At 72.0% G+C, this 115,343-nt stretch carries 90 protein-coding genes, 3 rRNA genes and 1 other RNA gene (2 of these 94 cut by a window edge); 62 read left to right on the top strand and 32 right to left on the bottom strand.

Annotated elements, in window-relative coordinates:
• On the top strand, positions 1-2,088 hold the 3' portion of the coding sequence (locus tag NRK68_RS13415) for a glycosyltransferase (RefSeq protein ID WP_257855862.1). Its footprint begins 1,584 nt before the window's first position; 2,088 of the gene's 3,672 nt are visible here — the last part of the coding sequence; the start codon falls outside the window, past its left edge; it ends in the stop codon at positions 2,086-2,088.
• Complete coding sequence (locus NRK68_RS13410; RefSeq protein WP_183069194.1) at positions 2,085-3,563, top strand: DUF5719 family protein; 1,479 nt, start codon at positions 2,085-2,087, stop codon at positions 3,561-3,563. Before NRK68_RS13415 ends, NRK68_RS13410 begins: the two co-directional genes overlap by 4 nt.
• A 27-nt stretch (positions 3,564-3,590) precedes the next feature.
• On the opposite strand, the gene NRK68_RS13405 is transcribed toward NRK68_RS13410, so the two are convergent.
• On the bottom strand, positions 3,591-4,070 hold the full coding sequence (locus NRK68_RS13405; protein WP_373023522.1) for a metallopeptidase family protein: 480 nt from the start codon (positions 4,068-4,070) through the stop codon (positions 3,591-3,593).
• Between the two features lie 90 nt (positions 4,071-4,160).
• Between NRK68_RS13405 and NRK68_RS13400 the strand changes: the two genes are divergently transcribed.
• The 6 genes from NRK68_RS13400 (at position 4,161) to NRK68_RS13375 (ending at position 10,060) form a co-directional block, all read left to right on the top strand.
• Complete coding sequence (locus NRK68_RS13400) at positions 4,161-4,535, top strand: DUF3499 domain-containing protein (RefSeq protein WP_046778970.1); 375 nt, start codon at positions 4,161-4,163, stop codon at positions 4,533-4,535.
• A gap of 76 nt (positions 4,536-4,611) precedes the next feature.
• A complete protein-coding gene (locus NRK68_RS13395; protein ID WP_257855861.1) occupies positions 4,612-5,982 on the top strand; it encodes a phosphomannomutase/phosphoglucomutase in 1,371 nt (456 codons plus the stop codon).
• A 449-nt stretch (positions 5,983-6,431) separates the two neighbouring features.
• Positions 6,432-6,614 carry a Trm112 family protein gene (locus NRK68_RS13390; protein ID WP_030966304.1) on the top strand — a complete coding sequence of 61 codons (183 nt, stop codon included), beginning with the start codon at positions 6,432-6,434 and terminating at the stop codon, positions 6,612-6,614.
• A gap of 116 nt (positions 6,615-6,730) precedes the next feature.
• The gene (locus NRK68_RS13385; RefSeq protein WP_183069816.1) at positions 6,731-7,864 is read left to right on the top strand and encodes an SIS domain-containing protein; all 1,134 of its coding nucleotides are present in this window, start codon (positions 6,731-6,733) and stop codon (positions 7,862-7,864) included.
• 39 nt (positions 7,865-7,903) lie between these two features.
• The gene (gene manA, locus NRK68_RS13380) at positions 7,904-9,064 is read left to right on the top strand and encodes a mannose-6-phosphate isomerase, class I (protein ID WP_183069815.1); all 1,161 of its coding nucleotides are present in this window, start codon (positions 7,904-7,906) and stop codon (positions 9,062-9,064) included.
• A gap of 72 nt (positions 9,065-9,136) precedes the next feature.
• Complete coding sequence (locus NRK68_RS13375) at positions 9,137-10,060, top strand: cation diffusion facilitator family transporter (protein ID WP_183069814.1); 924 nt, start codon at positions 9,137-9,139, stop codon at positions 10,058-10,060.
• Positions 10,061-10,145: 85 nt separating this feature from the next.
• Here NRK68_RS13375 and lepB read toward each other — a convergent pair whose 3' ends face one another.
• A complete protein-coding gene (gene lepB, locus NRK68_RS13370; protein ID WP_183069813.1) occupies positions 10,146-10,832 on the bottom strand; it encodes a signal peptidase I in 687 nt (228 codons plus the stop codon).
• A gap of 317 nt (positions 10,833-11,149) precedes the next feature.
• On the opposite strand from lepB, the gene ahcY reads away from it, so the two are divergent.
• Positions 11,150-12,586 (top strand): adenosylhomocysteinase, encoded by a 1,437-nt coding sequence (gene ahcY, locus NRK68_RS13365; RefSeq protein WP_183069812.1) that lies wholly within the window; start codon positions 11,150-11,152, stop codon positions 12,584-12,586.
• 98 nt (positions 12,587-12,684) lie between these two features.
• Positions 12,685-13,305: a hypothetical protein gene (locus NRK68_RS13360; protein ID WP_183069811.1), complete on the top strand. Its 621-nt coding sequence runs from the start codon at positions 12,685-12,687 to the stop codon at positions 13,303-13,305.
• A gap of 27 nt (positions 13,306-13,332) precedes the next feature.
• Here NRK68_RS13360 and NRK68_RS13355 read toward each other — a convergent pair whose 3' ends face one another.
• Positions 13,333-14,307, bottom strand: a complete 975-nt coding sequence (locus tag NRK68_RS13355) for an RDD family protein (RefSeq protein WP_257855860.1) — start codon at positions 14,305-14,307, stop codon at positions 13,333-13,335.
• A 111-nt stretch (positions 14,308-14,418) separates the two neighbouring features.
• Between NRK68_RS13355 and NRK68_RS13350 the strand changes: the two genes are divergently transcribed.
• The 4 genes from NRK68_RS13350 to rrf all read left to right on the top strand — a co-directional run bounded on the left by NRK68_RS13350 (position 14,419) and on the right by rrf (position 21,139).
• Positions 14,419-15,426 (top strand): stage II sporulation protein M, encoded by a 1,008-nt coding sequence (locus tag NRK68_RS13350; RefSeq protein ID WP_257855859.1) that lies wholly within the window; start codon positions 14,419-14,421, stop codon positions 15,424-15,426.
• A gap of 593 nt (positions 15,427-16,019) precedes the next feature.
• Positions 16,020-17,543, top strand: a 16S ribosomal RNA gene (locus NRK68_RS13345).
• A gap of 282 nt (positions 17,544-17,825) precedes the next feature.
• Positions 17,826-20,945, top strand: a 23S ribosomal RNA gene (locus tag NRK68_RS13340).
• A 77-nt stretch (positions 20,946-21,022) separates the two neighbouring features.
• Positions 21,023-21,139: ribosomal RNA gene (gene rrf / locus NRK68_RS13335) — 5S ribosomal RNA — on the top strand.
• Together the 16S, 23S and 5S rRNA genes form the textbook arrangement of a ribosomal RNA operon.
• A gap of 96 nt (positions 21,140-21,235) precedes the next feature.
• On the opposite strand, the gene NRK68_RS13330 is transcribed toward rrf, so the two are convergent.
• From NRK68_RS13330 to NRK68_RS13300, 7 genes are all read right to left on the bottom strand, one after another.
• Positions 21,236-21,400: a hypothetical protein gene (locus NRK68_RS13330; protein WP_257855858.1), complete on the bottom strand. Its 165-nt coding sequence runs from the start codon at positions 21,398-21,400 to the stop codon at positions 21,236-21,238.
• Positions 21,401-21,623: 223 nt separating this feature from the next.
• Complete coding sequence (locus tag NRK68_RS13325) at positions 21,624-22,058, bottom strand: Uma2 family endonuclease (RefSeq protein WP_257857839.1); 435 nt, start codon at positions 22,056-22,058, stop codon at positions 21,624-21,626.
• Positions 22,059-22,162: 104 nt separating this feature from the next.
• The gene (locus NRK68_RS13320; protein WP_257855857.1) at positions 22,163-23,473 is read right to left on the bottom strand and encodes a DUF58 domain-containing protein; all 1,311 of its coding nucleotides are present in this window, start codon (positions 23,471-23,473) and stop codon (positions 22,163-22,165) included.
• A complete protein-coding gene (locus NRK68_RS13315; protein WP_183065696.1) occupies positions 23,473-24,471 on the bottom strand; it encodes an AAA family ATPase in 999 nt (332 codons plus the stop codon). Before NRK68_RS13315 ends, NRK68_RS13320 begins: the two co-directional genes overlap by 1 nt.
• Positions 24,468-25,919, bottom strand: coding sequence for a DUF4350 domain-containing protein (locus NRK68_RS13310; protein WP_257855856.1), 1,452 nt, complete (start codon positions 25,917-25,919; stop codon positions 24,468-24,470). The genes NRK68_RS13315 and NRK68_RS13310 overlap by 4 nt, the downstream gene beginning before the upstream one ends.
• 155 nt (positions 25,920-26,074) lie before the next feature.
• The gene (locus NRK68_RS13305; protein ID WP_183065694.1) at positions 26,075-26,737 is read right to left on the bottom strand and encodes a DUF4129 domain-containing protein; all 663 of its coding nucleotides are present in this window, start codon (positions 26,735-26,737) and stop codon (positions 26,075-26,077) included.
• 7 nt (positions 26,738-26,744) lie between these two features.
• On the bottom strand, positions 26,745-27,983 hold the full coding sequence (locus tag NRK68_RS13300) for a DUF7847 domain-containing protein (RefSeq protein ID WP_183065693.1): 1,239 nt from the start codon (positions 27,981-27,983) through the stop codon (positions 26,745-26,747).
• Between the two features lie 234 nt (positions 27,984-28,217).
• Between NRK68_RS13300 and mtrA the strand changes: the two genes are divergently transcribed.
• The 6 genes from mtrA to NRK68_RS13270 all read left to right on the top strand — a co-directional run bounded on the left by mtrA (position 28,218) and on the right by NRK68_RS13270 (position 35,513).
• Positions 28,218-28,907, top strand: coding sequence for a two-component system response regulator MtrA (gene mtrA, locus NRK68_RS13295; RefSeq protein WP_200904315.1), 690 nt, complete (start codon positions 28,218-28,220; stop codon positions 28,905-28,907).
• A gap of 88 nt (positions 28,908-28,995) precedes the next feature.
• Entirely contained in the window at positions 28,996-30,858 is a 1,863-nt protein-coding gene (mtrB, locus tag NRK68_RS13290; RefSeq protein ID WP_257857838.1) for an MtrAB system histidine kinase MtrB, read from the top strand.
• The gene (locus NRK68_RS13285) at positions 30,848-32,728 is read left to right on the top strand and encodes an LpqB family beta-propeller domain-containing protein (protein WP_257855855.1); all 1,881 of its coding nucleotides are present in this window, start codon (positions 30,848-30,850) and stop codon (positions 32,726-32,728) included. Before mtrB ends, NRK68_RS13285 begins: the two co-directional genes overlap by 11 nt.
• A gap of 87 nt (positions 32,729-32,815) precedes the next feature.
• Positions 32,816-33,544 carry a ComF family protein gene (locus NRK68_RS13280; protein WP_183065692.1) on the top strand — a complete coding sequence of 243 codons (729 nt, stop codon included), beginning with the start codon at positions 32,816-32,818 and terminating at the stop codon, positions 33,542-33,544.
• Between the two features lie 330 nt (positions 33,545-33,874).
• A complete protein-coding gene (hpf, locus tag NRK68_RS13275; protein WP_257857837.1) occupies positions 33,875-34,570 on the top strand; it encodes a ribosome hibernation-promoting factor, HPF/YfiA family in 696 nt (231 codons plus the stop codon).
• Positions 34,571-34,760: 190 nt separating this feature from the next.
• Positions 34,761-35,513, top strand: coding sequence for a response regulator (locus tag NRK68_RS13270; RefSeq protein ID WP_030965549.1), 753 nt, complete (start codon positions 34,761-34,763; stop codon positions 35,511-35,513).
• Between the two features lie 53 nt (positions 35,514-35,566).
• On the opposite strand, the gene NRK68_RS13265 is transcribed toward NRK68_RS13270, so the two are convergent.
• Positions 35,567-36,748 (bottom strand): winged helix-turn-helix domain-containing protein, encoded by a 1,182-nt coding sequence (locus NRK68_RS13265; RefSeq protein WP_257855854.1) that lies wholly within the window; start codon positions 36,746-36,748, stop codon positions 35,567-35,569.
• Positions 36,749-36,862: 114 nt separating this feature from the next.
• Positions 36,863-37,438, bottom strand: coding sequence for a GNAT family N-acetyltransferase (locus tag NRK68_RS13260; RefSeq protein WP_183065689.1), 576 nt, complete (start codon positions 37,436-37,438; stop codon positions 36,863-36,865).
• A gap of 240 nt (positions 37,439-37,678) precedes the next feature.
• Between NRK68_RS13260 and secA the strand changes: the two genes are divergently transcribed.
• The gene (gene secA / locus NRK68_RS13255) at positions 37,679-40,474 is read left to right on the top strand and encodes a preprotein translocase subunit SecA (protein WP_183065688.1); all 2,796 of its coding nucleotides are present in this window, start codon (positions 37,679-37,681) and stop codon (positions 40,472-40,474) included.
• A 364-nt stretch (positions 40,475-40,838) separates the two neighbouring features.
• Here secA and NRK68_RS13250 read toward each other — a convergent pair whose 3' ends face one another.
• Complete coding sequence (locus NRK68_RS13250) at positions 40,839-41,294, bottom strand: Rv3235 family protein (protein ID WP_220818742.1); 456 nt, start codon at positions 41,292-41,294, stop codon at positions 40,839-40,841.
• A gap of 313 nt (positions 41,295-41,607) precedes the next feature.
• Here NRK68_RS13250 and NRK68_RS13245 point away from each other — a divergent pair, with 313 nt between their 5' ends.
• The 3 genes from NRK68_RS13245 to NRK68_RS13235 all read left to right on the top strand — a co-directional run bounded on the left by NRK68_RS13245 (position 41,608) and on the right by NRK68_RS13235 (position 48,087).
• Positions 41,608-42,108 (top strand): DUF6912 family protein, encoded by a 501-nt coding sequence (locus NRK68_RS13245; RefSeq protein ID WP_257855853.1) that lies wholly within the window; start codon positions 41,608-41,610, stop codon positions 42,106-42,108.
• Complete coding sequence (locus NRK68_RS13240) at positions 42,105-42,770, top strand: HAD family hydrolase (protein WP_183065686.1); 666 nt, start codon at positions 42,105-42,107, stop codon at positions 42,768-42,770. Before NRK68_RS13245 ends, NRK68_RS13240 begins: the two co-directional genes overlap by 4 nt.
• A 367-nt stretch (positions 42,771-43,137) precedes the next feature.
• On the top strand, positions 43,138-48,087 hold the full coding sequence (locus NRK68_RS13235) for an NAD-glutamate dehydrogenase (protein WP_183065685.1): 4,950 nt from the start codon (positions 43,138-43,140) through the stop codon (positions 48,085-48,087).
• Between the two features lie 208 nt (positions 48,088-48,295).
• Here the strand turns inward: NRK68_RS13235 and NRK68_RS13230 are convergent, their stop codons facing one another.
• Positions 48,296-49,090: an ABC transporter ATP-binding protein gene (locus NRK68_RS13230; protein WP_257855852.1), complete on the bottom strand. Its 795-nt coding sequence runs from the start codon at positions 49,088-49,090 to the stop codon at positions 48,296-48,298.
• Complete coding sequence (locus NRK68_RS13225) at positions 49,083-49,991, bottom strand: ABC transporter permease (RefSeq protein ID WP_257855851.1); 909 nt, start codon at positions 49,989-49,991, stop codon at positions 49,083-49,085. Before NRK68_RS13225 ends, NRK68_RS13230 begins: the two co-directional genes overlap by 8 nt.
• Positions 49,992-50,113: 122 nt before the next feature.
• Here NRK68_RS13225 and NRK68_RS13220 point away from each other — a divergent pair, with 122 nt between their 5' ends.
• Positions 50,114-50,743 (top strand): TetR/AcrR family transcriptional regulator, encoded by a 630-nt coding sequence (locus tag NRK68_RS13220; protein WP_183065682.1) that lies wholly within the window; start codon positions 50,114-50,116, stop codon positions 50,741-50,743.
• Positions 50,740-51,561 (top strand): hypothetical protein, encoded by an 822-nt coding sequence (locus NRK68_RS13215; protein ID WP_257855850.1) that lies wholly within the window; start codon positions 50,740-50,742, stop codon positions 51,559-51,561. The genes NRK68_RS13220 and NRK68_RS13215 overlap by 4 nt, the downstream gene beginning before the upstream one ends.
• Here the strand turns inward: NRK68_RS13215 and NRK68_RS13210 are convergent, their stop codons facing one another.
• The 5 genes from NRK68_RS13210 to NRK68_RS13190 form a co-directional block, all read right to left on the bottom strand.
• Entirely contained in the window at positions 51,562-53,850 is a 2,289-nt protein-coding gene (locus NRK68_RS13210) for a bifunctional glycosyltransferase/CDP-glycerol:glycerophosphate glycerophosphotransferase (protein WP_257855849.1), read from the bottom strand.
• Between the two features lie 97 nt (positions 53,851-53,947).
• Positions 53,948-54,940 (bottom strand): carbohydrate ABC transporter permease, encoded by a 993-nt coding sequence (locus NRK68_RS13205; protein ID WP_257855848.1) that lies wholly within the window; start codon positions 54,938-54,940, stop codon positions 53,948-53,950.
• A complete protein-coding gene (locus NRK68_RS13200) occupies positions 54,937-56,253 on the bottom strand; it encodes a carbohydrate ABC transporter permease (RefSeq protein ID WP_257855847.1) in 1,317 nt (438 codons plus the stop codon). The genes NRK68_RS13205 and NRK68_RS13200 overlap by 4 nt, the downstream gene beginning before the upstream one ends.
• Positions 56,254-56,258: 5 nt before the next feature.
• Positions 56,259-57,617 (bottom strand): ABC transporter substrate-binding protein, encoded by a 1,359-nt coding sequence (locus tag NRK68_RS13195; protein ID WP_183065678.1) that lies wholly within the window; start codon positions 57,615-57,617, stop codon positions 56,259-56,261.
• 118 nt (positions 57,618-57,735) lie between these two features.
• Entirely contained in the window at positions 57,736-60,819 is a 3,084-nt protein-coding gene (locus NRK68_RS13190) for an FHA domain-containing protein (protein ID WP_257855846.1), read from the bottom strand.
• 436 nt (positions 60,820-61,255) lie between these two features.
• Here NRK68_RS13190 and NRK68_RS13185 point away from each other — a divergent pair, with 436 nt between their 5' ends.
• The gene (locus NRK68_RS13185; protein WP_257855845.1) at positions 61,256-63,016 is read left to right on the top strand and encodes a serine/threonine-protein kinase; all 1,761 of its coding nucleotides are present in this window, start codon (positions 61,256-61,258) and stop codon (positions 63,014-63,016) included.
• A 159-nt stretch (positions 63,017-63,175) separates the two neighbouring features.
• Positions 63,176-64,426, top strand: coding sequence for a serine/threonine-protein kinase (locus tag NRK68_RS13180; protein ID WP_183065675.1), 1,251 nt, complete (start codon positions 63,176-63,178; stop codon positions 64,424-64,426).
• Positions 64,427-64,515: 89 nt separating this feature from the next.
• Here NRK68_RS13180 and NRK68_RS13175 read toward each other — a convergent pair whose 3' ends face one another.
• Positions 64,516-65,517 (bottom strand): isopenicillin N synthase family dioxygenase, encoded by a 1,002-nt coding sequence (locus NRK68_RS13175; RefSeq protein ID WP_257855844.1) that lies wholly within the window; start codon positions 65,515-65,517, stop codon positions 64,516-64,518.
• Positions 65,518-65,830: 313 nt separating this feature from the next.
• Here NRK68_RS13175 and prfB point away from each other — a divergent pair, with 313 nt between their 5' ends.
• Entirely contained in the window at positions 65,831-66,940 is a 1,110-nt protein-coding gene (prfB, locus tag NRK68_RS13170; RefSeq protein WP_030962748.1) for a peptide chain release factor 2, read from the top strand.
• Between the two features lie 140 nt (positions 66,941-67,080).
• Here prfB and NRK68_RS13165 read toward each other — a convergent pair whose 3' ends face one another.
• The gene (locus NRK68_RS13165) at positions 67,081-67,272 is read right to left on the bottom strand and encodes a hypothetical protein (protein ID WP_030662818.1); all 192 of its coding nucleotides are present in this window, start codon (positions 67,270-67,272) and stop codon (positions 67,081-67,083) included.
• Between the two features lie 236 nt (positions 67,273-67,508).
• Between NRK68_RS13165 and ftsE the strand changes: the two genes are divergently transcribed.
• The 5 genes from ftsE to ssrA all read left to right on the top strand — a co-directional run bounded on the left by ftsE (position 67,509) and on the right by ssrA (position 71,415).
• On the top strand, positions 67,509-68,198 hold the full coding sequence (ftsE, locus tag NRK68_RS13160; RefSeq protein ID WP_030771648.1) for a cell division ATP-binding protein FtsE: 690 nt from the start codon (positions 67,509-67,511) through the stop codon (positions 68,196-68,198).
• Positions 68,199-68,213: 15 nt separating this feature from the next.
• Positions 68,214-69,167, top strand: coding sequence for a permease-like cell division protein FtsX (gene ftsX / locus NRK68_RS13155; RefSeq protein WP_257855843.1), 954 nt, complete (start codon positions 68,214-68,216; stop codon positions 69,165-69,167).
• Between the two features lie 67 nt (positions 69,168-69,234).
• Positions 69,235-70,440: a S41 family peptidase gene (locus tag NRK68_RS13150; RefSeq protein ID WP_183065672.1), complete on the top strand. Its 1,206-nt coding sequence runs from the start codon at positions 69,235-69,237 to the stop codon at positions 70,438-70,440.
• An 18-nt stretch (positions 70,441-70,458) separates the two neighbouring features.
• Positions 70,459-70,944, top strand: coding sequence for an SsrA-binding protein SmpB (gene smpB / locus NRK68_RS13145; protein WP_030028291.1), 486 nt, complete (start codon positions 70,459-70,461; stop codon positions 70,942-70,944).
• A gap of 82 nt (positions 70,945-71,026) precedes the next feature.
• Positions 71,027-71,415, top strand: a transfer-messenger RNA (tmRNA) gene (ssrA, locus tag NRK68_RS13140).
• Positions 71,416-71,462: 47 nt separating this feature from the next.
• On the opposite strand, the gene NRK68_RS13135 is transcribed toward ssrA, so the two are convergent.
• The 5 genes from NRK68_RS13135 to NRK68_RS13110 all read right to left on the bottom strand — a co-directional run bounded on the left by NRK68_RS13135 (position 71,463) and on the right by NRK68_RS13110 (position 75,161).
• Complete coding sequence (locus NRK68_RS13135) at positions 71,463-71,876, bottom strand: type II toxin-antitoxin system VapC family toxin (RefSeq protein ID WP_257857836.1); 414 nt, start codon at positions 71,874-71,876, stop codon at positions 71,463-71,465.
• Positions 71,877-71,881: 5 nt separating this feature from the next.
• A complete protein-coding gene (locus tag NRK68_RS13130; protein ID WP_257855842.1) occupies positions 71,882-72,112 on the bottom strand; it encodes a FitA-like ribbon-helix-helix domain-containing protein in 231 nt (76 codons plus the stop codon).
• Positions 72,113-72,285: 173 nt separating this feature from the next.
• Positions 72,286-72,480, bottom strand: a complete 195-nt coding sequence (locus NRK68_RS13125) for a Txe/YoeB family addiction module toxin (protein WP_257855841.1) — start codon at positions 72,478-72,480, stop codon at positions 72,286-72,288.
• 55 nt (positions 72,481-72,535) lie between these two features.
• Positions 72,536-73,750 (bottom strand): SH3 domain-containing protein, encoded by a 1,215-nt coding sequence (locus tag NRK68_RS36755; RefSeq protein WP_183065668.1) that lies wholly within the window; start codon positions 73,748-73,750, stop codon positions 72,536-72,538.
• 49 nt (positions 73,751-73,799) lie between these two features.
• Positions 73,800-75,161 carry an MFS transporter gene (locus tag NRK68_RS13110; RefSeq protein WP_257855840.1) on the bottom strand — a complete coding sequence of 454 codons (1,362 nt, stop codon included), beginning with the start codon at positions 75,159-75,161 and terminating at the stop codon, positions 73,800-73,802.
• Between the two features lie 85 nt (positions 75,162-75,246).
• On the opposite strand from NRK68_RS13110, the gene NRK68_RS13105 reads away from it, so the two are divergent.
• The 8 genes from NRK68_RS13105 (at position 75,247) to NRK68_RS13070 (ending at position 85,147) form a co-directional block, all read left to right on the top strand.
• Positions 75,247-76,233 carry a LysR family transcriptional regulator gene (locus NRK68_RS13105; protein ID WP_183065667.1) on the top strand — a complete coding sequence of 329 codons (987 nt, stop codon included), beginning with the start codon at positions 75,247-75,249 and terminating at the stop codon, positions 76,231-76,233.
• A gap of 97 nt (positions 76,234-76,330) precedes the next feature.
• The gene (locus NRK68_RS13100) at positions 76,331-77,698 is read left to right on the top strand and encodes an MFS transporter (protein ID WP_183065666.1); all 1,368 of its coding nucleotides are present in this window, start codon (positions 76,331-76,333) and stop codon (positions 77,696-77,698) included.
• Between the two features lie 93 nt (positions 77,699-77,791).
• A complete protein-coding gene (locus NRK68_RS13095) occupies positions 77,792-78,973 on the top strand; it encodes a uroporphyrinogen-III synthase (protein WP_183065665.1) in 1,182 nt (393 codons plus the stop codon).
• A 9-nt stretch (positions 78,974-78,982) separates the two neighbouring features.
• Positions 78,983-79,531, top strand: a complete 549-nt coding sequence (locus NRK68_RS13090) for a GNAT family N-acetyltransferase (RefSeq protein ID WP_183065664.1) — start codon at positions 78,983-78,985, stop codon at positions 79,529-79,531.
• Between the two features lie 144 nt (positions 79,532-79,675).
• Entirely contained in the window at positions 79,676-80,236 is a 561-nt protein-coding gene (locus NRK68_RS13085; protein ID WP_046774721.1) for a CGNR zinc finger domain-containing protein, read from the top strand.
• 103 nt (positions 80,237-80,339) lie between these two features.
• Positions 80,340-82,658: a HelD family protein gene (locus NRK68_RS13080; protein WP_257855839.1), complete on the top strand. Its 2,319-nt coding sequence runs from the start codon at positions 80,340-80,342 to the stop codon at positions 82,656-82,658.
• A gap of 470 nt (positions 82,659-83,128) precedes the next feature.
• Positions 83,129-84,565, top strand: a complete 1,437-nt coding sequence (locus NRK68_RS13075) for an NAD-dependent malic enzyme (protein ID WP_030847449.1) — start codon at positions 83,129-83,131, stop codon at positions 84,563-84,565.
• 300 nt (positions 84,566-84,865) lie between these two features.
• A complete protein-coding gene (locus tag NRK68_RS13070; RefSeq protein ID WP_007264399.1) occupies positions 84,866-85,147 on the top strand; it encodes an HU family DNA-binding protein in 282 nt (93 codons plus the stop codon).
• A gap of 361 nt (positions 85,148-85,508) precedes the next feature.
• On the opposite strand, the gene murA is transcribed toward NRK68_RS13070, so the two are convergent.
• Positions 85,509-86,852 carry a UDP-N-acetylglucosamine 1-carboxyvinyltransferase gene (gene murA / locus NRK68_RS13065; protein ID WP_183065662.1) on the bottom strand — a complete coding sequence of 448 codons (1,344 nt, stop codon included), beginning with the start codon at positions 86,850-86,852 and terminating at the stop codon, positions 85,509-85,511.
• A gap of 262 nt (positions 86,853-87,114) precedes the next feature.
• Between murA and NRK68_RS13060 the strand changes: the two genes are divergently transcribed.
• From NRK68_RS13060 to NRK68_RS12975, 18 genes are all read left to right on the top strand, one after another.
• Positions 87,115-87,675, top strand: coding sequence for a YqgE/AlgH family protein (locus NRK68_RS13060; protein WP_183065661.1), 561 nt, complete (start codon positions 87,115-87,117; stop codon positions 87,673-87,675).
• Positions 87,676-87,704: 29 nt separating this feature from the next.
• Positions 87,705-87,989 carry a DUF3039 domain-containing protein gene (locus NRK68_RS13055; protein ID WP_030010729.1) on the top strand — a complete coding sequence of 95 codons (285 nt, stop codon included), beginning with the start codon at positions 87,705-87,707 and terminating at the stop codon, positions 87,987-87,989.
• 169 nt (positions 87,990-88,158) lie between these two features.
• Positions 88,159-89,853: a beta-N-acetylhexosaminidase gene (locus tag NRK68_RS13050; RefSeq protein WP_257855838.1), complete on the top strand. Its 1,695-nt coding sequence runs from the start codon at positions 88,159-88,161 to the stop codon at positions 89,851-89,853.
• A 305-nt stretch (positions 89,854-90,158) separates the two neighbouring features.
• Positions 90,159-91,076 (top strand): FAD binding domain-containing protein, encoded by a 918-nt coding sequence (locus tag NRK68_RS13045; protein WP_373023521.1) that lies wholly within the window; start codon positions 90,159-90,161, stop codon positions 91,074-91,076.
• Positions 91,073-93,214: a 2Fe-2S iron-sulfur cluster-binding protein gene (locus NRK68_RS13040; protein WP_257855836.1), complete on the top strand. Its 2,142-nt coding sequence runs from the start codon at positions 91,073-91,075 to the stop codon at positions 93,212-93,214. Before NRK68_RS13045 ends, NRK68_RS13040 begins: the two co-directional genes overlap by 4 nt.
• 50 nt (positions 93,215-93,264) lie before the next feature.
• The gene (locus NRK68_RS13035) at positions 93,265-95,556 is read left to right on the top strand and encodes a xanthine dehydrogenase family protein molybdopterin-binding subunit (RefSeq protein WP_183065699.1); all 2,292 of its coding nucleotides are present in this window, start codon (positions 93,265-93,267) and stop codon (positions 95,554-95,556) included.
• A 168-nt stretch (positions 95,557-95,724) separates the two neighbouring features.
• The gene (locus tag NRK68_RS13030; RefSeq protein ID WP_257855835.1) at positions 95,725-96,231 is read left to right on the top strand and encodes a DUF2563 family protein; all 507 of its coding nucleotides are present in this window, start codon (positions 95,725-95,727) and stop codon (positions 96,229-96,231) included.
• Positions 96,231-97,694: a WXG100 family type VII secretion target gene (locus NRK68_RS13025; protein WP_257855834.1), complete on the top strand. Its 1,464-nt coding sequence runs from the start codon at positions 96,231-96,233 to the stop codon at positions 97,692-97,694. The genes NRK68_RS13030 and NRK68_RS13025 overlap by 1 nt, the downstream gene beginning before the upstream one ends.
• A 21-nt stretch (positions 97,695-97,715) precedes the next feature.
• Positions 97,716-98,891, top strand: coding sequence for a type VII secretion-associated serine protease mycosin (mycP, locus tag NRK68_RS13020; RefSeq protein WP_257855833.1), 1,176 nt, complete (start codon positions 97,716-97,718; stop codon positions 98,889-98,891).
• A 41-nt stretch (positions 98,892-98,932) separates the two neighbouring features.
• On the top strand, positions 98,933-99,355 hold the full coding sequence (locus tag NRK68_RS13015; protein WP_183065655.1) for a hypothetical protein: 423 nt from the start codon (positions 98,933-98,935) through the stop codon (positions 99,353-99,355).
• 34 nt (positions 99,356-99,389) lie between these two features.
• Positions 99,390-101,654: a hypothetical protein gene (locus tag NRK68_RS13010; protein WP_257855832.1), complete on the top strand. Its 2,265-nt coding sequence runs from the start codon at positions 99,390-99,392 to the stop codon at positions 101,652-101,654.
• Complete coding sequence (locus NRK68_RS13005) at positions 101,654-102,211, top strand: hypothetical protein (RefSeq protein WP_183065653.1); 558 nt, start codon at positions 101,654-101,656, stop codon at positions 102,209-102,211. Before NRK68_RS13010 ends, NRK68_RS13005 begins: the two co-directional genes overlap by 1 nt.
• 85 nt (positions 102,212-102,296) lie before the next feature.
• The gene (locus NRK68_RS13000; protein WP_257855831.1) at positions 102,297-103,748 is read left to right on the top strand and encodes an MFS transporter; all 1,452 of its coding nucleotides are present in this window, start codon (positions 102,297-102,299) and stop codon (positions 103,746-103,748) included.
• A gap of 52 nt (positions 103,749-103,800) precedes the next feature.
• Complete coding sequence (locus NRK68_RS12995) at positions 103,801-104,001, top strand: YlcI/YnfO family protein (RefSeq protein ID WP_183065651.1); 201 nt, start codon at positions 103,801-103,803, stop codon at positions 103,999-104,001.
• The gene (locus tag NRK68_RS12990) at positions 103,998-104,393 is read left to right on the top strand and encodes a type II toxin-antitoxin system death-on-curing family toxin (RefSeq protein WP_257855830.1); all 396 of its coding nucleotides are present in this window, start codon (positions 103,998-104,000) and stop codon (positions 104,391-104,393) included. Before NRK68_RS12995 ends, NRK68_RS12990 begins: the two co-directional genes overlap by 4 nt.
• 189 nt (positions 104,394-104,582) lie before the next feature.
• Positions 104,583-106,367: a DEAD/DEAH box helicase gene (locus NRK68_RS12985; RefSeq protein ID WP_257855829.1), complete on the top strand. Its 1,785-nt coding sequence runs from the start codon at positions 104,583-104,585 to the stop codon at positions 106,365-106,367.
• 420 nt (positions 106,368-106,787) lie between these two features.
• A complete protein-coding gene (locus tag NRK68_RS12980) occupies positions 106,788-107,429 on the top strand; it encodes an IclR family transcriptional regulator (RefSeq protein ID WP_030662724.1) in 642 nt (213 codons plus the stop codon).
• Positions 107,430-107,677: 248 nt separating this feature from the next.
• Entirely contained in the window at positions 107,678-108,475 is a 798-nt protein-coding gene (locus NRK68_RS12975) for a S16 family serine protease (RefSeq protein WP_183065648.1), read from the top strand.
• Here the strand turns inward: NRK68_RS12975 and NRK68_RS12970 are convergent.
• The 3 genes from NRK68_RS12970 to NRK68_RS12960 all read right to left on the bottom strand — a co-directional run bounded on the left by NRK68_RS12970 (position 108,405) and on the right by NRK68_RS12960 (position 111,075).
• On the bottom strand, positions 108,405-109,748 hold the full coding sequence (locus NRK68_RS12970; RefSeq protein ID WP_257855828.1) for an MFS transporter: 1,344 nt from the start codon (positions 109,746-109,748) through the stop codon (positions 108,405-108,407). The two genes, NRK68_RS12975 and NRK68_RS12970, sit on opposite strands and share 71 nt — an antisense overlap.
• 77 nt (positions 109,749-109,825) lie before the next feature.
• The gene (locus NRK68_RS12965; RefSeq protein WP_373023520.1) at positions 109,826-110,515 is read right to left on the bottom strand and encodes a helix-turn-helix domain-containing protein; all 690 of its coding nucleotides are present in this window, start codon (positions 110,513-110,515) and stop codon (positions 109,826-109,828) included.
• Positions 110,516-110,592: 77 nt separating this feature from the next.
• On the bottom strand, positions 110,593-111,075 hold the full coding sequence (locus NRK68_RS12960; RefSeq protein ID WP_183065646.1) for an Lrp/AsnC family transcriptional regulator: 483 nt from the start codon (positions 111,073-111,075) through the stop codon (positions 110,593-110,595).
• A 141-nt stretch (positions 111,076-111,216) separates the two neighbouring features.
• Between NRK68_RS12960 and hppD the strand changes: the two genes are divergently transcribed.
• The gene (gene hppD / locus NRK68_RS12955) at positions 111,217-112,371 is read left to right on the top strand and encodes a 4-hydroxyphenylpyruvate dioxygenase (protein WP_030962788.1); all 1,155 of its coding nucleotides are present in this window, start codon (positions 111,217-111,219) and stop codon (positions 112,369-112,371) included.
• Positions 112,372-112,553: 182 nt separating this feature from the next.
• Here hppD and NRK68_RS12950 read toward each other — a convergent pair whose 3' ends face one another.
• Positions 112,554-114,155 carry a tetratricopeptide repeat protein gene (locus NRK68_RS12950; RefSeq protein WP_257855827.1) on the bottom strand — a complete coding sequence of 534 codons (1,602 nt, stop codon included), beginning with the start codon at positions 114,153-114,155 and terminating at the stop codon, positions 112,554-112,556.
• 9 nt (positions 114,156-114,164) lie between these two features.
• Here NRK68_RS12950 and NRK68_RS12945 point away from each other — a divergent pair, with 9 nt between their 5' ends.
• Positions 114,165-115,343, top strand: the 5' portion of a protein-coding gene (locus NRK68_RS12945; protein WP_257855826.1) for an FAD-binding oxidoreductase. 213 nt of this gene lie beyond the right edge of the window; only the first 1,179 of its 1,392 coding nucleotides appear in the window; it begins with the start codon at positions 114,165-114,167; its stop codon lies off the right edge, out of view.

Raw genomic sequence — 115,343 nt, 5'->3', positions numbered from 1 at the left:
GGATCCGTCCCGCTGGCCGGCCTCACCGCCTACTTCGCCTCCCGCCCGCTCGTCGAATCCCGGCTGCTGCGGGCCTGGGCCGCCACCGCCTACGCCTTCCTCCCCGCCGTCACCGGCGCCCTCGCCGGCGGCCGCCTCGGCACCGCCGTCCTCGCCGTCGTGCTCCCCCTCATCGCCCGCTCCGCCGTCGCCGCCTTCGGCCTCGGCGAGCACGGGAACACCACCGAACAGCGCGGCGGCCGGCGCGCGGTGTGGACGTGCACGCTCCTGCTGACCCTGGCCACCGCCTTCACCCCGCTCGTCTGGCCGCTCGCCGCCCTCCTCGGCGCCGCCGCGCTCGTCCTGCGCCGCGCCCGGTGGAAGACGTACGGGCTGCGGCTGCTCGCCGTCCTCGCCATCCCCCTGCTCGTCCTCGCCCCCTGGTCGCTGGGCCTGCTCACCCACCCCGGCCGCTTCCTCCAGGAGGCCGGACTGCCCTTCGGAGCCGGCTCCGCGGGCGCGGCGGACCTGCTCGGCATCAGCCCCGGCGGTCCCGGTACCGGCGCCCGCCTGGTCCTCGTCGGCATCGTCCTCGCCGCCCTGGCCGCCCTGCTCCGCGCCGACCGGCAGTTCGCCGTCCGCACCGCCTGGGCCACCGCCCTGGCCGCCCTCCTCCTCGCGGTCCTCGCCAACCGGACCGCCTGGGCCGGCCCCGCCACCCTCGTTTACGGACTCGGCCTCCTCGCGGCCGCCATGGTCGGCGCGGACGGCGCCAAGCACCGGGTCGCCGCCCGCAACTTCGGCTGGCGCCAGCCGGTCGCCGCGCTCATCGCCCTCGCCGCGGCCGCGGGCCCGCTGATCGCCGCGGCCACCTGGATGCTCGCCGGCGCCGACGGACCGCTCCAGCGCCGCGACCCGGTCCAGGTACCGGCCTTCGTCGCCGACGCCGGCGGCGACGACAACCAGACCCGCACCCTGCTCCTCGACGTCGACGGGCCCGCCACGGTCTCCTACAGCCTCGTCCGCGGCCCCGGCGGCCGCATCGGCGACGCCGAGATCGCCGCCCGGACCGGCGACGACCCCCGCCTCGACAAGGTCGTCTCCAACCTCGTCGCGGGCTCCGGCGCCGACCAGTCCAGCCAGCTCAGCGGCTATGCCATCCGCTTCGTGATGTTCCGCCCCGGCGGCCCTGAGGAGATCCGCCGCGTCCTCGACGCCACCCCCGGCCTCAGCCGGCGCCACCAGCAGGACGGCACCGCGCTGTGGGGCGTCGAACCCTGGCTGCCGCGCGCCGTCATCGTCTCCGCCAAGCAGGGCGAGGCCCCGATCCCGGTCGCCGCCGGCCCGGTGGAGGTCCACGCCAAGATCCCCACCGGCGAGGCGGGCCGCGTCCTGCGCATCGCCGACCGGGCCGACGCGGGCTGGCAGGCCACCGTCGACGGCACGCCGCTCAAGCCCAAGACCCTCGACGGCTGGGCGCAGGGCTTCGAACTCCCCGCCGGCGGAGGCCGCCTCGACCTCGTCCATGAGGGCTCCCTGCTGGGGACGGCCTGGAACTGGACCCAGGGCCTGCTCGCCCTGGTCCTGCTGGTCATGGCCCTGCCCGGCCGGCGCGCCGAACTCGACGACGACCTGCCCGAGGAGGAGGCCGCGCCCGCCTCCCGGCCCGGTCCCGGCGAGGCCGGCGAGGGCCGCCGCGCCCGCAGGCTCCGCGCCGAGGCCGAGGCGGACACCGCACCCGGCCCCGTCGAGACCGCGACCGCCGCCGACCCGTACGCGCAGATCCCCGCCCAGCCGGCCTACGGCGAGGAGCCGTACGCCTACCAGGCCTACGGCGACCAGGACGGCTACGCGTACGAAACCCAGCAGCCCCAGCAGCCGCAGCAGCCGCACCAGGAGCAGTACACGTACGAGCAGTACCCCGGCTACGACCAGCAGCACGGCGGCGCCCCCTACGGGACCCCGGCCCCCTACCCGCAGCAGCACCAGCAGGTCCACGGCCAGGACCCGCAGCAGTACCCCTACCCCTACGAGCCCTACGAGCAGTACCCACCCCACGACGTCCACGCACCGCACGACCCGCGTCCCGACGGGAGCCCCCAGCAGTGAAGCAGCGCGCACCCCTGACGCTGGCGGCCGTGGCCGCGGCACTGGCCGCCCTCACCGGCGCGGCCGCCCTCACCGCGCCCGCGGGCGGGCCCTCCGACGGCAAGGCGGCCACGTCCGCCCGGATGCCGGTGGAGCGGTCCCTGCTGGTGTGCCCGGGCCCCAGCTCCTCGGACATCGCCGAGACCACGTACACGTCGTTCACGCCCGGCGCCCCCGCCGGCGAGGGCAAGGGATCGGCCCGGCTGCTCGGCGCGACCAAGGACGCCAAACCCGTCCTGGAACCCAAGGAGCCCGGCAAGCCCGTCGGCGCCACCGCCAACGGGGCCGACGCCCCCGCCCTCACCGGAAGCGCCGACGGGGTCCTGGCCCCCGGCTGGACGGCCCAGCTGACCACCAAGGTCGCGGCCGGCCGGGCCCGGGGCGTACTCGGCGTCGGCTGCACCGCGCCCGGCACCGACTTCTGGTTCCCCGGGGTCAGCACCGCCAAGGGCCGCGAGGACTACGTCCACCTCACCAACCCCGACGACGCGGCCGCCGTCGTCGACATCACGCTCTTCGGCCCCGACGGCATGGCCAAGCCCGAAGCGGGCACCGGCGAGAACATCCGCGTCGACGCGAAGTCCACCAAGACCGTCCTGCTCTCCTCCCTCCTCCCGGCCACCCAGCTGGCCGACGCCACCGCCCACGTGACGACCCGCGCGGGCCGCGTGGGCGCCTCCGTCCAGGTCGGCGAGGAGAACGTGGGCGCCGACTGGCTGCCCGCCTCCACCGACCCGGCCGGCTCACTGGTGCTGCCCGGCATCCCGGCCGACGCCACCTCCGTACGGCTGGTCGCCTTCGTACCCGGCGAGGAGGACGCCGACCTCAAGCTGCGCCTGGCCGGACCGGGCGGCGCCATCAGCCCGGCCGGCAGCGAGCAGCTGCACGCCAAGGCGGGGATGACGGCGGTCATGGACCTCAAGGACCTGACCCGCGGCGAGCCCGGTTCGCTGGTGCTGACCCCGAAGGACCCCAAGAAGGCCGCCCCGCTGGTCGCGGCGGTCCGTGTGGTCCGCGGCAGCGGGGCCAAGCAGGAGCTCGGCTTCATCCCGGCCACCCGGCCGGTCGGGACCCGGGCGACCGTCGCCGACAACCGGCCCGAGCAGAACACCACCCTGCTGTCGCTGACCGCCCCGACCGCCGACGCCAAGGTCAAGGTGACGGCGTCGCCGGGCACCGGCGGCGGCGAGCCGGCCTCCCAGGAGGTCACCGTCAAGGCCGGCACCACGCAGACCCTCGCGCCGGCCCCCGCCGGCGGGAAGGGCTCCTACGCCCTCACCGTCGAGACCGTCTCGGGCGGCCCGGTCCACGCGGCCCGCACCCTGTCCCTCACGGAGGACGGGATCACGATGTTCACCGTCCAGGGCCTGTCCGACGACCACTCGACGGTGTCGGTGCCCAGGGCGGCGCAGGACCTCTCCGTCCTGACCAGGTGACGGGACGGGACCCCCGCCGCGCCCGGATCAGTCCTGGCCGTAGCGGGGGTCCACCGTCTCCGGAGTGAGGCCGAGCAGCTCCGCCACCTGCTCCACCACGATCTCGTGGACCAGCATCGCCTTCTCGTCGCGCGTCTTCGTACGGATCTCCACCGGCCGCCGGAAGACCACGATCCGGGCAGGCCGTCCCTGGCGGGACTCCGACACCGCACCGAGCGGCACCGCCTCGTCGTTCCAGCCGCCGTCCGCACCGCCCGGCGGCCCCGGCACGTCACCGACCAGGAACTCCACCTCCGACAGCTGCGGCCAGCGCCGCTCCAGCCGTTCCACGGAGTCCCGTACGAGATCCCCGAACAGCTCCGCCCGGCTCGCCGCCAGCGGCACCTGCGGAGGGGCCAGCGGACCGCGCATCCCGCGCCCGTGCCGGTCCCGCCGACGCGTTCTGGGTTCGACGGGGACCCCCGCGGGGGGCTCGGCGGGGCAAGGGGGCAGAGGGCTGTCCGTCACCCCCGCAGGGTAGCTCCGAGCACGACACGGGGGAGCGAGCAGCGGTGGAGTCGTCGCGGCCCGGTCAAGAGTGCGGTACCGTCCAACGTCGTGAGCCTTGTACGTCGCTGTTCGCGCACCGCGTGCGGCCGCCCTGCCGTCGCGACACTGACGTACGTCTACGCCGATTCGACCGCAGTTCTCGGCCCGCTCGCCACATACGCCGAACCCCACTGCTACGACCTGTGCGCCGAGCACTCGGAACGCCTCACCGCCCCGCGGGGCTGGGAGGTCGTCCGGCTGTCGGACGGGTCCGGTCCGTCGCGCCCCAGCGGCGACGACCTCGAAGCCCTGGCCAACGCCGTTCGCGAAGCGGCCCGCCCGCCGGGCCGCGCGCCCGGGTCCGGCGGAGCCGGCAAGGGCGGCCAGTCCACCGGCGAGACGCGCCGCGGACACCTGCGCGTCCTCCGATCGCCCGATTCCTGACCTCGGGTCATCTGCGGTGCCGCTGCGGGTTCAGGGTAGGTTTGCCGAACCGCACAGAACCTCAGGAGGGCAGGCAGTGGCCGCAGATCTTTCGAACATCGTCAAGGCGTATGACGTGCGTGGCGTTGTGCCGGACGAGTGGGACGAGTCGCTGGCGGAGCTGTTCGGTGCTGCCTTCGTCGAGGTGGTGGGTGGCTCGGCGATCGTGGTGGGTCATGACATGCGTCCGTCGTCTCCGGGTCTGTCGCAGGCGTTCGCGCGGGGTGCGGCGGCGCGTGGTGTGGATGTGACGTTGATCGGTCTGTGTTCGACGGATCAGCTGTATTACGCGTCGGGGTCGTCGGGTCTGCCGGGTGCGATGTTCACGGCGTCGCACAATCCGGCGCGGTACAACGGGATCAAGATGTGCCGTGCGGGTGCGGCGCCGGTGGGCCAGGACACGGGTCTGTCGCAGATCCGTTCCCTGGTGGAGGGCTGGCTGGACGCGGGCGCCCCGCAGGTCCCGGCGGGCACGGTACCGGGAACGGTCACGGAGCAGGATTCCCTCAAGGGCTACGCGGAGCACCTGCGTTCTCTGGTGGACCTGTCGTCGATCCGTCCGCTGAAGGTGGTCGTGGACGCGGGCAACGGTATGGGCGGTCACACCGTCCCGACCGTGTTCGCGGGCCTTCCCCTCGATGTGACGGAGATGTACTTCGAGCTGGACGGTACGTTCCCCAACCATGAGGCGAACCCGCTGGATCCGAAGAACATCGTGGATCTGCAGGCGCGGGTGGTGGCGGAGGGGGCGGATCTGGGGATCGCCTTCGACGGGGACGCGGACCGTTGTTTCATCGTGGACGAGCGTGGTGTGGGGGTGTCGCCGTCGGCGATCACGGCGCTGGTGGCCTCGCGTGAGCTGGCGCGCAACGGCGGGTCGGGCACGGTGATCCACAATCTGATCACGTCCTGGTCCGTTCCGGAGGTCGTGCGGGAGAACGGCGGTACCCCTGTGCGCACCCGGGTGGGTCATTCCTTCATCAAGGAGGAGATGGCGAGGACGGGTGCGATTTTCGGTGGTGAGCACTCGGCGCACTACTACTTCAGGGATTTCTGGAACGCGGACACGGGGATGCTGGCGGCGCTGCATGTGCTGGCGGCGCTGGGCGGCCAGGAGGGTCCGCTGTCGGCTCTGGTGGCTTCCTATGACCGGTATGCCGGGTCGGGGGAGATCAACTCGACGGTGGCGGACCAGGCGGGGCGTCTGGCGGCGGTGAAGGAGTCCTTCGGCGGCCGTGAGGGTGTGGAGCTGGACGAGCTGGACGGTCTGACGGTGACGGGTGCGGACTGGTGGTTCAACGTCCGCGCCTCGAACACCGAGCCGCTGCTCCGGCTGAACGTCGAGGCCCGTGACCCGGACACCCTGGCCCGCATCCGCGACGAAGCCCTGTCCCTCATCCGCGCCTGAGATCCGGAGAGTGAGGGGGCTGGTCCCCAGCCCCCTCACTCTCCGGCACTCTCCGGCACGGGCCGGCAATTTCAGCCTCGCCGGCGTTTGAGGCGCGGGTCCGGGCAGCGCCCGGCACCCGGCGGAGCCGGGGTTCCCCGGGGCCGGGCCCGAGCGGTCCCAGCGCCCCGGCCCCGCGCTTTCCGGGGCGGGCCGGCAATTTCAGCCTCGCCGGCGTTTGAGGCGCGGGTCCGGGCAGCGCCCGGCACCCGGCGGAGCCGGGGTTCCCCGGGGCCGGCCCCAGCGGTCCCAGCGCTCCGGCGGAGCCGGGGTTCCCCTCAGCCGGGCCCAGCGGTCCCAGCGCCCCGGCGGGGCCGGGATACACCCCCCGCCCGCCCCAGGCCGCACCGGCGGACCCCCAGGGGTACGCTGACCACGCCCCACCCGCATCCCCGAAGGGAACCCACCCCATGCCGCTCGAAGCCGGCCTCCTGCAGATCCTCGCCTGCCCCGCCTGCCACGCGCCCCTCGAGGACAAGTCGGCCGACGAGACCCCCGAGCTGCTCTGCACCGGTGAGGACTGCGGTCTCGCCTACCCGGTCCGCGACGGCATCCCGGTCCTCCTCGTGGACGAGGCCCGCCGCCCCGCCTGACCCACCCCGGCCGACCCGCACCACGCCACCCCACCCCGCACCGCACCCGTACCACCCCACCCCGCACCACGCGCAGACGCAGACAGGTTCCCGTCACCCAACAGCCGGAGGCCGCCATGCTCGACGAGTCGCTCCTCGACGCACCGGACGATCTCGCCCGCGTCGACCGACGGGGCCTGCTCCGCGGTGCGGCCGAGGCCGGGGCCAGAGTCCGTACCGCGGCCCGGCACGCGAGCGAGGCGGGCATCGCCAACCTGCGCCCCGACGGCCGGCCGCGCGCCGTCCTGATCGCCGGGCCCGGCACCGCCGCCACCGGCGTCGCCGACCTGCTCGGCGCCCTCGCGGGCGCCTCCGCGCCCGTGATCCGGCTCGACCCCACCGGGGTCGCCCACGCCGCCGGGGCCCTGCGCTGGTCCCTGCCCGGCTGGGCCGGCTCGGTCGACCTGCTGCTCGTGGCCACCACCGACGGCACCGAGCCCGGGCTCGCCGTGCTCGCCGAGCAGGCCTACCGGCGCGGCTGCACGGTCGTCGCCGTGGCGCCCGAGCGGTCACCGCTGAGCGAGGCGGTGGACGGCGCGCACGGGCTCCTCGTACCGATGGCGAAGGCCCCGTACCAGGATTTCGACGAATCCGCCGCCGCGGGCCCGGGCGCCCTGTGGGCCCTGCTGACGCCGCTGCTGCTGCTCCTCGACAAGGTCGGCCTGATCACCGCGGCCCCCGACACCCTCCAGCTCGTCGCCGACCGGCTCGACCGGACGGCCGAACGCTGCGGGCCCGCCATCGCCACCTACTCCAACCCGGCCAAGACCCTCGCCGCCGAGCTGGCGGACTCGCTGCCGCTCATCTGGAGCGAGGGCACCGGCGCCGGCCCCGCCGGCCGCCGCTTCGCCGCCACCCTCGCCGAGCTCGCCGGCCGCCCCGCACTGGCCGCCGCGCTCCCCGAGGCACTGCCCGCCCACGGCGTCCTGCTCGCCGGTGACTTCGCCGCCGGCGCCGACCCCGACGACTTCTTCCGCGACCGGGTCGAAGAGCCCCAGGCCCTTCGCGCCCGCGTCGTCCTGCTCCGCGACCGGCCTGCCGGCGGTCTCACCGCCGCCCCCGCCGCACGCGAACTCGCCCTCAGCCACGACACGGCGATCAGCGAGCTGGAACCGGAGGAAGGCGCCGAGCTGGAGCAGCTCGCCGAACTGCTCGCCGTCACGGATTTCGCCACCGCCTACCTGGCGTTGGCGTCCGGGGGACAGGGCTGAAGCTCGCGCACGCACCCGGATCTATCCAGGAAGACGACGATGGACCGCCTCACCAACACGATCCGCCCCTACGCCTGGGGATCCACCACGGCCCTGCCCGCGCTCCTCGGTGTCGAACCCACCGGTGAACCCCAGGCCGAGCTGTGGATGGGAGCCCACCCCGGCGCCCCGTCCCGCGTCGACCGCGGCGCCGGCGAGAGGTCGCTCGCGGAGGTCATCGCCGCCGACCCCGAGGGGGAGCTCGGCGCCGCCACCGTGGCCAAGTTCGGTCCCGGGCTGCCCTTCCTCTTCAAGATCCTCGCCGCCGGCGCCCCGCTCTCCCTCCAGGTCCACCCCGACCTGGCCCAGGCGAAGGCCGGGTTCGAGGAGGAGGAGCGGCGCGGGATCCCGATCGACGCGGGCCACCGCAACTACAAGGACCCCAACCACAAGCCCGAGATGATCTGCGCGATCACGACGTTCGACGGGCTGTGCGGCTTCCGCTCCCCGCAGGCGTCCGCGGACCTCTTCGAAGGGCTGGGCGTGGGCTCCCTGAAGCCGTACGCCGACCTGCTGCGCGCCCACCCCGAGGAGGCCGCGCTCCGCGAGGTGCTGACTGCCGTACTGACCGCGGACCGCGAGCAGATGGCCCGTACGGTCACCGAGACCGCTGCCGCCGCCGCACACCTGGGCGGCGAGTACGCCACGTACGCGGCCCTGGCCCACGAGTACCCGGGGGACCCCGGCGTGCTCGCGGCCATGCTGCTCAACCACGTCCGACTCCAGCCCGGCGAGGCGCTGTTCCTCGGCGCGGGCGTCCCGCACGCCTACTTCGACGGCCTCGGTGTCGAGCTGCTGGCCAACTCGGACAACGTGCTGCGCGCCGGCCTCACCCCCAAGCACGTGGACGTCCCCGAGCTGCTGAAGATCGTGCGGTTCGAGCCGAGCGACCCGGCCGTCATGCGGCCCGAGGGGGACGGCGGCGAGGAGGTCTACGAGGCCCCCATCGACGAGTTCCGGCTCTCGCGTTTCCTCCTCGCGCCCGGCGGCGCCCCCCATGTCCTCCCCGACGGCGCCCCGCAGATCCTGCTCTGCACGGGAGGCTCCGCGCAGGCCGGCGAACTGGCGCTCACGCCCGGCGGATCGGCCTTCGTACCGGCGGACGAAAAGGTCGAACTCTCCGGAAACGGTACGGTCTTCCGGGCCACCGTGGTGGTCTGACGCGGCCTCCGGCCCAGGGGCTGCAACAATGTGCGGCCGTAGTCACTGGCCCAGGAAGGACACCCTGTACCCATGAGCGCGTCGGGCGGTACCAAGGCGATCGTGGCGGCACTCGCCGCCAACCTCGCCATCGCTGTAGCCAAATTCGTGGCGTTCCTCTTCAGCGGCTCGTCGTCGATGCTCGCGGAGAGCGTCCACTCGCTCGCGGACTCCGGTAACCAGGGCCTGCTCCTGCTCGGCGGGAAGAAGGCCCAGCGCGAGGCGACCCCGCAGCACCCCTTCGGATACGGTCGCGAGCGCTACATCTACGCCTTCCTCGTCTCCATCGTGCTCTTCACCGTCGGTGGCATGTTCGCCATCTACGAGGGCTACGAGAAGATCCACGAACCGCACCCGATCGAGGCCTGGTACTGGCCCGTCGGCGTCCTGGTCTTCGCGATCATCGCCGAGTCCTTCTCCTTCCGCACCGCGATCAAGGAGTCGAACGTGATCCGCGGCACGCTGTCGTGGACCCAGTTCGTGAAGCGGGCCAAGGCCCCCGAACTGCCCGTGGTGCTGCTGGAGGACCTCGGCGCGCTCGTCGGCCTGATCCTGGCGCTCGGCGGTGTCGGCCTCGCCCTGCTGACCGGCAACGGCGTCTGGGACGGCATCGGCACCCTGTGCATCGGCGTCCTGCTCATCGCCATCGCGATCGTCCTGGCCGCGGAGACCAAGTCCCTGCTGCTCGGTGAGTCCGCCGGCGTCGAAGAGGTCGAGAAGATCAAGGCCGCGGCCGTCGACGGGACCGTCGTCACCCGCGTCATCCACATGCGCACCCTGCACCTCGGCCCCGAGGAGCTGCTGGTCGCCGCGAAGATCGCCGTCGAGGGCAACGACACCGCGACCCAGGTGGCCGACGCGATCAACGCCGCCGAGGCCCGCATCCGCGAGGCCGTTCCGATCGCCCGCGTGATCTACCTGGAGCCGGACATCTACCGCCCCGAGGCCGCCAAGTAGTCCCGCACACCCCGTACGTACACGCCGAAGGCCCCCGCGAGCAGCAGCCCGCGGGGGCCTTCGGCGTACGTGCGGGGACCGGGGACTACGGAGCGTCCACCCGCGTGGCGCCCCAGACGGGCCCGTGCACCTCGACCGGCCTGCGCCGCCGCGCCACGAGCGAGGCGATCCCCAGCCCGACCGACGCGGGCAGGAGACAGACCCCGGCCAGCATGAGCAGGCCGAGGACCACCATCAGCGGGGACTCCTCGTGCATCCCGGAATCGACCCCGGTCACCGCGGACACCGGCAGCGTCCCCTGGTGGTGCGAGCCATGGAACCGGGAGTCCGCCGAATTGCCGCGGTTGTCGCCCAGTACGAACATCCGGCCATGCGGCACCGAGACGGCGAAACTCACCCCGCCGGCCCCGGGGTCGCCGTCGCGCACGTACGGCTCGTCGAGCGGCTTCCCGTTGAGGGTCAGCGCCCGGTCGCCCGCCGCGTAGGCGATGTGGTCCCCACCCAGCGCCACGACACGTCCGACGAACGGGCCGTCGAACCCCCACTCGGCCGGGTCGTAGGTGACCACGTCGCCGTGCCGGACCTCACCGTGGTCCTTCTCCATCGCGAGCGCGCTCCCGACGGGGATCGTGGGCAGCATGTTCTCGCTGAACTGCTTCACCGGGGCGAACCGGGCGAACATGTACGCCAGCGGACCGGCTGCCAGCGTGACACCGAGCACCAGCAGGGCGATCGCCCAGAGCCCCCGACGTCGTCCAGGCCTGCGTGCCATGAATTCCCAACCCCTCCCACCAGTACGAACGGCTGGAAGATTACGGTCTGGCCGAAAAGGCGCCGCGACTGGGGGCGCGCGGCCGGACGGGCCCCGGCATCCGGGCCCGTCCAGTTCTCCGTTCGACTGGGGTCGCCGCCGCCGATCGGTGTAGATTCGTGGGCAGTGTCAGGCGTCGCTGCTGATGGCGGGTCGGGCGGTCCCTGCGACCGGCCGAGGGGAGAGAGGACCCCCGACGGACTGTGCTCGGTGTCCCGTCCCCAGGACGGCGCACGGACCAGCCGTACCCACCTCTCGAACCATGAGGAGCAGCACCCATGGACTTCAAGGTCGCAGACCTCTCCCTGGCCGCCTTCGGCCGCAAGGAGATCACCCTCGCCGAGCACGAGATGCCGGGCCTGATGTCGATCCGCCGCGAATACGCGGAGGCCCAGCCCCTCGCCGGCGCCCGCATCACCGGCTCCCTGCACATGACCGTGCAGACGGCCGTGCTCATCGAGACCCTCGTCGCCCTCGGCGCCGACGTCCGCTGGGCCTCCTGCAACATCTTCTCCACCCAGGACCACGCTGCCGCCGCCATCGCGGTGGGCCCGAACGGCACCCCGGAGAACCCGCAGGGCGTCCCCGTCTTCGCCTGGAAGGGCGAGACGCTGGAGGAGTACTGGTGGTGCACCGAGCAGGCGCTGACCTGGCCGAACACCCCCACCGGCGGCCCGAACATGATCCTCGACGACGGTGGTGACGCCACCCTCCTCGTCCACAAGGGCGTCGAGTTCGAGAAGGCCGGCGAGGCCCCGGACCCGTCCACGGCGGACTCCGAGGAGTACGGGCACATCCTCACCCTGCTCAACCGCACCCTCGGCGAGTCCCCCCAGAAGTGGACCCAGCTCGCGTCCGAGATCCGCGGCGTGACGGAGGAGACCACCACCGGTGTCCACCGTCTCTACGAGATGATGTCCGAGGGCACCCTGCTGTTCCCGGCGATCAACGTGAACGACGCCGTCACCAAGTCGAAGTTCGACAACAAGTACGGCTGCCGCCACTCCCTCATCGACGGCATCAACCGCGCCACCGACGTCCTCATCGGCGGCAAGGTCGCGGTCGTCTTCGGCTACGGCGACGTCGGCAAGGGCTGCGCCGAGTCGCTCCGCGGCCAGGGCGCGCGCGTCATCGTCACCGAGATCGACCCGATCTGCGCCCTGCAGGCGGCGATGGACGGCTACCAGGTCGCCACGCTGGACGACGTCGTCGAGATCGCCGACATCTTCATCACCACGACCGGCAACAAGGACATCATCATGGCCGCCGACATGGCCAAGATGAAGCACCAGGCCATCGTGGGCAACATCGGCCACTTCGACAACGAGATCGACATGGCCGGCCTGGCCAAGGTCGAGGGCATCGTCAAGGACGAGGTCAAGCCGCAGGTCCACACCTGGACGTTCCCCGACGGCAAGGTCCTGATCGTGCTCTCCGAGGGCCGCCTGCTCAACCTCGGCAACGCGACCGGCCACCCCTCCTTCGTCATGTCGAACTCCTTCGCGGACCAGACCCTGGCCCAGATCGAGCTCTTCACCAAGCCGGAGGAGTACCCGACCGACGTCTACGTGCTGCCCAAGCACCTCGACGAGAAGGTCGCCCGCCTCCACCTGGACGCCCTCGGCGTCAAGCTCACCACCCTCCGCCCGGAGCAGGCCGCCTACATCGGCGTCAAGGTCGAGGGCCCGTACAAGCCGGACCACTACCGCTACTGATCACCGGCTGATCAACCGCGGACGGACCTGAAGCAGGCCCCCGGCACACGTGCCGGGGGCCTGCCCCGTATCCCCCGATCCGAAGAAGTGTGCGCACCATGCCCCGCGGCCGATACTCGCTCCACGACCCGCACGACCACACCCCCCTCGCCGAGGAGCACTTCCACTGCGCCCCCGGCCCCTCCGGCTGGCGCTACGTCTCCCAGCTGACCACCCCGGACGGCGATCACCGCGGCTCCGTCGACCTGGCGATCGACGAACTCGGCCGCCCCATCCGCCTGGAGGTCAACGCCGCGAGCTGGCAGGTCCGCGGAGCCGCCCTCGACGGCGTCACCTGGGTCCGCACCGACCCCACCGGCACGGAGGCCACCGAGGGCAACATCGCCGCCCCCGGCTTCACCGGTACCTCCCCGGCCTTCCTGATCGCCACGACCCGCCTGCTGCGCCTCACCCCCGGCGCGCCCGCGACCCGCGTCCGCCTGCTCGCCCTGACCGACCCGGTCCTGGCCCCGCGTACGGTCGACCAGGCCTGGGCCCTGGTGGCCCGCCAGGAACACGCCACGGACAGCGGCCCGCTCCTCGTGGACGAGTACCGGATCACCGCCCTGGACACGGGCGAGGTCCACACGGTCCACATCGCCGGCGACGTGGTCCTCTCGGCCCCCGGCATCGAACTGGAACACCTGGAGACCCCGCCCTCGGCCTTCGAGGAGCACTGACCCCCGCCCCGCCCGGCCCCGCCCCGCTCAGGCGGGCGGAGCGAACCCACCGGCGCGCGGAGCCTCCACGGGAGCCGCCGGAGCCGCCGGAGCCGCCGGGGCCGCCGGGGCCGCGGGCGCGGGAGCGACGTGGGGGGCGTACGGGGCGGGCTGCGCGTGTTGCGCGGGCGCCGCGGTAGGCACCGGCCCGAAACCGGACGGGACCGCAGGGGCCGAAGCGACCGGAGGGACGGGCGAGGCGGCGGAAGCGGCCGCCGTGTGGAAGGCCCGGGCGGCATCGCGCGACTGACGCTCGTGGACCACGGCCATCAGGAATGCCGCGGCCGGCACCCCCGCCGGCGGCGGCGCCCCCGTACGCGCCACGAGATCGTCCGCGAGCCGCGCCGCCATCGCCGCACCCACCTGCGGATCCAGCTGGTTCATGCGCGTCAGGTACTGGCGGATCGCCAGCCACAGCCCGTCCGGTACGGCGGACAGGTCCAGCTGGGTGAACCGTCCCGCCAGCCACGGCGGCGGCGCCGGCACCGGCATCACCCGCGCACCCGGCACCCGTTCCCGGACCACCAGGGTCCCCGCGAAGACGTCCCCGAGCCGCCGCCCGCGCGCCGACACCAGCGAGGCGATGGCCGCCACCGTGCCGAAGGTCAGCAGCAGCTCCACCACGCCGAGGGCCCCGCGCACCAGCGCGTGCCGGAACCGGATCGGCCCGCCGTCGTCGCGCACCACCCGCAGCCCGCAGGCGAGCTTGCCCAGCGAACGCCCGTGGGACAGGGTCTCGACCGCGATCGGGATGCCGACCAGCAGCAACAGGAAGCTCGCCACGGCGATGGCGGCCTGCGCCGCAGGATCCATCGAGGCGGTCGCGAAGGTCAGCCCGACCCCGATGAGCCCGTACGCGGTGACGTAGACCACCAGGTCCAGCAGGATCGCCAGCGCCCGGCTCGGCAGCCTCGCCGGCCGCAGCCCCAGGACGACCGCGTCCCCCGTCACCAGATCGCTCACCGCGGCACCTCTCATGTGGACCTGCCCCCGCCCCTACTGCATCAAGTCTGCCAAGCTGACCACACTAGGAATAGGCAGCGGCCAGGGGACCTGGGCAGGGGAGCGCACCGGATGGATCTCGACGTCTTCGTCACGGCACACCGCGCGGAATGGGACCGCCTGGAGCAGCTCCTGGGCCGCGGCCGCAAGCTGACGGGCGAGGAGGCCGACGAACTCGTCGCCCTCTACCAGCGCACCTCGACCCATCTCTCCCTCATCCAGTCCAGCGCACCGGACCCCATGCTCACCGGACGGCTGACCCAGCTGGTCGCGCGCGCCCGCGCCACGGTCACGGGCACCCGCCGCGCCGGCTGGCGCGACGCCGCCCTCTTCTTCACCGTGGGCTTCCCGGCCGCGGTCTACCGCAGCCGCCGCTGGTGGATACCGACGGCCCTGCTCTCCACGGCGCTCGGCGTGCTCATCGGCTGGTGGATAGCCACGCACCCGGAGGTCCAGGGCGCCATCGCCGCCCCGGAGCAGCTGAAGGAGCTGACGAAACCGGGCGGCGAGTACGAGACGTACTACTCCAGCAACCCCGCGGGCTCCTTCGCCGCCCAGGTCTGGACGAACAACGCCCAGGCGGCCGCGATCTGCCTGGTCCTGGGTGTCTTCCTGGGGATCCCGGTGCTGTGGATCCTCTTCCTGAACATGGCCAACCTCGGGGTCGGCCTCGGCCTGATGGCATCCGCCGGCCGGCTCGACGTCTTCCTGGGCCTGATCCTCCCGCACGGCCTGCTCGAACTGACGGCCGTCTTCGTGGCCGCGGGCACCGGGCTGCGCCTGGGCTGGACGGTCATCGACCCCGGCCCCCGCACCCGTCGCACGGCCCTCGCCGAACAGGGCCGGGCCGCCCTCGGCATGGCCATCGGCCTCGCGGTGGTCCTCTTCGTCTCCGGCCTGATCGAAGGCTTCGTCACCCCCTCGGGGCTCCCCACCTGGGCGCGCATCACGATCGGCGTGGTCGCCGAGGCGGTCTTCCTGCTCTACGTCTTCATCCTGGGCGGCAGGGCCGCCCGCGCCGGCGAACTCGGCGACGTGGAGGCCGCCGACCGGACCGCAACGCTCCCGACCGCGGCCTGATGTGCGTACAAGCCTGCTGAGCTGCTAGTCTCCTCGTCGTCCCGCAAACGCCGTTGACACGGAACGAGCGGGGAGGTAGATTCGAACGGTTGCCTCGAACTGGACAAGTTCGGCAGCGATGGTTTAAAGTCTCTCTCACCCCACATGGACATCAAGATCCGATCGGGGTACATCCGAATCCTCATCTCAGGAATTCGAAGCCGGGAAATCCGGTGGAAAACTTCTGATAGAGTCGGAACCGCCGGAAAGGGAAACGCGAAAGCGAAAACCTGGAAAGCACCGAGGAAATCGGACACGAAAGAGTCTGATAGAGTCGGAAACGCAAGACAGCAGAACGAAAGCCCGGAGGAAAACCCGCGAGGGTGAGTACGAAGGAAGCGTCCGTTCCTTGAGAACTCAACAGCGTGCCAAAAATCAACGCCAGAAGTTGATACCCCGTCCACTTCGGTGGATGAGGTTCCTTTGAAAAAGACCTGTCGGGCCTTCGGGTGCTTGCAGGCGACAAACACAGCGAGGACGTTGTGGCGCGTCGGTCATATTCCGACATGATGCGCCCGCTCTTTCGTGCGTGTGCACCCGATCACGGGTAAACATTCATGGAGAGTTTGATCCTGGCTCAGGACGAACGCTGGCGGCGTGCTTAACACATGCAAGTCGAACGATGAAGCCCTTCGGGGTGGATTAGTGGCGAACGGGTGAGTAACACGTGGGCAATCTGCCCTTCACTCTGGGACAAGCCCTGGAAACGGGGTCTAATACCGGATACGACTGCGGAAGGCATCTTCTGCGGTGGAAAGCTCCGGCGGTGAAGGATGAGCCCGCGGCCTATCAGCTTGTTGGTGGGGTAATGGCCTACCAAGGCGACGACGGGTAGCCGGCCTGAGAGGGCGACCGGCCACACTGGGACTGAGACACGGCCCAGACTCCTACGGGAGGCAGCAGTGGGGAATATTGCACAATGGGCGAAAGCCTGATGCAGCGACGCCGCGTGAGGGATGACGGCCTTCGGGTTGTAAACCTCTTTCAGCAGGGAAGAAGCGAAAGTGACGGTACCTGCAGAAGAAGCGCCGGCTAACTACGTGCCAGCAGCCGCGGTAATACGTAGGGCGCAAGCGTTGTCCGGAATTATTGGGCGTAAAGAGCTCGTAGGCGGCTTGTCACGTCGGATGTGAAAGCCCGAGGCTTAACCTCGGGTCTGCATTCGATACGGGCTAGCTAGAGTGTGGTAGGGGAGATCGGAATTCCTGGTGTAGCGGTGAAATGCGCAGATATCAGGAGGAACACCGGTGGCGAAGGCGGATCTCTGGGCCATTACTGACGCTGAGGAGCGAAAGCGTGGGGAGCGAACAGGATTAGATACCCTGGTAGTCCACGCCGTAAACGTTGGGAACTAGGTGTTGGCGACATTCCACGTCGTCGGTGCCGCAGCTAACGCATTAAGTTCCCCGCCTGGGGAGTACGGCCGCAAGGCTAAAACTCAAAGGAATTGACGGGGGCCCGCACAAGCGGCGGAGCATGTGGCTTAATTCGACGCAACGCGAAGAACCTTACCAAGGCTTGACATATACCGGAAAGCATTAGAGATAGTGCCCCCCTTGTGGTCGGTATACAGGTGGTGCATGGCTGTCGTCAGCTCGTGTCGTGAGATGTTGGGTTAAGTCCCGCAACGAGCGCAACCCTTGTCCTGTGTTGCCAGCATGCCCTTCGGGGTGATGGGGACTCACAGGAGACCGCCGGGGTCAACTCGGAGGAAGGTGGGGACGACGTCAAGTCATCATGCCCCTTATGTCTTGGGCTGCACACGTGCTACAATGGCCGGTACAATGAGCTGCGATACCGTGAGGTGGAGCGAATCTCAAAAAGCCGGTCTCAGTTCGGATTGGGGTCTGCAACTCGACCCCATGAAGTCGGAGTCGCTAGTAATCGCAGATCAGCATTGCTGCGGTGAATACGTTCCCGGGCCTTGTACACACCGCCCGTCACGTCACGAAAGTCGGTAACACCCGAAGCCGGTGGCCCAACCCTTGTGGAGGGAGCTGTCGAAGGTGGGACTGGCGATTGGGACGAAGTCGTAACAAGGTAGCCGTACCGGAAGGTGCGGCTGGATCACCTCCTTTCTAAGGAGCACAGTACCGATTGCAGACAAACGTTCTGCACGGTCAGCTCATGGGTGGAACGTTGATTAGTTGGCACGGTTTCTGACACTTCCTGTAAGTACTGCTTCGGCGTGGAACACAGCGAAAGTCGACGGGATCGTGCTTGGCACGTTGTTGGGTCCTGAAGGTACGGCCGTTGGTCATGTCTTCAGTGCCGGCCCCAGTGAACTTGATTCCTTGTGGATCAGGGTGATGGGTGGCTGGTCGTTGTTTGAGAACTACACAGTGGACGCGAGCATCTGTGGCCAAGTTTTTAAGGGCGCACGGTGGATGCCTTGGCACCAGGAACCGATGAAGGACGTGAGAGGCCGCGATAGGCCCCGGGGAGCTGCCAACTGAGCTTTGATCCGGGGGTGTCCGAATGGGGAAACCCGGCAGTCGTCATGGGCTGTCACCCGCTGCTGAACACATAGGCAGTGTGGAGGGAACGAGGGGAAGTGAAACATCTCAGTACCCTCAGGAAGAGAAAACAACCGTGATTCCGGGAGTAGTGGCGAGCGAAACCGGATGAGGCCAAACCGTATGCGTGTGATACCCGGCAGGGGTTGCGCATGCGGGGTTGTGGGAGTGAGCTTTCACGGTCTGCCGGCTGTGAGGCGAGTCAGAAACCGTATGGATAGGCGAAGGACATGCGAAAGGTCCGGCGTAGAGGGTAAGACCCCCGTAGCTGAAATCTGTACGGCTTGCTTGCTCATTTCCCAAGTAGCACGGGGCCCGAGAAATCCCGTGTGAATCTGGCGGGACCACCCGCTAAGCCTAAATATTCCCTGGTGACCGATAGCGGATAGTACCGTGAGGGAATGGTGAAAAGTACCGCGGGAGCGGAGTGAAATAGTACCTGAAACCGTGTGCCTACAAGCCGTGGGAGCGTCGGATGCAGCTTGCTGCATCTCGTGACTGCGTGCCTTTTGAAGAATGAGCCTGCGAGTTAGCGGTGTGTAGCGAGGTTAACCCGTGTGGGGAAGCCGTAGCGAAAGCGAGTCCGAACAGGGCGATTGAGTTGCACGCTCTAGACCCGAAGCGGAGTGATCTAGCCATGGGCAGGTTGAAGCGGAGGTAAGACTTCGTGGAGGACCGAACCCACCAGGGTTGAAAACCTGGGGGATGACCTGTGGTTAGGGGTGAAAGGCCAATCAAACTCCGTGATAGCTGGTTCTCCCCGAAATGCATTTAGGTGCAGCGTCGTGTGTTTCTTGCCGGAGGTAGAGCACTGGATAGGCGATGGGCCCTACCGGGTTACTGACCTTAGCCAAACTCCGAATGCCGGTAAGTGAGAGCACGGCAGTGAGACTGTGGGGGATAAGCTCCATGGTCGAGAGGGAAACAGCCCAGAGCATCGACTAAGGCCCCTAAGCGTACGCTAAGTGGGAAAGGATGTGGAGTCGCAGAGACAACCAGGAGGTTGGCTTAGAAGCAGCCACCCTTGAAAGAGTGCGTAATAGCTCACTGGTCAAGTGATTCCGCGCCGACAATGTAGCGGGGCTCAAGCGTACCGCCGAAGTCGTGTCATTGCAGCTATAGGGCCAACGCCCGCTGTGATGGGTAGGGGAGCGTCGTGTGCCGGGTGAAGCAGCAGCGGAAGCTAGTTGTGGACGGTTCACGAGTGAGAATGCAGGCATGAGTAGCGATACACACGTGAGAAACGTGTGCGCCGATTGACTAAGGGTTCCTGGGTCAAGCTGATCTGCCCAGGGTAAGTCGGGACCTAAGGCGAGGCCGACAGGCGTAGTCGATGGACAACCGGTTGATATTCCGGTACCCGCTTTGAAACGCCCAATATCGAATCAGGCGATGCTAAGTCCGTGAAGCCGTTCCGGACCCTTCGGGGAAAGGAAAGTGGTGGAGCCGACGAACCAGACTTGTAGTAGGTAAGCGATGGGGTGACGCAGGAAGGTAGTCCAGCCCGGGCGGTGGTTGTCCCGGGGTAAGGGTGTAGGCCGAGGGGTAGGCAAATCCGTCCCTCATACAAGGCTGAGACCTGATGCCGAGCCGATTGTGGTGAAGTGGATGATCCTATGCTGTCGAGAAAAGCCTCTAGCGAGTTTCATGGCGGCCCGTACCCTAAACCGACTCAGGTGGTCAGGTAGAGAATACCGAGGCGTTCGGGTGAACTATGGTTAAGGAACTCGGCAAAATGCCCCCGTAACTTCGGGAGAAGGGGGGCCATCACTGGTGATCCAACTTGCTTGGTGAGCTGGGGGTGGCCGCAGAGACCAGCGAGAAGCGACTGTTTACTAAAAACACAGGTCCGTGCGAAGCCGTAAGGCGATGTATACGGACTGACGCCTGCCCGGTGCTGGAACGTTAAGGGGACCGGTTAGTGACCTTTCGGGGTTGCGAAGCTGAGAACTTAAGCGCCAGTAAACGGCGGTGGTAACTATAACCATCCTAAGGTAGCGAAATTCCTTGTCGGGTAAGTTCCGACCTGCACGAATGGCGTAACGACTTCTCGACTGTCTCAACCATAGGCCCGGTGAAATTGCACTACGAGTAAAGATGCTCGTTTCGCGCAGCAGGACGGAAAGACCCCGGGACCTTTACTACAGTTTGATATTGGTGTTCGGTTCGGCTTGTGTAGGATAGGTGGGAGACTTTGAAGCATCAACGCCAGTTGGTGTGGAGTCGCCGTTGAAATACCACTCTGGTCGTGCTGGATGTCTAACCTCGGTCCGTGATCCGGATCAGGGACAGTGTCTGATGGGTAGTTTAACTGGGGCGGTTGCCTCCCAAAGGGTAACGGAGGCGCCCAAAGGTTCCCTCAGCCTGGTTGGCAATCAGGTGTTGAGTGTAAGTGCACAAGGGAGCTTGACTGTGAGACCGACGGGTCGAGCAGGGACGAAAGTCGGGACTAGTGATCCGGCGGTGGCTTGTGGAAGCGCCGTCGCTCAACGGATAAAAGGTACCCCGGGGATAACAGGCTGATCTTCCCCAAGAGTCCATATCGACGGGATGGTTTGGCACCTCGATGTCGGCTCGTCGCATCCTGGGGCTGGAGTCGGTCCCAAGGGTTGGGCTGTTCGCCCATTAAAGCGGTACGCGAGCTGGGTTTAGAACGTCGTGAGACAGTTCGGTCCCTATCCGCTGTGCGCGTAGGAATATTGAGAAGGGCTGTCCCTAGTACGAGAGGACCGGGACGGACGAACCTCTGGTGTGCCAGTTGTCCTGCCAAGGGCATGGCTGGTTGGCTACGTTCGGGAGGGATAACCGCTGAAAGCATCTAAGCGGGAAGCCTGCTTCAAGATGAGTATTCCCACCTCCTTGAGAGGGTAAGGCTCCCAGTAGACGACTGGGTTGATAGGCCAGATGTGGAAGCCCGGTAACGGGTGAAGCTGACTGGTACTAATAGGCCGAGGGCTTGTCCTCAGTTGCTCGCGTCCACTGTGTTAGTTCTGAAATAACGAACAGCTGTGATGTCAGCCAGCGTTCGAATTTCATAGTGTTTCGGTGGTCATAGCGTTAGGGAAACGCCCGGTTACATTCCGAACCCGGAAGCTAAGCCTTTCAGCGCCGATGGTACTGCAGGGGGGACCCTGTGGGAGAGTAGGACGCCGCCGAACAATCATTGTGGGAAAGCCCCGCACCAGTCATGGTGCGGGGCTTTTCTGCGTTCAGGCTCCGGTTCGAGGGAAACCCGGCGGAAGCGGAACGGATGTTCATATGATGACGCCCACGCCTTCGGCGTCCCCCTCGCCGACCTCGGCTCCTCCGAGCACGGCAGCTCCCGCGCCGCTGCGTACGGCCGACCCGAAGCCGCCGGCACCGGCCACGACGAAGGCGTCGGCCCCGTCGGCGAAGGCCGAGTGCGAGATCGTCTCCAACGCGGGCAACTGCTATAACGCGGGCCAGTTCTGCCGGAAGGCCGACCCGGGGCGGTCCACACCCACGCCGGTAACGGGCGCTTGATCCATTGCCGACTGGACGGCACGCAGCCGCGCTGGCAGTACTGATTGCCGTGAACGCGGGAGTGCCCCGCACCGTACGGTGCGGGGCTTTTCTGCGTTCTGGGGCCTGTCGGCTGATTCGGAGCCGGAGGGGCCCGTATCACCAGTCGGCGGGATAGCTTTTCAGGCTGCTCGTGTCGAGCGTCCAGCGGCCGGCAGTGACGCTGTCGCCGAAGGCGTAGGGGACCGACTTGCGGAAGCGGATGCCGTCCGGCCCCGTTGAGGGGTCGCTGTGCACGGTGACGGTCTTCTTGTCCTTGCGGGGATCCACGACGACGTACAGCGGGACTCCCATTCTGGGGTAGTCGTACAGCTTGTCGCGGATGTCGGTGAGTGAGTTCGTCCGTGAGACGACCTCCACCACCAGCAGGACGTCACGCGAGTTGACGGCCTTCGCCGTGTCATCGGTGTTTTCCTCCGCCATGACCAACAGATCAGGGATTTTGGTCAGGCCGGTCACCGGATCGCCCATGTTCGTGCCGCTGAGAGTTGCGACGTTATGCATCTGGGCCTCGATCTGGCGACGCAGACGCATCACGTTGAGCCCGTGGGGGGCGTCGGCGCATCTGCTCGGGCGTGAAGTCAGCCATGTGTCCTCCTGGTGGGGCGCCCTGCCGGGGTATCCATTCGGACAGCCCTTCAGAGGCGGCCCGCGGCCTTGAGGGAGAGGTAGGCGTCGGCCAGGGTGGGCGCCAGGGTGTCGGGGGTGGCGTCGACGACGTGGACGCCGTGCCGGCTGAGCTGGTCGGCCGTGCGGCGGCGCTGGGCCTGGGTCTGGGTGGCGGCCGCGGCCTCGTAGACCGCGTCCACATCGCCCCGGGAGTCGGCCATCGCCGCGACGTGCGGGTCGGCGACCGAGGCCAGCAGAACCGTGTGGCGCTTCGTGAGGCGCGGGAGGAGCGGGAGCAGGCCCTCTTCGACGGGGGCGGCGTCCAGGCTCGTCAGGAGGACCACCAGGGACCGGCGCGGGGCATTGCGGAGGATGGTGGACACCAGGGTGCGGGAGTCCGTCTCGACCAGTTCCGGTTCGAGGGTGGCCATCGCGTTCACGAACGACGGGAGGACGTCGGCCGCCGCGCGGCCCTGGACCTGCGCGCGGGGGCGACGGTCGTGGGCCAGGAGGTCCACGCGGTCGCCGGCGCGGGTGGCCAGGGCGGCGAGGAGCAGAGCCGCGTCCATCGCCGAGTCCAGGCGGGGAGCGTCACCGACACGGCCCGCCGAGGTACGGCCGGTGTCGAGGCAGATCAGGATGTGCCGGTCGCGTTCGGGGCGCCAGGTGCGGACGGCCACCTTGGGCCGGCGGGCCGTGGCACGCCAGTCGATGGAACGGGTGTCGTCGCCCGGGATGTAGTCGCGCAGGCTGTCGAACTCCGTGCCCTCCCCGCGGGTCAGCAGGCTGGTGCGGCCGTCCAGTTCGCGCAGGCGGGCCAGCCGGGACGGGAGGTGCCTGCGGCTCGTGAACGGGGGCAGGACCCGGACCGTCCAGGGGACCACTTGGGAGCCCTGGCGGGCCCACAGGCCCAGCGGGCCGTACGACCGGATCGTGACACGGTCGGCGTGGCGGTCGCCGCGGCGGGTGGGAAGCAGGCGGGTCGTCAGACGGCGGCGTTCACCGGCGGGGACGACCAGCTCGTGGCGGGAGGCAGCCGACTCCGTGCCCGGGGTCCAGCTGCTCGGGGGCCAGGCGTCGCGGACTCGGGCCCGGAGCGTGCGGCCGCCCGGATTGGTGAGGGTGAGGTGGACCTCCGCGGGCTCGCCGAGGCGGACGGAGGTGTCTCCGGAGCGGCCCAGCACGAGGCTGCGTACGGGCGCGGCCAGGGCGTAGTCGATCGCGCAGGCCAGCGCGATCGGGCCGTTGACCGCGAGCATGCCCGCCCAGCTCGGCTCCAGGACGCCGACCGGGATGCTGCCGAGGGCCGCCAGCAGGGCGGCGCGTCCGGTGAGGGCCATCAGCGCGGGACGGGGACGTGGGAGAGGATCGCCGTGATGACGGCGTCGGCCGTGACGCCCTCCATCTCCGCCTCCGGACGCAGCTGGACCCGGTGGCGCAGGGTCGGCAGCGAGAGGGCCTTGACGTCGTCGGGGGTGACGTAGTCGCGGCCGGTGAGCCAGGCCCAGGCGCGGGCGGTGGCCAGCAGGGCGGTCGCGCCGCGCGGGGAGACGCCGAGGACCAGGGACGGCGATTCGCGGGTGGCACGGCAGATGTCGACGACGTAGCCGGCGATCTCGGGGGAGACGGAGACCCGGGAGACGGCCTCGCGGGCTGCTTCGAGCTGGGCCGGGCCGGCGACCGGGCGGATGCCGGCGGCCTTCAGGTCGCGCGGGTCGAAACCGGCGGCGTGGCGGCTCAGGACACCGATCTCGTCCTCGCGGGAGGGGAGGGGCACGGTGAGCTTGAGCAGGAAGCGGTCCAGCTGGGCTTCGGGGAGGGGGTACGTGCCCTCGTACTCGACCGGGTTCATGGTCGCGGCGACGAGGAACGGCTCGGGGAGCTTGCGGGGGGTGCCGTCGACGGTGACCTGGCGCTCCTCCATCGCTTCGAGGAGGGAGGACTGGGTCTTGGGGGGCGTCCGGTTGATCTCGTCCGCGAGGAGGAGGTTGGTGAAGACCGGGCCGTCCTGGAAGGAGAACTCCGCGGTGCGGGCGTCGTAGACGAGGGAGCCGGTGACGTCGCTGGGCATCAGGTCGGGCGTGAACTGGACGCGCTTGGTGTCGAGTGCCAGGGACGCGGCCAGGGCCCGTACCAGGAGGGTCTTGGCGACGCCGGGAACGCCTTCGAGGAGGACGTGGCCGCGGCACAGCAGGGCGACGACGAGACCGGTGACGGCGGAGTCCTGGCCGACCACGGCCTTGCCGATCTCCGTGCGGAGCGCTTCGAGGGAAGCGCGGGCGCTGTCCGCGGTCGCGGCCGTGGACGCGGCCGTGGACTCGGTGGCCGGGTACGTCATGACGTGCGGACCTCTCTTTCGAGGGCGTCGAGGTGGTCGGCGAGCGCGACGAGCGCCGCGTCGTCGGAGGGGGCGGTGCCGAAGAGGAGGGCGGTCACGTCCCGGGGCTCGCCGGTCAGGCGGCCGGAGACGGCCGGGACGAGGGCGGCCGGATCGTGGGCCTGGGCGGGCGGTACGCCGACCAGCGCGGCCAGGCGTTCGCGGGTGGCGGCGCGCAGCACGGTCGAGGCGCGGTCGCGGGCCCCGGCCTTGCGGTAGAGGCGGGCGCGGCCCTCGGTGGTCTCCGAGGCGCGGACGGCGACGGGCAGCTTCTCGGTGACGAGGGGGCCCAGTCGGCGGGCGCGCCACAGGGCGGCGAGGACGGCGGCGACGAAGAGCTGGAGCAGGGCCCAGGACCAGCCGGGCGGGACCAGTTCGAAGAGGCTCTTGTCCTCGTCGCCGGAGCCGGCGGACGGGTCGGAGTCCGCGAGGGACGGCATGTACCAGACGAGGTCCGGGCGGGAGCCGAGGAGCTGGAGGGCGAGCGAGGCGTTGCCCTCCTCGGCGAGGCTCTCGTTGAGGAGGATCGTCTCGGAGCCGAGGAGGACGGTGTCGCCGCCGGTGGTGCCGGTGGGGAGGACGAGGAGGGTGGGGCGGCCGCCGCTGGGGTAGCAGGCGGTGGCTCCGGGGCCGATTCCGGGGCCGATTCCGGGGCCGGTTTCGGATTCGGCTTCGGTTCCGGGGAGGGCGGTGGTGTAGCGGAGGTTGCCGCCGGTGGCGGCGCGGACGGCCGAGGTGGCGGCGGGCAGGTCGCAGCGGGGGGCGAGGACGTCGTCGGGGGCGTCGCCGGCGGTGCGGACTCCGGGGGACAGCTCGGAGAGGCTGTGGTCGCCGGGGGCGAGCAGGACGGTGCGGCCGCCCGAGAGGTCGATGGCCGAGCGGATGACGCTGCGCTGGGTGGCGCCGAGGCGGTCCGGGTCGGTGACCAGGAGGGTGGTGCGGGGGCCGGTCGCGGCGGCGGCCTCGCGGGCGGTGGTGACGACGCGGGTCGCGACGCCGCGGTCCTTGAGGAGCTCGGCGACGGCGCGGCTGCCGGAGGGGTCGGCGGAGCGGGGGTCGAGGTGGCCGTGGCGCGTGCCGGAGTTCAGGGCGGCGAGGATGACGGCGCCGGTGGCCAGGACGGCGATGACGGCGGCCGTACGGCGGACCCTGCGGGTGGCTCGGCGGATGGGGGTGGCCCGGCCCGTGGCGGCTTGCTCGGCGGGGGCTTGGCCGGGTTCCGTGCCGGATCCCGTGCCGGGGGCTTGGCCCGGTGCGGGGGCTTCGGCGGGGGCCTGGGCGGATGCGGTGGGGGCGGTTCCGGCGGGGCCGGGCGCGCGCCGGGGCGTCTCCTCGGGCGCCGAACGGTTCTCGGGGCCGGAAAGTGGGGCAGTGGTGCGTTCGGCGCCCTGCGGGGATCGCCCCGACACACTCCCGACCCCACCGGAACCTTCGGTGGGGGGCTCCGACACACTCCCGGCCCCGCCGGAAGCTGCGGTGGTGGGCTCCGGCGGGTTTTCGGCATTGGCGGAAGGTGCGTTGGAATCCGGGGATCGTCCCGGAACGTTTTCGGGGGTGGGGCCGGTCATGCGGTGGGTCCCGTCAGGAGCGGCTTGGTGCGGGCCAGGGTGAGGTCGAGGGTGCGCAGGCGGGCGTAGGTGTCGGCGTCGGCGGTGCGGCCGCCGTAGGTGACGTCGTCGAAGGTGCGGGCGGCGGCGCGGAGGGCGGCGGCGTGGTCGGGGAGGGAGACGGCGGCTTCCGCGGCGGCCTCGTCGGCGGTGCGGCCCGGGCGGGGGTCCAGCAGGGTGCGCTCCTCCAGGGAGCGGACGACGGCGCGCATGCGTTCCTGGACGGCTTCCGTCCAGCGGCCGGCGGTGGCGTGGGCCTCGGCGGCGGTGCGGTGGTCGGCCGCGCTGCGGACGCCGTCGTCGAAGAGGGTGCCGGCGGAGGTGGCGGTGCGGCGGGGGGAGCCCAGGCGCCACCACAGGGCGGCGATGGCGAGGACGACCAGGAGCAGGACGGCGACCAGGCCCACGGCGCCCCCGGGGGTCGCCCCGGAGGCGGCGCCGAACAGGTCGTCGAGCCAGTCGAGGAACGCGCGCAGGGCGCGGTCCAGCAGGTTCGGGTCGTTCTCGTGGTACATCGGCTTGGACAGTTCGCGTTCCGCCGCCTCCTGCGCGGGCGTACGCGGTGTCGTCACCGGTGGTGTCTCCGCGGTGCGGGTGATGAGGCCCCCCGTGCTCATCATCGGTGGGTCAGCCTCCGGTCGTGCCGTAGTTCTCGATGCCGGCCGCCCGGGCGAGTTCCAGGTCGAGGCCCTCGCGGCGGATGCGCTGGTCGACATAGAGCAGGACGGTGACGCCGGACTGGATGGGCATGATGATCGTCTGGGCGATGATCAGGCCGATGCCGGAGAAGATCAGCGGTCCCCAGGCGGTCTGGGCGCTGCCGTCCTCCAGGGAGTCGAGGCCGCCGCCGAAGGCGAAGATGCCGATCATCTGGAACGGCGCCACGACCATGAAGGCGACCATGAAGGCGATCAGGGCCGTGAGGACCGTGATGCCGAAGATGCGCCACCACGCGCCGCGGACGAGCTTCGAGGAGCGGGTGAAGGCCTTGATGACGGTGCTCTTCTCCAGCATCAGGGCGGGGGAGGCCAGGCTGAACTTGATCCCGAGCCAGATGATGAGCGGCACCCAGGCGACGAAGCCGACGACGACCAGGCCCATGTTGCCCGCGAGGGCTCCCGGCAGGACCAGTACGGCGCCGAGCAGGACGATGCCGAGGGCGAGCAGCAGGGTCAGGCCGATCAGGCGGAGCAGCTGGGGGCGGGCCTCGCGCCAGGCGGTGGAGACCGAGGAGTGCTGGCCGAGGATGGCCCTGCTGAAGATCATCGTGAGCATCGCGGTGACCACGATCGTCCCGAGGACCTGGATGACCTGGTTCACGACCGAGACGGCGAGGGTGCTGCCGAGGCTGTCGATCGCTTCCTCGGCGGTCATGTCCTCGGTGGAGCTGAGGGGCAGGTCGTTCAGCATGAACTTCTGCACGAGCACGCTGATCACCTGGATGACCGTGGCCACGACCAGGGTGATGGGCACGACGGAGCGCCAGTGCGTGCGCATGGTGGCGACCGAGCCGTCGAGGATCTCGCCGAGGCCCAGCGGGCGCAGCGGGATGATGCCGGGCTTGGCGGCGGGCGGCTGGTGGCCCCACTGGCCCGGGCCGCCGGGGTAGGAGTACTGGCCGCCGGGCTGCTGTCCCCAGCCGGTGGCGGGCTGCGCCGGGGGCCGGGGGGTGTCGGCGGGGGGTGTCGCGCCGGGGCTCGACCACTGGCCGGGCGGTGGCTGCTCGGCGGACCACTTGGGGTCGCCGGCGGGCCGTGCGGGCTGGTGCGCGCCGCCGTCGGTGCCGGGCCGGTCGGCGGGGTTTCCCTGCCGATCGCCGTCGGACGGAGAGGATCCGGGCGTAGCCCAGCCCGGAGAGTCGTTCATCGTCGCTCCTTCACATCCACCTGCTGCGGCGGGGGCGCTGGTCGCTGCCATCGTGCCACGTGAGGACTCCGAACGGACCAGCCGTCCCCCCGGATGTCCGGTGGCCCGTGCCTTCCATTGTCGCCCGGATCGGGGCCGGGCCGGGCGGGCCGATGTCCACGCAGGTCGGAGGGGCGATTTCCAGCCCTTTTGGCTGTGGGACAGCTCACCGCCGGGTCACGATTGGCTAATGGGATGATGTCAAGCATGAAGGGACGCGTCCTCGTCGTCGACGACGACACCGCGCTGGCCGAGATGCTCGGCATTGTGCTGCGGGGAGAAGGTTTTGAGCCGTCGTTCGTAGCGGACGGTGACAAGGCGCTGGCCGCCTTCCGGGAGGCGAAGCCCGACCTGGTCCTGCTGGACCTCATGCTGCCCGGACGGGACGGCATAGAGGTGTGCAGGCTGATCCGGGCCGAGTCCGGCGTGCCGATCGTCATGCTGACCGCCAAGAGCGACACGGTGGACGTGGTCGTGGGCCTGGAGTCCGGGGCCGACGACTACATCGTCAAGCCGTTCAAGCCGAAGGAGCTGGTGGCCCGTATCCGGGCCCGTCTGCGCCGTTCGGAGGAGCCGGCGCCGGAGCAGCTGACCATCGGTGACCTGGTCATCGACGTGGCCGGGCACTCGGTCAAGCGCGACGGTGCCTCGATCGCCCTGACGCCGCTCGAGTTCGACCTGCTGGTCGCGCTCGCGCGCAAGCCCTGGCAGGTCTTCACCCGTGAGGTGCTGCTGGAGCAGGTCTGGGGCTACCGGCACGCGGCGGACACCCGTCTGGTCAACGTGCACGTGCAGCGGCTGCGCTCCAAGGTCGAGAAGGACCCGGAGCGCCCCGAGATCGTCGTGACGGTGCGTGGTGTCGGCTACAAGGCCGGACCCAGCTGACGTGCAGTCCGGTACCTCGGGCAGGGTCCGGGGCGGTTCCCGCCTGTGGACCGGCAGGCTGCTCCGTGACGGGGCGCCCGCCGGCAGGATGCTGCGGCTGTTCGTACGTCTCGTGCGCCGGCCGCTGCTTCCGGCTGTCCGGCTGTGGCGGCGCAACATCCAGCTGCGGGTGGTCGCCGCCACCCTGCTGATCTCGCTGTCGGTGGTCCTGGCCCTGGGCTTCGTGGTCATCGCGCAGGTCAGCGAGGGGCTCCTCGTCGCGAAGGAGGAGGCGGCGCAGAGCCAGGCCGCGGGCGGTTTCGCGGTGGCGCAGGAGAAGGCCAACACCCCCGCGACCGTGGACGGGCCCGACGCGACCGACAACAAGGTCGGCCGTGATGCCAGTACGTGGATGAACTCGCTGGTCAAGCAGCTGGCCAGTGGTGGCCAGACCGCCTTCGAGGTGGCCGCGCTCGGTGCCGGCACCGGGGAGCAGCCCCAGCCGGGGGCCCAGGGTGTCCGCGGCGCCCGCGCCTCCGGGAACGTGGATCCGACCGCCAGCGTGCCGATCAGTCTGCGCCGGGCCGTCAACCACGCCACCGGCACGTTCAAGACGTTCTCCGAGATCCGCTACACGAGCGGGGCGGACCAGAAGCAGCCCGAGCCGGCGCTGGTCGTCGGCAAGCGGCTGACGGACATCAACGGGGACCCGTACGACCTGTACTACCTCTTCCCGCTGACCCAGGAGGAGGAGTCCCTCAACCTGGTCAAGTCCACCATCGCCACCGCCGGGCTGTTCGTCGTGGTGCTGCTGAGCGGTATCGCCTGGCTCGTCGTGCGCCAGGTGGTGAGTCCCGTACGGATGGCCGCCGGGATCGCCGAGCGGCTCTCGGCGGGCCGGCTCCAGGAGCGGATGAAGGTCACCGGCGAGGACGACATCGCCCGCCTGGGCGAGGCCTTCAACAAGATGGCGCAGAACCTCCAGAACAAGATCCAGCAGCTGGAGGAGCTGTCCCGGATGCAGCGCCGGTTCGTCTCGGACGTCAGCCACGAGCTGCGGACGCCGCTGACCACGGTGCGGATGGCCGCCGACGTCATCCACGACGCCCGTGTCGACTTCGACCCGGTGACCGCGCGCTCCGCCGAGCTGCTCGCCGGGCAGCTCGACCGCTTCGAGTCGCTGCTGGCGGACCTGCTGGAGATCAGCCGCTTCGACGCGGGGGCGGCGGCCCTGGAGGCCGAGCCGATCGACCTGCGCGAGGTGGTGCGCCGCGTCATCGACGGGGCGGAGCCGCTCGCGGAGCACAAGGGCACCCGGATCCGGGTCCTCGGCGACTCCCAGCCGGTGATCGCCGAGGCCGATGCGCGGCGCGTCGAGCGAGTGCTGCGCAACCTCGTCGTCAACGCCGTGGAGCACGGCGAGGGCCGGGACGTGGTGGTACGGCTGGCGTCCGCGGGCGGCGCCGTGGCCGTCGCGGTACGGGACTACGGCGTCGGGCTCAAGCCCGGCGAGGCGACCCGCGTCTTCAACCGTTTCTGGCGGGCCGACCCGGCGCGGGCGCGTACGACCGGCGGGACGGGCCTCGGGCTGTCCATCGCCGTCGAGGACGCCCGGCTGCACGGCGGCTGGCTGCAGGCCTGGGGCGAGCCGGGCGGCGGCTCGCAGTTCCGGCTGACGCTGCCGCGTACCGCCGACGAGCCGCTGCGGGGTTCGCCGATCCCGCTGGAGCCCGAGGACTCGCGGGCGAACCGGGCCAGGGCCGCTGCGGACGCCGCGGCCGCGGCCTCCGGCAGCAGGGCGGAGCGCCCGCCGGCCGACGCCGGGGACCGCTCGCCGATACCGCCGCGGCCGCCGGTCGCCGGGGGGCTGTCGGTGCCCGCCGACCCGACGGCCCTGCCGGGGAGCGGGGCCCGGGTCGTGGCGCGCCCGGCCGAACAGGCACAACAGGAGGATCGAGCCGATGGACGGTGAGCCCGTGGACGCGCGGTGGGGGAGCGCACGGGTGAGGGGCCGACGCCTGCGCACCGCGCGCGCGTACGCCTTCGGGACGGCCGGACTGCTCCTGTCGGGCTGCGCCTCGATGCCCAGCAGCGGCGAGATCCGCGCGGTGCAGGCCTCGCAGGGCGTGGACTCGCAGGTACGGGTGTTCGGCGTGCCGCCCGCCGACAAGGCCACCCCGGCGGAGATCGTCGACGGTTTCCTGGAGGCGATGACCAGCGACGACCCGCAGCTGGAAACCGCCCGCAAGTACCTGACGCCGGCCGCCGCGAAATCCTGGAAGCCGGGCTCGGCCGTCACCGTGCTCTCCTCCGGCCTCAGCCGGGTCGCGGTGCGGGGCGAGAAGGACCCCGAGGGGCCCCGCTGGAAGGTGACCGGCAAGAAGCTCGCGACCGTCGACGAGCACAGCGCGTACCAGCCGCAGACCGGGGCCAGGGAGTACGAGGAGCAGCTCCAGCTCGTCCAGGACCAGGACAAGCAGTGGCGCATCTCGACCCCGCCGAGCGGTCTGGTGCTCAGCGAGTCGGACTTCCAGCGCATCTACATGCCGGTGAACAAGTACTACTTCGCGGGCGGCACGCTCGTCGCCGACCCCGTGTACGTGCGCCAGCGCACCGATCCCGATTCGCGGATGGACCCGACCACGCAGACCGTGCAGTCGCTGCTCGCCGGGCCGTCCCGATGGCTCGCGCCGGTCGTGGAGTCCAGCTTCCCCACCGGTACGGAACTGCGCACGGGCACCAAGTCCCTGTCGTACGACGGCCAGAACACGCTGCGCGTGCCGCTGAACGACAAGGTGGGCAACATCGCGCAGCCGCAGTGCAAGAAGATGGCCACGCAACTCCTGTACACCGTCAAGGATCTGACGGGGTCGCGGCTGGACCAGGTCGAACTGCTGCGCTCCGCCGACGACAAGACGACGTCGCTGTGCTCGGTGACCTCGGTGAGCGCGGACGCCATCGCCAACCGGCCCAGGATTCCCGAGTTCCAGTACTTCGTGGACAACGAGAAGCGGCTGGTCCGGATGAAGCTCGACGTGAGCAGCGAGGACCAGCAGATCCGTACCGAACCGGTGCCGGGGCCGCTGGCGGCCGTTCCCGTGTTCAAGGTCAGCTCGGCGGCGGTCTCGCACGACGAGCGGCGCGCGGCCGTGGTCTCCGAGGACGGGCACGGGCTGTACGTCGTGCCGATGGTCGGGGGCGGGCCGATGCCGGCGCAGGTGCCGATCGGGCGGGGCGGCAAGGCGGAGACGCTGACGGCGCCGAGCTGGGACGCCTCGGGCGACCTGTGGGTCGCGGACCGTGATCCGCAGCAGCCGGGGCTGTGGCGGGTGCCGGGCGGGAGCGGTACACCCGAGAAGGTGCAGGTGGCGGGGCTCGACGGGCGGCGGATCGCCTCGCTGAAGGTGTCCGCCGACGGCGCACGGATCGCGCTGCTGCTGGAGAAGGACGCCAACAGCAAGACCCTTTACATCGGGCGGATCGAGCGGCCCGACGCCAAGGGCGACATCTCCGCGGTGTCGGTGCGCGAGCTGCGTCCCGCGGCGCCGCAGATGGAGAACGTGACGACGATGAGCTGGGCGCCGCGGGGCCGGCTGTTGGTGGTGGGCCGCGAGAAGGGCGGGGTGCAGCAGGCCCGCTACATGCTGGCGGACGGCTCGATGGTCGCGGCGAGCCTGCCGGGTGCCACGGGGCTGGCCGAGGTCGCGGTCGCGGCCGCGGAGGACGAGTCGAAGCCGAAGCCGGTGGTGGCGTTCTCGGAGGACGGGATCGTCTGGCTGCCGCCGGGGGCGCAGTGGCGCACGGTGGTCGAGGGCGGCCGGTCCCCGGTCTACCCGGGCTGAGGCACGGGGCGTCCGGCCGTCCGGGCGTTCCGGGGGCGGTCGTCCACAGGGGTGGCGGACCGGGGGCCGGGCGGCGAGTGTGGAGCCATGCGGGGGTGGTGGCAGGAGCTCGCCGGGCTCGTCCTGCCGGTGGACTGCGCCGGGTGCGGTGCCGTCCGCGTGCTGGTGTGCGACGGCTGCCGGGGCGCGCTCGGCGGGGCCCTGGCGGGCCCGGTGGGCCCGTCTCCGCGTCCCGAGGGGTTGCCGGTGGTGCAGGCGGCCGCCGTCTACGAGGGAGCCGTACGGGCCGTTCTGCTGGCCCACAAGGAGCGCGGCGCGCTCCCGCTGGCCGGGGTGCTGGGCGGTGCGCTGGCGGCGGCCGTCCTGGCGGGCGGGACGGGGCCCGGGCCGGGTGAGGTGGCACTGGTGCCGGTCCCGTCGGCGCGCCGGCAGGTGCGGGCGCGCGGGCACGATCCGGCGCGCAGGATCGCCCTGGCCGCGGCGGGCCGGCTGCGGCGGGCCGGGGTTGCCGCGCGGGTGGCGCCCGTACTCGGGCTGCGGCGGGCGGTGGCCGACCAGGCGGGGCTGGGGGCCCGGCAGCGCCGGGAGAACCTCGCGGGGGCGCTGGCGGTGCGCCGGGCCGGCGTGCGGCTGACGCGCGGGGCCCGGATCGTGCTCGTGGACGACGTGGTCACGACGGGGGCGACGCTGGCCGAGGCGGCCCGGGCGGTCCGTGCGGCGGGTCTGGTGGCGGGGCCGGGAGCGGTGCTGCGGGCAGCGGTGGTCGCCGCGCCGGCGGACTCCTTCGTCCGGGCGCCCCGGACGGCGGCGCGGTGACCTGCAACGTCTCGGGGAGGAAAATCCCGTGAATACATTTGGAACTGGAGGGGAAGGCCCATCGTTGCAGGTAGTACGAGGGAACGGCCACTGGACTGGAAGTACGTGCCGGTAGCGGGTGCCGACAACCGTCATACAGGGATATGTTCGGTTGTAAGGAACTCAGGAGGCTGTTCTCTCGACTCCGAAGTCGGTGGGGTGTAGATCTTGCCGATGGGGGAGGAGGAGGTGAAAGTCGCCAAGTCCGAGGCTCCGGCCTTCACCGGAGTCTGGTGCGAAAGGGAGACGCTTCGCCCCGTCGGGCGGAGCTATCCGGGAACGGAGTTCTGCGTGGACATCGTCGTCAAGGGCCGCAAGACCGAGGTGCCCGAGCGGTTCCGCAAGCACGTGGCCGAGAAGCTGAATCCGGAGCGGATCCAGAAGCTCGACGCCAAGGTGATCAGCTTGGACGTCGAGGTGTCCAAGGAGCACAACCCGCGCCAGGCCGACCGTTCCGACCGCGTGGAGATCACCCTGCGTTCGCGGGGCCCGGTGATCCGGGCCGAGGCCGCCGCCGCCGACGCGTATGCGGCGCTGGACCTCGCTCAGGACAAGCTGGAGGCCCGGCTGCGCAAGCAGCACGACAAGCGTTACACCCGCCGTGGCAACGGCCGGCTCTCGGCGGCAGAGGTCGCCGACGTCGTGCCGGGCGTCGCGTCGCTGAACGGCAGCGGCCAGGTGGTCACCGAGGAGGAGACGGACGGCGTTCCGATCACCCGGATCGGACCGATCGAGGTGCAGGGCGAAGGCCCGCTCATCGTCCGCGAGAAGACCCACTCGGCCGCGCCCATGTCGCTCGATCAGGCTCTGTACGAGATGGAGCTGGTCGGCCACGACTTCTATCTGTTCGTCGACTCCGAGACGAAGCTGCCCAGTGTCGTATACCGGCGACACGCCTATGACTACGGCGTCATCCATGTGAACCCCGACGGGGCCTCCAGCTCGGAGGAGCCGCGGGGCGGCGCGGGTGGCGCGCTCGGCGGCTGAGCAGACCGTTCGCTGCCCCCGCGGGACGCTTCGGCGTCTCCGCGGGGGCACCTGCATGACGGGTATGCGCCAGCAGCTCCGCCGGCTTCCCCCGCGACGTGGTGCGGGCATGGAATCATGGCGGGCAGTCAACCGGCTGCGGAACGTGTCCGGTTGGCCCGGCAGCTCGGCACATGCAGGGGGAGGGACGATGGCGGACAGCTTCGGTCCGGTACGCGCGGACGACGGCGCGGCCTGCCGCGGGGCGGACCCGTCGGGGGAAACCGCCGGTGCACCGGCCGGGGAGCCCATCCGGGTGCTCGTGGTCGACGACCACGCGCTCTTCCGGCGGGGACTGGAGATCGTCCTCGCGCAGGAGGAGGACATCCAGGTCGTCGGCGAGGCCGGGGACGGTGCGGAGGCGGTGGACAAGGCGGCCGACCTGCTGCCGGACATCGTGCTCATGGATGTGCGGATGCCCCGGCGCGGTGGCATCGAGGCCTGCACCTCGATCAAGGAGGTGGCCCCCTCCGCGAAGATCATCATGCTGACGATCAGCGACGAGGAGGCGGACCTCTACGACGCGATCAAGGCGGGCGCGACCGGGTACCTGCTGAAGGAGATCTCCACGGACGAGGTGGCCACGGCGATCCGGGCGGTGGCCGACGGCCAGTCGCAGATCAGCCCGTCGATGGCGTCGAAGCTCCTCACCGAGTTCAAGTCGATGATCCAGCGGACCGACGAGCGGCGGCTGGTGCCCGCGCCGAGGCTGACGGACCGCGAGCTCGAGGTCCTCAAGCTGGTGGCCACCGGCATGAACAACCGCGACATCGCGAAGGAGTTGTTCATCTCCGAGAACACCGTGAAGAACCACGTCCGCAACATCCTGGAGAAGCTCCAGCTGCACTCCCGGATGGAGGCCGTGGTCTACGCGATGCGGGAGAAGATCCTGGAGATCCGCTAGTCCGCCGCCTCCCCCCGCCCCCCCCGCGGGCCGTCAGGCCTGCGGAGATCCGCTCAGGTGCCCAGCGCCGCCAGTTCGGCCGTCACCGCCGCCGCCTCGGCGGCGGTCTGCGCGCGCTCCACGCGGACCGCGTCGCAGCCGACCCATTCCGCCGCCTCCCGCAGGGCCCGCGCCATCGGGGCGGCGGCCGCGGGAGAGGTCAGGGAGAGCTGCCGGGCGACCAGCGTGCGGCCCTCGCGGGCCGGGTCGACGCGGCCTTGGAGCCGCCCGCCCGCCAGCAGCGGCATCGCGAAGTACCCGTGTATCCGCTTCGGCTTGGGGACGTACGCCTCCAGGCGGTGGGTGAAGCCGAAGATCCGCTCCGTGCGGGGACGGTCCCACACCAGCGAGTCGAACGGGGACAGCAGCGTCGTGCGGTGGCGGCCCCGGGGAGCCGTCGCGAGGGCCGACGGGTCCGCCCACGCGGGCTTGGACCAGCCCTCCACCTCCACCGGTACCAGCCCCGAGTCCTCGACCACCGCGTCGAACTGCTCCCCCTTGAGCCGGTGGTAGTCCGCGATGTCGGCGCGGGTGCCGACGCCGAGGGACCGGCCGGCCAGGGCGACCAGGCGGCGCAGGCACTCGCGGTCGTCCAGGTCGTCGTGGAGCAGCGCGTCGGGCACGGCCCGCTCGGGGAGGTCGTAGACCCGCTTCCAGCCGCGGCGCTCGCTGCACACCACCTCGCCGGTGTCGAGGAGCCACTCCACCGCGATCTTGGTCTCGGACCATTCGAACCACTCGCCGCCGTTCTTGGCGCCGCCCAGCTCGGTGGAGGTCAGCGGGCCGTCCGTCCGGAGCCGGTCCAGGACCGCCCGCGTCGAGTGCTGCTTGTCCTCGAGGATGTGCCAGCGGTGGCCGCGCTCCCGGTTGGCCCGGCGGCGGAAGGCGAAATGCGGCCATTCCTCGATGGGCAGGATGCAGGCCGCGTGCGACCAGTACTCAAAGGCGTGCCGCTCGGTCCAGTAGGCCTTCTCCACGCTGTCCCGGCCGACCGCGCCGAGCCGGGCGTACGGGATCAGCTCGTGCGAGCGGGCCAGCACCGAGATGGTGTCGAGCTGGACGGCGCCCAGGTGGCGCAGGACCCCGCGGACCCCGCCGCGCCGGTCGGGGGCTCCGAGGAAGCCCTGCGCGCGCAGGGCGATCCGGCGGGCGTCGTCGGCGGACAGGGACACGGTCGGCGGCGGCAGGCTGGTCATGCGCCGAAGCGTAGGCCGTGCCACTGACATTGATACTCGTAGCGGGGTCCGGTGGTCGTGGCTCTGCCACTGACTGACGCCCTGCTGGGCTGTCAACGGGGCCGGACCAGGACGTCAGGGCGTGGGCGACGGCAGGTACGGCAGCTGCGAGGGCAGGCCGAGGTCGGAGGGGAGCAGGGCGCCGACCCGGCAGTCGCGCAGGGTGCCGCGGTGGGAGATCCCGGCGCGCAGGACCCCCTCCATCCGGAAGCCGGCCTTCTCCGCGACGGCCCGGGAGGCCGCGTTGCCCGGCTCGGCCCGCCACTCCAGGCGTCCCGCGCCGAGCTCGGTGAAGGCCCAACGGGCGGCGGCGCCGACCGCCTCGGTCACGTAGCCCCGGCCCCGGTGCTCCCGCACCGCCCAGAAGCCGATCTCGAACACGGCCTCGCCGCGCGGGTGCACGCCCAGGGCCGCCACCAGCGGGCCCCCGGCCCCGAGCCGGACCGCGAAGCTGTACGCGCTGTCCTCGCGCCAGCCGGTCGGGACGGTCTCGTTCACCCAGGTGTCCGCGTGCGCGTGCCCGTAGGGGGAGGGGACCTCGTTCCAGCGCTGGATCTCGGGGTCCTGGCAGGCGGCGTGCACCTCGGGGGCGTCCTCGGCGGCGAAAGGCCTGAGCACGAGGCGTTCGGTGGTCAGTGTGGTGGGCTCCATGCGCGGATTCTGCTGCCGTCGCGGCACCGGGGGCGAACACTTTTCGGGAATCCCTCCGGGTGATGCGGCACCTTCGGTGTCCCCCGTACGTTCTCAATCCGGGCACCCGTGCCCTCATGGGAACGGCGGACCTCCCGACGCGACCGCGTCCTCGCTTACGATGGCCGTTGCGGTGGGGCCCACCTGCCGTGCCCGTGTACGTACAGTGCCCAGGCCCGACCGGCAAGGAGACAAACCTCGGTGTCCGTCTTCAACAAGCTCATGCGTGCAGGCGAAGGCAAGATCCTGCGCAAACTGCACCGCATCGCGGACCAGGTCAACTCCATCGAAGAGGACTTCGTCAACCTCTCCGACGCCGAGTTGCGGGCGCTCACGGACGAGTACAAGCAGCGGTTCCAGGACGGTGAGAGTCTGGACGACCTGCTGCCCGAGGCCTTCGCCACCGTGCGCGAGGCGGCCAAGCGCGTCCTCGGCCAGCGCCACTACGACGTCCAGCTCATGGGCGGTGCGGCGCTGCACCTCGGGTACGTCGCCGAGATGAAGACCGGTGAGGGCAAGACCCTCGTCGGCACCCTGCCCGCGTACCTGAACGCGCTGTCCGGCAAGGGCGTCCACCTGATCACGGTGAACGACTATCTGGCCGAGCGCGACTCCGAGATGATGGGCCGCGTCCACAAGTTCCTGGGCCTGTCCGTCGGCTGCATCCTGGCGAACATGTCGCCGGCGCAGCGCCGCGAGCAGTACAACTGCGACATCACCTACGGCACGAACAACGAGTTCGGCTTCGACTACCTGCGCGACAACATGGCGTGGTCGCAGGACGAGCTCGTCCAGCGCGGCCACAACTTCGCCGTGGTCGACGAGGTGGACTCGATCCTCGTCGACGAGGCCCGTACCCCGCTGATCATCTCCGGTCCCGCGGACCAGGCCACGAAGTGGTACGCGGACTTCGCGAAGCTGGTCACCCGCCTCACCAAGGGCGAGGCCGGCCAGCCGCTCAAGGGCATCGAGGAGACCGGCGACTACGAGGTCGACGAGAAGAAGCGCACCGTCGGCATCCACGAGGCCGGTGTCGCCAAGGTCGAGGACTGGCTCGGCATCGAGAACCTCTACGAGTCGGTGAACACCCCGCTCGTCGGCTACCTGAACAACGCCATCAAGGCGAAGGAACTGTTCAAGAAGGACAAGGACTACGTCGTCATCGACGGCGAAGTCATGATCGTCGACGAGCACACCGGCCGTATCCTCGCCGGCCGCCGCTACAACGAGGGCATGCACCAGGCGATCGAGGCGAAGGAAGGGGTGGACATCAAGGACGAGAACCAGACCCTCGCCACGATCACCCTGCAGAACTTCTTCCGCCTGTACTCCAAGCTCTCGGGCATGACCGGTACGGCCATGACCGAGGCCGCCGAGTTCCACCAGATCTACAAGCTCGGTGTCGTCCCGATCCCGACGAACCGGCCGATGCAGCGAGTGGACCAGGCCGACCTGATCTACCGCACCGAGGTCGCCAAGTTCGCCGCCGTCGTCGACGACATCGCGGAGAAGCACGAGAAGGGCCAGCCGATCCTCGTCGGTACGACGTCGGTCGAGAAGTCCGAGTACCTTTCCCAGCAGCTTTCCAAGCGCGGCATCCCGCACGAGGTCCTCAACGCCAAGCACCACGAGCGCGAGGCCACGATCGTCGCCCAGGCCGGCCGCCGCGGCGCCGTCACCGTCGCCACGAACATGGCCGGGCGCGGTACGGACATCAAGCTCGGCGGCAACCCGGACGACCTCGCCGAGGCCGAGCTGCGCCAGCAGGGCCTGGACCCGGAGGAGCACATCGAGGAGTGGGCGCACGCCCTCCCCGCGGCGCTCACCCGTGCCGAGGCCGCCGTGAAGGCGGAGTTCGAGGAGGTCAAGGGGCTCGGCGGGCTGTACGTGCTGGGCACCGAGCGCCACGAGTCGCGCCGTATCGACAACCAGCTGCGCGGTCGTTCCGGCCGTCAGGGCGACCCGGGCGAGTCCCGTTTCTACCTGTCGCTGGGTGACGACCTGATGCGTCTGTTCAAGGCGCAGATGGTCGAGCGCGTCATGGCGATGGCAAACGTTCCGGACGACGTCCCGATCGAGAACAAGATGGTGACGCGCGCGATCGCGTCGGCCCAGTCGCAGGTCGAGACCCAGAACTTCGAGACGCGCAAGAACGTCCTGAAGTACGACGAGGTGCTCAACAACCAGCGCGAGGTCATCTACCGGGAGCGCCGCCGCGTCCTGGAGGGCGAGGACCTCCAGGAGCAGGTGCACCACATGATGGACGACACCATCGACGCGTACATCGCGGCCGAGACGGTCGAGGGCTTCGCCGAGGAGTGGGACCTGGAGCGCCTGTGGAATGCGTTCCGGCAGCTCTACCCGGTGAAGGTCACCATCGAGGAGCTGGAGGACGCCGCGGGCGACCGCGCCGGCATCACCGCCGAGTTCATCGCGGAGTCCGTCAAGGACGACATCCACGAGCAGTACGAGGCCCGCGAGAAGGCCCTCGGCTCCGAGATCATGCGTGAGCTGGAGCGGCGCGTGGTCCTGTCGGTGCTGGACCGCAAGTGGCGCGAGCACCTGTACGAGATGGACTACCTGCAGGAGGGCATCGGCCTGCGGGCCATGGCCCAGAAGGACCCGCTGGTCGAGTACCAGCGCGAGGGCTTCGACATGTTCAACGCCATGCAGGAGGGCATCAAGGAGGAGTCCGTCGGCTACCTGTTCAACCTGGAGGTCCAGGTCGAGCAGCAGGTCGAGGAGCTTCCGGTGCAGGACGCCGCCCCGTCGCTGACGAAGGAGCCGGCGGCCGCCGCCGCCCGTCCGGAGATCCGGGCGAAGGGGCTGGACGCGCCGCAGCGTCCGGACCGGCTGCACTTCTCCGCGCCGACGGTCGACGGTGAGGGCGGCGTGATCGAGGGCGACTTCGAGAGCGACGCGGCCGGGGACGGGATGACGCGGGCCGAGCGCCGTAAGGCGCAGAAGGCCGCGGGTGGGCGTCGCCGCAAGAAGTAACCCTGCCGCTCCGCGGGGCGCAGTTCGTCGGCCGGGGCCGGGCACCGTGGGGTGTCCGGCCCCGGCCGTTTCGCTCCCGCGGGGGTGGCGGTGCGGGTGCGGGTGCGTTGGCGGGTGCGGCGCCGTTGCGGGGGCGCTGCCCCCGGGCCCCCGCGCCTCAAACGCCGGCGGGGCTGAAAAGAGCGGGGCTCCGCCCCGGGCCCCGCGCCTCAATCGCCGGCGGGGCTGAAAAGAGCGGGGCTCCGCCCCGGGCCCCGCGCCTCAAACGCCGGCGGGGCTGGGAGGGTGCGGCGGGGCTGGGAGGGTGTGGCCGGGCTGGGAGGGTGCGGCGGGGCTGGGAGGGCGGCGGGGATGGGATGGGCCGTTAGGGGAGGGGGCCCTGGATTTCGATGGCTGCGCAGCGCCAGCGGAGGTCCGGGCCTTGTTCGAGGCGGAAGGCCATGGCCGTTACGCGGTCGCCGGTGGTGATGCGGGCGAAGGCCTCGATGACGCCGGGGCCGGGGATGAAGCGGCCGCAGCGGCGGACGACCGGGCGCAGGCGTTCGCGCAGGGGGTCCGCCGGGGCCAGGGTGACCAGCTGCTGGTAGGCGGGGCCGATGGTGTGGCCCAGGAGCGAGTGGACCGGGCGCATGCCGCTGATCACCGCCAGCAGGCGTTCGGCGAACCAGTGGTGCGGGCCGACGTGCGGCGGGCGCGCCGGCCCCGAGCCGGGTGCCGGGCGGCGCTGGTCGCGCCGGCCGGCGGGGCGGGTTCCGGAGCGGCCCGCGGGGCGGCGACGGCCGCCGTTGCTGCCGATCGTGCCGCGCGTCGTGGTGTCCATCGCGATCTGCCCCCGAACAGGCCGGGCCCGGAGCGGTACCGGGCGGTAACTTGATGGGGATCTTCTACGGGCGGCGAACACGCTCCGCAACCGGCGGCCGGCCCCGGCCCGCGGCCGGCCGGGTTCACCTATCCGAGTGCGCGGCCCGCCGCCACCGGGGCCGGACGGCGGGGCGCCGGGGCGGCCGGTGGACGGGCCTCCCGCCGGCCGCGGCAGCCCGATGGGGTACGGCGGCCGTCACCCTGCCGGACCCCGGCCGGCCACCTCCGAGTCGTATCCTGGGTTGGTTTCCGACTACCGAAAGCAGCCGGCCATGCGCGTGTACGTCCCCCTGACCCTCCCCGGGCTCGCCGAGGTGCACAAGGCGGGTGAGCTGGGCCCCGCCCCGCTGCGGGCGTACGCCGTCACCCCCGGCCTGCGCGAGTGGTACGTCTCGGACGACATCGAGGAGCTGGAGTACGCGGCCCTGGGCCGGGCCGCGGCCGCCTCGCTGAGGCTGCTCGCCGCCGACCCCGGCGCACCCCGCCGCCGCGTCGTGGTCGCCCTCGACGTCGACGACAAGGCCGCCACCGCCGCCCCCGGCGCCGACGAGGCCAGCCTCGGCCAGGTGAGCCTCGCCGCCGCCGTACGGCTCACCGTGGCCGCCGCCGTGCACGTGGACGCCGACGACGCCGACGAGGACGTCGCCGCCGCCGCGCTGGCCCTGCCCGCCGCCGACAGCGGGGACGAGGACGCGCGGTCCACCGTCGACCGGGCCGAGGACCACGAGCTGCTGTGGTTCGGCGTCCAGGAGATCCCGGGGCTGCTGAAATGACGCACACGAACCACCTCGTCTGGGACTGGAACGGCACCCTGCTCCACGACATCGACGCCGTCATGGCCGCGACGAACGCCTCTTTCGCCGAGCTCGGCTTCGCGCCGATCACGCTGGAGACGTACCGCGAGCTGTACGTCGTACCGGTGCCGAAGTTCTACGAGCGCCTCATGGGGCGGCTGCCCACCGAGGCGGAGTGGCTCGTCATGGACGAGACCTTCCACCGCCACTACTGGGCCGCGGCGGCGGATTCCGGCCTCGCCGAGGGCGCCCGGGAACTGCTCCGCGACTGGCAGCGCGACGGGCTCACCCAGTCCCTGCTGTCCCTCGCGCCCCACGACAGGCTCGTCCCGCTCGTGCGCGACCACGGCATCGACGTGCACTTCCTGCGCGTCGACGGGCGGACCGGCCCCTCCCACACCTCCAAGGCGGGACATCTCGTACGCCACATGGAGGCCCTCCATGCGACGGGCGTGACCGCCGACCGTACGGTCCTCATCGGAGACGCCGTGGACGACGCGCTCGCCGCCGCACACGTCGGCGCACGCGCCGTGCTCTACACGGGCGGCTCGCACAGCCGCCGCAGTCTGGAATCAGCCGGAGTGCCGGTCGTGGACAGCCTGGCGGAAGCCGTTCTGACTGCTCGCGAGCTGGCCGAATAGCGACTGGACAGGCCGCTGCACGGACGGCCTGCCACGTCGCTGGCCAGAGTGTCAAAGTTCTACCCCAAGATTTGTACAGATGCAGCGAATGACGACCTGGGGGTAGGTCGGGATAGCCTTGTACCCGTGATCAGCGCGATATCCCTCGGGGGCACTGGAGCCTCCGGCCTGCGCCCGGCGTACGACAGTGCCCGGGCCATCGCTGATCCCCGCCACCGGGACCGCCGGCCGATCTTGGCTCATTCCCTCCCGGTCGGCTCTCTCGACGGCATAGCGTCGATTCGGAACGGACACCCCGCCTCGGGGCGCTATGTCATTCCTTCCTTCACCTACGTCACGCAATGGCGCGCGACAGGAGCCAGAGGACATGCAGACCAAGCTGGACGAAGCAAAGGCCGAGCTGCTCGCACGGGCGGCCCGGGTAGCTGAGCACAGCCCGGCCGGGGGGCTACTTCCGACTGGGTCCGAGCAGGGAGAGCGGCCGGACCAGGACACCGTCCTCTCCTACCTCCAGCGCTACTACCTGCACACGGCGCCCGAGGACCTCACGGACCGGGACCCGGTCGATGTATTCGGAGCCGCGCTCTCGCACTACCGGCTGGCCGAGAACCGGCCGCAGGGCACCGCGAACGTGCGTGTGCACACCCCCACGGTGGAGGAGAACGGCTGGACCTCCAGCCACTCCGTCGTCGAGGTCGTCACCGACGACATGCCCTTCCTCGTGGACTCCGTGACGAACGAGCTCTCCCGCCAGGGCCGCGGCATCCACGTCGTGATCCACCCGCAGGTCGTCGTCCGCCGTGACATCACCGGCAAGCTGATCGAGATCCTCGGCCCCGACTGCGACGCGCACGGTCCCCGCACCGCGCGCCCCCACGACTCCCTCGTCGAGTCCTGGATCCACGTCGAGATCGACCGCGAGACCGACCGCGCCGACCTCAAGCAGATCACCGTCGACCTGCAGCGCGTCCTGTCCGACGTCCGCGAGTCCGTCGAGGACTGGGAGAAGATGCGCGAGGCCGCGCTGCGCATCGCCGACGGCCTGCCCGACGAGCCCACCGCCCCGGACCTGCGCGAGTACGAGCTCGAAGAGGCCCGTGAGCTGCTGCGCTGGCTCGCCGACGACCACTTCACCTTCCTCGGCTACCGCGAGTACAACCTCGTCGACGGTGACGCCCTGGCCGCCGTGCCCGGCACCGGCCTCGGCATCCTGCGCTCCGACCCGCACCACAGCGGCAAGGAGGACGGCCACCCCGTCTCGCCGTCCTTCAACCGGCTGCCCGCCGATGCCCGCGCCAAGGCCCGCGAGCACCGCCTGCTGGTGCTGACCAAGGCCAACAGCCGTTCCACCGTGCACCGCCCCTCGTACCTCGACTACGTGGGCGTGAAGAAGTTCGACGCCGACGGCAACGTCGTCGGCGAGCGCCGCTTCCTCGGCCTGTTCTCCTCCGCCGCGTACACCGAGTCCGTGCGCCGCGTGCCGGTCATCCGCCGCAAGGTCGCCGAGGTCCTGGAGCGGGCCGGCTTCTCGCCGTCCAGCCACGACGGCCGCGACCTGACGCAGATCCTGGAGACCTACCCGCGCGACGAGCTGTTCCAGACCCCGGTCGACCAGCTCCAGTCCATCGTCACCTCGGTCCTCTACCTGCAGGAACGCCGCCGGCTGCGGCTGTACCTGCGCCAGGACGAGTACGGGCGCTACTACTCGGCGCTGGTCTACCTGCCCCGCGACCGCTTCACCACCGGTGTGCGGCTGCGCCTGATGGACATCCTGCGCGAGGAGCTCGGCGGCATCAGCGTCGACTTCACCGCCTGGAACACCGAGTCGATCCTCTCCCGCATCCACTTCGTCGTGCGCGTCCCGCAGGGCACCGAGCTGCCCGTGCTGACCGACGGCGACGTCGAGCGCATCGAGGGCCGCCTCGTCGAGGCCGCCCGCTCCTGGGCCGACGGCTTCGACCAGGCCCTCAACGCCGAGCTCGGCGAGGAGCGCGCCGCGGAGCTGCTGCGCCGCTACGGCAACGCCTTCTCCGAGGGCTACAAGGCCGACCACTCGCCGCGCGCCGCCGTCGCCGACCTGGTGCACCTGGAGAAGCTGCGCGGCAGCGACAAGAACTTCGCGCTGTCGCTGTACGAGCCCGTCGGCGCGGGCCCCGGCGAACGCCGCTTCAAGATCTACCGCGCCGGTGAGCAGGTCTCCCTGTCCGCCGTCCTGCCCGTCCTCCAGCGCCTCGGCGTCGAGGTCACCGACGAGCGCCCGTACGAGCTGCGCTGCGCCGACCGCACGAACGCGTGGATCTACGACTTCGGTCTGCGGCTCTCGGCGGGCGACCTCGGCGACGACGCCCGCGAGCGCTTCCAGGACGCCTTCGCGGCCGTCTGGAACGGCCAGGCCGAGAACGACAACTTCAACACCCTCGTGCTGAGCGCCGGTCTGACCTGGCGCCAGGCCGTCGTCCTGCGCGCGTACGCCAAGTACCTGCGCCAGGCCGGCTCCACCTTCAGCCAGGACTACATGGAGGACACCCTCCGCAACAACGTCCACACCACCCGGCTGCTGGTCTCGCTCTTCGAGGCCCGGATGTCGCCCGTCCGCCAGGCCGCCGGCAGCGAGCTCGTGGACGCGATGCTGGAGGAGCTGGACGGGGCCCTGGACCAGGTCGCCTCGCTCGACGAGGACCGCATCCTGCGTGCCTTCCTCACCCTCATCAAGGCCACCCTGCGCACGAACTTCTTCCAGCTCGACTCCCACGGCGAGCAGCACGCCTACGTGTCGATGAAGTTCGACCCGCAGGCCATCCCGGACCTGCCGGCGCCCCGCCCGGCCTTCGAGATCTGGGTGTACTCCCCGCGCGTCGAGGGCGTCCACCTGCGCTTCGGCAAGGTCGCCCGAGGCGGCCTGCGCTGGTCCGACCGCCGCGAGGACTTCCGTACGGAGATCCTCGGCCTGGTCAAGGCGCAGATGGTCAAGAACACCGTCATCGTGCCGGTCGGCGCCAAGGGCGGCTTCGTCGCCAAGAACCTCCCCGACCCGTCGGTGGACCGCGACGCCTGGCTCGCCGAGGGCATCGCCTCGTACAAGATCTTCATCTCGGCGCTGCTCGACATCACCGACAACATGGTCGCCGGCGAGGTCGTGCCGCCGCGGAGCGTGGTCCGTCACGACGAGGACGACACCTACCTCGTCGTCGCCGCCGACAAGGGCACCGCGACCTTCTCCGACATCGCGAACGGCGTGGCGGAGTCCTACGGCTTCTGGCTCGGCGACGCCTTCGCGTCGGGCGGCTCGGCCGGCTACGACCACAAGGGCATGGGCATCACCGCCCGCGGCGCGTGGGAGTCCGTCAAGCGGCACTTCCGCGAGCTCGGCCACGACACCCAGACCCAGGACTTCACCGTCGTCGGCGTCGGCGACATGTCCGGTGACGTCTTCGGCAACGGCATGCTGCTCTCCGAGCACATTCGTCTGGTGGCCGCCTTCGACCACCGCCACATCTTCATCGACCCGACCCCGGACGCGGCCGTCTCGTACGCCGAGCGCCGGCGCCTGTTCGAGCTGCCGCGCTCCTCGTGGGCGGACTACGACACCTCGCTGATCTCGGCGGGCGGCGGCATCCACCCGCGTTCGGCCAAGGCCGTCCCGGTCACCGCCCAGATGCGCGCGGCTCTCGGCATCGAGGCCGGCGTCACCAAGATGACCCCGGCCGACCTGATGCAGGCCATCCTCAAGGCCCCCGTGGACCTGGTGTGGAACGGCGGTATCGGCACCTACGTCAAGGCGACCTCCGAGACCCACGCCGACGTCGGCGACAAGGCCAACGACGCCATCCGCGTCAACGGCTGCGACGTGCGGGCGCAGGTCATCGGCGAGGGCGGCAACCTGGGCCTGACCCAGCTCGGCCGCATCGAGTTCGCCCGCAGCGGCGCCGGCGGCGAGGGCGGCAAGGTCAACACCGACGCCATCGACAACAGCGCCGGCGTGGACACCTCCGACCACGAGGTGAACATCAAGATCCTGCTCAACGCGGTCGTCGCCGACGGCGACATGACCGTCAAGCAGCGCAACACGCTGCTCGCGCAGATGACCGACGAGGTCGGCCGCCTGGTGCTGCGCAACAACTACGCGCAGAACATCGCCCTGGCCAACGGCTCGGCCCAGGCCCCCAGCCTGCTCCACGCCCAGCAGCGCTTCATGCGCCGTCTGGAGAGCGCCGGCCTGCTCAACCGCGAGCTGGAGTTCCTGCCCACCGACCGGCAGATCCGCGAACTGCTCAACAACGGCAAGGGGCTGACCCAGCCGGAGCTGGCCGTCCTGTTCGCGTACACCAAGATCACGCTGGCGGACGAGCTCATCGCCACCGAGCTGCCGGACGACCCGTACCTGCGCCGCCTGCTCTTCGCGTACTTCCCGGCGGCTCTGGGCGACAAGTTCTCCGAGCAGATCGACGCGCACGCGCTGCGCCGCGAGATCATCACGACGATCCTGGTCAACGACACCGTCAACACCGGTGGTTCGACCTTCCTGCACCGTCTGCGCGAGGAGACCGGCGCCTCCACGGAGGAGATCGTCCGGGCACAGCTCGCGGCCCGCGAGATCTTCGGCCTGGCCGACGTGTGGGACGCGGTGGAGGCGCTCGACAACAAGGTGGCCGCCGACGTCCAGACCCGGGTGCGCCTGCACTCGCGCCGTCTGGTCGAGCGCGGTACCCGCTGGCTGCTCAACAACCGGCCGCAGCCGCTCCAGATCACCGAGACCATCGCCTTCTTCGGGGAGCGGGTGGCCCAGGTGTGGGCGGAGCTGCCGAAGCTGGTGCGCGGCGCGGACCTGGAGTGGTACCAGCTGGTCCTGGACGAGCTGACCGGTGAGGGCGTGCCGGAGGAGCTGGCGGCGAAGGTCGCCGGATTCTCCTCGGCCTTCCCGACGCTGGACATCGTCGCGATCGCGGACCGGACGGGCGTGGACCCGCTGGGTGTCGCCGAGGTGTACTACGACCTCGCCGACCGCCTGGACATCACGCAGCTGATGGACCGGATCATCGAGCTGCCGCGGGCCGACCGCTGGCAGTCCATGGCCCGCGCGTCGATCCGCGAGGACCTGTTCGCGGCGCACGCGGCCCTGACGGCGGACGTGCTGTCGGTGGGCAACGGCGCGTCGACTCCCGAGGAGCGCTTCACGGCGTGGGAGGAGAAGAACGCGGCGATCATCGGGCGGGCCCGGACGACCCTGGAGGAGATCCGGGGCTCGGACGACTTCGACCTGGCGAACCTGTCGGTGGCCATGCGGACGATGCGGTCGCTGCTGCGCGCGCACAGCTGATGGTGGTTGTTCAGCCGAACGGGCCGGGCCCGGGACCTTGTGGTCCCGGGCCCGGCCCGTTCGCCGGCGGGTCCGCGGGCGCGGCGCCGTAGCGGGGGCGCTGCCCCCGGGCCCCCGCGCCTCGAACGCCGGCGGGGCTGGGAGAGCGCCTCGAACGCCGGCGGGGCTGGGAGAGCGCCTCGAACGCCGGCGGGGCTGGAAGGGCGCCTCAGACGCCGGCGGGGCTGGAACGGGTCGACTTCTCGTAGGCGGCGCAGACCTCGTCCGCGGGGCCGTCCATGCGCAGGACGCCGGAGTCCAGCCAGATCGCGCGGTCGCAGGTCTCGCGGACGGTGTTGATGGCGTGGCTGACCAGGAAGACGGTGCCGGCGCGCTCGCGGAGTTCCTCGATGCGGGCCTGGCTGCGCCGCTGGAAGGCCGCGTCACCCGTGGCCAGCGCCTCGTCGATCATCAGGACGTCGTGGTCCTTGGCGGCGGCGATGGAGAACCGCAGCCGGGCGCCCATGCCGGAGGAGTACGTGTGCATCGGCAGGGAGATGAAGTCGCCCTTCTCGTTGATGCCGGAGAAGTCGACGATCTCCTGGTAGCGCTCGTGGATCTGCTGCCTGGACATGCCCATGGCGAGGCCGCCGAGGATGACGTTGCGTTCGCCGGTCAGGTCGTTCATCAGGGCGGCGTTCACGCCCAGCAGGGACGGCTGGCCGTGCGAGAAGATCCGGCCGCGGGCCACCGGCTGGAGGCCGGCGACGGCCTTGAGGAGGGTGGACTTGCCGGAGCCGTTGGAGCCGATGAGGCCGATGGCTTCGCCCTCGTACGCGGTGAAGGAGACGCCCTTGACGGCGTGCACCTCGGTCATCCCGGGGGTGGGCCGGCGGGAGAAGATCCGGCTGAGGGCGGCGGTGGCGCCGCCCTTGCGGGCTCCGGTGCCGTGCACCTTGTAGATGACGTGGACGCCGTCCGCGATCACGGTGGGCACCCGGGTGTCGGTCTTCGCTTCAGCCACGTCCGTACGCCTCCTCCGCCTTCCAGAAGTAGATGAACCCGCCGACGCCCGCGAGCAGCGCCCAGCCGACGGCCAGCGGCCACACGTGGTGCGGGAGCGCGTGCGCGGGGAAGCTGTCGATCAGCGCGAAGCGCATCAGGTCGATGTAGACGGCCGGCGGGTTGGCCTTGAGGGCCGTCAGGACCCAGTGCGGCAGGTCGTTCTTGCCGAGCATCTGGTCGATGGACCACATGACGCCCGAGGCGTACATCCACGTCCGCAGGACGAACGGCATCAGCTGGCTGACGTCGGGGCTCCTGCTGCCGATACGGGCCATGACCATGGCGCAGCCGGCGGCGAAGACGGCCGTCAGCAGGAGCGCCGGCAGGGCCAGGAGCCAGGCCGGGCCGGGGCGTTGGCCGAAGGCGAGCAGCAGGACGACCAGGGCGGCCATGGAGACGAGCAGCTGCTGGAAGAGCTGGACGACGGTGGAGAGGGGCAGGCTCGCGCGGGGGAAGTGCAGGGCGCGGACCAGGCCGAGGTTGCTGTGGACGGCGCGGGTGCCGGCGTTGACGGAGCTGCTGATGAAGTCCCAGACGAAGATGCCGGTGATCAGGAAGGGGACGTAGTCCGGCACGCCGTGGCTGGCCTTCAGGACGAGGCCGAAGATGAAGTAGTAGACCGTCGCGTTGAGCAGCGGGGTCATCAGGTGCCAGACCTGGCCGAGCTTCGCCGTGCTGTAGGTGGCCTGCATACGGGCGTTCGCGTACGCGGTCACGAAGTGGCGGCGCTGCCAGAGCCGGGCGATGTAGCGGGGGAGCGTGGGGCGGGCGCCGCTGAGCGTGAGGCCGTGGGCGGCGGCCAGCCGGGCGAGTTCCGCGGAGGTTCCTGGCGCGGTCTTGGATGCGGTCGCGGTGGTCACTGGTTCGCTTTCGCTTTCGACGTTGGTCGGGACGGGTCCGTATCGTCGCTACGGCGAGGTTATGGCGTCGACCGATGGAACGCAACCGTATCGTCGTGACGAGGCGCGGCTATGCTCTGTGCATGACCACCGACCCCGCCCCCTCCGCCCCCGCCCGTCGTGCTCCGGCCGGCGCCGCCGTCCTGCGCGAGGACGTGACCGAGGCGATCCGCGACGCGGTGCTGGAGGAACTGGCGGCGGTCGGCTTCTCCCGGATGTCCATCGAGGGCATCGCGCGGCGCGCCGGGGTCGGCAAGACCGCCGTGTACCGCCGCTGGAAGTCCAAGCTCCACCTGGTACTGGACCTGATCGGCGCCTTCGCGGCGGACGGCCTGCCGGTCCCGGCGACCGGCTCGCTGTACGGCGACGTACGCGCCCTGCTGGAGGTCATGTCACACGTGCTGCGGCACCCGGTGGCATCGGCGGTGATCCCCGACCTCCTGGTCGAGGCGTCCCGCAACCCGGAGATCGCCGAAGCGGTCCGCGGCGCCCTCCTGGACGGCCAGCACCGCATGGCGCAGGGCATCGTCGCGGACGCCGTCGCCCGCGGCGAACTCCCGGCCCGGATCAGCCCCGACCACGCCCTCGACCTGCTGATCGGCCCGCTCTACTGGCGCCAGGTCGTCGTCCGCGACGCGGTGACCCCCGCCCACCTGGACACCCTGGCCCACCAGGTGGTGGCCGCCCTGAAGTCGCCCACGGACCCGGCGTGAGCGGTGCCGGCCATCCGCAGCGGGCCGGGCCCCAGGCCTACAGCCTGCTCACCGTCGACGCCGTCGGGCCCGAGGTCATGGTCCTCGCGCTCGCCGGGTGTTTCGCCGTCGCGGTCGGGGAGGTGGACGTCGCCGCTGCCGACGACGACCCCGACGACCGGAACTGGGACGCGCCCGTCTCCTGCGAGCACCGGGCGGTGTCCGGTGACCTCGCGTGGTCGCTGGACGTCTACGCCGATGAGCGCGTCGCCGAGCCACCCCTCGAGTCCGCTCTCGCCGTGAGGTTCGCGAGGGCCGCGGGGACGACCGTTCTGTTCCCCGCCTCGGAGGCACCACCCAGCGCCTACTGGGTGGCGACGCCGGAGGGCCTGCTCACCCGCGCCAGGCTGGAGTTCTCGGACGAGGAACCGCACCGCCGAACGGTCACCGCCGTCGAGGCGCCCGTGGCGCGGTTCCCGCGGGCGACCGTGACCCGCTTCGCCGAGATCGTGCGGGAGCAGCGGCCGGCTACCCCGCTCGCCGACGCCTTCGCGGCCGCGTCGGCGAGGACCGCCCTCCACGACGGCACCGGCGGCCCCTTGTGGTCCGCGAAGGGCTGCCTGGTGGCATGGGAGAGGTTCATCGTTCAGATGGAATCCGGGTGGGCGCCCTCGGGCTGGTACCCGCCCGAGCTCTATCGCGAGCGGCTCGAGGCGCGTGACCTCCTCGCGGACCTCGGGAGCCGCCTGCCCGCCGAGGTGACGGCCCTGCTCGACGAGGCCCTGCAACAGCTGGACACCCGCTTCGCCGCGGCGGCGGACGGGCGGGGGCGGCTCTGACTACGGCCGGACGGGAGCCAGGGCCGGTTGCGCGGTGGTGGCCGGTGGGGGTGCGGGGGCCGGGTGGCGGTCCGGGAGGGGGACGACCGGCGGGACCGGGGTGGGCTGGCCCAGGAAGACCCGGCGGACCACCCGCTCCGCCGCGTGGCCGTCGTCGTAACTGCAGAAGCGGGCGCGGAACGCGGAGCGCAGCTGCGCGGAGCGGGAGCCCCGCCAGTGGCCCGTGGTGAAGATGTCCACCAGCTCGTCCTGGGTGCGGGCGATCGCGCCCGGCGGGCACGAGCGCAGGTCGAAGTACGTGCCGCGGGCCGCCTCGTACGCCTCCCAGTCGTCCGCGTGGATCACGATCGGCCGGTCCAGCGCCGCGTAGTCGAACATCAGGGACGAGTAGTCCGTGACCAGCGCGTCGGAGGCCAGGCACAGCTCCTCCACCGAGGGGTGGGCGGAGACGTCCAGCAGGCGCGGGTGGGGCTCCCACGGGCGGTCGGGGGCGTTCGCGTACGTCAGATGCGTGCGGAACAGCACCGTGAAGCGCGGGCCCAGCTCCTGCAGGAGCCGCTCGAAGTCCAGGTGGTCGGGCCGGCTGCGGCGGTAGTCGCGGTGGGTGGGCGCGTACAGGATCGCCGTCGAGCCCGCCGGGATCCCCAGCCGCTCGCGCAGCTCCAGCACGTCCGAACGGGTCGCCCGGTGGAAGACGTCGTTACGCGGGTAGCCGTATTCGAGGGTCGTGTAGGAGGACGGGACGGCCTTCTCCCAGACCAGCGTGGAGTGCCGGTTCGAGGAGAGCAGGTAGTCCCACTGGTCGGCGCCGCGCAGCAGCCCCGCGAAGTCCGTGGTGGGGGTGGCCGCCGGCCGGTCCTGGAGGTCGAGGCCGACCCGCTTGAGCGGGGTCCCGTGCTGCGTCTGCAGCAGGACCTGGCCGGGCCGCTTGACCAGCGCACGGTCGAAGTTGACGTTCGTGACCAGATATCCCGCCCGGGCCAGGGCGCTCCAGTACGCCGCCGAACCCGGCCGCAGCGCCACCGTCTCCCGCGGGAGCGTCGCCGCGTGCGCCGGGTCGCAGATCCACGCCGTCCGCATCCCGGGCGCCAGTTCCCGCAGTTTGGCCTCGATCGCCGCCGGGTTGCAGGCGTAGCCGCCGTGCCAGTACGCGGAGAAGACCGCGAGCTCCGGGCGCAGCGGAAGCAGCCGCTGGATCCGGTAGTGCAGCCGCAGCGCGGACTCCCCCAGGCCCCGCCGCAGCGCCGAGGCGGCCCGGCCCAGCGCCAGTCCCGCCGAGCGCAGCTCCGACAGCAGCCGGTAGCAGCGCCGGGCGCCCAGCCGCATCAGGGCGTGCCGGATCCGGTCGGTCCGCGACAGGGACAGCGGCAGCGAACCGCGGGCGCCCGGGGCGCGGTGGCGGCGCAGCAGGGCGGAGGCGCGGGCGAAGAACTCGGCCCGGCCGGCGCGCGGGAGGCGGCGCGTGTCGGCGTGGACGGCGCAGAAGTGCTCGGCCATCCGGCGGTGCAGGGTGGAGCGCCAGCGCTCCAGCTCGGGGCGCCCGGCGAGGTAGCCGAAGACCCGGTCGTACTGGTCGAAGATCTCCAGGTGGCGGGAGGTGGAGGTGGTCGGGACCGATCCGGTGCGCCGCCGGCGGTAGTGGACGCAGACCCGGTCCAGCACGGCGACGGACTCCGCCGCCAGCAGCGCCGGGTAGGTCCAGGGGGTGTCCTCGTACAGTCCCGGCGGGAATTGAAGGCCCTCGCGTTCGACGTACTCACGGCGGTACGCCTTGTTCCACACCACCGTCGGCATCGCGAGCAGGGCCGGGCGGTCTGCGAGCCGGAAGCTGGCCGGACCCTCCTCGGACAGCCGGTGCGAGAGCCGGCTGCGCACCACTTCCCCGGTCCAGTGGACGCGCGCGTGGTCGTAGATCAGGACGTCGGGGGAGCCGGTGGCCTTCAGCCGGTCGGTGAGGGCCTGCAGGGCGCCCGGGACGAGGGTGTCGTCGCCGTCGAGGAAGATCAGGTAGTCGCCGGTGGCCCGGGCCAGGCCCGCGTTCCGGGCCGGTCCCAGCCCCAGGTTGTGCGCGAGGTGCACCGCGGTCACCCGGGGGTCACGGGCCGCGTACTCGTCGATGATCGCACCGCAGGCGTCGGGGGAGGCGTCGTCGACCGCGATCAGTTCCAGGTCCGGGCAGGACTGCGTCAGGACCGAGTCCAGACTCTCCCCGAGAAAGGCCTGGACCTTGTACGCGGGCACGATGACGCTGAACCGGGGCACGGCACATCCAGGGGTCGGCGCGGGCATTCCGCCCAGGAACCCCCGGCGTGGCGGCCGGGTTACGCGGCGTGCGGCATTCGGGTTACGGAGCGTCGACGCCGCACGTGGGGCGCGGGGCGCGGGGCTACTTGACCGCGCCGGCCATCACCCCCGTGACGAACTGCCGCTGGAAGGCGAAGAAGACGACGAGCGGGACCACCATCGACAGGAACGCGCCGGGCGCCAGCACGTCGATGTTGTTCCCGAACTGCCGTACCTGCTGCTGGAGGGCGACCGTGATCGGCGGATGCGCCGAGTCGGCGAAGACCAGCGCGACGAGCATGTCGTTCCACACCCACAGGAACTGGAAGATGCCGAGCGAGGCGATCGCCGGACCGCCCAGCGGCAGCACCACCCGGGTGAACAGCCGCAGTTCACCCGCCCCGTCGAGCCGGGCCGCCTCCAGCAGCTCGCGCGGGATCTCCGCGAAGAAGTTGCGCAGCAGGAACACCGCGAAGGGCAGCCCGAAGGCGGTGTGGAAGAGCACCACGCCCGCCGTGGTCTCGAACAGCCCGATGGTGCCGAAGAGTTCCGACACCGGGATCAGCGCCACCTGCACGGGTACGACGAGCAGTCCGACGACGACGAGGAAGAGCCAGTCCCGGCCGGGGAACTCCAGCCAGGCGAAGGCGTATCCGGCGAACGCGCCCAGGGCCAGCACCAGCAGGGTCGCCGGCACCGCGATCGCGAACGTGTTCAGCAGGGAGCCGGTGATCGTCTCGTTGGCCAGCAGCCGCTCGTAGTTCTCGGCGGTCAGCCGCGAGGGCGCGCCGAACACCTGCCACCAGCCGCCGTCGTTCAGGTCGGTCGGGGCGACGAGGGAGGAGATCAGCAGGCCCAGGGTGGGCAGCAGCCAGAAGAGCGCCGCCACGACCAGGAAGAGGCGCACGGCCCCGCCGGCCAAGCCGCCTGCGGCGCGCCCGGCCCAAGACGTCGCACGTCCGGTCCGCCGGGCCGGGGCGCCCGCGGAACCCGGACTGCCCTGCCCGGCCGCTCCACCGCCGGGCAGGGCGCCGTTCTCACGGACGGGCGGGCGGAGTTCTCGCCCCGGGTCCGGCGCCGCACCGGAACGGCTCATCGGGCCCCCTCCTTCCGCAGACGGCGGATGTTCACGAGCATCACCGGAATCACCAGCACCAGCAGCAGCACGGCGATGGCGCTGCCCAGCCCCGGATCGGCGTCGGTCCCGAAGGACGTCCGGTACAGCTGCAGCGCCAGTACGTTCGCGTCGTCCTGGACCGCGCCCGGCGCGATCACGAAGACCAGGTCGAAGATCTTCATGACGTTGATGACGAGCGTGACGAGCACGACCGCCAGCAGGGGAGCCAGCAGCGGGACGGTGATCCGCCGGAACACCTGCCACTCGTTCGCCCCGTCCACCCGCGCCGCCTCCAGCAGCTCGCGCGGTACGGCAGCCAGCCCCGCCCCGATCAGCACCATCGCGAACCCGGCCCACATCCACACGTACGCCCCGATGACCGCCGGGGTGACGAGCGCCGGCCCGAGCCACTGCACCCCGCCGTACGCCTCCCGGAAGTTCATCGCGGGCAGCCGCAGCAGGGCCCCGTCGGCCTTCGCGGACAGGGTGAAGGTGCCGTCGGCCCGGGCCGTCGCCGTATCGACGACCCGGCCGTCCCTCACCGCCTCGATCCGCATCCCGGCGAAGCCCTGCTCGCTCGGGTCGACGACGTTCGTCGCGCCGCCCCCGCCCCGGGTGAAGTCCTGCCATACGGTGCCGGTGACCTCCCCCGGCACGGCCGCCGCGGTGCCCGCCGTACGGGTTCCCCCGGGCAGCGACTCCGGGGCCACGCCCACCAGCGGGAGCAGCACCGGGACCCCGGCGCGCACCGGCTCGCGGGTCACGAAGGCGCCCCCGCCGGCGTCCGTCAGCGGCGAATCACGGCCCGGCCGGGCCTTGGGGAAGGCCGAGGACTGCGCGAAGGTGTCGTGGACGCCGACCCAGACCGCGTTGGCGACGCCGCGGCCCGGGTCGTGGTCGTAGACGAGCCGGAAGATGATGCCCGCCGCCAGCATCGAAATCGCCATCGGCATGAACACCAGCAGTTTGAACGCCGTTCCCCAGCGCACCCGTTCGGTGAGCACCGCGAAGATCAGCCCGAGGGCGGTGGCCGTGGCCGGGGCGAGCACCACCCACACCGCCGTGTTCTTCAGGGCGGTGCGGATGCCGTCGTCGGCGAAGATCTCCCGGTAGTTGTCGCCGCCGACGAACACGTCGCCGGAGCGGTCGAAGAAGCTGCGGTAGAGGGAGTAGCCGATCGGCTGCACGACGAGTGCGCCGAGCAGCACGAGGGCCGGCAGCAGGAACGCCGCCGCCACCAGGCGGCGGCGCCGTGCCTCGGCGGACGGGCCGTGCGCGGCGGAGGCCGTCACGGGGATCAGTTCCCGTAGGCCTTGGCCGCGTCCGCCTCCAGTTTCGCCTGGGTGCCCGCCACGTCGGAGGGGTTGGCCAGGAAGTCCTGCAGCGCCTTCCACTCGCCCGCGCCCGGGGTCCCGCCGAAGGCCGCCGGTGCCTGGTCCGACATGTCGAAGCGGAAGTCGTCGCCCGCCGCGATCAGCGACTTGGCGATGCCGCGCTGGATGTCGTTCGGGTACACCGCCGGGTCGACCGACTTGTTGGGGGAGAGGAAACCGCCCTCGCGGGCCTGGATCTGCGCCGCGTCCGGCGACGCCAGGAAGGTCAGCAGCGCCTGCGCGCCCTTCGACGGCTTCAGCGCGACGGCCACGTCACCGCCCGAGACCACCGGCGCCTTCGCGCCGACCGCCGGGAAGGGGAAGACGAGGGCGTCCTCGCCGATCTTCGCCTGGGTCTGCGCGATGTTCACCGCGACGAAGTCGCCCTCGAAGACCATCGCGGCCGCCGGCCGGTCGCCTCCCGTGAAGGTCTGCGTCACCGACTTCGGGAACTCGGTGGCCAGCGCCCCGCTCGTGCCGCCCGCCAGGAAGTCCCGCCGCCCGAACAGCTCGCCGAGCGTGGTCAGGGCCTGCTTGACGCTGTCGTCGGTCCACTTGATCTCGTGCTTGGCCAGCCGGTCGTACTGCTCCGGGCCGGACTGGGAGAGGTAGATGTTCTCGAACCAGTCCGTGAGGGTCCAGCCGTCCGCGCCCGCCACCGAGACCGCCGGGGTGCCCGACGCCGACAGGGTGTCCGCCGCGGTGATCAGTTCCTTCCAGGTCTTCGGCGGTTTGACGCCCGCCGCCTCGAAGGCCTTCGCGTTGTACCAGATCAGCGACTTGTTGGCGGCCTTGTAGTAGACGCCGTACTGGGTGCCGCCGACCGCGCCCAGCGACTTCCAGCCCGCCGAGTAGTTCTTGTCCAGCTGCGCCTGCGCCTCCGGGCCGACCGGCTGCGCCCACTTGTTCTGCACCGCCGAGACCAGCGCCCCGACCTGCGGCAGCAGCGCCACGTCCGGCGGCGCCCCGCCGGCGATCTTCGTGCCGAGGAAGGTGACGATGGGGTCCTGGGCCGGGACGAAGGTGACGGTGGCCCCCGTCCGCTTCTCGAACTCCTTGAGGACCTTGGTGAAGTTCTCCTGCTCGGGGCCCGTCCAGACCGCCGCGACCTGGAGTTTCTCGCCGTCCAGCCGCGGTAACTGCACCCCGGGCGAGGCCGTGCCGCCCTGGGGCGGCCGGGGCTCCTTCTCGGCGTCGCCGCCGCACGCGGTCAGCGCGAGTGCGCCCGCCGCGGCCAGCGCCGCCCACCTGAGATGCGTACGGCTCGTTCCGTGCTCGCGCATGGCTCTGCCCCCGATACCCGTGGTGTGTCCCGGACCACAAGGTCTACGCCGACCTGCGCGGCCCCGCAATACCGCGTCGCGGTGACGGGCGCGAGGCGGTACCGGCTCCGGGGCCGGCTCAGGGAGCCGGCGGGAACAGCACGGGTATCGCCGAGACCAGGTGCGCGGCCCGGTCCAGGGCGCTCGCCAGCAGCGCGAGGTCGGTCGGGCCGTTGCCCAGCTCGCGCACCGGCCTGCGGGCCGGCGGATCGCCCATCCGCTCCCACTCCACGGGCACTACCGTCGGCCGCAGGGTCGCCGTCCGGGGGATCCGCCCGGTGACCCGGCCGGCCTGGAACGGGACCGTACGGCCGTCCGCGAAGCGCAGCACGCCGCGGCCGGGCCCCGGCTGGTCCGGCGCGTCGAGCTCCACCCGAAGGGGCGCCATCCGGGCCGGACCGGTGTCCGCCGTACGGTCCGGGCGGGAGGTGCTCGCCACCAGGTGCACGCCGAGCCGGGCGCCGTCGCGGGCCACCGCCTCCAGCGCCCGGACCACCGAACCGGCGGCGGGGCGGCCCGCGCTGCCCAGCCCGGGCGCGACCAGCGCGTCGAGGTCGTCCACCAGCACCACCAGGCGGGGCAGCGGGCTCGGCCCGACCGGATCCGTCCGGGTGGCCGCCGCGCGCAGCCGGAGCGTCCCCGTCCGTACCGGCTCGCCGTGGCCCGGCGAGCCGGAGGACGGCCCGCCGTCGCCGCGGACCTCGCCCGGGGCGGGCCGGCGGGGCGCCACCATCCGGCCGGACACCTCGCGCTGCGCGTGCCACTCGGCGAAGGGCACGCCGTCCAGCAGATCGGCGCGCCGCTTGAGCTCCGCGCCCAGCGCCTGCGCGAACTCCCGCATGCGCAGCGGATCGGAGGCGACCAGGTGGGCGCAGACGTGGGGCAGCTCGGTGCAGGGCAGCAGTCCGTCGCCGCGTTCGCCGCCCGCCCCGTCGAGGAGGAGCAGCCCGAGCCGGTCGGGCCGGGCGCCCGCGGACAGCGACGCGGCCACCGAGCGCAGCAGCTCGGTCCGCCCGCTCCCGGCGGGACCCTCGACGATCAGGTGCGGGCCGTCGTGGACCAGCTCGGTGCCGACGGGGCCGCGCCGTCCGCTGCCCAGCACGATCTCGGCCAGGCCGCCCTGGCCCTGCCCCTGGTCGGTGGCGGCCGCCCAGCGGGCCATCAGGGAGGCCGGAGTGGCCCGGGCCAGCCCCAGCTCGTCCAGCAGCCGGGCCGTGGCCGGCAGGGTGGCGGCCGTGGGGCGGCTCGGCCCGCCGGCACCGCCGTCGGTGGGCCGCAGGGGTGCCAGCGCCCGGGCGAACCGCTCGGCCCAGGCCGTGGAGACGGCGTCGGAGACGGCCGTGGCGCCGGTGGGGACCGGTCGGCCGCCGCGGACCTCGAAGGTCCGTACGGCCGTGGCCACGTCCCCGCTGAGGAGGGCGACGGCACCGCAGTCCCGGAAGGCCGGGGTGGCCGCGCAGGCGGTCTCGTAGGTGTCGGAGACGGGCGAGGCGGGGGTGGCGGCCGGGGCCTCGGCGAGCGCCAGGACGTGTATCCCGGCGGCCGGGCCGTGCGAGGCGAGCCGGCCGGTGATGTCGCGCAGCGCGCCGGTGCCGGGGTCGCCGTCCAGCACCAGGAGCGTGTACGGGCCCGCGTGGGCGCCGGCCGCCTCGCGGACCTGTTCGGCGGGGGCGCTCGCCCAGTGCGCGCCGAGCGGGCCGTCGTCCAGGCGCCGGGTCAGCTCGGCCGTGCGGGCGGCGGCCTGGTCACGGTCGTAGGCGAGGAGCAGACGGCAGTCCTGGCCGTGCGCGGGCCGTACGTGGGGCAGCCAGCCCAGCCAGCCCCAGTCGCGCCGCCGGTCGGCGAGCGGCCGGGCCCGGTCGGCGCTGACGAGCACGATCTCCAGCTGTCCCGGTGCGTGCAGCCCCGCGAGCTGCGCGACCACCCAGCGGGCGGCCCCGGACAGCCGGGGCCGCGGGCCGGCGATGCCGAGGGCCCCGACGGCGGGCAGGGACACCCGGCTCCCGGCGCCGAGCCCGACCTCCAGCAGCGCGTCCCGGCCGGCCGGCCCGGAGGTACGGGACCACAGGCGGCCGGTGGGCCCCATCGCGGCCAGCAGCAGCGCGGCCGGGTCGTCGGGGTGCGGCGCGGCGGCGGTGACGACGGTCTCCGGCAGGGCCTCCGCGGCGTCCTCGCCGCGCACCCATTTGCGGGCCCACGCACCGAGGCCCTTACGGCGGCCGGAGCCGGGCCGGGCGCCGTCCGGTCCGGCCGCGCCGGGGGCGCCGGAGGGGTCGGAGGGGTCGGAGGAGCCCGGGAGGGCCGCGCCCGTCGCACCGGCCGGTCCGTACGGCCCGGCGGCCTGGGCGGGCGGGCCGGAGGAGCCCGGTGGCGTGCCGGGGGCGGCGGCCTGCGCGGCCTGGGCGGGCAGGCCGTACGCCCCGGGACCGGGGCCGGCCGGGCCGCGGGCGCCCGCCGCCGTCCCGGGGGCGTCGGGCAAGGCACCCGTGGGGCCGCCGGGGGTGTCGTGCGCGCCGGGTGCGGCAAGGGCCAGGTGGCCCTCCTGGTCGGGGGTCACCGGCAGCGAGGGCGTGCCCGCGGGCGCCAGCCGCAGGGTGGACTCGCCGACCCGCAGCAGGGCTCCCGGAGGCAGGGCGACCGGCTGGGCGCCGACCGGGGAGCCGTCGAGGGTGGTGCCGTTCGTCGAGTTCAGATCGGCCACGGCGACCCGGCCGTCGTGGACCACCGTCACCGCGCAGTGCATCCGGGAGACGTCGGGGTCGTCCAGCGGGACGTCGGCGTCGCCGGACCGGCCCACCCGGATCTGCCCGCCGTGCAGCAGGTGCACCCCGCCCGCGTCGGGTCCGGCCACGACGTGCAGCTGGGGTGCGCCCAGGCCGTCCTCGGGCAGCACGTCCGGCATCGGCGCGTGCAGCGCCAGCACCGCACCGTCCACCAGCGGCGGTTCGCCCAGCACCCGCCGCTGGAGGTCGAGGCGCTCGGAGCCCGCGTACAGCACGACCGTGCCCCCGGTGTCGGGGCCGCCGACGGTGGCCGCGAGTCCGGAGGCGACCGCGGCCAGCGCGGTACCGACGGGCGCGGTGACGAGCACGTCACAGCTCGCCGGGGCGGTCGCGGCCTGGTGGCCGCTGCGCGACCCGAGGACGGTCAGCCGGATCTGCATCGCCGTCAGCGGTCCCTTCTGCGCGGTGCGCGGTGCGTGCGCCCGGCAGAGGACCCCGTGACATGACTGCCCGATCGCCCCCGCCCGGCACGGACGCGTCGTCCGGTCAGGTCTGCCCGGAAGGCGCGGCTCCCGTCCCGTGCCGTTCCGTACGGGTGCATCCTCGCACCTGTCGCGGACAACACGCCCGGCACCCGGCAAGAAATGATCTTGATCTGTCGTGGGGTGCGCCGGGGGCCGATCGAATCCGGACCGCGAGCGGGGGAAACAAGGTGAAAATCGCCTCCGGCATACCCCGAAAACGTCACCCTCCGTACATATGTGCGGCAACCAACCTCCGGGGACCCGCGTCTTCCCGGGGGACACCCCCTAGAGTGGGCCGGAAAACCCACTCGACGGATCGACCACAGCAGACGACAGCAGGGGAGCGCGAGACGTGCGGCCAGTCGGCAGTAAATACCTGCTCGAGGAGCCGCTCGGGCGCGGCGCCACGGGTACCGTCTGGCGCGCCCGCCAGCGGGAGACCGCCGGTGCGGAGGCCGCCGTCGCGGGACAGCCCGGCGAGACCGTGGCCATCAAGGTCCTCAAGGAGGAGCTGGCCCAGGACGCGGACATCGTCATGCGCTTCCTGCGGGAGCGCTCGGTCCTGCTGCGCCTGACGCACGCCAACATCGTGCGCACCCGTGACCTCGTCGTCGAGGGCGACCTGCTCGCCCTGGTCATGGACCTGATCGACGGTCCGGACCTGCACCGCTACCTGCGCGAGAACGGCCCCTTCACGCCGGTCGCCGCCAGCCTGCTGACCGCCCAGATCGCCGACGCGCTCGCCGCCAGCCACGCCGACGGCGTCGTGCACCGCGACCTGAAGCCCGCCAACGTGCTCCTCGACGAGCGCGGCGGCCAGATGAAGCCGATGCTGACCGACTTCGGCATCGCCCGCCTCGCCGACTCCCCGGGCCTGACCCGCACCCACGAGTTCGTCGGCACCCCGGCCTACGTCGCCCCCGAGTCCGCCGAGGGCCGGCCCCAGACCTCCGCCGTCGACATCTACGGCGCCGGCATCCTGCTCTACGAGCTGCTCACCGGCCGCCCGCCGTTCGCCGGGGGCACCGCGCTCGAAGTGCTCCACCGCCACCTCAGCGAGGAGCCGCAGCGCCCCTCGACCGTGCCCGAGCCGCTCTGGACGGTCGTCGAGCGCTGCCTGCGCAAGGAGCCGAACGAGCGCCCCAGCGCGCAGAGCCTGGCCCGCGCCCTGCGCGTGGTGGCCGCCGGTATCGGCGTGCACTCCTCCGCCGTCGACGTGGAGGCCGCGCTCGGTGTGGGCGCCCTCCTCGCGCCCGACCCCTCGCCCGCCCCGGTTCCCGAGACCCCCGGCGCCGCGGACCCCACCCAGGTGCTGCCGTCCGGGGCGGGCTCCCCGGCGGGCGCCTACGACCCGAACGCGATGACCAGCGTCATGCCGCCGGTCGGCGCCGCCGACGCCACCTCGGTGCTGCCGAGCACCGGGGGCCCCGGCGCCGACCCGACCTCGGTCATGCCGCCGGTGCAGCAGCCGGACGCGCCGCACCCGTGGCAGACGCAGATGGCGGCCGCCCGCGACCGCAACGAGCAGACGCAGATCCAGTACCTCGACCCGGAGGACGACCCGCTGCGCCGCCGCCCGCAGCGCCAGGCGCCCCCGCCGCCGCAGCACCGGCCCCAGCAGCCGCCGCAGTACCGGCAGGGCCCGCCGCAGCAGCAGTACCAGCAGCCGCAGCAGCCCCAGTACCGCCAGCCGCAGCAGCCTCCGCAGCAGCAGTACGCGCCCCCGCCCCCGCCGCCGCAGCACTACCAGCCGCAGCAGCGCCAGCCCCAGCAGTACCAGCAGCCGCAGCAGCCCCAGTACCGGCAGCCGCAGCAGCCCCAGCAGGCCCCGCCGCAGCCTCCGGCCCCCCGGGAGCCGCGCGAGCCGCGCCGCCGCAGCGCCAACCCGGTGCGGATCCCCGGCCTCGGCTGCCTCAAGGGCTGCCTGGTGCTGATCCTGGTGTTCTTCGTGGCGGGCTGGCTGATCTGGGAGCTCACCCCGCTCCAGGAATGGGTCGGCACCGGCAAGGGATGGTGGGACCAGGTCTGGGCCTGGGGCTCCGGAGTGGTCGACTGGGTCACGACGATCGGGGACGCGGCGAGCTCGGGCTCCTCCGGCCCCGCCAACCCCTGAGACGGGGCCCGTAGCGACGACTTCGTGGATTTGTCGACATCCGGGACGTGATTTCGCCCCCAGAAGTGAAGGTCGTCGCGAATCGGGCCCCCTGCTGGCCTCCGAAGCCCGCCGGGCCGCGTAGCTTTGGGGCGTACGCCAGCCACCGAGGGAGCAGTCGTGGCACGGAAGATCGGCAGCCGGTACACCGCGCACCAGATCCTGGGGCGCGGCAGCGCGGGCACGGTGTGGCTGGGCGAGGGGCCCGACGGGCCCGTCGCCGTCAAACTCCTGCGCGAGGACCTCGCGTCCGACCAGGAACTGGTCGGACGCTTCGTCCAGGAGCGCAGCGCCCTGCTCGGCCTGGAGCATCCGCACGTCGTCTCCGTCCGCGACCTCGTCGTGGACGGCAACGACCTCGCCCTCGTCATGGACCTCGTCCGCGGTACGGACCTGCGCACGCGGCTCGACCGCGAGCGCCGGCTGGCCCCCGAGGCGGCCGTGGCGATCGTCGCGGACGTGGCCGACGCGCTGGCCGCGGCGCACGCGGCGGGGGTCGTCCACCGCGACGTCAAGCCGGAGAACGTCCTGCTGGACATGCAGGGCCCGCTCGGCCCCGGCGGCTCGCACCCGGCGCTGCTGACCGACTTCGGCGTGGCCAAGCTGATCGACTCCCCCCGGCGGGCCACCGCGGGCCGGGCCACCGCACCGACGACGCGCATCATCGGCACCCCGGACTACCTGGCGCCGGAGATCGTGGAGGGGCTGCCCCCGCGCGCGGCCGTCGACATATACGCCCTGGCCACCGTCCTGTACGAGCTGCTGGCCGGATTCACGCCCTTCGGCGGGGGCCACCCGGGCGCGGTGCTGCGGCGCCACGTGACCGAGACGGTCGTCCCGCTGCCGGGGATCCCGGACGAGCTGTGGCAGCTCATCGTGCAGTGCCTGGCCAAGGCCCCGGCCTCGCGGCTGCGGGCCTCGGAGCTGTCGGTCCGGCTGCGCGACCTGCTGCCGATGCTGGCCGGGATGCCGCCGCTGGACGTGGACGAGCCGGACGACGCGGAGCCGGAGCCCGCCGCCCCGGAGGAACCCTCCGCCGACCCGGTGCGACGGCGCGGCGTGGTGCCCCTCGTGCCGGGGTCGGCGACCGACTCCAACCGGGACACCCACACCTCGATGCGGGTGCCGGGGCCGGACGAGCTGGCGGGCGGGGCGCTGGGCACGGCCCGCGTGCCGCGCCCGGCCGGCGGGCACCGGCCCGGCTCGGCCCGGCACCGCGCCGAGGCCGCCCGCAAGCGGCGGCTGACCCTGTCCGCGGTGGCGGTGGCCCTGGCCGCCGCGGTCGGCCTGGGCAGCTGGCTGGCGCTGTCGGGGGGCGACGAGCCGAAGCCCCGGCAGGACAACAAGCAGTCGGGCCCCCGGCACCCGTAGCCGTCCGCGGCGCCGCTGCCGGGGGCGCCGCCCCCGGACCCCCGCGCCTCAAACGCCGGCGGGGCTGGATTTCCCGGCCCGGGGAGGGACTAGACGGCGGCCAGTTCCGGGTGCCAGCGGCGGGCCACGGCCGGGTGGGCGCGGACCCAGCCCTTCAGCTCGTTGCGGCCGTACTCGGCGTGCAGCGGGTTCGACGCGTCGTGCGCGACCCCGGGGGCCGAGCGCAGGTAGTCGCCCGGGACGGTGTCGATCACGGCGTCCAGCCGCGGGTTGTAGAAGAAGGGCACCGAGAACCGTTCCACCGCGCCGGGCGGGCTGACCACCCGGTGGTCGGTCGCCGTCAGGTAGCCCTCGGTGGCGATCTCCAGCAGTTCGCCCAGGTTCACCACGAACGCCCCCGGCATCGGCGGCACGTCCACGTAGCCGCCGTCCCGGACCACCTGGAGGCCGCCCACGGAGTCCTGCAGCAGCAGCGTGAGGAAGCCGTAGTCCTTGTGCGCCCCGACCCCCTGGTCGGCGCCGGACGGGGCCGACCCCGGGTAGCGGATCAGCTTGGTGTGCAGGTGCGGGCGGTCGGCGAAGGCCTCGTCGAAGAAGTCGGCCGGGGCGCCGATCGAGACCAGGAGCTCGCGCAGCAGGCGGTGCGCCACCGCCGCCAGCCGGGACTGCCAGTCGAGGACCACCGTACGGAGCTCGGGCAGGGCGGCCGGCCACTGGTTCGGGCCCTCCAGCCACAGGTACGGCGGGTCGCCCGGGCCCACCTCCGGCGCCGGGCGTTCCGCGCCGACGTCCAGCTGGTCGCGCCAGTCGGAGGCTCCGCCGGTCAGCTCGTGGCCGATACGGGTGTAGCCGCGGAAGTGCGGGGAGTTCAGGTTGCTCACGGCGAGCCGGTCGGCCTCCGGGAGGGCGAAGAAGGCCCGGGTGACCTCCAGGATGCGGGCGCTCTCGGCGGCGGTGACGCCGTGCCCGGTCAGGTGCAGGAAACCGGTGTCCCTGGCTGCTGCGTGCAGCTTCTTCAGGAAGTCGGCCCGCTGGGCCGGGTCGTCGGCCTGGGAGAGGTCCAGGACGGGGAGAGAGTGCGCGGACGGCATGACGGCTCCGTTTCGGATGTCACGGGGTCCTGTTCCCCTGAGGTGGAGGGGTGCGGGTGGGGTGGGGCCGCCGGCAGGGATGGCGCCGGGGCCGCATGGCTCGCGTACAGGACCAAGTCGGATCGGTGCGGATCAGGCTTGGGTTCGGTCCGGCGGCAGACAGCTCGTCGTCGTGACGCGCATGAAGTCCACATGGCGACGCTTGACGAGGTGAACGGTCATACGGTGAGCGTACGCCCGTGCGAGCGTTCATCAGAACGGGTGATCCGGCCTGCCCGGACGGGCTTGCCCGCGGACCGGCTACGCTGGACCCGTGGCAGTCGTCGATGTTTCCGAAGAGCTGAAGTCCCTCTCCTCGACCATGGGGTCGATCGAGGCCGTCCTGGACCTCGACAAGCTGAGGGCAGATATCGCCGTGCTCGAGGAGCAGGCCGCCGCGCCGTCCCTGTGGGACGACCCGGAAGCCGCCCAGAAGATCACGAGCAAGCTTTCGCACCTCCAGGCGGAGGTCCGTAAGGCCGAGACCCTGCGCGGGCGCATCGACGACCTCGGGGTGCTGTTCGAGCTCGCCCAGGAGATGGACGACGCGGACACCCTCGCCGAGGCCGAGACCGAGCTGGCGTCCGTGCGCAAGGCACTGGACGAGATGGAGGTCCGGACCCTGCTCTCCGGCGAGTACGCCGAGCGCGAGGCCCTGGTCAACATCCGTGCCGAGGCCGGCGGCGTCGACGCCTCCGACTTCGCCGAGCGCCTCCAGCGCATGTACCTGCGCTGGGCCGAGCGCCACGGCTACTCCACGGAGATCTACGAGACCTCGTACGCGGAAGAGGCCGGCATCAAGTCGACCACCTTCGTCGTCAAGGCCCCTTACGCCTACGGCACCCTCTCCGTCGAGCAGGGCACCCACCGCCTGGTGCGCATCTCGCCCTTCGACAACCAGGGCCGCCGCCAGACCTCCTTCGCCGGCGTCGAGGTGCTCCCGGTCGTCGAGACCAGCGACCACGTCGAGATCGACGAGTCCGAGCTGCGCGTCGACGTGTACCGCGCCTCCGGCCCCGGCGGCCAGGGCGTCAACACGACCGACTCGGCCGTGCGCATCACGCACATCCCGACCGGCATCGTCGTCTCCTGCCAGAACGAGCGCTCGCAGATCCAGAACAAGGCCAGCGCCATGAACGTCCTCCAGGCCAAGCTGCTGGAGCGGCGCCGCCAGGAGGAGCAGGCCAGGATGGACGCCCTCAAGGACGGCGGCAGCTCCTGGGGCAACCAGATGCGCTCCTACGTCCTGCACCCGTACCAGATGGTCAAGGACCTGCGCACGGAGTTCGAGGTCGGCAACCCGCAGGCGGTCCTCGACGGCGAGATCGACGGCTTCCTGGAGGCCGGAATCCGCTGGCGCAAGCAGCAGGAGCAGACCGCGTAAGGCGCGAAAGCGCGCACGCAGGCACAGAACGCGGGAAGGGCCCGGACACCTCAGTGTCCGGGCCCTTCCGCTGCATGTGATCGGTACGCGGCGCGGGCACCGACGAGTACCGGCGCCGGGTCCCGCCCGGACAGCGCCTCCTAGGCGGTCTGCTGGGCCACCAGCACCAGAGCTGCCACGAGCACCACCATGAGCACGATGAGAGCCACGGGGTTCAGGCCGGAGAAGGGGCCCTCCTGCTGGAGGCGCTCCCGGTTCGCCCGGCACACAGGGCAGCGGCCCTGGCTGACGGGTGCGGCGCAGTTCGCGCACACGAGCCGGTCATATGTCATGCGCTCCTCCTCTCGTCCCCTCGGTATTCCTTCTTGCCTAACGGCGCGGGGAACCGGACCGTTCCCCCTACCACTGTGCCAGCTTCGCCGACATTCGGCGCGGCCCGTCCGGGCAATCGCGGTCCGGACCCTCCAGGACCACGGGATATACCGGACAACTCCGGTTGCCGGGTCCACACCTCGCGCGCGTTCGCGTATGGTCACGCACACCTACTCCCGGCGACCATGGTGCACCCGTGATCCGATTCGACAGCGTCTCCAAGTCCTACCCGAAGCAGAGCCGCCCCGCACTCAGAGAAGTCTCCCTCGACATCGCGAAGGGCGAGTTCGTCTTCCTGGTCGGCTCCTCCGGCTCCGGCAAGTCCACGTTCCTGCGCCTGATCCTGCGCGAGGAGCGGGCCAGCCACGGCCAGGTGCACGTCCTGGGCAAGGACCTCGCCAAGCTCTCCAACTGGAAGGTCCCGCAGATGCGGCGCCAGCTGGGGACCGTCTTCCAGGACTTCCGCCTGCTGCCCAACAAGACGGTCGCCGAGAACGTGGCCTTCGCCCAGGAGGTCATCGGCAAGCCGAGGGGCGAGATCCGCAAGGCGGTCCCGCAGGTCCTCGAACTCGTCGGCCTGGGCGGCAAGGAAGACCGCATGCCCGGCGAACTCTCCGGCGGTGAGCAGCAGCGCGTGGCCATCGCCCGCGCCTTCGTCAACCGCCCGGCGCTGCTGATCGCGGACGAGCCCACCGGCAACCTCGACCCCCAGACCTCCGTCGGGATCATGAAGCTGCTGGACCGGATCAACCGGACCGGAACCACCGTGATCATGGCGACGCACGACCAGCAGATCGTCGACCAGATGCGCAAGCGCGTCATCGAACTCGAACAGGGCCGACTCGTGCGCGACCAGTCGCGCGGCGTCTACGGCTACCAGCACTGAAAGGCCCCCAGAGTCATGCGCGCCCAGTTCGTCATGTCCGAGATCGGCGTCGGCCTCCGCCGCAATCTCACCATGACCTTCGCGGTCATCATCTCCGTGGCCCTGTCGCTGGCCCTGTTCGGCGGCTCCCTGCTCATGAGCGAGCAGGTCGGCAAGATGAAGGGCTTCTGGTACGACAAGGCCAACGTCACGCTCTACCTCTGCAACAAGCAGGACGCCCAGGAGGCGGGCGAGGCCGCCGCCAAGAACGGCACCCCGGGCGTGGCCACCTGCGCCAAGGGCGCGGTCACCGAGGACCAGAAGAAGCAGATCGAGGCCGAGCTCAAGCAGATGTCCCTGGTGAAGTCCGTCGCCTACGAATCGGCGGACGAGGCCTACAAGCACTACCAGGAGCGGTTCGGCAACACGGCCCTCGCCTCCTCCATCACCCCGGACCAGATGCAGGAGTCCTTCCGGGTCAAGCTGAAGGACCCGGAGAAGTACAAGGTGGTCACCTCCGCCTTCGCGGGCCGGGACGGCATCCACACCGTCGACGACCAGCGCCAGGCCATCGACGACCTGTTCAAGATCCTGAACTACCTCAACATGGCCGCCATCGGCATCATGCTGATCATGCTGGTCGTGGCGCTGCTCCTGATCGTCAACACCGTGCGCGTCTCGGCGTTCAGCCGCAGGCGGGAGACCGGGATCATGCGGCTCGTGGGCGCCTCCAGCTTCTACATCCAGGTCCCCTTCATCATGGAGGCCGCCGTCGCCGGGCTCATCGGCGCGCTCTTCGCCTGCGTCATGCTCGTCTCCGGCCAGTACTTCGTGATCGACCACGGCGTGGGCCTGCGCGAGAAGATCCAGCTCATCGACTTCATGGGCTGGGGATCGGTGCTGGCCAAGCTCCCGTACGTGCTGTTCATCGGCCTCCTGATGCCTTCCATGGCCGCTTTCGTCGCCCTGCGCAAGTACCTGAAGGTGTGACAAGCGCCCCGCGAGCGGTCCGGTCAACCATCCGTACCGGCGCGGGGCTTGTCCTAGACTCGGCGCCATGCTGGGCTTGCCGAGTATCCCCGCCTTCTGTCTGCGGCCCCGCGACCCACGTCGCGGGGCCGTTCTGACGTTAACCTTCGTCGGCGTCGTCGCCGTCGGCGCGTTCACCGGCTGCTGGGACCGCGCGGACGGTGCCGCGGCCGCGGCCGTGGCCCGTACGGACACATCCGCACCCGCACCTGCGCCCGGGACCGTGCGCGCGGAGGGCACCGCCGACCGCGAGGCGGTCGCCCGCGCCGCCGCCGAGGCCGTCGCCGAGGGCAAGTCCGGCAAGAAGGCCGCGCAGGAAGTGGTCAGCCGCAGCGGCGACCGCTGGGGCACCGTCTACGACCGGGGCGAGTACGCCGCCTTCGCCGAAGGCCTCGACGGGCACTGGACCGGTGTCGGGGTCTGGGCCGTGCGCGCCCAGGACGGCATGATCACGGTCGACGGTGTCGAGCCCGGCGGCCCCGCCGCCCGGGCCGGCCTGCGCGCCGGTGACCGGCTGCTGAGCGTCGACGGACACGGGGTGACCGGGCTGGCCGTGGCCGACGTGGTCGCCCTGCTCCGCGGCACCGCCGGCACCCCTGTCGTACTGAACCTCAGCCGGGGCGGCGCCGACCTCACCGAGACCGTGGTGCGCGAGCGGCTGCGCATCGAGCCGGTGACCGTGCGGCGGCTCGCCGGCGACGTCACCGTCATCAAGGTGACCTCCTTCACCCGAGGTTCCGGCGACCGGGTCAGGGCGGCCGTCCGCGCGGCCCCGCCCGGCGGGGGGGTCATGCTCGACCTGCGCGGCAACCGGGGCGGACTGGTCGCCGAGGCGGTCACGGCCGCCTCCGCCTTCCTGGACGGCGGGCTCGTGGCGACCTACGACGTACGGGGCGAGCAGCGCGTGCTGAACGCGGCGCCGGGCGGGGACACGGCCCGGCCGCTGGTGGCCCTCGTCGACGGCGGCACGATGAGCGCCGCCGAGCTGGTGACGGGCGCGCTCCAGGACCGGGGCCGGGCGGTGGCGGTGGGCAGCCGGACCTTCGGCAAGGGCTCGGTGCAGATGCCGACCGAGCTCCCGGACGGCTCGGTGGCCGAGCTGACGGTGGGCACGTACCGCACGCCGGCGGGCCGCAGCCTCGACGGCGGCGGCATCACCCCGGACGTACCGGCCGGCGAACGGGCCGAGGAGCGGGCCGTCACGGTATTGGGTGGCCTCGGGGTGGGGTCGTAGTGCGAAAATGACCGCACTATGGCTAAGGAAAAAGGGCGCAAGCTGATCGCCCAGAACAAGAAGGCGCGGCACGACTACGCGATCCTCGACACCTACGAGTGCGGTCTCGTGCTCACCGGTACCGAGGTGAAGTCCATGCGCCAGGGCCGGGCCTCGCTGGTGGACGGCTTCGTGTCGGTGGAGGGCCGGGAGGCCTGGCTCTACAACGTGCACGTGCCGGAGTACAGCCAGGGCACCTGGACCAACCACAGCGCCCGGCGCAAGCGCAAGCTCCTCATGCACCGCGAGGAGATCGACAAGCTGGAGCGCAAGGCCGACGAGTCGGGTCACACGATCGTGCCCCTCTCGCTGTACTTCAAGGACGGCCGGGCGAAGGTCGAGATCGCGCTGGCGAAGGGCAAGAAGGAGTACGACAAGCGGCAGACGCTGCGGGAGAAGCAGGACACCCGCGAGACGAACCGGGCGATCTCGGCCATCCGTCGCAAGCAGCGCGGCACGGTTTAATCACCTGGCACGCGGTGGTCCACTTCGCGTACCATGGCGTCAGCACCGCCCCCCGGGGTGGAGCACATTGTTAAAAAAACATGGGGATGATCGGTTTCGACAGCGGATGTCGATGCAGGGGAAGCGAGCCGAGGAAGCGGCAATGATCTCGCTAACCACATGTCGCAAAAAATAATCGCCAACTCCAAGAGCGATAACTCCCGCTTCACCCTCGCTGCCTAATAACAGTGAGCTGAAGCCTCTGTGAGGAGCGTCAGCCCGGAAGTGGTCCCGGTCCGGATCCTGGCGTCAACTAGGGATCTAAACCTCTAGCCCCGGTCACGGGGGTTGGAGGGAAATCAAACAGTGACTGAGCCCGTCGGAGACTTGTCCGTGTGATCTCCGGGGCCGAGAAAAGCGCAGCGGACTGCGCTCGGAGAAGCCCTGCTTCTGCACCGTTGGACGCGGGTTCGATTCCCGCCATCTCCACTCATCCCATGTGGGCGAAGGCCCCCTGACCTGCGAAAAGTCTCGCCAGGTCAGGGGGCCTCCGTCATGTGGGACGCAGTGACGACCTCGATGTGGCAGCGCGGCTGCTGAACGCCGCGTTCGATGCGCGCGTCCGCCGTCAGCAGGGGGACGCCCAGTGCCTCGGCGAGGGCGACGTACGTGGCGTCGTAGGCGGAGAGGTTGGCGTACAGCTTTCGGATCCGGGGGAGCAGGGGGCCCGTCTCGTGCCGCTGTACGCGCAGCCCCTGATAGGTCTTGAAGTGCTCGTCGAGGCTCTCGGGGGCGATTTTGGAGCCGCGTGCCATGCCCAGAAGGGCGGAAGCGATCGCGGTGTTCAGCAGGTGGGGAGCGGCGAGAAGGTCTTCCTCGCTGATCCGCCGGCGGGCAGCGGCGCCCCGGGAGCCCTTGTCCGTGAGGAACAGGACCAGGGCGGAGGAGTCCACGACGATCAACGGCCCGTCCTGCCCGCGTCGATGGCGTCGAGGACGTCCTGGATGTCGATGTCCTCCGTGGCGTAGCGCTCGGCGCGGTCGGCCATTTCGGCGAGCGTGGGCTGGGTGGCGTCTCGCGTCACGAGGCTGAGCAGGTAGCCCTGCAGGGACTGCCCGGCCTCGGCGGCCCGGACCTTTATGCGGCGGGCGATGTCATCGGGGACTTCCCGGATCGTGAACGCAGTCATGACTGCATTTTCTCGTCGGTGCAGTCACTTTGCAGTCTCGCGGGCGGGCTTGTGGGCGGCTTCGGTTCCCGCCCTCTCCACTCGTCCCATGGGGGGCGAAGGCCCCGCAGCCGAGGGGCTGCGGGGCCTTCGGCTTTCCCGCGCCGCCGACGGGTCGACGGCATGCCAGGACGTCAGTCCGAGTAGTGGTAGCGGGCCTTGAGGATCTTCACTTCCTTGTCGTCGGCCCGGTAGACCAGTCGGTGCTCGTCGTCCATCCGGCGGGACCAATAGCCAGTCAGGTCGCCCTTGAGCGGTTCGGGCTTGCCGATGCCGGCGAAGGGGGACCGTTGGATCTCCTGGATCAGGCGGGTGATCCGCTGGGCCATCGGGAAACGGGCCCCCGGCCGGGTGGCCGGGGGCCCGGTCAGGCTTGGGCGCGGATCAGCAGAACGGGACCTTGTCGAGGTTCAGGGCGTAGCGGGCGGCGATCCAGCCGCTGCCGTCGGCGAGCTTGTACCAGATCGAGTTGCCGTCGACCTTCTGGCTGTTGACCTTGCACTGGAGGGCGACGACCGAGCCGGTCTTGAGCTTGCCCTTCTGTGCGTACTTCGTGCCGGGGCCGGAGCGGACGCCGAGGCCCTTGCCGGGGGAGACGATCTTGGCCTTGGGGTGCTTGTGGTGGTCCTTGCCCTTGCCGCCGTCGCCCTTGCCGCCGCACTTGCAGTCGCCGGGCTTGCCGGGCTTGCCGGTGTCGCCCTTCGGACCCTTCGGCCCCTTGGGGCCCTGCGGGCCGGCCGGGCCGGGCTTACCGGGCTTGCCGGGGTGCCCCTTCGGCCCCTGGGGTCCCGCGGGGCCCTGCTTGCCGTCACGTCCGGGCTTGCCGTCGTGGCCCTTCGGGCCCTGCTTGCCGGTGTCGCCCTTCGGGCCCCGTGGACCCGCGGGACCCGTGTCGCCCTTCGGGCCGTTCGCGGGACCCGGCTCGCCCTTCGGGCCACGCTTGCCGGTGTCTCCCTTCTCACCCTTGTCGCCCTTGTCGCCCTTCGGGCCGGGCTCGCCGCGATCGCCCTTGTCCCCCTTGTCGCCCTTGGGGCCGGGCTTTCCGGGCTTGCCGTGGTTCCCGGGCTTTCCGGGCTTGCCGTCGTCGCCCTTGTCGCCCTTGTCGCCCTTGGGGCCCGACACCGGGGTGGCCACGGCGAACAGGGCCGGTGCGTCCACGTCCGTCGCCCACTCGCCGCCGGTCAGCGTCGTGCCCCGGGGGGCGTCGCCGTCCACCCGTACCGCCACGGACAGTTGGGTCTGCTCCTGCGCCGCGAAGCGGAAGCCGGCGCGGGTGCCCGCCTCACAGGTCAGCAGGCGCGCGTCGGACGACCGGGTGCACGGCGCCGCCGCGCGCGTGCCGTTCCAGTAGAAGCGGGTCTCCGGGAAGGTCGTCCGTTCCGGAGCGGTGATGCGGAAGGTGCCGCTGACGACCGGCTCCGCTCCGCCCCGGGCCGCGATGACGACGCGTCCCGTGGCCCCGGGGGCGATGGTGGGCACATAGGGCTGGTGGAAGCGGATGTCCGCCGAGTCGGCGGACGCGGGGACCGTCGGCGCGAGGCAGGCGGCGGTGACGGCCGCGACGAACAGGGTGGCGGGCACGGAACGGTAAGCAGGCACGGGTGGTTCCTCCGCAAAGGGAAGGGCGCTGAGGGGAAAGCACCCCCAGTTATTGCGGATCCCCGGCGGCGGCCGTGCGTACCACGCGGGAATGATCACTCGGGCGCCGGATCGATCGCCCTGTCAGGGCGATCGCCAGGGCGATCAGCGCGGCCGCCGCCGGCACCGCGTACGCGGCGACCGGGCCCGGCCCCTCCACGACCCAGCCGGCGCTCGCCGAACCGGCCGCGATGCCCGCCAAGATGGCGGTGACCGCCAAGGTCATGCCCTCGTTGAGCCGCCCCTCGGGGATACGGGCGTGGACCTGCGACATCGCCGAGACCATCGTCGGCGCCGTGGCCATGCCGGCCAGCAGGAGGGCGCAGGCCAGGGCGGTCACCGAGCCCGTGGCCGCCGCGGCCCAGGGGAGGGTCATCAGGACCGCCAGGACGCACACGCAGGCCTGCAACGAGCGGGCGCGCAGGGTGCCGTAGAGCAGGCCGGCCGCGCACGAGCCCGCCGCCTGGAGGGCCAGGACCAGGCCGGAGGCGGCGCCCAGGCCCCGGAGATCGAGGTAGGCGATCGAAGCGACCTCCATCGAGCCGAAGACCACGCCCGTGACGAGGAAGAGCGGCAGCAGCGGGCCCAGCGCGCGCAGCGGTGAGCCCTGCCGCGGCGTCGCCGTCACCGGGGGCTGGGTGGTCCGGCAGGAGGTGAAGACCAGCATGCCGGTGAGCAGCAGTGCGGCCCCGGCGAGGGTGCCCGCCTCCGGGAACACGGCCCCGCACAGGAAGGCCGCCAGTACCGGTCCGAGCATGTAGCACAGCTCGTCCGCGGCCTGTTCGAAGGACATCGCCGTGTGGTGGGCGGCGGGGGAGTCGCGCAGCAGGTGCGTCCAGCGCGCGCGGGACATGCCGCCGATGTTGGGGGTCGTGGCGGTCGCCGCGTAGGAGGCGAAGAGCGTCCAGGCGGGAGCGCCGGTACGCACGCACGCGACCAGGGACAGCGAGCCGAGGACCGCGATCAGGGTGGCCGGGACGGCGATCCGGGCCTGGCCGTGGCGGTCGATCAGGCGGGCGGTCCAGGGTGCCACCACCGCCGTGGCCGCCAGCCCGGTGGCCGTGACCGCACCGGCGAGCGCGTACGAGCCCCGCTGGCCGGCGATCATCATGACCGCGCTGACCCCGAACATGCCCATCGGGAGGCGGGCGATGAGGTTCCCGGCGGTGAAGCCCCGGGCGCCGGGCACCGCGAACAGCCGGCGGTACGGGCCCGCTGCCCGCCCTGCGCCACGGGCCCGGGCGGCGGACGCGGTGGGGGCGGCGTCGCGAACGGTGTCACGAACGGCGCCGCGGACCCCGGCGGCGGTGTCGGTGTCGGTGGCGGTGGCGGTGAGGACGAGGGTGCTGCCGGTGACGGTCATGAGGGGCATGGATCCCACCCTCGGCCGGGGCGGGGCGCACCGTCCAACACCTGTTCCGAAGCCATTCACCCGTTCCTGTTGTTAGTCTCCGGGGGTGAATCCCCGTGATGTGGAACCCCGGCTGCTGCGCGGGTTCGTCGCCGTGGCCGAGGAGCTGCACTTCACCCGGGCCGCCGCCCGCCTGTACGTCGCCCAGCAGGCCCTGAGCCGGGACGTCCGGCGGCTCGAACAGACCCTGGCGGCGACGCTGTTCGTCCGCACCACCCGCGCCGTCGAGCTGACCGCCGACGGGCAGCGCCTGCTGCCCCTGGCCCGCCGCGTGCTGCGCGCGCACGAGGAGCTGACGGACGCCTTCACGGCCGGGGCCGCGGCCGGCGCGGCACCCCGGCCGCTCCTCGTCGACCTGAACACCGACGGCCCCGGCACCGCGCGCACCGTGCTGGAACGGGCCCGCGAACTCGCCCCGGACTGCGAGCTGATGGCCCGCTTCGAGAGCGGGCTCACCCACGCCGCCGCCGAGGTCGCGGCCGGCCGGCTCGACGTCGCCTTCGGCTACGCCGACGGCCTCGACCCCGCGCTGCGGGCCCCGCTCGCGCAGCGGCCCGTACGGTACGAGCCGCTCGCCGTGCTGCTGCCCGAAGGGCACGCCCTCGCCGCGGGGGAGTCCGTACCGCTCGACGCGCTGGCCGGGGAGACCGTGTACGCGGGCGCCGGGAACCCGCGGACCCTGGAGTGGACGGGGCTGGCGCGCGAGCTGTTCGCCGGACGGGGAATCCTCATGGCCCCGCCCGCGCCCGTCGCGATCGGCAAGGAGGAGTTCCGCCGGGTCATGGTCAAGACCGGCAACCCGGTGCTGGCGACCGTGGGATTCCTGGACATGCCCGGATGCGTGAAGCTGCCGCTGACCGACCCGGTGCCCCTGTCACCGCTGTCCATGGTGTGGCGCAAGGGTTTCAGCCACCCCGGACTGGACGCCCTGCACGCCGCGGCCGACGGCCTGGCGGCCGAAGGCGGCTGGCTCCGGCCCCCCGGCGGGAGCTGGCTGCCGGCCCCGCTCACACACCGCCCGGGCGGCGGGTGAGAGCAAGGTTTCCCGGCGGTCATCCGGCGGGGACCGGGGCCGAAACGCGCCCTTCCTACGGTCGGTTCCACGGACGCGACAGCTGTGGAGGCGTGTGATGACCGGAACCGCACCGCGCAAGCGGGGCCGCTGGATCGAACAGTGGGATCCCGAGGACGAGACCTTCTGGAAGGAGACCGGGGAGCGCGTCGCCCGCCGCAACCTGCTGTACTCCGTCCTCTCCGAGCACATCGGATTCTCCATCTGGACCCTCTGGTCCGTGATGGTCCTCTTCATGGGCCCCGAGTACGGCATCGACCCGGCCGGAAAGTTCTTCCTGATCGCGACGGCGACCTTCGTGGGCGCCCTCGTGCGCGTGCCGTACACCTTCGCCGTCGCCCGCTTCGGCGGCCGGAACTGGACCGTCTTCAGCGCGGTGCTGCTGCTCGCCCCGACGGTCGCCGCGATCGTCGTCATGGAACCGGGCACCTCCTACGGGACCTTCCTGCTCGTCGCCGCCCTCACGGGGGTGGGCGGCGGCAACTTCGCGTCCTCCATGACCAACATCAACGCCTTCTTCCCGCTCCGGAAGAAGGGCTGGGCGCTCGGCCTGAACGCCGGCGGCGGCAACATCGGCGTGCCCGTCGTCCAGCTGGCCGGCCTGCTCGTCATCGCCACCGCCGGGGCCGGCCACCCGAGGCTGCTGCTGGCCGCCTACATCCCGCTGATCGTGGTCGCCGCGGTGCTGGCGGCCGTACGGATGGACAACCTCGCACCGGTGCGCAACGACACCGGCGCGGTCCGCGAGGCCCTGAAGGACGCGCACACCTGGATCATGGCGTTCCTCTACATCGGGACGTTCGGCTCCTTCATCGGCTACAGCTTCGCCTTCGGCCTCGTCCTCCAGACCCAGTTCGGGCGCACCCCGCTCCAGGCGGCCTCGCTGACCTTCATCGGACCGCTGCTCGGCTCGCTGATCCGGCCGGTGGGCGGGGCGCTGGCCGACCGCTTCGGCGGAGCCCGGATCACCCTGGGCACGTTCGTCGCGATGGCCGCGGCGACCGGAGTTGTCGTGCTCGCCTCGCAGCGCTCCTCGCTGCCGGTCTTCCTCGTCGGTTTCGTGGCCCTGTTCGTCCTGAGCGGGCTCGGCAACGGCTCGACGTACAAGATGATCCCGGGCATCTTCCAGGCGAAGGCGCTGGCCCGCGGAATGAGCGGCGAGAGCGCCGCGGCGTACGGGCGGCGGCTCTCCGGGGCCTCCATGGGGCTGATCGGCGCGATCGGCGCGCTCGGCGGGCTGGGCATCAACCTGGTCTTCCGGGAGGCGTTCCGCACCTCCGGCTCCGGCACGACCGCCTTCGTCACCTTCCTCGGCTTCTACGCGCTGTGCTGCGCGGTGACCTGGGCGGTATACCTTCGCCGCCCGGCGGCGGTGACGGTCGAGGCGGCCGAGGCCCCGGCGAAACCGCAGCTCACGTCGGTGTAACCGGGGCGAAATACAGGTGAACCGAGTCCGACATGCCGAGTTGGCAGGCTCGGTTCACCCGCACCGCCCCCATGCGTCAGTAGGCAGGTCACGATGGACGACAGGAACACCGGCCCGCTCGCGGGATTCACCGTCGGGGTCACCGCCGCCCGGCGGGCGGACGAGCTCATCGCGCTGCTGCGGCGGCGCGGGGCGGCGGTGCTGCACGCGCCCGCGCTGCGGATCGTGCCGCTCGCCGACGACAGCGAACTGCTGGCCGCCACCAAGGAACTGATCGCCTGCCCGCCCGACGTGGCCGTCGCCACCACCGCGATCGGTTTCCGCGGCTGGGTCGAGGCCGCCGACGGGTGGGGGGTCGGCGAACAGCTGCTGGACACGCTGCGCTCCACCGAACTGCTGGCGCGCGGGCCGAAGGTCAAGGGCGCCATCCGGGCCGCCGGGCTCGTGGAGGAGTGGTCCCCGGACTCGGAATCGCTCGCCGAGGTACTGGACCGGCTGCTGTCGGCCGGGGTCGCCGGCCGGCGGATCGCGCTCCAGCTGCACGGGGAGCCGCTGCCCGGCTTCGTCGAGGCGCTGCGGGCCGGCGGGGCCGAGGTGGTGGTGGTCCCGGTGTACCGGTGGATGGCCCCGGAGGACCTCGCCCCGCTGGACCGGCTGCTGGACGCGATCGTCGGCGGCGGGGTGGACGCCGTCGGCTTCACCTCGGCCCCGGCGGCGGCCTCGCTGCTGTCCCGGGCCGAGGAGCGGGGGATGCGGGAGGCCGTACTGGACGCGCTGCGCGCCGGCGGGCCGCTGACCGCGTGCGTCGGGCCGGTGACGGCGCTGCCGCTGCAGGCGCTCGGCGTGGACACCGTGCAGCCCGAACGGTTCCGGCTGGGCCCGCTGGTGCAGCTGCTGTGCCGGGAGCTGCCCGGCCGGGCCCGGGTGCTGCCGGTGGCCGGGCACCGGCTGGAGATCCGGGGCCACGCGGTCCTCCTCGACGAGGAACTGCGGCCGGTGCCCCCGGCCGGGATGGCCCTGCTGCGGTCCCTGGCCCGGCGCCCCGGGTGGGTGGTGGCCCGCGCGGAACTGCTGCGGGCGCTGCCGGGCGCGGGGCGCGACGAGCACGCCGTGGAGACGGCCATGGCCCGGCTGCGGGCGGCGCTCGGGGCGCCGGGCCTCATCCAGACGGTGGTCAAGCGCGGGTACCGGCTGTCGCTGGACGCGGGCGGCGAGGAGAAGTACGGGCAGCTCCCGCAGGACGCGGCGGTGACGGCCAGAGGGGTCCTCGGCTAGCGTGCCGGGATGATCATTGACGGGGTGGAGATGAGGGGCGTCGTGCCGGACGACGCCGCCGCACTGGCCGAGGCGTTCGCGCGGAACCGGGCGAACATGGCGCCGACCGAGCCGGTCCGGCCCGACACCTTCTACACGGAGGCGGGGCAGCGGGAGCGGATCGGGCAGCAACTGGAGTCCCGGGACGCCGGCCGGCTGCTGCCGTTCGTGTTCGTGGACCTCGCGAGCGGCACCGCGCTGGGGACCATCAACCTCGGCAACATCCAGCACGGACCGCTGAGCAGCGGCGGCCTCGGCTACTGGGTCGACGAGGCCTGGCGCGGCAAGGGGCTGGCCACGGCCGCCGCCCGGGAGGTCTGCCGGATCGCCCGCGACGAGGTGGGGCTGCACCGGGTCGAGGCCGGGACCCTGGTCGACAACACCGCCTCGCAGCGGGTGCTGGCGAAGGCGGGCTTCGAGCAGTACGGACTCGCGCCGCGCTACCTGCACATCAACGGTGCCTGGCGGGACCACCGCCTCTTCCAGCGCATCCTCCACGACCACCCGCCGACGGTCTAGCCCTTCCAGCCCCTCCGGCGTTCGAGGAGCGGGGTCCGGGGCGGAGCCCCGGCAGCGGTGCGCAGCACCGGTTCGGGGGCTTCCCCAGCGGGCAGCGTACGGGCACTCTGGGGAGGCGCCCCACGACGCGAGGCGGTGACGGGCATGCGGTTCGATTCCGGGCGGGTCTGCCTGGACCTGGTGGCCACCTTCACCCCCCACGAGGGGATCCCGGACGGCGACGAGCTGCGGCTGTGGCTCGCCGGGGCCGGGCTCGTGCCCGACCGGACACCGCTGGCCCGGGTGGGCGCCGACTGGGCCGCGGCCTTCCGCGCCCTGCGCGCCGACGTGGAGACCCTCGTACGGGCGGAACTGTCCGGGGGCGAGCCCGACGAGGACGCCCTGGCCCGGGTCAACGCGCTGGCCGCCGGACCACCCCCGGGTCTGTGCGCCGTACGGGACCAGGAAGGGCACCTCGTACGGGAGTTGTGCGGCGGCGTGGAATGCGGTGCGCTGCTCGCGGCGGTGGCCCGCGACGCCGTCGAGCTGCTGACCGACCCCGGTGACCGCGCCCTCCTGCGGGCCTGCGCGGGCGACGGCTGCACCCGTGTCTACCTGGACACCTCCCGCGGCCACCGCCGCCGGTGGTGCTCCAGCGAGCTGTGCGGCAACCGCGAACGGGTCGCCCGCCACCGCCGACGGCTCCTGGCGTCCGGATCCCGGTAGCCGGCGTACCACTGAGCGAGACGCGTTCCGGAACGGGCGTGCGGACAGGGGGCCGGTTCGCGTACGGTTGACGGTCGCCCACGCACGTCAGAAGGGGGCCTTGGTGGCCGCGCAGGATGCCGCTGTCGACAGCACGGCGGATTCCGTCCGCGATCGGGAGATCGCGGTCGAGCAGACGCATCTCGACCAGGTGTACCGACGCCTCGAGGAGAAGATCCACGAGGCCGAGTTCCTCATGAACGACGCCGCGCAGCGCGGCCAGGTCGGTACGCCCGGAGCCCTGGCCGAGCGCGACGCGCAGGTCTTCCGGGCGGGCATCCACCTGAACCGGCTGAACAACGAGTTCGAGGACTTCCTCTTCGGCCGCATCGACCTGTTGCTCGGCAAGGACGGGGAGCGCGGGCCGGACGGCGCGTACACCTCCGTCGAGCCCGCCGACGCGGCGATCCGCGAGGACCTCACGGCCGACATCGCCGAGACCCTGCACATCGGCCGCATAGGAGTCCTGGACTCCGACTACGCGCCGCTGGTCATCGACTGGCGGGCGCCGGCCGCCGCGCCCTTCTACCGTTCCACGCCCAAGGAGCCGGGCCGTGTCGTGCGCCGCCGCGTCATCCGCTCCAAGGGCCGCAAGGTGCTCGGTGTCGAGGACGACCTGATGCGACCCGAGGTCACCGCCTTCCTCGACGGCCGTGAGCTCCCCGCCATCGGTGACGGCGCGCTCATGGCCGCGCTCGGGCGGGCCCGTACGCACTCCATGCGCGACATCGTGTCCTCCATCCAGGCCGAGCAGGACCTGGTCATCCGGGCCCCCGCCGCCTCCGTCGCCGAGGTCGCGGGCGGTCCCGGTACCGGCAAGACCGCCGTCGCCCTGCACCGCGCCGCCTACCTGCTCTACCAGGACCGCCGCCGCTACTCCGGCGGCATCCTGATCGTCTCCCCGACGCCGCTGCTCGTCGCGTACACCGAGGGCGTGCTGCCCTCCCTCGGCGAGGAGGGCCAGGTCGCCATCCGGGCGCTCGGCTCGCTGGTCGACGGCGCCGAGGCGACCACGTACGACGACCCGGCCGTGGCCCGGATCAAGGGCTCCTCCCGGATGCTCAAGGTCCTGCGCAAGGCCGTGCGCGGCACCCTGGAGCTCGGCGACGACCGGGGGCCGGCGCCGGACCGGCTGCGGGTGGTGGCCTTCGGCCGCCGCCAGGAGCTGGAGGCCGACGAGCTGAACCGGATCCGGCAGAACGTGCTCGGCGGCACCGCGCCCGTGAACCTGCTGCGTCCGCGCGCCCGCAAGCTGCTGCTGGACGCCCTGTACGCGAAGACCGGCGCCGCCGGCCGGCACAGCGACCCGGAGCTCGCCGCCGAGCTGCGTTCCGCGTTCGACGAGGACATCTCCACCGAGGACGACTTCATCGGCTTCCTGAACGCGTGGTGGCCCGAGCTGACCCCGCGCCGGGTGCTCGCCGCGATGGCCGACGAGCGGAGGCTCGGCCGCTGGTCGCGCCGGGACCTCAACCCGCGTGAGACCCGTCAGCTGGCCCGTTCGCTGCGCCGGGTGGGCGCGGACGGCAAGGGCCCGCTGTCGGTGCACGACGTGGCGCTGCTCGACGAGCTCCAGCAGCTCCTCGGCGCTCCCGCGCGGCCGAAGCGGAAGCGGGAGATGGACCCGCTCGACCAGCTCAGCGGGCTGGAGGAGCTGATGCCGACCCGCGAGGAGACCCAGTGGGAGCGGGCCGAGCGGCTCGCGGCGGAGCGCACCGAGTACGCGCACGTCATCGTGGACGAGGCCCAGGACCTGACGCCGATGCAGTGGCGGATGGTGGGCCGCCGGGGCCGGCACGGCACGTGGACGGTCGTCGGCGACCCGGCACAGTCCTCCTGGACGGATCCGGAGGAGGCGGCCGCCGCCCGCGACGAGGCGCTGGGGTCCCGGCCGCGGCGGCGCTTCACGCTCACGGTCAACTACCGCAACCCGGCCGAGGTCGCCGAGGTCGCCTCCCGCGTGCTGCGGCTGGCGATGCCCGGCATGGAGCCGCCGACGGCCGTGCGCTCCACGGGGCTGGAGCCGCGGTTCACGGCCGCCGCCGGGGAGCTGGGCGCCGTGGTGCGGGAGGAGACACGGCGGCTGCTGGAGCAGGTGGACGGCACCGTCGGGGTGGTCGTGGCCATGGACCGGCGTGCGGAGGCCGCGGGCTGGCTCGCCGACCTGGGTGAACGGGCCGTGGCCCTGGGCAGCCTGGAGGCCAAGGGCCTGGAGTACGACGCCACGGTGGTGGTCTCCCCGGCGGAGATCGCGGACGAGTCCCCGGCGGGCCTGCGGGTGCTGTACGTGGCGCTGACGCGTGCCACGCAGCAGCTGACGGTGGTCTCCGCCGAAGCGGACAAGCCGGACGCGGACGGCGTGCCCGAACTGCTGCTGCCGTAGCGGTGACCGGTCGGCGTCCGGCCGGCGTCCGGCCGGTCACGGACGTACGGCCGGATGGTCCGCGGCCAGGCGCGTGGTCCCGGGAACCGACCGCGACCAGGGGGATCACATTCGGCGATCCTTTGTTAGCCTGGGTACGGCACCGACTCGATCCAAGCCCCCGGGCCCAACCTTCGTCGCTCAGAGCGACCACTTGCCGCGAGGCGAGCATGGCGGGTCGGTGTCATAGACGTAGGAAGAACCAGGTCCGCGCCCTCCACCCGTGGGGGGCGCGGACCTGTTTTGTGTGACCCCACCATTCCGAACACCCCTCATATCTCGTATGGTGGAAGAGTCTTTCCGAATTTTGTAGCTGGTTACCTTGTACCGGCTGGTAGGTGGGACGATCGGACAACAGGTCCTGCCGCACCTGCTGCGGAGCGTGGGCCCTGTGTGTTAAGCGAACCAGGGACAGAAGAGGAAACACGGCCATGGCAACGGCGCCCAGCGTCTCGTATTCGATGACGGTCCGCCTGGAAGTGCCCGCGAGCGGAACCGCGGTCTCCCAGCTCACCACCGCCGTGGAGTCCTCCGGAGGATCCGTCACCGGCCTCGACGTCACCGCCTCGGGCCACGAGAAGCTGCGGATCGACGTCACCATCGCCGCGACCTCCACCGCGCACGCCGACGAGATCGTGGAGAAGCTGCGCGGCATCGAGGGCGTCAGCCTCGGCAAGGTCTCCGACCGTACGTTCCTGATGCACCTCGGCGGCAAGATCGAGATGTCGTCGAAGCACCCCATCCGCAACCGTGACGACCTCTCGATGATCTACACGCCGGGCGTCGCCCGCGTGTGCACCGCCATCGCCGAGAACCCCGAGGACGCGCGCCGCCTGACCATCAAGCGCAACTCCGTCGCAGTCGTGACGGACGGTTCCGCCGTGCTGGGCCTGGGCAACATCGGCCCGATGGCCGCGCTGCCCGTCATGGAGGGCAAGGCGGCCCTCTTCAAGCGCTTCGCCGGTATCGACGCCTGGCCGATCTGCCTCGACACCCAGGATTCCGACGAGATCGTCGCCATCGTCAAGGCCATCGCCCCGGGCTTCGCCGGCATCAACCTGGAGGACATCTCCGCGCCGCGCTGCTTCGAGATCGAGGCCCGGCTGCGCGAGGCCCTCGACATCCCCGTCTTCCACGACGACCAGCACGGCACCGCGATCGTCGTGCTCGCGGCCCTCACCAACGCACTGCGCGTGGTGGGCAAGGCAGTTGAGGACGTCAAGGTCGTCATGTCGGGCGCCGGCGCGGCCGGTACGGCCATCCTGAAGCTGCTTCTCGCGGCGGGTGTGAAGAACGCCGTCAGCGCCGACATCCACGGTGTCGTGCACGCGGGCCGCCCCGACCTCGTCGACGCGGCCGCGGACTCCCCGCTGCGCTGGATCGCCGACAACACCAACCCCGAGGGCTACACGGGCACTCTGAAGGAGGCCGTGGTCGGCGCCGACGTGTTCATCGGCGTCTCGGCCCCGAACGTGCTGTCCGGCGAGGACGTCGCCGCCATGGCGGAGGGTGCCATCGTGTTCGCGCTCGCGAACCCGGACCCCGAGGTCGACCCGGCCGTGGCCCGTCAGACGGCCGCCGTGGTGGCCACCGGCCGTTCCGACTTCCCGAACCAGATCAACAACGTGCTGGTCTTCCCGGGCGTCTTCCGCGGTCTGCTGGACGCGCAGTCCCGCACGGTGAACACCAGCATGATGCTCGCCGCCGCGACCGCGCTGGCCGACGTCGTCGGCGAGGACGAGCTGAACGCGAACTACATCATCCCGTCGGTGTTCAACGACAAGGTCGCCGGCGCGGTGGCGGGCGCCGTCCGCAAGGCCGCCTCGGCCGCGCAGAACGGGCCTGTGACGGGCCTCACGGCTCCCTGATCCCCGGCGCGTCGCGAGATGCGGGCCCGCCGGGCCGCCTCTAGGGTTGCGGGGATGCCAACGAGCTCCGCTGTTCGCATCCCACGGGTGCGGACGGAGCGTCACCGGGGCGTGACTGTGGCGCTTTTCGTGTGACCCCGGCGGGTGCCGGATTGGCTTTCCCGCCGCTGGTGGGGGCAGGATGCGTAACCGGGCGAGAGGGTCTGACGTTCAGACCCGGGTCCGGGGACTGTCCTAGGGCCCTGGCAGCATCGGCTTCGATCTCACGCCTCTAAGGCAAGTTGAACACGGGAGTACAACATGAACCGCAGTGAGCTGGTGGCCGCTCTGTCCGAGCGCGCCGAGGTGACCCGCAAGGACGCCGACGCCGTTCTGGCCGCGCTCGCCGAGACCGTCGGCGAGATCGTCGCCAAGGGCGACGAGAAGGTCACCATCCCCGGCTTCCTGACCTTCGAGCGCACCCACCGTGCCGCTCGCACCGCGCGCAACCCGCAGACCGGCGACCCCATCCAGATCCCGGCCGGCTACAGCGTGAAGGTCTCCGCGGGCTCCAAGCTCAAGGAAGCCGCCAAGGGCAAGTAAGTCCTGCCCCGGCGCCGGGGGCCGCGCAGGCCCTCGGGACGTCGAGCACGGCTGAATGCAGCAGCAGTACGCAGAACGGTGAAGGGCGGCCACCCCGGGCGGGGTGGCCGCCCTTTCGCCTGCCCCCGGTACGTGCCCGCCGCCGCCCTCCCGGCCTCCGCCGCCGCCCGCCGCTGGCCCCCGCGGGCCCCGGCGGGCCCTGTGAGGCCCCGTCAGAGCCCGCCAGGGCCCGTCAGAGCGCGTTACGGCTCGTCAGGGCCCTCCCCGTACGGAGAAGCCCCGCCGGCGCATGCGAAAGCCCCCCGGGCCCTTGCGGGACCCGGGGGGCTTCGATGTCCGTACGGGCGTACGGCGGGACGGGCTAGACGAGCTCGCCGCCCGGCAGCTCGACCTTCGCGCCGAGCTCGACGAGCTTCTCCATGAAGTTCTCGTAACCGCGGTTGATCAGGTCGATGCCGTGGACCCGCGAGGTGCCCTCGGCGGCCAGCGCCGCGATCAGGTACGAGAACCCGCCGCGCAGGTCGGGGATGACCAGGTCGGCGCCCTGCAGCTTGGTCGGGCCGGAGACGACCGCCGAGTGCAGGAAGTTGCGCTGGCCGAAACGGCAGGCCGAGCCGCCCAGGCACTCGCGGTACAGCTGGATGTGAGCACCCATCTGGTTGAGGGCCGAGGTGAAGCCGAGCCGGGACTCGTAGACCGTCTCGTGGACGATCGAGAGGCCGGAGGCCTGCGTCAGGGCCACCACGAGCGGCTGCTGCCAGTCGGTCTGGAAGCCGGGGTGCACGTCCGTCTCCAGCGCGATGGCGTTGAGCGGGCCGCCCGGGTGCCAGAAGCGGATGCCGTCATCGTCGATCTCGAAGGCGCCGCCGACCTTCCGGTACGTGTTCAGGAAGGTCATCATCGAACGCTGCTGGGCGCCGCGCACGTAGATGTTGCCGCCGGTGGCGAGCGCCGCGGAAGCCCAGGAGGCGGCCTCCAGGCGGTCCGGGAGGGCCTTGTGGTTGTAGCCGCCGAGCCGCTCCACACCGGTGATCCGGATGGTGCGGTCGGTGTCCATGGAGATGATGGCGCCCATCTTCTGCAGCACGCAGATGAGGTCCTCGATCTCCGGCTCCACGGCGGCGTTGCTGAGCTCGGTGACGCCCTCGGCCAGGACGGCCGTCAGCAGCACCTGCTCGGTCGAGCCGACGGACGGGTAGGGCAGGCGGATCTTGCAGCCGCGCAGCCGCTGCGGCGCCTCCAGGTACTGGCCGCCCTCACGCTTCTCGATGGTCGCGCCGAACTGGCGGAGCACGTCGAAGTGGAAGTCGATCGGCCGGCCGCCGATGTCGCAGCCGCCGAGGCCCGGGATGAAGGCGTGACCGAGCCGGTGCAGCAGCGGGCCGCAGAAGAGGATCGGGATGCGCGAAGAGCCCGCGTGGGCGTCGATGTCCGCGACGTTCGCGCTCTCGACGTGGGTGGGGTCGAGCACGAGCTCGCCCGGCTCCTCGCCGGGACGGACCGTCACCCCGTGCAGCTGGAGCAGCCCGCGCACGACACGCACGTCACGGATGTCGGGAACGTTGCGCAGCCTGCTGGGTTCGCTGCCGAGCAGAGCGGCGACCATGGCCTTGGGCACGAGGTTCTTCGCACCGCGGACACGGATCTCGCCCTCGAGCGGGGTACCGCCGTGGACAAGCAGTACATCGTCACTGATGCCGGTCATGAATCTCGCGTTCCGGAGAGGGTGGGCAGGGGGCCAGGGAAAAGGGTAAGGGCCATCACCCCCCTGTTCGTAAGGCCGACGTGGCCGTAGGACTGTCATGAATTCGGCACAACACCCTCCGTATCCACCGCATGGCGGAGCGTTGCGTTCCGCCCGGTTCGTCCGTACGCGCTCCTCGCTGCCGCCGTGCGCCCTGAGCTGCGCGCGATCCGATCCGTCCGGCCGCTCCCCGCGGAGGGCGGTTGTGCGGGATCATGGCGGCATGACCGAGGTGTCCTCCCTCACAGGGCGGCTGCTCGTGGCCACCCCCGCCCTCGCGGATCCGAACTTCGACCGCGCGGTGGTGCTGCTGCTCGACCACGACGAGCAGGGCTCCCTCGGCGTGGTCCTCAACCGGCCGACCCCGGTGGGCGTCGGCGACGTCCTGCTGTCCTGGGCGCCGCTGGCCGGAGCCCCCGGCGTGGTGTTCCAGGGCGGGCCGGTGGCGCTGGACTCGGCCCTGGGGCTCGCCGTCATCCCGGGCGAGGAGGGGCCACTGGGCTGGCGCCGGGTGCACGGCGCGATCGGGCTCGTCGACCTGGAGACTCCGCCGGAGCTGCTGGCCCCGGCGCTGGGCGGCCTGCGCATCTTCGCCGGTTACTCCGGCTGGGGGCCGGGCCAGCTGGAGCAGGAGCTGGGCGAGGGCGCCTGGTACGTGGTGGAGTCGGAGCCCGGGGACGTGTCCTCGCCGGATCCGGAGCGGCTGTGGCGGTCGGTGCTGCGCCGCCAGCGCAGCGAACTCGCGATGGTCGCCACCTATCCGGACGACCCGTCGCTCAACTGACGGGCGCGGGGTCAATTACCCTGGGTTCCATGAGCACTCTTGAGCCCGAGCGCGGGACTGGCACGGGGACCCTCGTAGAGCCGACGCCGCAGGTGTCGCACGGTGACGGCGACCACGAGCGCTTCGCCCACTACGTCCAGAAGGACAAGATCATGGCGAGCGCGCTCGACGGGACCCCCGTCGTCGCGCTCTGCGGCAAGGTCTGGGTACCGGGCCGGGACCCGAAGAAGTACCCGGTCTGCCCCATGTGCAAGGAGATCTACGAGTCCATGGGCCCCGGCGGGGACAAGGACAAGGGCGGCAAGGACAAGTAGTCCGAGCCCGCTCGCCCCTGCCTTTCGCGGGACCGGGCCCCCGGCGCACCACCGTGCGTCCGGGGGCCTTTGCCGTGCCTGCGGGGCGCGTTAGGGTCGGCGCGACGAGCACCCTGCGGAACGCGCGTTGCGCAGGGCGCAACCGTTCTGCCGCGAAGGGCTGTGACGCATGGACCTGATCCGCACGGGCCTGATCCCCGCACCCCGGGCCGTACTCCTCGACGAGGACGGGCGCCGCTTCCCGTTCGGCCCCGAGCCCGCCCTCGACGCCGGGCCCGGCACCGGATCCGTCGCCCGCTGGATGCGGCAGGAGCTGGGGGCGGCCACCGGCTGGACACTGCCCGCCGCAGGGGCAGGGGCAGGGGCAGGGGCAGGGGCCGGGACCGGGGCCGGGGCCGGCGCGGTCGCGGAGCTGCGGCTGCGGCTCGACCCGGACGCCGCGGCGGACCGCGGACCGGAGTCGTACCGCATCGACATCGGCGAGGACGGGGCGGAGCTGACGGGAGCGACGACGGCCGGACTCTTCTGGGCCGCCCAGACCCTGCGCCAGCTGCTCGGTCCCGACGCGTACCGCAAGGCGCCGCTGCCCGGCCGCACGTGGAGCCTGCCGTACGCCGCCGTCGCGGACGGCCCCCGCTTCGGCTGGCGCGGGATGATGCTCGACGTCGCCCGGCACTTCACGCCCAAGGACGGCGTGCTGCGCTACATCGACCTGCTCGCCGCCCACAAGCTCAACGTGCTCCACCTGCACCTGACCGACGACCAGGGCTGGCGGATCGAGATCCGGCGCTACCCGAGGCTGACCGATGTCGGAGGCTGGCGGGCGCGCAGCCGCCGCGGCCACCGCGCCTCGCCGCTGTGGGACGAGACCCCGCACGGCGGCTTCTACACCCAGGACGACATCCGCGAGATCGTCGCGTACGCCGCCGAGCGCCACGTCCGGGTGGTCCCGGAGATCGACCTGCCGGGGCACTCGCAGGCCGCGATCGCCGCGTACCCGGAGCTGGGCAACACCGACGTGGTCGACACGGCGGCCCTCGGCGTCTGGGACGACTGGGGGATCTGCGAGAACGTCCTCGCCCCGACCGACGCCGTGCTGCGCTTCTACGAGGGGGTCTTCGAGGAGCTGCTGGAACTGTTCCCGGCGGAGGTCTCGCCCTTCGTGCACGTGGGCGGCGACGAGTGCCCCAAGACGCAGTGGAAGGCCTCCCCGGCCGCACAGCAGCGGATCCGGGAGCTGGGCGTGGACGGCGAGGACGGGCTGCAGTCATGGTTCATCCGGCACTTCGACGGCTGGCTCGCCGAGCGCGGGCGGCGCCTGATCGGCTGGGACGAGATCCTGGAGGGCGGACTCGCCCCGGGCGCGGCCGTCTCCTCGTGGCGCGGCCGCGCGGGCGGCATCGCCGCCGCCGAGGCCGGCCACGACGTGGTGATGTGCCCCGAGCAGCAGGTGTACCTGGACCACCGTCAGGCGGACGGCCCGGACGAGCCGATGCCCATCGGGTATGTGCGTTCGCTGGAGGACGTCTACCGCTTCGAGCCGGTGCCGCCGAAGCTGTCGCCGGAGGCGGCGGCCCATGTGCTGGGCGCGCAGGCCAACATGTGGACCGAGGTCACGCAGGACCGGAGCCGGGTCGACTACCAGGTGTTCCCGCGGCTGGCGGCCTTCGCGGAGGTGGTGTGGTCGTGCCGGCCCGCGCCCGAGGAGCGCGACTTCGCGGGCTTCGAGGCGCGGATGGCCGCGCACTACCCGCGGTTGGACGCCCTGGGCGTCGACTACCGGCCGCCCGGCGGCCCGTTGCCCCGGCAGCGGCGGCCGGGGGTGCTCGGCCGCCCCATCGAGGGCGCGCCCCCGAACGTGTGACACGGGGGCACGGGGGCCGGCCCGCGGCCGCCCTGAACGGAGAGGGAACGGGTCCGGAACTCTCGCTGGATTTCCCGCTATACGGGGAAAACCGGGCAATACGGGAGGAGGGTCGCCGAAGGCGGTGTCACGGGGCCCTCCACCCCGTACGGGACACCGTGCGCGGCCGCGGGCGGTACGGGGAGACCCTCGCGCCGGGCCGCCCGGAAGATGTGCCAGAGTTGCCACGTCCCGGCGGTGAGCACGTACCGTACGGCGGACAGGCGTGAGCGCCAGGACCGGGACATCGGGAAGGGGCAGCTGGGTTGACCACGCACGCACCGCACGCACCGCACGCACCTGATTCACCTCAGGGGGCTCAGGGGCAGCAGGCGGCGCAGTCCGTGACGCTGCCGGCCTCGCTCGACGAGGCCGTCGCGGCGCTCACCGCCATGCCCGCCGCCGTGCCCGTCGCGGGCGGCACCGACCTCATGGCCGCGGTCAACGCCGGGCAGCTGCGGCCCGCCGCGCTGGTCGGCCTGGGCCGGATCAACGAGATCCGCGGCTGGCAGTACCAGGACGGTCACGCGCTGCTCGGTGCGGGCCTCACCCACGCCCGGATGGGGCGGCCGGACTTCGCCGCGCTCATCCCCGCGCTCGCGGCCGCCGCGCGTGCCGCCGGGCCCCCGCAGATCCGCAACGCCGGCACCCTCGGCGGGAACATCGCCACCGCCGCGCCCACCGGGGACGCGCTGCCCGTGCTGGCCGCGCTGGAGGCCGTACTCGTCATCATCGGCCCGGCCGGGCAGCGCGAGATCCCGGTCTCGCACCTGCTGGCAGGGCGGGAGATGCTGCGGCCCGGTGAGCTCATCGGCTTCGTACGGGTGCCGCTGCTGCACGCCCCGCAGGTGTTCCTCAAGGCGACCGGGCGCACGGGACCCGGGCGCGCGGTGGCGTCCGTGGGGCTCGTGCTGGACCCGGCGCGCCGGGGCGTGCGCTGCGCCATCGGCGCGGTGGCCCCGATGCCGCTGCGCCCGCTGGAGGCCGAGCAGTGGGTGGCCTCGCTGATCGACTGGGACGGCGGGCGGAGTCTGGCCCCCGAGGCGCTGGAGGCCTTCGGCGAGTACGTCGCGGCCGCCTGCGTCCCCGACCAGGGGGAACCGGTGGCTCCGGGCGTACTGCACCTGCGGCGGACGGTGGCCGTACTGGCACGGAGGGCCCTCGGAAGGGCGCTGACCTCATGAGCGAGAACGAGAACGAGAACGTGACCCAGGGGAACGGCACGGCGGGCTGGGGCTGGGAACCGGTCCCGCAGGGCGGCGAGTACGACTCGGACGCCACGGCCTTCGTGAAACTGCCGCAGGACATGCTGGACGCGCTCGGCACGGGCGAGCCGCTCGCGGCGCCCGGGCACGGCTACGTGCCGCCGCCGATGATCGTCCCGCTGGGCTCGGCCAGTACGGACCCGGCGGCCACGGGCACGTGGGCGATGCCGGCGCAGTGGCCGGAGGCGGGCGGCGCCGCCGGGGGATCGGGTTCCGGGTCCGTGGGCGGTTCCGGGGCCGGGTCCGTGGGCGGGCCGATCCCCGCGTCGATCCCCATCCCGGAGTCGGTGGCGGCCGCGTTCGCCGGGACGGAGCCGGAGCGCGAGCCGGAGCACGATCCCGGTGCGACGGCGGAGTGGCGCTTCCCCGAGGCGGTGCACGAGCCCGAGGAGGCGCCGTCGGCGACCGGTCAGTGGGCCGTGCCCGACTTCGCGCAGCAGCAGGGCGACTTCCACACGGGCTCCGGCCTGGACGCGGACTGGAGCCAGGCCCCCGCGACCCTGCCCGGCGGCGCCCCGGCCCCGTGGGCGTACCTGACGCAGCAGCCCGCCGCCGACCCGGACCCCGGCCAGGGCCCCGGCCAGGACGCGGGCGTCCTGCCGGGCACGGACGAGGCCGCCGCCGCTTCGGCGGCCGCCGCCACCGCCACGGCGCACGCCGCCGGACGCCTGCTCGGCGGACCCGGTGTCGGCGCAGCGAGCCGCGCGCCGCGGGTGCTGGGCGGCCCCGGCGTGGGCACCGCGCTCCAGGAGGCCGAGCCCGCGCACCACCAGGCTCCGCACGACATCGAGGCCGCGCACGGCCCGGCGGCCACCGCGCTCGCCGGGGAACGGCCGCGCCCGGGAGCCGCGGCGCACGAGCCGGCCGCGGAGGCCGCGGAGGCCGCGCAGCCAGCTGAGCCGGAGCACCCGGCGCAGCCCGCATACGCCGACCACGCGGACCATGCCGAACACGGGGCCGACGCCGAGGACTCCGAGCACGGCGAGTACTCCGGACACGGCCCGCACCCCGACCACGCCGACCACTTCGGGCACACCGGGCACGCCGACCATGCGGAGCATTCCGCGCACCCCGCGCATTCCGTGCATTCCGCGCACCCCGCGGACACGGACGGGCACGGCTTCGCGGCCTTCGGCCGCACCCCGGAGGCGGAGTCCGCCCCGGCGGACGGCCACCGCTTCACGGAGCCGGGTGCCGTACCCGCACCGGACCGGGCCGACACCGACGGGCAGGCGCCCGCCGAGACCGCCCCGTCCCCCGCCGAGATCCCGGCCGGGTCCACGCCGACCGGGGACACCGCCGACAGCGCGGCGGACCTCCCGGCCGAGGACACCGGGGAAGGCGTCCCGGCGGAGGTGCCGGCGTACGAAGACGGGCACCGCGCCGCGGCCGACGTCCACCACGAGCACCCCCACGCCTCCTACGTCCTGCGCGTCAACGGCGCCGACCGCCCCGTCACCGGGGCCTGGATCGGGGAGTCGCTCCTCTACGTGCTGCGCGAGCGCCTCGGCCTCGCCGGCGCCAAGGACGGCTGCTCGCAGGGCGAGTGCGGCGCCTGCGCCGTACAGGTCGACGGCCGGCTCGTCGCCTCCTGCCTGGTCCCGGCGGCCACGGCCGCCGGCAGTGAGGTCCGCACCGTCGAGGGCCTCGCGAAGGGCGGGGAACTCTCCGACGTCCAGCAGGCGTTGTGCAGGTCGGGCGCGGTGCAGTGCGGGTTCTGCATCCCCGGCATGGCCATGACCATCCACGACCTGCTGGAAGGCAACCACGCCCCCAGCGAGCTGGAGACCCGTCAGGCGCTGTGCGGCAACCTCTGCCGGTGCTCCGGCTACGCGGGAGTCGTCGAGGCCGTCCGCGAGGTCGTGGCCGAGCGGGAGGCGACGGCCTCCGCGGAGGCGGCACAGCTCCAGGCACAGGGCCACGGCCACGGACACGACCACGGGCACGACTACGGGCACGGGCACGTTCAGGCGCAGGGCGAGGCGGCGTCGGAGCCGCGCATCCCGCACCAGGCAGCGCCCGGCGAGGGCGGCATCCACCACGGAGGCACGGCGTGAGCGGGCAGGACGCGGCGACCGCGACGACGGTGAACACCACGGTGACGGCCATGGCCGCCGCACCGGGGCCCGAGACCGCCGAGCAGCAGGTACCGCGCGGCATCGGCGCCTCCGTCGAGGCCACCGACGCCCGCGCCAAGACCGAGGGCACCTTCCCCTACGCCGCCGACCTGTGGGCCGAGGGCCTCCTGTGGGCCGCCGTGCTGCGCTCCCCGCACGCCCACGCCCGGATCCTCTCCATCGACACCACGGCCGCCGCCGAGATGCCCGGCGTACGCGCCGTCGTCACCCACGCCGACGTACCCGGCGCCACCACGCACGGCCGCCGGATCGCCGACCGGCCGGTGTTCGCGCACGACGTCGTGCGCCACCACGGCGAGCCCATCGCCGCCGTCGCCGCCGACCACCCCGACACGGCCCGCCTCGCCGCGGCCGCGATCGCCGTCGAATACGAACTCCTCGACCCGGTCACCGACCCCGAGCAGGCCTTCGGCGCCCCCGCCCTGCACCCCGACGGCAACCTGATCCGGCACATCCCGCTGCGCTACGGCGACCCGGAGGCCACCGGCGAGGTCGTGGTCGAGGGCCTGTACCGGATCGGCCGCCAGGACCCGGCCCCCATCGGCGCCGAGGCCGGGCTGGCCGTGCCCCGCCCCGACGGCGGCGTCGAGCTCTACACCGCCTCCACCGACCCGCACACCGACCGCGACCTGGCCGCCGCCTGCTTCGGCCTGGAACCGGACCGGGTGCGCGTCGTCGTCACCGGCGTGCCGGGCGCCACGGCCGACCGCGAGGACGCCGCCTTCCAGCTCCCGCTCGGCCTGCTCGCCCTGCGCACGGGCTGCCCGGTGAAGCTGGCCGCCACCCGCGAGGAGTCCTTCCTCGGCCACACCCACCGCCACCCGACCCTGCTGCGCTACCGCCACCACGCGGACGCCGAGGGCCGCCTGGTCAAGGTCGAGGCGCAAATCCTGATGGACGCGGGCGCGTACGCCGACGCCTCCGCCGAATCCCTGGCGGCGGCCGTGGCCTTCGCCTGCGGCCCGTACGTCGTCCCGCACGCCTTCGTCGAGGGCTGGGTGGTACGCACCAACAACCCGCCCTCGGGCCACGTCCGCGGCGAGGGCGCGATGCAGGTGTGCGCCGCGTACGAGGGCCAGATGGACAAGCTCGCGGCCGCCCTCGGCATCGACGGCGCGGAACTGCGCATGCGCAACGTCCTGGCCACGGGGGACCTCCTCCCGACCGGCCAGACGGTCACCTGCCCGGCCCCGGTCGCCGAACTCCTGCGCTCGGTCCGCGACTACGAGCTGCCCGCCCTCCCGAAGGACGCCCCCGAGGACGAGTGGCTGCTGCCCGGCGGCCCGGAGGGCGCGGGCGAGCCCGGCGCGGTGCGGCGCGGCGTCGGCTACGGCGTCGGCATGGTGCACATGCTCGGCGCGGAGGGGACCGACGAGGTCTCCACCGCCACCGTGAAGGTGGTGGGCGGCGTGGCCACCGTCATCTGCGCGGCGGTCGACACCGGCCAGGGCTTCGGCACCCTGGCCCGCCAGATCGTCCAGGAGGTGCTGGGCGTCGACGAGGTGGCGGTCGCCCCGGTGGACACCGACCAGCCGCCGGCCGGCCCGGCGGCGCACGGCCGCCACACGTGGGTGTCGGGCGGCGCGGTGGAGCGGGCCGCCAAGATGGTCCGCACCCAGCTGCTGCAGCCGATGGCGCACAAGCTGGGCATGTCGACGGAACTCCTGCAGATCCAGGACGGCCGGATCACGTCCTACGACGGCGCGTTCTCGATGTCGGTCGCGGAGGCCATGGCGGGCAAGGAACTCTGGGCGACCGCCCAGTGCCGCCCCCACCCGACGGAACCGCTGGACGCGGACGGCCAGGGCGACGCGTTCGTGGGCCTCGCCTTCTGCGCGATCCGCGCGGTGGTCGACGTCGACATCGAGCTGGGCTCCGTACGGGTGGTGGAGCTCGCGGTGGCCCAGGACGTGGGCCGGATCCTCAACCCCCGCCGGCTGGAGGCCCGTATCGAAGCGGGCGTCACCCAGGGCGTGGGCGCGGCCCTGACGGAGAACCTCCGCACGGTCGCGGGCCTGGTCCGCCACCCCGACCTGACGGGCTACGCCCTGCCGACGGCGCTGGACGCGCCGACGGTCCGCATCGTCAAACTGGTCGAGGAGCGCGACGTGGTGGCCCCGTTCGGCGCGAAGGCGGCGAGCGCGGTCCCGGTGGTGACGACCCCGGCGGCGATCGCCTCGGCGGTCCGCGCGGCGACGGGCCGCCCGGTCAACAGGCTCCCGATCCGGCCGTCGGCGGCGGTGGCGTCACCCAACTCGTGACCGTGTGACCCGCATTGCACGTGCAACCCCGGACTTGGGGCTGTCGGTGCCTGTCGCTAGAGTGATCGACGAGATGGTGCGCGCGCACGTGCGAACGGGTGCGAACGGGGACGGGGGGCGGCGCGGAGCGCCGCGCCCGCGGGGAGACGGGGAGTCGGGGAGGCCAACGTGGCAGAGGACAACGGCGGGATTCTGGCGGTAGGCCTGTCGGGGGACGTCGCGGCGTCGATCAGGGCCCAGGCGGACGCCCAGGCCCGGGCGGCGGCCCTGCGGGTCGAGTACGACGACCTGAAGGGCTACAAGGCCCTCGTGGACGGCCTCCTGACGAAGCTTCAGGAGTCCCCTGCGCACCACGGGAAGCTGGCGGACGGCACGATGCCGGCGGGCGTGCTGGGAACGGGCTTCCCCGAGGCGGACAAGCTGTACGAGGCGTACAAGACCGTCCATTCGGAGCTGCAGAAGCTGTCGAAGGGGCTTGCCGAGCAGATCGAGGGGCTGGGCATCGCGGTCCAGTCCGCGAGCGGCGGCTACGCGGTGGTCGACGAGGAGCAGAAGCGGCGCATGGTCGTCATCGCCAAGCAGGCCCACGACGAGTATGTCCGGGACCGTGACCCGTACGCAAAGAAGCAGAGCGACAGCACGCAGCCGAACGGGAAGAATGGCGGTGTTCTCTGATGACCAACTTCGAGGGGTACACGCACGCGCAGCTGCACGCCATGATCGAGTCGCTCGATCCGGCGAAGGTGGCGGCGCTGGGCACGAAGCTGACGGAAGCCGCCACGACGATCCTGGAGATCGGGACCAAGCTCAAGGACCACAAGGTCAAGGGCTGGGAGGGCGAAGGCGCTACCGCGTTCCAGAACTGGGTGAGCCAGTCCGGCAGCGCCACGCTGCAGCTGGCCGACTACAGCAAGGCGGGCGGCAAGTACATGGCCGAGGCCGCACAGGTCATGCGCGAGGTCAAGCCGTCCAAGGACGGGGTGGGGAACTTCCCCCCGTACGACGCGGCTGCGGACGCGAAGCTCAGGGAGAACCTGGCGACGTCCCGCGAGTACCACAACGACCCGGACGCGGTCCAGCTCGGCCAGGAGGCGTGGCGGAAGCTGAGCGGAGACCACGCACGGGCCGTGGACGCGATGAACAAGCTGGCCGGGGCATACGACCAGTCCGCCGTGCAGATGGGCAAGGCGGAGATCCCGACGTTCCCGCCGCCGCCGGACGTCCTCGTGCCGCCGGCTGTCTATGACTCGCAGGACTTGCAAAGGTCTAGCGGGGGGCCCGGCGGGGGAGCCGGTTCGTCTGGTTCCTCGTACTCTTCAACGAGCCCGGACTATGCTTCGCGGTCGAGCGGGTCGGATTCCATGCCCGGGAACCAGCCGAGGCAGGACAATACAGTCCCGTCCGTCTCCGTTCCGTCGATCCCGGATCGCGACGTGGACGTCGACCTCGACACCGTCGGTACGCTTCCGCCTCCCACCACGCCGCCGGTGACGACCACGCCCGGTCTCCCGCCGACCACGGGTCCTGTCGGACCCACTCCCGGCCCCTTCGTCCCGCCTGTGGTCATTCCGCCTGTCGGCGGTTTGAAGGGACCCGGCCCGTTCGGTACCGGCCCCGGAATCGGTCCGTACCCCGGTCTGGGTGGTCCTGGCGTTCCTCCCGGCGGCAAGGTCATCGGTACGCCCGGCCTGCCCCCGCGTGACGCCGGAATCACGGGCGGCCGTCCGGTGACGTCCACCGGACCGGCCTCCGGCATCCCGCGCGGGATGGTCGTCGGCGAAGGTACTCAGGCCGGTCGTCCCATGGGTGGCGGTATGGGCCACGGCGCCGGGGGCCACTACGGCGGCACCCAGGCCGGTCTCCCGGCCGGCCGCCGACTGGCCACGGAGCCGGGTGGCGTCATGGGTGGGCGTCAGGCTGGTGCTGTCGGTCGTCCGATTGCGGCGGGTCAGCCGTTCACCCAGGGCGGTTCGGGTCTCGTCCGCAACGGTGCCGGTCCCATGGGTCACGCGGGCGCAGGCATGCAGACTCCGGGCAGGGGCCGGGACAACCAGGAGGGCCAGCGCCCCGACTACCTGACCGAGGACGAAGAGACCTGGCAGGGCAACCGTCGTGTTGCCCCGCCCGTGATCGACTGAGCAGAACGGACGTTGTACGGGATGCACATGCGCAAGGCGACCTCGGCCCTGGTGGGTCTCCTGCTGGCAGGGGTCGCCGCGACCCCTGCCCACGCGGAGACCATCCGATCGCAGCAGTGGCATCTCGACGCCATGAAGGCAGACGAGATCTGGAAGACCAGCACGGGCAAGGGTGTAACCGTCGCTGTAATCGACACCGGCGTTAACCAGATTCCGGAACTCGAAGGCCAGGTTCTTCCCGGAAAGGCCTTCCCGGTAGGTGATGCCGAAACGGGTCGGGACAACGATTACTTCGGCCACGGCACTGGCGTGTCCGCGATGATCGCTGCTACGGGAAAGCACCCGACGGGTGATGGCGCGTACGGTCTCGCACCGGGCGTCAAGATTCTCCCCATCCGCATCCCGGACATGCTGGAAGCCGCGTCGACGCCGTCCATGGTCGAAGCCATCCGGTATGCGGCAGACTCGGAGGCCAAGGTCATCAATATTTCTTTGGCTACTGGCGGCAAGCCGGAGAACGATGTGGAACGGGCGGCAGCGGTTAAGTACGCACTCTCCAAAGGGAAGCTGATCTTTGCTGGCGCAGGAAACTACGGCAATTCGACCAACGAGCTTCTCTACCCCGCAGGAACCCCCGGCGTAGTGGGCGTCGGGGCAGTGGACTCCAAGGGCGAGCCGACAAGCGAGTCGCAGCATGGCCCCCAGGTGGACTTGGCCGCCCCCGGCATGGACATCGTTACGGCTTGCAAGGGTAAGACCGGGGTTTGCAAGACCCACGGCACCAGTGACGCGACGGCGCTCGCCTCCGCCTCCGCCGCGCTGCTCTGGTCCGCTCACCCCGACTGGACCAACAACCAGGTCCTGCGCGTGCTCCTGAACACCGCGGGCAAGCCCGTCGACGGGTCTCAGCGCAATGACTACGTCGGCTATGGCATTGTCCGGCCCCGGGTCGCGCTGCAGACGCCTGGGGACCCTGGTCCTGCCGATGTGTACCCGCTGCCCGACCTGGCCGCCGCATCCGAGGCCGCAGGGGCCAAGCCCGCCTCGCCCGGCGCAGCCGCATCGACCTCCGCACCCCCGGCCGCCGCCGAGCAGAAGAAGGAGGGCAACTCCCTGCTCTGGGTCGGGCTCGGGCTCGGGGCGTGTGTGCTCATCGGTGGGGCCGTGACCGCGGTCGTCGTGCGCCGCAACCGTTGACCCGCACCTGATCCCACCGGACCCAACTCGGAGGTCACGCGATGTCGTTCGACGAAGAATGGTCGGCGGCTCGCGCCGCAGCCGCCTCCGACGCCGCCATGCGGCTCAACCAGGCACCCGCCCCCACCCCCGGAGGCGGCGGCCCCGACCTCGCGCTGGACCAGGACCGGATCGGCGCCGTCGGCTCCGAGGCGTACAAGCTGCACACCCGCCTGCAGACCGACGGCAAGCACGCCGCCACCGCCACCACCGAGGCCGCCGGGGCCCTCACCAGGGAAGGGTTCGCGAGCGGGGCCGCCCTGCTCAAGGCCGGCACCCTCTGGGAGACCCAGGTGAAGACCCTCGTCGCCGCCTGCGCCCACATCTCCAACGGCTTGAACTACTCGCTCTCCTCCCACGCCAAGGACGAGCAGCAGCTCCACGCGGACTTCACGGCGTCCGCCATCGACACGTACCTGAAGTAGGCGAGGCGCCCGCATGCTGACGTACGAAAATGTGATGAATGCGCCCCTGGACAAGCTCCAGTCAGCGGTCACCGACTGGACCGCGATGGCCGGCAAGCTGGACGAGATGGCCGAGGCCGCCCGCAACGGCATGAAGGCGAAGTCCGACCAGGCCGAGTGGAGCGGGATCACCGCCGGAGTGGCACGCGGGTTCGTCGACAAGACGGCCAAGGAGTTCGAGGACGCCGCCAAGGCGGCCAAGGGGATGCACCAGGTCCTCGCCGACGCGCACGCCACCTTCAAGGCCGCCCAGGACGAACTGAAGAGGCTCGCCGCGGAGGCGCCGGCGGCCGGCTTCCGGATCGACGACAGCGGGCGGGTCAGCGCCATCCCGCTGCCCACCGAGGCCGAACGGAACGCGGCCCGCCACGACCCCGACTACCAGCAGACCCTCAACGCGAACCGCAACGCCTGGCAGTCCCAGGTCAACCGGGCCGTCGAGAACGCCCAGGACGCCGACGACTCCCTGGTCCGCGTCCTCCAGGCGAACACGACGGACGAACACGACTTCACCGGACCGAAGTTCACCACCCTCGACGCCGAACAGGCGTCCCGGGCAGCCGACCTGATGAAGAAGGTCACCGGCGCGGGCGGCACGGCCCGCAACGTCGAGGCGCTGCGCGAGCTGGAGGAACTGCTCGACGACAACCGTGACGACCCCGAGTTCTCGACGGGCCTGTTCCGGACCATCGGTGCCGAAGGCACCCTGCAGATGTACTCCGCGATGTCCCTGGACGCGACCAGCCTCGGCGCCGCCGGCAAGGACCGGGCGCTCATGGTCTCGAACATCCAGGGCGACCTGGGCGCGATGCTCGGCCTCGCCACGCACAAGGACGTGCCGGGCCACCTCGACGCGGCCTGGACGACCCAGCTGATGAAAGCCGGACGCAAGGAGATGGACGTCTTCGGCGGCGTCCGGCAGATCTACGGCTACCAGGCCCTCGGTGCGCTGCTGCGCGAGGGGAAGTACGACACGGAGTTCCTGACCTCGGTCGGCCGCGACATGGTCGCGATGGACCGCAAGGACCCGCGGGCCTGGGAGTTCCACACGCCGATCGGCCTGGAGACCGTACTCAACCAGGGGCCGGAGGGCGGCCGTGGCTTCTACCCCCTGACCGGGCTCATGGAGGCGCTGGGCAACAACCCGGACGCGGCGACGGCCTTCTTCAACGAGCCGGTCCGCGAGGACAGCAACAAGGACGGCATCGTCACGAAGGACGACAAGCCGGTCGGAGGCCAGCACGGCAAGGACCGGGGCATGGTCGACTACATGCTCGACAAGCCGCCGTACATGGACGGCTTCGACATCACCCGCAGCGCGGACCTGCACCCGGCCCAGCAGGCCCTCGGAGACGCCCTGATGACGGCCGTCTCCCACCGCGGCTCCGGCGACGAGGACGCACCGCCGGTCGCGCACACCAAGGAGATGGCAGCGATCATGGAACGGATCGTCGAGAAGATCGGCGACAAGCCGGAACTGGTCGATGCGAAGCCGGGGGACCCGGAGGGCCCGCTGAACGGCCTGTCCGGTCACTTCGGGCAGATGGCCGCGGAGTACATGCCGGACATCCAGGCCGCGGCGGACAACACCAGTCGGCTGATCAAGGCCAACGGTGTGATGGCCGAGTTCAACAAGGCCGACATGGCGGCGTTCGTCGGCGCGGTGGCGCAGGACCCGGACGCGTACGGAGCCATCACCAACGCCCAGCGGGCGTTCACCACGACGCTTGTCAACGACGTCATCGCGCACCGTGCCGAGTACGAGGAGATCGACGCGGCGATCACGGTCGCCGTCCACCCGGGTGGCCAGATCGCGGGCATCCTCTCCGAGGCCAGGGCCGAGGGCACGTTCGCCGAGAACGGCCACAAGGCGGAGGAGTACGTCAAGGGCGTCGAGGACAACGCCAAGTGGGTCAACCGCGTCATCAGCGCGGCGGGCGGCAAGTACCTGGAGATGGTGCCGCTCGCCGGAGATGTCGTGGAGTGGCTCCAGGAAGACATCACGGAGAGCGTGGTCGAACGGGCCAAGAAGGACCAGGCGAGCAAGGCGGGCGATGCCGACCACGAGGCCGTACTCAGCTACACGCAGGCCCAGGTGGAGGCGGGCGAATCCGCCGCGCAATCGGTCCGCAAGGCCGCGGAGGGGACGGGCATGAACCAGCGGAGCATCGACGCCCTCGCCGGCACGGCCGCGGCGCAGACGGCCAACGCGCACGCGGTCGGCCGCGGTCAGGTCGTCACGTCGAACGACGGTTCCTGATGGGCCGCGCCCCCCGTTCCCGTACCGCACCCCTGCTTGCCGTCGCGCTGGTCGTGGCGGCCGTACTGACGGGGTGCGCCGAGGCGCAGAGGGCGGCGGCGCCGCAGCTGCCGGAGCGCACCTGCTTCGGCGTCTTCACCCGTTCCGACCTGGAACCCCTGATGGGCGATGGGCGGACGGTGACGGTGTCCGGTCCGGCCGACGCCCGGCTGACCGCGCAGCGCCGCGCGGCCACGTGCAATGTCGATGTGGACGGCCGGGGTCGTGTCCTGGTCGCGGCGACTCGCCAGCCTGTGGGGCAGAGCTTCTTCTGGCCCCCGACCGACCAGAGCGAACCCGCGCCCGAGCCGCTCGCTCTCGGCGACAAGGGGATCCTGTGGGACACGGGCGCCCGCGTCGCCCTCACCTGCAAGGGGGCTGAGGACTCCTTCGAGCTGGAACTGTCGCTGAGCGGCTCGGTCGAGCACATGAAGCCGGGTACGTCCCGTGCGCTGTTCAGCTCGCTGATGGCCAAGTACCTCGAGTCCGTCAAACATCAGACCCGGTGCGGGGTCTAGTCGGTGGTCCTAGGACCCGGGGACGAGGTGGGGATCCGTCGAACGGACAGGGTCGAAACCGGGCTGTGCACCTTACGCTGGGGCGATGAGCGCCCTCGAACCCCGCGTGCCCCAGAGAACCGCACCCCTCCCGCCCCCGCCCGGGGGCGGGGTCATGGGGCCCGCGTACCGGACGCTCAGCATCGGGATCATCTCCGTCGTCTTCCTCATCGCCTTCGAGGCGACCGCCGTCGGCACGGCCATGCCCGTCGCCGCCCGTGAGCTCGACGGGGTCGGGCTCTACGCCTTCGCCTTCTCCGCCTACTTCACGACCAGCCTCTTCGGCATGGTCCTGTCCGGGCAGTGGGCCGACCGGCAGGGGCCGCTCAAGCCGCTGACCGTCGGGATCGCCGCGTTCGCCTCGGGGCTCGTCGTCTCCGGGACCGCCGGCGCCATGTGGGTGTTCGTCCTCGGCCGCGCCGTACAGGGCCTCGGCGGCGGGCTGGTCATCGTCGCGCTGTACGTCGTCGTCAGCCGGGCCTACGAGGAACGGCTGCGGCCCGCCATCATGGCCGCGTTCGCCGCCAGCTGGGTCGTCCCCTCCATCGTCGGGCCGCTGGCCTCCGGCACGGTCACCGAGTACCTCGGCTGGCGGTGGGTGTTCCTCGGCATACCCGTGCTGGTCGTCGTACCGCTCGTCGTCGCACTGCCCGCCATCCGCCGCACCGCCTCCGGTCCCGTCGGCGGCGAGCCCCGGGCCGTCGACCTGCGGCGGATCCGGCTGGCGCTCATGATCTCCGTGGGCGCGGGCCTGGTCCAGTACGCCGCCCAGGACCTGCGCCTGCTCTCGCTGCTGCCGGGCATCGCCGGCGCGGCCCTGCTGGTGCCGGCCGTGCTCGGGCTGCTGCCCCGCGGGACGTACCTGGCCCGGCGCGGGCTGCCGTCGGTGGTGCTGCTGCGCGGGGTCGCCGCGGGGTCGTTCATCGCGGCCGAGAGCTTCGTACCGCTGATGCTGGTCACCCAGCGGGGGCTGAGCCCGACCATGGCCGGCTTCTCCCTCGCCCTGGGCGGGCTGACCTGGGCCGGCGGCTCGTGGGTGCAGTCGCAGGGGCGCACGGCCCCCTACCGGGAACGGCTGATGGTGATCGGCATGGTGCTGGTGGCGCTGGCCATCGCGGCCGCACCCGCCGTGCTCATCGAGTCCGTCCCCGTCTGGACGCTGGCGCTGGCCTGGGCCGTGGGATGCCTCGGCATGGGCCTGGTGATCGGCTCCACCAGCGTGCTGCTGCTGAAGCTGTCCGCACCGCGGGAGGCCGGCGCCAACTCCGCCGCCCTGCAGATCTCCGACGCCCTCGCCAACGTCGTCCTGCTGGCCGCCGGAGGCGCCGCCTTCGCCGCGCTCGGCGGCGGCGCGGTCGGCGCCGCGCACGCGGTGACCGCCGGCGGGGCGGGCGGCGCCTCGCACCCCGCCGCCTTCGCCGTCGTGTTCCTGCCGATGGCGTGCGTGGCGCTGGCCGGGGCGTGGGTCGCGACCCGGCTGGAGCCCGCGAAAGGCTGAGCCCCGGAATATCCCGGTGCCGCGGCCCGGCCCGGCGGCTACGTTTCGGTCCATGAACGAGATCACCATCGGGCTGCCCGGCACCGAGTGGGCAGAACTGGGCGACCTGGCCGACGCCACCGGGCGCACCCCCGAGGACGTTGTACGGGAGGCCGTACGGGCCCACCTGCGAGCCGAGCGGGAGAAGGTCGCCGCTGCGGCCGGACGCCTCGCCGACCGGCACGCCCCCCTCCTGCAAAGGCTCGGCCGATGAACACCACGAAAGCCCGCCGGCATCTCACCCTCGCCGAAGTCCTCGACCTCGCCCGGCACGCCTGCCTGGCCCAGGACCAGCCCGTCGAGCTGCGCGCCCCCGGCCTGCTGGAGTCGGCGGTGCACCGGCCGCGGGCCCGCATGTTCGGGACCCCGGCCTACGAGGACCCGTACGAGCAGGCCGCCGCGCTGCTCCACGCCATCGCCACGAACCACCCCCTCGTCGACGGGAACAAGCGCACCGCGTGGCTGGCGGCCGCGACCTTCCTCGCGGTCAACGGGATCGACCTCGCCGACACCGACCAGGAGCTCGCCTACGACCTGGTCATCGACGTGGCGGCCGGGCACGAGACGGAGATCGCGCGGATCGCCGGGCGGCTGCGCTCCCTGTGAAGCCGTCGCGCGGTGCCATGTGACGGCGCCGCGCGGGGCGGCGGGACGGCGTCACGCGACGGCTTCGTGTGACGCTCGCCGCACCGCCCGAGGTCACGGGCCTGTCCCTCCGCGAGCGGCGGGCCCGCCCCGGTAGGGTGGCCCGGTTGTCCTACGTACGACCGCCGCCGAGAGCACGAACCGGAGACCGTGACTACTACCGCCTCCCACCACCTCTCACCCGCCTTCCCCGGCCGTGCCCCGTGGGGCACCGCCAGCAAGCTGCGTGCCTGGCAGCAGGGAGCGCTGGACCGCTATATCCAGAACCAGCCCCGGGACTTCCTCGCCGTCGCGACCCCCGGCGCGGGAAAGACCACCTTCGCCCTGACCCTCGCCTCCTGGCTGCTGCACCACCACGTGGTGCAGCAGGTGACCGTCGTCGCGCCCACCGAACACCTGAAGAAGCAGTGGGCGGAGGCGGCGGCCCGGATAGGCATCCGGCTCGACCCCGAGTACTCCGCCGGACCGCTCAGCAAGGACTACCACGGCGTCGCCGTCACCTACGCCGGTGTCGGCGTACGCCCCATGCTCCACCGCAACCGCTGCGAGCAGCGCAAGACCCTGGTGATCCTGGACGAGATCCACCACGCCGGTGACTCGAAGTCCTGGGGCGAGGCCTGCCTGGAGGCGTTCGACCCGGCGACCCGGCGGCTCGCGCTGACCGGCACGCCCTTCCGTTCCGACACCAACCCCATCCCGTTCGTCACCTATGAAGAGGGCAACGACGGGATCCGGCGGTCCTCCGCCGACTACACCTACGGCTACGGCAACGCGCTCGGCGACGGCGTCGTCCGGCCGGTCATCTTCCTCTCCTACAGCGGCAACATGCGCTGGCGGACCAAGGCGGGCGACGAGATCGCGGCACGGCTCGGCGAGCCGATGACCAAGGACGCCATCTCGCAGGCCTGGCGCACCGCCCTGGACCCGCGCGGCGACTGGATGCCCAACGTGCTGCGCGCCGCCGACCAGCGCCTCACCGAGGTCCGCAAGGGCATCCCGGACGCGGGCGGCCTCGTCATCGCCTCCGATCAGGACTCGGCGCGCGCGTACGCCAAGCTCATCCGGGAGATCACCGGGACGAAGCCGACCCTGGTGCTCTCCGACGACACCGGGGCGTCGAAGAACATCGACACCTTCAGCGCGAATGACGACCGCTGGATGGTCGCGGTCCGCATGGTGTCCGAGGGCGTCGACGTACCGCGCCTCGCTGTCGGCGTGTACGCGACCACGATCTCCACCCCGCTGTTCTTCGCCCAGGCCGTCGGACGTTTCGTGCGTTCGCGCAGGCGCGGCGAGACGGCCTCCGTGTTCCTTCCGACCATCCCCTACCTCCTCGGCTTCGCCAACGAGATGGAGGTCGAGCGCGACCACGTGCTCGACAGGCCGAAGAAGCAGGGCGAGGAGGACCCGTACGCCGAGTCCGAGAAGGAGATGGACGAGGCGAACCGGCAGGAGGACGAGGACACCGGCGAGGACGAGCAGATGTCCTTCGAGGCGCTGGAGTCCGACGCCGTTTTCGACCGGGTGCTCTACGACGGGGCCGAGTTCGGCATGCAGGCGCACCCGGGCAGCGAGGAGGAGCAGGACTACCTCGGCATCCCCGGCCTGCTGGAGCCCGACCAGGTACAGATGCTGCTGCAGAAGCGGCAGTCCCGGCAGATCGCGCACAGCCGGCGCAAGCCGGACACCGAGGCGGACCTGCTGGAGCTGCCGGCCGACCGGCGGCCCGTGGTTTCCCACAAGGAACTGCTGGAACTGCGCAAGTCGCTCAACACGATGGTGGGCGCGTACGTCCACCAGAGCGGGAAGCCGCACGGGGTGATCCACACGGAGCTGCGCCGCGTCTGCGGCGGGCCGCCGAGCGCGGAGGCGACGGCGGGGCAGATCCGCGAGCGCATCAAGAAGGTCCAGGAGTGGGCCACCCGTATGCGGTGAGTGCCGGAAGTGCCGTGTGTGTGGTGTGTGCGGTGTGTGCCGCGTGTGCCGCGTGTGCCGCGTGTGCGGTGGGTTCGGTTGGTTCGCCCAGAACGGGGGACGGGGTTCGTGCGGAGGTTCGCACGGGCCCCGTCCTCGTTCCGTCGTTTCCGTGTCCGTGCGAATCGTTGTCACGAAACGACACTTGAGCCGATCAGGAAACGGCACAAACAGGTAGCACGCGCCCGGATTCTGGACGAGCCCTTCCGCTGAGCGGACCTGCTCGCTACATTCCCCGCATCGAACGCACCGTGGCAGCGCCGCCGCGGGAGCGCAGCCGGTGCAATGGCCGCTACCGGCGGCCTCTCCTGTGCGCCGCCGTGGGACCGGCGCGCGCCACCCCGAGAGTCACCGCCGCTCACCGAAAGAGGGAGAGGCGTCGTGACCGCGGAAACCTCCCAGACGCTCGACAGAGGGCTCAGGGTCCTCAAACTGCTCGCCGACACCGACCACGGTCTGACCGTCACCGAGCTCTCCAACCGCCTCGGCGTCAACCGCACGGTCGTCTACCGGCTCCTCGCCACGCTCGAACAGCACGCCCTGGTCCGCCGTGACCTCGGCGGCCGGGCGCGGGTCGGGCTGGGGGTGCTGCGGCTGGGCCGGCAGGTGCACCCCCTCGTGCGTGAGGCGGCCCTGCCCGCGCTGCGGTCGCTGGCCGAGGACATAGGTGCCACCGCGCACCTGACCCTCGTCGACGGCACCGAGGCGCTCGCCGTCGCCGTCGTGGAGCCGACCTGGACGGACTACCACGTTGCCTACCGGGCCGGATTCCGTCACCCGCTGGACCGGGGCGCGGCCGGGCGGGCCATTCTGGCCGCCCGTCAGGGCTCCCTCATCGAGCCGGGGTACACGCTGACCCACGGCGAGCTCGAAGCGGGTGCCAGTGGGGCCGCGGCGCCGCTGGTGGGCATCAGCGGGCTGGAGGGGAGCGTCGGCGTGGTCATGCTCGCCGACGCCGTGCCGGAGCGGGTGGGGCCGCGGGTGGTGGATGCGGCGCGGGAGGTCGCCGACGCCCTTCGCTAGGCCGCGGGCTCGGCGGACACCGTCGGGTGCGGGTGCGGGTGCGGGTGCGGGTGCGGCGCCGTTGCGGGGGCTCCGCCCCCGGGCCCCCGCGCCTCAAACGCCGGCGGGGCTGGATACGCGGGGCTCCGCCCCCGGGCCCCCTGCGCCTCGAACGCCGGCGGGGCTGGATACGCGGGGCGCCGCCCCGGGCTCCGCGCCTCAAACGCCGGCGAGGCTCGGTCGGGCGGTCGGGCGGATAGATTGGGCGGGTGCTTTCTCGTCTGACTCGTCTGCCGCGTCCTGCCGCCCTGGCCGTCTGTGCCGTGCCCGTGCTCGGGCTGTTCGCCGCGGCGGCCTTCGCGCCGCTGCCCTTCGTGGTCGCCGTACCCGGGCTCACGGCCGACGTGCTGGGGTCCGACCAGGGCAAGCCCGTCATCACCGTCTCCGGGGCCCCGGTCCGGGACACCAAGGGGCAGCTGCGGATGACCACCATCCGGGCCACCGGGCCGTCCTCGACGATGACGCTGCCCGAACTCGTCGGCCACTGGTTCAAGACCGATCAGGCGGTCATGCCGCGGGAGGCGGTCTACTCGTCCGGCGGCAGCGACGAGGAGATCGAGAAACACAATCTGGAGGAAATGGCGAGGTCGCAGTCGGCCGCCGCCGACGCAGCCCTCGGCTTCCTCCACAAGGACCCCAAGGACGTGAAGGTCGACCTCAACCTCGCCGACGTCGGCGGCCCGAGCGCCGGGCTCCTCTTCTCCCTCGGCATCATCGACAAGCTCGACGGCGACGGCAGCGGCGGCGACCTCACCGGCGGACGCAACATCGCCGGCACGGGCACCATCACCGCCGACGGCAAGGTCGGCGCCGTCGGCGGTGTGGCCCTGAAGACGCAGGCCGCGCGGCGGGACGGGGCCAGCGTGTTCCTCGTACCGAGGGACGAGTGCGGGGACGCGCAGTCGGAGCTGCCCGAGGGGCTGCAGCTCGTTCCCGTCACTTCGCTGACGGATGCGGTGAACGCTCTTCGCGCGCTGAACCGGGGAGAACCCGCCCCGTCGTGCTGACGTCCGGGTCGCGCTCCCGGTCCATCCCGCGCCACGCCGGGAAGACCATCGGCGCGAGCGTCGTGAGCAGGTACGTGCCGCCGAAGAGCAGCAGCGCCGTGCTCACCCCGAGGCCGTCGACGAGCAGCCCCGCCGCCAGTCCGCCCATCGGCATGGTCAGCTCGCAGCCCGCCGTGGTCACTCCCGCGACCCGGCTGCGCAGTTCCTCCGGGACCCGCTCGTACATGACCGTGGACAGGATGGGGTTCAGCATGCCCACGCCCAGGCCGGCCAGCGCCATCGTCACCGCGAGCGGCAGCGTCGTGTCGGTGAAGGCGGCCACCACGTACCGGGTCGCGCCGGAGAGCAGGAAGGCCGCCGCGAACACCGCGCGGCGCGGGAACCGCTCGCCCCACATCCCGTAGAGCAGGGCGCCCAGCAGGGCGAAGCCGCCGAAGAGGGAGATCATCAGGCCGATCGTGGTGGCGCCGCCGAGGACGTCCCGGCCGTGCACGGGCAGCAGGACCGAGGACCAGCCCTGGTCCAGGCCGTTGGTCATCATGACCATCACCGTGATGCCCAGCAGCAGCCGGGAGCGGGTCAGGAAGGCCCAGCCCTCGGCGAGTTCGGAACGGTAGGCGGTGAACGAGACCTTGCCCGCGGCACGTTGCGGCTCGGCGGCGGGGACCCCGCGCAGGAACGCGAGGACGAGCAGCGCCGAGATGCCGAAGGTGGCCGCGTCCAGCAGCAGGACGGTCTCGGCGCCGAACGCCGCGATCAGTACGCCGGCCACCGCGGCCCCGATCATCCGCGCCCCGCGCGAGACCGCGTCGTAGAGACTGGCGGCCCGCGCGAGGGTGGTGCCGGCGTGCTCGGCGAGGTTGGGCAGGAGCACGCCCCGGGCGGTCAGCCCGGGGGTGTGCACGAGGCCGCCGACGGCCATCAGCGCGCACAGCATCCAGAACTCCAGCACGCCCAGGTGGTGCAGCAGCGGGATCGCGCCGACGGACAGGCCGCAGATCAGGTCGGAGGCGGCGGAGACCCGGCGGCGGCCGAGCCGGTCGATGAGCGGTCCGCCGACCAGGGCGGCCACGATGACGGGCAGGGTGGCGCAGAAGGCGACGACCCCGGCCCGGCCGGCGCTGCCCGTGGTCTGCAGCACGAACCACGGGACACCGATCAGGGTGAGCGAACTCCCGGCGATGGAAACGGTGTTGGCGGCCAGGACGGCGACCAGCGGGCCCCGGCCCGCGGGGCGTAAGGCCTGGCTGCGGGCATGGTCGGCGGAGGGCACGGTGAACTCCTTCGGTGCGGTGGTGGTCGCGCGGGGCGGTGGGGGCCGCGAGGTGCGGCGGGGGCCGCGCGCGGCTGCTACTCGGACGCGGAGCGCGGGAGGACGTGCGTGTGGATGCGGACGGTCCGGGTGTCCTCCGCCTCGGGCAGGTCCCGGTAGCTGTTGACCACGTCGTGCAGCCGGCCGATCAGTTCCTCGCTCTGCGCCGGCGTCAGGCGCAGGGTGAAGTCGCTGAGGTCGGCGCCGGGTTCCCAGCGGCCCAGCCGGGTCTGCGCCTCGGAGATCCAGGCGGAGACCTCCTGGCTGTGGTTCGTGGCGACCGCCTGCAGGAAGACCGCGGCCGCGCTGCTCGTGGCCGGGTCGGCGTCGTGGATCAGCGAGCCGTCGAAGCCGGTGCCCTCGTGCGCGGCCCGCCACCAGCGTTCCCGGCCCTTGCCGTGCCCGACCGCGTCCTCGACGAAGCCGTGCGCGGCGAGCTGCCGCAGGTGGTAGCTGGTGGATCCGCTGGACTCCCCGAAGCGATCGGCGAGTTGGGAGGCGGTGGCCGGGCCCTTCCGGCGCAGGTCGGCCAGCAGCTGCATCCGCAGCGGGTGGGCGAGGCCGCGCAGGGCGCGGGCGTCGAGCATGCGGAGCGTGGGCTCCACGGGCTCCCGCACCGCGGCAGGCGTGTGCTCGGGACCGCTCTCACGGCGGCTCTCGGGACGGCTCTCGGTGCCGCTCTCGCGGCGGCGGCTCTCGGTACGGCTCTCGCGGCGGCTCTCGGGCATGCCTCGACCCTAGAGATGCAAAGAGTTCTCTGCAAGGGATTCTTTGCAGAGAACTCTTCGCAAGGAAATCCTCCGCGTCACTGGGCCCGGTCGTCGTCCTCCGCGGCCTGCTCCACCAGCGGGATGATCCGGAAGGGCACCGGGTTCTCCATCACGATCGCCGTCGAGGCCCGGACGATCCCGTCGAAGCCGACGACGCGGTCGATCACCCGCTGGAGATCGGCGTTCGAGCGGGCCACCAGCCGGCACAGCATGTCGCCGTGCCCGGTGGTGGTGTGCAGCTCCAGCACCTCCGGGACCCCGTCCAGGTGCGCGCGTACGTCGGCCCCCTGCCCCTGCTTGATCTCCAGCGTGGCGAACGCGGTCACCGGATACCCGAGCGCGGTCGGGTCGACCTGCGGGCCGAACCCGCGGATGACCCCGCTGGACTGCAGCCGGTCCAGGCGCGCCTGCACCGTGCCGCGGGCCACGCCCAGCCGGCGCGAGGCCTCCAGCACTCCTATCCGGGGCTCGCGGGCCAGCAGGACGATGAGCCGGCCGTCGAGTTCGTCGATGCCCATGGACGCCTCCGGGTGCCCACGCGTGCCCGTGGGTGGTCATAGTGCACAGATGTTTCAGCCATCCTCCGACGTTGCTGTGCAGTTTGTACAGTCATTCAGGAAACTATTGCGCAGCTTGTGGATCGGCGGGACTCTGCGCTCATGACTGAGTCTCTGGCGAACCTCGAAACCACCCCGCACACCGCGCGTGAGGCCGACCCCTTCCCGGTGAAGGGCATGGACGCGGTCGTCTTCGCCGTCGGCAACGCCAAGCAGGCCGCGCACTACTACTCGACCGCCTTCGGCATGAAGCTCGTCGCCTACTCCGGCCCGGAGAACGGCAGCCGCGAGACGGCCAGCTACGTGCTGACCAACGGCTCCGCCCGCTTCGTGCTGACCTCGGTCATCAAGGCGACGACCGACCACGGCCGCTTCCTCGCCGAGCACGTCACCGAGCACGGCGACGGCGTGATCGACCTCGCCATCGAGGTCCCCGACGTCCGCGCGGCCTACGCGTACGCCGTCGAGCAGGGCGCCCGCGGCCTGGACGAGCCGTACGAGGTCAAGGACGAGCACGGCACGGTCGTGCTGGCCGCCATCGCGACGTACGGCCAGACCCGCCACACGCTGGTGGAGCGCGGCGACTACACCGGCCCCTACCTGCCGGGCTACGTGGCCGTCGAGCCGATGGTCGAGGGCCCGGCCAAGCGCACCTTCCAGGCCATCGACCACTGCGTCGGCAACGTGGAACTCGGCCGGATGAACGAGTGGGTCGCCTTCTACAACAAGGTCATGGGCTTCACGAACATGAAGGAGTTCGTGGGCGACGACATCGCGACCGAGTACTCGGCGCTGATGTCCAAGGTGGTCGCGGACGGCACCAAGAAGGTCAAGTTCCCGATCAACGAGCCGGCGATCGCGAAGAAGAAGTCGCAGATCGACGAGTACCTGGAGTTCTACAACGGCCCCGGCGTCCAGCACATCGCCCTGGCCTCGAACGACATCGTCTCCACGGTCCGCTCGATGCGCGCGGCGGGCGTGCAGTTCCTGTCCGTCCCGGACACCTACTACGACACCCTCGGCGAGTGGGTCGGCGACACCCGCGTGCCGATCGACGAGCTGCGCGAGCTGAAGATCCTCGCCGACCGCGACGAGGACGGCTACCTGCTGCAGATCTTCACCAAGCCGGTGCAGGACCGCCCGACCGTCTTCTTCGAGATCATCGAGCGCCACGGCTCGATGGGCTTCGGCAAGGGCAACTTCAAGGCGCTGTTCGAGGCCATCGAGCGCGAGCAGGAGAAGCGCGGCAACCTCTGAGGCCGCACGCGTGCCTTCAGGCCCCCGGCCCCGGCCGGGGGCCTCGGGCTGCCGTCGGCCCGGTGCGTGTACGGACACGCCGCCGCGTGGTGCCCTCCGGAGGGGAGTGGGCCGGCGCGGCGCCCGCCCGCGCACCGGGCCGCACGCGCGGCCTTTCGGCGGTGACCGCCCGGCCGGGTTCGTCAGCGGCGGGACGGGGACGGGGACGGTGACGGTGACTGGGACGGGGACGGCTTCGGCGTGGGGTTCGGCTTCGGGAGTTCCGGCTCGACCCATGGCGTGACCGGCTGCAGGTGCTCCGGGCCGCCCGGCGGCGGCTGGCCGATCGACGCCAGCGCCTCCTTCGCCAGCGGCCCCCGCACCGGCGAGAAATGCGGATTCGTCCGCAGCGCCTCCTGCAGGTGCCGCCGCGCCCCCGCCTCGTCACCGAGCGCCCGCTCGATCATCGCCCGGTGGTAGGCGAAGTCCGCACTGCGCAGCCCCGGCTCCGTCGCCTTCTTCGCGTACTCCAGCGCCGCCGTGTGGTCGCCCGCCCGGTGCAGCGCCCACCCCAGCGCATCCGCGGCCTGCATGCTCTTGTGCCGCTCCCACTCCTGCGAAAGCCGCCGCACCGCCGCCGCCGGATCCCCGTGGTCCGCCTCGTACAGGCCCAGGACCACGTCGTCGTCCACCCCGTTCGCACCGTCCCGGGCCGCCAGCGTCGCCACCGCGGCATACTGCTCGCGCGCCTCCTGCCCCCGCCCCAGCGACTCCAGCAGCTCACCCAGCTCCCGGGCCAGCTGCGGCACCGGCGTCCGCCCCAGCGCCATCCGGTAGTCCCGCACCGCCTCCCCGCCGCGCCCCAGCGCCCCCAGCGCCCGGGCCCGGCCCGCCAGGGCCTCCCCCTGCGCCGGATCCGTCCGCAGCGCCCCCTCGTACTGCCGCAGCGCCTCCGCCGCGTCGCCCCGCTCCCAGGACAGCTCCCCGAGCCGGAACAACGCGTACGCCTTCTCCGCCGGGGACTGCGCCGAGGCCGCCGCCGACTCCATCGACACCACCGCGTCCTCGCGCCAGCCGCGGTCCCGGTACACCTGCGAGGCACGGACATGCGCCGCCAGCCCCGGCCGCAGCTCCAGCAGCAGCTCCATCGCCTTCTGGGCGCCCTTGTAGTCGCCGAGCCCCGTGTACGCGTCCACCAGCACCGGGTACGCCGTCCACCGCTTCGGCGACTGCGCCCGTACCAGCTCGCCCCACTTCCTGGCCGTCCCGAAGTCCCGCCGGGCATTGGCCAGCGCGCCCATGCCCGTCATCGCGTCGAAGTTGCCCTTCTCCGCCGGCCGCACCTCCAGCGACCGCTTCAGCGCCTTCTCCGCCTTCGGGTACCAGGCCGGATCCGCGGTCCGCCGCGCCTGTTCGAGATAGGCGGAGCCGAGGACCGCCCACGACGCGTCGTCGTCGGCGTGCGCCGCGACCCACTTCTCCCGGTCCGCCACCAACGCCACCACGTCCGTCGCCGAGGCGGGCGCACCCATGCCCACCGCCGCAGCGGCGCGTTCGCTCGGCCCCGGCGGGCGCGCGTCGTCACCGGTCCGGGCCGGCCGGATCAACAGGGCCCCGGCGATCAGGACCACCGCCACCCCGGCGGCCACGAGCGTCTTGCGGCCGGTGAAGGTCACGGGCGGCGCCGGCGTCTGCGAATCCTCGTCGATACGGTCCATGGGGTCACTGTGCGTCAATATGAAGAGCGCGCCGAGGTGGCCGAAGACGTGCGCGGGCGTGTTCACACCGATGGCCCCGGCTGCCACGCTGGCCCCATGGATGATGTCCTCTCCGACCTGTCCGCACGTCTGCGCGCGAGCCTCCTCGAAGGGCTCCCCGCCGAGGCCCTCCTCACCGACCCCCAGGTGACCGCCTCCTACGCCACCGACATGGCCAGCTTCTGCGCCGCCGGCACCCCGGCGGTCGTCGTCCTGCCCCGGACCGTCGAACAGGTCCAGCACGTCATGCGCACCGCCACCGCCCTACGGATCCCCGTGGTCCCGCAGGGCGCCCGGACGGGCCTGTCGGGCGGCGCCAACGCCTCCGACGGCTGCATCGTGCTGTCCCTGGTCAAGATGGACCGGATCCTGGAGATCAGCACCGTCGACCGGATCGCCGTCGTCGAACCGGGCGTCGTCAACGCCGTCCTCTCACGGGCCGTCGCCGAACGGGGCCTGTACTACCCGCCCGACCCCTCCAGCTGGGAACAGTGCACCATCGGCGGCAACATCGGCACCGCCTCGGGCGGCCTGTGCTGCGTCAAGTACGGCGTCACCGCCGAGTACGTACTCGGCCTCGACGTCGTCCTCGCGGACGGGCGGCTGCTGCGCACCGGCCGGCGCACCGCCAAGGGCGTCGCCGGATACGACCTCACCCGCCTCTTCGTCGGCTCCGAGGGCAGCCTCGGCATCGTCGTCCAGGCCGTCCTCGCCCTCAAACCGGCGCCGCCCCGGCAGCTGGTCCTGGCCGCGGAGTTCCCCTCCGTGGCCGCCGCCTGCGAGGCGGTCTGCGCCGTCATGGAGGCGGGGCTGACCCCCTCGCTGCTGGAGCTGATGGACCGTACGACCGTCCACGCCGTCAACGCGCTCGCCAGGATGGGCCTGCCCGAGGCCACCGAGGCCCTGCTGCTCGCCGCCTTCGACACCCCGCACGCCCCCGAGGACCTCGCGGCCGTGGCGGAGCTGTGCACCGCCGCCGGAGCCACCGCCGTCGTGCCCGCCGAGGACCAGGCGGAGTCGGAACTGCTGCTCCAGGCCCGCCGGACGGCCTTCCCCGCGCTGGAGGCCCTCCGGCCCGCCACGATGATCGACGACGTGTGCGTGCCGCGCTCGCGGCTCGGCGAGATGCTCGACGGGACCGCCGCCATCGCCCGCGCCCGGAACCTGCTCATCGGCGTCTGCGCGCACGCCGGGGACGGCAACACCCACCCGATCGTCTGCTTCGACCCCGCCGAC

The sequence above is a fragment of the Streptomyces yangpuensis genome (assembly GCF_024666385.1).
Lineage (GTDB): Bacteria > Actinomycetota > Actinomycetes > Streptomycetales > Streptomycetaceae > Streptomyces > Streptomyces yangpuensis.
The sequence above is the reverse complement of the archived record's forward strand: the minus strand, read 5'-3'. Positions and strand labels throughout refer to the sequence as shown.

Bases quoted from the DNA above. Each gene is read 5' to 3' on its own strand.
- NRK68_RS13390 (WP_030966304.1), top strand. From the start codon at position 6,432: ATGCCGCTCGAAGCCGGCCTCCTGCAGATCCTCGCCTGCCCCGCCTGC.
- NRK68_RS13385 (WP_183069816.1), top strand. From the start codon at position 6,731: ATGCTCGACGAGTCGCTCCTCGACGCACCGGACGATCTCGCCCGCGTC.
- manA (WP_183069815.1), top strand. From the start codon at position 7,904: ATGGACCGCCTCACCAACACGATCCGCCCCTACGCCTGGGGATCCACC.
- NRK68_RS13375 (WP_183069814.1), top strand. From the start codon at position 9,137: ATGAGCGCGTCGGGCGGTACCAAGGCGATCGTGGCGGCACTCGCCGCC.
- lepB (WP_183069813.1), bottom strand. From the start codon at position 10,832: ATGGCACGCAGGCCTGGACGACGTCGGGGGCTCTGGGCGATCGCCCTG.
- ahcY (WP_183069812.1), top strand. From the start codon at position 11,150: ATGGACTTCAAGGTCGCAGACCTCTCCCTGGCCGCCTTCGGCCGCAAG.
- NRK68_RS13360 (WP_183069811.1), top strand. From the start codon at position 12,685: ATGCCCCGCGGCCGATACTCGCTCCACGACCCGCACGACCACACCCCC.
- NRK68_RS13350 (WP_257855859.1), top strand. From the start codon at position 14,419: ATGGATCTCGACGTCTTCGTCACGGCACACCGCGCGGAATGGGACCGC.
- NRK68_RS13325 (WP_257857839.1), bottom strand. From the start codon at position 22,058: ATGCGTCTGCGTCGCCAGATCGAGGCCCAGATGCATAACGTCGCAACT.
- NRK68_RS13320 (WP_257855857.1), bottom strand. From the start codon at position 23,473: ATGGCCCTCACCGGACGCGCCGCCCTGCTGGCGGCCCTCGGCAGCATC.
- NRK68_RS13315 (WP_183065696.1), bottom strand. From the start codon at position 24,471: ATGACGTACCCGGCCACCGAGTCCACGGCCGCGTCCACGGCCGCGACC.
- NRK68_RS13305 (WP_183065694.1), bottom strand. From the start codon at position 26,737: ATGATGAGCACGGGGGGCCTCATCACCCGCACCGCGGAGACACCACCG.
- NRK68_RS13300 (WP_183065693.1), bottom strand. From the start codon at position 27,983: ATGAACGACTCTCCGGGCTGGGCTACGCCCGGATCCTCTCCGTCCGAC.
- mtrA (WP_200904315.1), top strand. From the start codon at position 28,218: ATGATGTCAAGCATGAAGGGACGCGTCCTCGTCGTCGACGACGACACC.
- mtrB (WP_257857838.1), top strand. From the start codon at position 28,996: ATGCTGCGGCTGTTCGTACGTCTCGTGCGCCGGCCGCTGCTTCCGGCT.
- NRK68_RS13285 (WP_257855855.1), top strand. From the start codon at position 30,848: ATGGACGGTGAGCCCGTGGACGCGCGGTGGGGGAGCGCACGGGTGAGG.
- NRK68_RS13280 (WP_183065692.1), top strand. From the start codon at position 32,816: ATGCGGGGGTGGTGGCAGGAGCTCGCCGGGCTCGTCCTGCCGGTGGAC.
- NRK68_RS13270 (WP_030965549.1), top strand. From the start codon at position 34,761: ATGGCGGACAGCTTCGGTCCGGTACGCGCGGACGACGGCGCGGCCTGC.
- NRK68_RS13265 (WP_257855854.1), bottom strand. From the start codon at position 36,748: ATGACCAGCCTGCCGCCGCCGACCGTGTCCCTGTCCGCCGACGACGCC.
- NRK68_RS13260 (WP_183065689.1), bottom strand. From the start codon at position 37,438: ATGGAGCCCACCACACTGACCACCGAACGCCTCGTGCTCAGGCCTTTC.
- NRK68_RS13250 (WP_220818742.1), bottom strand. From the start codon at position 41,294: ATGGACACCACGACGCGCGGCACGATCGGCAGCAACGGCGGCCGTCGC.
- NRK68_RS13245 (WP_257855853.1), top strand. From the start codon at position 41,608: ATGCGCGTGTACGTCCCCCTGACCCTCCCCGGGCTCGCCGAGGTGCAC.
- NRK68_RS13240 (WP_183065686.1), top strand. From the start codon at position 42,105: ATGACGCACACGAACCACCTCGTCTGGGACTGGAACGGCACCCTGCTC.
- NRK68_RS13235 (WP_183065685.1), top strand. From the start codon at position 43,138: ATGCAGACCAAGCTGGACGAAGCAAAGGCCGAGCTGCTCGCACGGGCG.
- NRK68_RS13220 (WP_183065682.1), top strand. From the start codon at position 50,114: ATGACCACCGACCCCGCCCCCTCCGCCCCCGCCCGTCGTGCTCCGGCC.
- NRK68_RS13210 (WP_257855849.1), bottom strand. From the start codon at position 53,850: ATGCCCGCGCCGACCCCTGGATGTGCCGTGCCCCGGTTCAGCGTCATC.
- NRK68_RS13205 (WP_257855848.1), bottom strand. From the start codon at position 54,940: ATGAGCCGTTCCGGTGCGGCGCCGGACCCGGGGCGAGAACTCCGCCCG.
- NRK68_RS13195 (WP_183065678.1), bottom strand. From the start codon at position 57,617: ATGCGCGAGCACGGAACGAGCCGTACGCATCTCAGGTGGGCGGCGCTG.
- NRK68_RS13190 (WP_257855846.1), bottom strand. From the start codon at position 60,819: ATGCAGATCCGGCTGACCGTCCTCGGGTCGCGCAGCGGCCACCAGGCC.
- NRK68_RS13175 (WP_257855844.1), bottom strand. From the start codon at position 65,517: ATGCCGTCCGCGCACTCTCTCCCCGTCCTGGACCTCTCCCAGGCCGAC.
- NRK68_RS13165 (WP_030662818.1), bottom strand. From the start codon at position 67,272: ATGACATATGACCGGCTCGTGTGCGCGAACTGCGCCGCACCCGTCAGC.
- ftsX (WP_257855843.1), top strand. From the start codon at position 68,214: ATGCGCGCCCAGTTCGTCATGTCCGAGATCGGCGTCGGCCTCCGCCGC.
- NRK68_RS13150 (WP_183065672.1), top strand. From the start codon at position 69,235: ATGCTGGGCTTGCCGAGTATCCCCGCCTTCTGTCTGCGGCCCCGCGAC.
- smpB (WP_030028291.1), top strand. From the start codon at position 70,459: ATGGCTAAGGAAAAAGGGCGCAAGCTGATCGCCCAGAACAAGAAGGCG.
- NRK68_RS13130 (WP_257855842.1), bottom strand. From the start codon at position 72,112: ATGACTGCGTTCACGATCCGGGAAGTCCCCGATGACATCGCCCGCCGC.
- NRK68_RS13125 (WP_257855841.1), bottom strand. From the start codon at position 72,480: ATGGCCCAGCGGATCACCCGCCTGATCCAGGAGATCCAACGGTCCCCC.
- NRK68_RS13110 (WP_257855840.1), bottom strand. From the start codon at position 75,161: ATGCCCCTCATGACCGTCACCGGCAGCACCCTCGTCCTCACCGCCACC.
- NRK68_RS13100 (WP_183065666.1), top strand. From the start codon at position 76,331: ATGACCGGAACCGCACCGCGCAAGCGGGGCCGCTGGATCGAACAGTGG.
- NRK68_RS13095 (WP_183065665.1), top strand. From the start codon at position 77,792: ATGGACGACAGGAACACCGGCCCGCTCGCGGGATTCACCGTCGGGGTC.
- NRK68_RS13090 (WP_183065664.1), top strand. From the start codon at position 78,983: ATGATCATTGACGGGGTGGAGATGAGGGGCGTCGTGCCGGACGACGCC.
- NRK68_RS13085 (WP_046774721.1), top strand. From the start codon at position 79,676: ATGCGGTTCGATTCCGGGCGGGTCTGCCTGGACCTGGTGGCCACCTTC.
- NRK68_RS13075 (WP_030847449.1), top strand. From the start codon at position 83,129: ATGGCAACGGCGCCCAGCGTCTCGTATTCGATGACGGTCCGCCTGGAA.
- NRK68_RS13070 (WP_007264399.1), top strand. From the start codon at position 84,866: ATGAACCGCAGTGAGCTGGTGGCCGCTCTGTCCGAGCGCGCCGAGGTG.
- murA (WP_183065662.1), bottom strand. From the start codon at position 86,852: ATGACCGGCATCAGTGACGATGTACTGCTTGTCCACGGCGGTACCCCG.
- NRK68_RS13060 (WP_183065661.1), top strand. From the start codon at position 87,115: ATGACCGAGGTGTCCTCCCTCACAGGGCGGCTGCTCGTGGCCACCCCC.
- NRK68_RS13055 (WP_030010729.1), top strand. From the start codon at position 87,705: ATGAGCACTCTTGAGCCCGAGCGCGGGACTGGCACGGGGACCCTCGTA.
- NRK68_RS13050 (WP_257855838.1), top strand. From the start codon at position 88,159: ATGGACCTGATCCGCACGGGCCTGATCCCCGCACCCCGGGCCGTACTC.
- NRK68_RS13040 (WP_257855836.1), top strand. From the start codon at position 91,073: ATGAGCGAGAACGAGAACGAGAACGTGACCCAGGGGAACGGCACGGCG.
- NRK68_RS13035 (WP_183065699.1), top strand. From the start codon at position 93,265: ATGGCCGCCGCACCGGGGCCCGAGACCGCCGAGCAGCAGGTACCGCGC.
- NRK68_RS13025 (WP_257855834.1), top strand. From the start codon at position 96,231: ATGACCAACTTCGAGGGGTACACGCACGCGCAGCTGCACGCCATGATC.
- mycP (WP_257855833.1), top strand. From the start codon at position 97,716: ATGCACATGCGCAAGGCGACCTCGGCCCTGGTGGGTCTCCTGCTGGCA.
- NRK68_RS13015 (WP_183065655.1), top strand. From the start codon at position 98,933: ATGTCGTTCGACGAAGAATGGTCGGCGGCTCGCGCCGCAGCCGCCTCC.
- NRK68_RS13010 (WP_257855832.1), top strand. From the start codon at position 99,390: ATGAATGCGCCCCTGGACAAGCTCCAGTCAGCGGTCACCGACTGGACC.
- NRK68_RS13005 (WP_183065653.1), top strand. From the start codon at position 101,654: ATGGGCCGCGCCCCCCGTTCCCGTACCGCACCCCTGCTTGCCGTCGCG.
- NRK68_RS13000 (WP_257855831.1), top strand. From the start codon at position 102,297: ATGAGCGCCCTCGAACCCCGCGTGCCCCAGAGAACCGCACCCCTCCCG.
- NRK68_RS12995 (WP_183065651.1), top strand. From the start codon at position 103,801: ATGAACGAGATCACCATCGGGCTGCCCGGCACCGAGTGGGCAGAACTG.
- NRK68_RS12990 (WP_257855830.1), top strand. From the start codon at position 103,998: ATGAACACCACGAAAGCCCGCCGGCATCTCACCCTCGCCGAAGTCCTC.
- NRK68_RS12965 (WP_373023520.1), bottom strand. From the start codon at position 110,515: ATGCCCGAGAGCCGCCGCGAGAGCCGTACCGAGAGCCGCCGCCGCGAG.
- NRK68_RS12960 (WP_183065646.1), bottom strand. From the start codon at position 111,075: ATGGGCATCGACGAACTCGACGGCCGGCTCATCGTCCTGCTGGCCCGC.
- hppD (WP_030962788.1), top strand. From the start codon at position 111,217: ATGACTGAGTCTCTGGCGAACCTCGAAACCACCCCGCACACCGCGCGT.